105 protein-coding genes, 2 tRNA genes and 1 pseudogene (1 of these 108 running past the window's edge) are annotated in these 113,963 nt (G+C 63.2%); 38 read left to right on the top strand and 70 right to left on the bottom strand.

Annotated elements, in window-relative coordinates; translation table 11 throughout:
- Nucleotides 1-642, top strand: partial view of a helix-turn-helix transcriptional regulator gene (locus ACX3OW_RS14950; protein WP_459096589.1) — the 3' portion only. 465 nt of this gene lie to the left of the window's left edge; only the last 642 of its 1,107 coding nucleotides appear in the window; the start codon falls outside the window, past its left edge; the stop codon is at nt 640-642.
- Here the strand turns inward: ACX3OW_RS14950 and ACX3OW_RS14945 are convergent.
- The 4 genes from ACX3OW_RS14945 to ACX3OW_RS14930 all read right to left on the bottom strand — a co-directional run bounded on the left by ACX3OW_RS14945 (nt 632) and on the right by ACX3OW_RS14930 (nt 5,084).
- Nucleotides 632-1,606 carry a bifunctional riboflavin kinase/FAD synthetase gene (locus ACX3OW_RS14945; RefSeq protein ID WP_459096588.1) on the bottom strand — a complete coding sequence of 325 codons (975 nt, stop codon included), beginning with the start codon at nt 1,604-1,606 and terminating at the stop codon, nt 632-634. The two genes, ACX3OW_RS14950 and ACX3OW_RS14945, sit on opposite strands and share 11 nt — an antisense overlap.
- Before the next feature lie 4 nt (nt 1,607-1,610).
- Nucleotides 1,611-2,477 carry a TIGR01459 family HAD-type hydrolase gene (locus ACX3OW_RS14940; RefSeq protein WP_459096587.1) on the bottom strand — a complete coding sequence of 289 codons (867 nt, stop codon included), beginning with the start codon at nt 2,475-2,477 and terminating at the stop codon, nt 1,611-1,613.
- Nucleotides 2,478-2,590: 113 nt separating this feature from the next.
- Entirely contained in the window at nt 2,591-3,808 is a 1,218-nt protein-coding gene (locus tag ACX3OW_RS14935) for an EAL domain-containing protein (RefSeq protein WP_459096586.1), read from the bottom strand.
- A 112-nt stretch (nt 3,809-3,920) separates the two neighbouring features.
- The gene (locus ACX3OW_RS14930; protein WP_459096585.1) at nt 3,921-5,084 is read right to left on the bottom strand and encodes an ROK family transcriptional regulator; all 1,164 of its coding nucleotides are present in this window, start codon (nt 5,082-5,084) and stop codon (nt 3,921-3,923) included.
- Nucleotides 5,085-5,297: 213 nt separating this feature from the next.
- On the opposite strand from ACX3OW_RS14930, the gene ACX3OW_RS14925 reads away from it, so the two are divergent.
- Nucleotides 5,298-6,725 (top strand): sigma-54-dependent transcriptional regulator, encoded by a 1,428-nt coding sequence (locus ACX3OW_RS14925; RefSeq protein ID WP_459096584.1) that lies wholly within the window; start codon nt 5,298-5,300, stop codon nt 6,723-6,725.
- An 8-nt stretch (nt 6,726-6,733) separates the two neighbouring features.
- On the opposite strand, the gene ACX3OW_RS14920 is transcribed toward ACX3OW_RS14925, so the two are convergent.
- From ACX3OW_RS14920 to ACX3OW_RS14910, 3 genes are all read right to left on the bottom strand, one after another.
- A complete protein-coding gene (locus ACX3OW_RS14920; RefSeq protein ID WP_459096583.1) occupies nt 6,734-7,684 on the bottom strand; it encodes a DMT family transporter in 951 nt (316 codons plus the stop codon).
- Nucleotides 7,685-7,710: 26 nt separating this feature from the next.
- Complete coding sequence (locus tag ACX3OW_RS14915; protein ID WP_459096582.1) at nt 7,711-7,905, bottom strand: hypothetical protein; 195 nt, start codon at nt 7,903-7,905, stop codon at nt 7,711-7,713.
- 392 nt (nt 7,906-8,297) lie between these two features.
- On the bottom strand, nt 8,298-8,660 hold the full coding sequence (locus tag ACX3OW_RS14910) for a DUF427 domain-containing protein (protein WP_459096581.1): 363 nt from the start codon (nt 8,658-8,660) through the stop codon (nt 8,298-8,300).
- Nucleotides 8,661-8,844: 184 nt separating this feature from the next.
- Between ACX3OW_RS14910 and ACX3OW_RS14905 the strand changes: the two genes are divergently transcribed.
- The 3 genes from ACX3OW_RS14905 (at nt 8,845) to ACX3OW_RS14895 (ending at nt 11,208) form a co-directional block, all read left to right on the top strand.
- Entirely contained in the window at nt 8,845-9,135 is a 291-nt protein-coding gene (locus ACX3OW_RS14905; protein WP_459096580.1) for a co-chaperone GroES, read from the top strand.
- 53 nt (nt 9,136-9,188) lie between these two features.
- Nucleotides 9,189-10,829 carry a chaperonin GroEL gene (gene groL / locus ACX3OW_RS14900; protein WP_459096579.1) on the top strand — a complete coding sequence of 547 codons (1,641 nt, stop codon included), beginning with the start codon at nt 9,189-9,191 and terminating at the stop codon, nt 10,827-10,829.
- A gap of 142 nt (nt 10,830-10,971) precedes the next feature.
- The gene (locus tag ACX3OW_RS14895) at nt 10,972-11,208 is read left to right on the top strand and encodes a BrnA antitoxin family protein (protein ID WP_459096578.1); all 237 of its coding nucleotides are present in this window, start codon (nt 10,972-10,974) and stop codon (nt 11,206-11,208) included.
- 11 nt (nt 11,209-11,219) lie between these two features.
- Here the strand turns inward: ACX3OW_RS14895 and ACX3OW_RS14890 are convergent, their stop codons facing one another.
- The 7 genes from ACX3OW_RS14890 to ACX3OW_RS14860 form a co-directional block, all read right to left on the bottom strand.
- Complete coding sequence (locus tag ACX3OW_RS14890; protein ID WP_459096577.1) at nt 11,220-11,969, bottom strand: TSUP family transporter; 750 nt, start codon at nt 11,967-11,969, stop codon at nt 11,220-11,222.
- A gap of 15 nt (nt 11,970-11,984) precedes the next feature.
- Complete coding sequence (locus ACX3OW_RS14885) at nt 11,985-13,184, bottom strand: glycosyltransferase family 2 protein (RefSeq protein ID WP_459096576.1); 1,200 nt, start codon at nt 13,182-13,184, stop codon at nt 11,985-11,987.
- A 61-nt stretch (nt 13,185-13,245) separates the two neighbouring features.
- Nucleotides 13,246-13,962, bottom strand: a complete 717-nt coding sequence (gene hisG / locus ACX3OW_RS14880) for an ATP phosphoribosyltransferase (RefSeq protein ID WP_459096575.1) — start codon at nt 13,960-13,962, stop codon at nt 13,246-13,248.
- The gene (locus ACX3OW_RS14875) at nt 13,959-15,023 is read right to left on the bottom strand and encodes an ATP phosphoribosyltransferase regulatory subunit (RefSeq protein ID WP_459096574.1); all 1,065 of its coding nucleotides are present in this window, start codon (nt 15,021-15,023) and stop codon (nt 13,959-13,961) included. Before ACX3OW_RS14875 ends, hisG begins: the two co-directional genes overlap by 4 nt.
- Nucleotides 15,024-15,045: 22 nt before the next feature.
- Nucleotides 15,046-16,578, bottom strand: coding sequence for a histidine--tRNA ligase (hisS, locus tag ACX3OW_RS14870; RefSeq protein ID WP_459096732.1), 1,533 nt, complete (start codon nt 16,576-16,578; stop codon nt 15,046-15,048).
- A 145-nt stretch (nt 16,579-16,723) separates the two neighbouring features.
- Nucleotides 16,724-16,984 (bottom strand): hypothetical protein, encoded by a 261-nt coding sequence (locus ACX3OW_RS14865; RefSeq protein ID WP_459096573.1) that lies wholly within the window; start codon nt 16,982-16,984, stop codon nt 16,724-16,726.
- Nucleotides 16,985-17,338: 354 nt separating this feature from the next.
- The gene (locus ACX3OW_RS14860; protein WP_459096572.1) at nt 17,339-17,962 is read right to left on the bottom strand and encodes a DNA-3-methyladenine glycosylase I; all 624 of its coding nucleotides are present in this window, start codon (nt 17,960-17,962) and stop codon (nt 17,339-17,341) included.
- A gap of 244 nt (nt 17,963-18,206) precedes the next feature.
- On the opposite strand from ACX3OW_RS14860, the gene ACX3OW_RS14855 reads away from it, so the two are divergent.
- Nucleotides 18,207-18,833, top strand: a complete 627-nt coding sequence (locus ACX3OW_RS14855; protein WP_459096571.1) for a L,D-transpeptidase — start codon at nt 18,207-18,209, stop codon at nt 18,831-18,833.
- A 61-nt stretch (nt 18,834-18,894) separates the two neighbouring features.
- A complete protein-coding gene (locus ACX3OW_RS14850) occupies nt 18,895-20,724 on the top strand; it encodes a ubiquitin-activating E1 FCCH domain-containing protein (RefSeq protein WP_459096570.1) in 1,830 nt (609 codons plus the stop codon).
- A 129-nt stretch (nt 20,725-20,853) separates the two neighbouring features.
- Here ACX3OW_RS14850 and ACX3OW_RS14845 read toward each other — a convergent pair whose 3' ends face one another.
- From ACX3OW_RS14845 to ACX3OW_RS14825, 5 genes are all read right to left on the bottom strand, one after another.
- A complete protein-coding gene (locus ACX3OW_RS14845) occupies nt 20,854-22,374 on the bottom strand; it encodes a TolC family protein (RefSeq protein ID WP_459096569.1) in 1,521 nt (506 codons plus the stop codon).
- Nucleotides 22,371-24,344 carry an FUSC family protein gene (locus ACX3OW_RS14840; RefSeq protein ID WP_459096568.1) on the bottom strand — a complete coding sequence of 658 codons (1,974 nt, stop codon included), beginning with the start codon at nt 24,342-24,344 and terminating at the stop codon, nt 22,371-22,373. Before ACX3OW_RS14840 ends, ACX3OW_RS14845 begins: the two co-directional genes overlap by 4 nt.
- The gene (gene mdtN, locus ACX3OW_RS14835) at nt 24,325-25,371 is read right to left on the bottom strand and encodes a multidrug transporter subunit MdtN (protein WP_459096567.1); all 1,047 of its coding nucleotides are present in this window, start codon (nt 25,369-25,371) and stop codon (nt 24,325-24,327) included. Before mdtN ends, ACX3OW_RS14840 begins: the two co-directional genes overlap by 20 nt.
- On the bottom strand, nt 25,371-25,643 hold the full coding sequence (locus tag ACX3OW_RS14830) for a YtcA family lipoprotein (protein WP_459096566.1): 273 nt from the start codon (nt 25,641-25,643) through the stop codon (nt 25,371-25,373). The genes mdtN and ACX3OW_RS14830 overlap by 1 nt, the downstream gene beginning before the upstream one ends.
- Before the next feature lie 168 nt (nt 25,644-25,811).
- Nucleotides 25,812-25,888: transfer RNA gene (locus ACX3OW_RS14825), tRNA-His, on the bottom strand.
- A gap of 272 nt (nt 25,889-26,160) precedes the next feature.
- Between ACX3OW_RS14825 and ACX3OW_RS14820 the strand changes: the two genes are divergently transcribed.
- From ACX3OW_RS14820 to ACX3OW_RS14790, 7 genes are all read left to right on the top strand, one after another.
- Complete coding sequence (locus ACX3OW_RS14820; protein ID WP_459096565.1) at nt 26,161-28,692, top strand: histidine kinase dimerization/phospho-acceptor domain-containing protein; 2,532 nt, start codon at nt 26,161-26,163, stop codon at nt 28,690-28,692.
- A 201-nt stretch (nt 28,693-28,893) separates the two neighbouring features.
- Nucleotides 28,894-29,940, top strand: coding sequence for an extracellular solute-binding protein (locus tag ACX3OW_RS14815; RefSeq protein WP_459096564.1), 1,047 nt, complete (start codon nt 28,894-28,896; stop codon nt 29,938-29,940).
- Nucleotides 29,941-29,982: 42 nt separating this feature from the next.
- Entirely contained in the window at nt 29,983-31,641 is a 1,659-nt protein-coding gene (locus tag ACX3OW_RS14810; protein WP_459096563.1) for an ABC transporter permease, read from the top strand.
- Nucleotides 31,642-31,762: 121 nt separating this feature from the next.
- Nucleotides 31,763-33,244, top strand: coding sequence for an ABC transporter substrate-binding protein (locus ACX3OW_RS14805; RefSeq protein WP_459096562.1), 1,482 nt, complete (start codon nt 31,763-31,765; stop codon nt 33,242-33,244).
- Between the two features lie 168 nt (nt 33,245-33,412).
- Nucleotides 33,413-34,366: an ABC transporter permease gene (locus ACX3OW_RS14800; protein WP_459096561.1), complete on the top strand. Its 954-nt coding sequence runs from the start codon at nt 33,413-33,415 to the stop codon at nt 34,364-34,366.
- Complete coding sequence (locus ACX3OW_RS14795) at nt 34,363-35,205, top strand: ABC transporter permease (RefSeq protein ID WP_459096560.1); 843 nt, start codon at nt 34,363-34,365, stop codon at nt 35,203-35,205. Before ACX3OW_RS14800 ends, ACX3OW_RS14795 begins: the two co-directional genes overlap by 4 nt.
- Nucleotides 35,192-36,751: a dipeptide ABC transporter ATP-binding protein gene (locus ACX3OW_RS14790; protein WP_459096559.1), complete on the top strand. Its 1,560-nt coding sequence runs from the start codon at nt 35,192-35,194 to the stop codon at nt 36,749-36,751. Before ACX3OW_RS14795 ends, ACX3OW_RS14790 begins: the two co-directional genes overlap by 14 nt.
- A gap of 41 nt (nt 36,752-36,792) precedes the next feature.
- Here the strand turns inward: ACX3OW_RS14790 and ACX3OW_RS14785 are convergent, their stop codons facing one another.
- The 9 genes from ACX3OW_RS14785 to ACX3OW_RS14745 form a co-directional block, all read right to left on the bottom strand.
- Complete coding sequence (locus ACX3OW_RS14785) at nt 36,793-37,761, bottom strand: Bug family tripartite tricarboxylate transporter substrate binding protein (protein WP_459096558.1); 969 nt, start codon at nt 37,759-37,761, stop codon at nt 36,793-36,795.
- Between the two features lie 77 nt (nt 37,762-37,838).
- Nucleotides 37,839-39,494, bottom strand: coding sequence for a beta-galactosidase BglA (gene bglA, locus ACX3OW_RS14780; RefSeq protein ID WP_459096731.1), 1,656 nt, complete (start codon nt 39,492-39,494; stop codon nt 37,839-37,841).
- A 44-nt stretch (nt 39,495-39,538) separates the two neighbouring features.
- Complete coding sequence (locus ACX3OW_RS14775) at nt 39,539-40,204, bottom strand: UPF0149 family protein (protein ID WP_459096557.1); 666 nt, start codon at nt 40,202-40,204, stop codon at nt 39,539-39,541.
- Between the two features lie 68 nt (nt 40,205-40,272).
- On the bottom strand, nt 40,273-41,586 hold the full coding sequence (locus tag ACX3OW_RS14770) for a GH1 family beta-glucosidase (protein ID WP_459096556.1): 1,314 nt from the start codon (nt 41,584-41,586) through the stop codon (nt 40,273-40,275).
- Nucleotides 41,587-41,675: 89 nt separating this feature from the next.
- Complete coding sequence (locus ACX3OW_RS14765) at nt 41,676-42,755, bottom strand: Mrp/NBP35 family ATP-binding protein (RefSeq protein WP_459096555.1); 1,080 nt, start codon at nt 42,753-42,755, stop codon at nt 41,676-41,678.
- A gap of 151 nt (nt 42,756-42,906) precedes the next feature.
- Complete coding sequence (gene fsa / locus ACX3OW_RS14760) at nt 42,907-43,560, bottom strand: fructose-6-phosphate aldolase (RefSeq protein WP_459096554.1); 654 nt, start codon at nt 43,558-43,560, stop codon at nt 42,907-42,909.
- Between the two features lie 70 nt (nt 43,561-43,630).
- A complete protein-coding gene (locus ACX3OW_RS14755; protein ID WP_459096553.1) occupies nt 43,631-44,815 on the bottom strand; it encodes an amino acid aminotransferase in 1,185 nt (394 codons plus the stop codon).
- A gap of 96 nt (nt 44,816-44,911) precedes the next feature.
- Complete coding sequence (locus ACX3OW_RS14750; protein WP_459096552.1) at nt 44,912-45,841, bottom strand: electron transfer flavoprotein subunit alpha/FixB family protein; 930 nt, start codon at nt 45,839-45,841, stop codon at nt 44,912-44,914.
- Entirely contained in the window at nt 45,841-46,599 is a 759-nt protein-coding gene (locus ACX3OW_RS14745; protein ID WP_459096551.1) for an electron transfer flavoprotein subunit beta/FixA family protein, read from the bottom strand. The genes ACX3OW_RS14750 and ACX3OW_RS14745 overlap by 1 nt, the downstream gene beginning before the upstream one ends.
- A gap of 291 nt (nt 46,600-46,890) precedes the next feature.
- On the opposite strand from ACX3OW_RS14745, the gene ACX3OW_RS14740 reads away from it, so the two are divergent.
- The 3 genes from ACX3OW_RS14740 (at nt 46,891) to ACX3OW_RS14730 (ending at nt 49,546) form a co-directional block, all read left to right on the top strand.
- On the top strand, nt 46,891-48,060 hold the full coding sequence (locus tag ACX3OW_RS14740; RefSeq protein ID WP_459096550.1) for a M20 aminoacylase family protein: 1,170 nt from the start codon (nt 46,891-46,893) through the stop codon (nt 48,058-48,060).
- A 131-nt stretch (nt 48,061-48,191) separates the two neighbouring features.
- A complete protein-coding gene (locus ACX3OW_RS14735) occupies nt 48,192-49,256 on the top strand; it encodes an AbrB family transcriptional regulator (RefSeq protein WP_459096549.1) in 1,065 nt (354 codons plus the stop codon).
- A gap of 14 nt (nt 49,257-49,270) precedes the next feature.
- Complete coding sequence (locus ACX3OW_RS14730) at nt 49,271-49,546, top strand: hypothetical protein (protein ID WP_459096548.1); 276 nt, start codon at nt 49,271-49,273, stop codon at nt 49,544-49,546.
- A gap of 107 nt (nt 49,547-49,653) precedes the next feature.
- On the opposite strand, the gene ACX3OW_RS14725 is transcribed toward ACX3OW_RS14730, so the two are convergent.
- Nucleotides 49,654-51,255 carry an alpha-glucosidase family protein gene (locus tag ACX3OW_RS14725; RefSeq protein WP_459096547.1) on the bottom strand — a complete coding sequence of 534 codons (1,602 nt, stop codon included), beginning with the start codon at nt 51,253-51,255 and terminating at the stop codon, nt 49,654-49,656.
- A gap of 140 nt (nt 51,256-51,395) precedes the next feature.
- Between ACX3OW_RS14725 and ACX3OW_RS14720 the strand changes: the two genes are divergently transcribed.
- Entirely contained in the window at nt 51,396-51,734 is a 339-nt protein-coding gene (locus tag ACX3OW_RS14720) for a cupin domain-containing protein (protein WP_459096546.1), read from the top strand.
- Nucleotides 51,735-51,738: 4 nt separating this feature from the next.
- Here the strand turns inward: ACX3OW_RS14720 and ACX3OW_RS14715 are convergent, their stop codons facing one another.
- Nucleotides 51,739-52,668, bottom strand: a complete 930-nt coding sequence (locus tag ACX3OW_RS14715) for a 2-hydroxyacid dehydrogenase (RefSeq protein WP_459096545.1) — start codon at nt 52,666-52,668, stop codon at nt 51,739-51,741.
- Nucleotides 52,669-52,784: 116 nt separating this feature from the next.
- Here ACX3OW_RS14715 and ACX3OW_RS14710 point away from each other — a divergent pair, with 116 nt between their 5' ends.
- Both ACX3OW_RS14710 and ACX3OW_RS14705 read left to right on the top strand, forming a co-directional pair.
- Nucleotides 52,785-53,123, top strand: coding sequence for an ArsR/SmtB family transcription factor (locus ACX3OW_RS14710; protein WP_459096544.1), 339 nt, complete (start codon nt 52,785-52,787; stop codon nt 53,121-53,123).
- Nucleotides 53,120-53,590 (top strand): SRPBCC family protein, encoded by a 471-nt coding sequence (locus ACX3OW_RS14705; protein ID WP_459096543.1) that lies wholly within the window; start codon nt 53,120-53,122, stop codon nt 53,588-53,590. Before ACX3OW_RS14710 ends, ACX3OW_RS14705 begins: the two co-directional genes overlap by 4 nt.
- Before the next feature lie 127 nt (nt 53,591-53,717).
- Here ACX3OW_RS14705 and ACX3OW_RS14700 read toward each other — a convergent pair whose 3' ends face one another.
- Complete coding sequence (locus ACX3OW_RS14700; protein ID WP_459096542.1) at nt 53,718-54,653, bottom strand: AEC family transporter; 936 nt, start codon at nt 54,651-54,653, stop codon at nt 53,718-53,720.
- A gap of 173 nt (nt 54,654-54,826) precedes the next feature.
- Here ACX3OW_RS14700 and glpD point away from each other — a divergent pair, with 173 nt between their 5' ends.
- The gene (gene glpD / locus ACX3OW_RS14695; RefSeq protein WP_459096541.1) at nt 54,827-56,338 is read left to right on the top strand and encodes a glycerol-3-phosphate dehydrogenase; all 1,512 of its coding nucleotides are present in this window, start codon (nt 54,827-54,829) and stop codon (nt 56,336-56,338) included.
- Between the two features lie 161 nt (nt 56,339-56,499).
- A complete protein-coding gene (gene glpK, locus ACX3OW_RS14690; RefSeq protein WP_459096540.1) occupies nt 56,500-57,987 on the top strand; it encodes a glycerol kinase GlpK in 1,488 nt (495 codons plus the stop codon).
- Between the two features lie 11 nt (nt 57,988-57,998).
- Here the strand turns inward: glpK and ACX3OW_RS14685 are convergent, their stop codons facing one another.
- Both ACX3OW_RS14685 and ACX3OW_RS14680 read right to left on the bottom strand, forming a co-directional pair.
- On the bottom strand, nt 57,999-58,499 hold the full coding sequence (locus ACX3OW_RS14685) for a CAP domain-containing protein (protein ID WP_459096539.1): 501 nt from the start codon (nt 58,497-58,499) through the stop codon (nt 57,999-58,001).
- Between the two features lie 13 nt (nt 58,500-58,512).
- Nucleotides 58,513-59,322, bottom strand: coding sequence for an aminoglycoside phosphotransferase family protein (locus ACX3OW_RS14680; RefSeq protein ID WP_459096538.1), 810 nt, complete (start codon nt 59,320-59,322; stop codon nt 58,513-58,515).
- Nucleotides 59,323-59,578: 256 nt separating this feature from the next.
- Here ACX3OW_RS14680 and ACX3OW_RS14675 point away from each other — a divergent pair, with 256 nt between their 5' ends.
- Complete coding sequence (locus ACX3OW_RS14675) at nt 59,579-59,755, top strand: hypothetical protein (RefSeq protein ID WP_459096537.1); 177 nt, start codon at nt 59,579-59,581, stop codon at nt 59,753-59,755.
- Between the two features lie 197 nt (nt 59,756-59,952).
- Here the strand turns inward: ACX3OW_RS14675 and uxaC are convergent, their stop codons facing one another.
- A complete protein-coding gene (gene uxaC / locus ACX3OW_RS14670) occupies nt 59,953-61,359 on the bottom strand; it encodes a glucuronate isomerase (RefSeq protein ID WP_459096536.1) in 1,407 nt (468 codons plus the stop codon).
- Nucleotides 61,360-61,575: 216 nt separating this feature from the next.
- On the opposite strand from uxaC, the gene ACX3OW_RS14665 reads away from it, so the two are divergent.
- From ACX3OW_RS14665 to ACX3OW_RS14650, 4 genes are all read left to right on the top strand, one after another.
- The gene (locus ACX3OW_RS14665) at nt 61,576-61,743 is read left to right on the top strand and encodes a hypothetical protein (protein ID WP_459096535.1); all 168 of its coding nucleotides are present in this window, start codon (nt 61,576-61,578) and stop codon (nt 61,741-61,743) included.
- Between the two features lie 52 nt (nt 61,744-61,795).
- Entirely contained in the window at nt 61,796-62,467 is a 672-nt protein-coding gene (locus tag ACX3OW_RS14660) for a response regulator transcription factor (protein WP_459096534.1), read from the top strand.
- A gap of 8 nt (nt 62,468-62,475) precedes the next feature.
- Nucleotides 62,476-64,941, top strand: coding sequence for a sensor histidine kinase (locus tag ACX3OW_RS14655; RefSeq protein WP_459096533.1), 2,466 nt, complete (start codon nt 62,476-62,478; stop codon nt 64,939-64,941).
- Nucleotides 64,942-65,166: 225 nt separating this feature from the next.
- Nucleotides 65,167-65,334, top strand: coding sequence for a hypothetical protein (locus tag ACX3OW_RS14650; RefSeq protein WP_459096532.1), 168 nt, complete (start codon nt 65,167-65,169; stop codon nt 65,332-65,334).
- A 194-nt stretch (nt 65,335-65,528) separates the two neighbouring features.
- Here ACX3OW_RS14650 and ACX3OW_RS14645 read toward each other — a convergent pair whose 3' ends face one another.
- The 9 genes from ACX3OW_RS14645 to ACX3OW_RS14605 all read right to left on the bottom strand — a co-directional run bounded on the left by ACX3OW_RS14645 (nt 65,529) and on the right by ACX3OW_RS14605 (nt 76,194).
- Entirely contained in the window at nt 65,529-67,076 is a 1,548-nt protein-coding gene (locus ACX3OW_RS14645; RefSeq protein WP_459096531.1) for a tripartite tricarboxylate transporter permease, read from the bottom strand.
- A gap of 16 nt (nt 67,077-67,092) precedes the next feature.
- Entirely contained in the window at nt 67,093-67,578 is a 486-nt protein-coding gene (locus ACX3OW_RS14640; protein WP_459096530.1) for a tripartite tricarboxylate transporter TctB family protein, read from the bottom strand.
- The gene (locus ACX3OW_RS14635) at nt 67,575-68,519 is read right to left on the bottom strand and encodes a Bug family tripartite tricarboxylate transporter substrate binding protein (RefSeq protein WP_459096529.1); all 945 of its coding nucleotides are present in this window, start codon (nt 68,517-68,519) and stop codon (nt 67,575-67,577) included. The genes ACX3OW_RS14640 and ACX3OW_RS14635 overlap by 4 nt, the downstream gene beginning before the upstream one ends.
- A gap of 300 nt (nt 68,520-68,819) precedes the next feature.
- Entirely contained in the window at nt 68,820-69,566 is a 747-nt protein-coding gene (locus tag ACX3OW_RS14630) for an SDR family NAD(P)-dependent oxidoreductase (RefSeq protein WP_459096528.1), read from the bottom strand.
- A 77-nt stretch (nt 69,567-69,643) separates the two neighbouring features.
- Nucleotides 69,644-70,444, bottom strand: a complete 801-nt coding sequence (locus tag ACX3OW_RS14625; RefSeq protein ID WP_459096527.1) for an NAD-dependent epimerase/dehydratase family protein — start codon at nt 70,442-70,444, stop codon at nt 69,644-69,646.
- The gene (locus tag ACX3OW_RS14620; protein WP_459096526.1) at nt 70,437-72,134 is read right to left on the bottom strand and encodes an ABC transporter ATP-binding protein; all 1,698 of its coding nucleotides are present in this window, start codon (nt 72,132-72,134) and stop codon (nt 70,437-70,439) included. The genes ACX3OW_RS14625 and ACX3OW_RS14620 overlap by 8 nt, the downstream gene beginning before the upstream one ends.
- Before the next feature lie 7 nt (nt 72,135-72,141).
- Nucleotides 72,142-73,284, bottom strand: coding sequence for an ABC transporter permease (locus ACX3OW_RS14615; RefSeq protein ID WP_459096525.1), 1,143 nt, complete (start codon nt 73,282-73,284; stop codon nt 72,142-72,144).
- Complete coding sequence (locus ACX3OW_RS14610; RefSeq protein ID WP_459096524.1) at nt 73,281-74,264, bottom strand: ABC transporter permease; 984 nt, start codon at nt 74,262-74,264, stop codon at nt 73,281-73,283. The genes ACX3OW_RS14615 and ACX3OW_RS14610 overlap by 4 nt, the downstream gene beginning before the upstream one ends.
- A gap of 61 nt (nt 74,265-74,325) precedes the next feature.
- Nucleotides 74,326-76,194, bottom strand: a complete 1,869-nt coding sequence (locus ACX3OW_RS14605) for an ABC transporter substrate-binding protein (protein ID WP_459096523.1) — start codon at nt 76,192-76,194, stop codon at nt 74,326-74,328.
- A gap of 225 nt (nt 76,195-76,419) precedes the next feature.
- On the opposite strand from ACX3OW_RS14605, the gene kdgD reads away from it, so the two are divergent.
- On the top strand, nt 76,420-77,325 hold the full coding sequence (kdgD, locus tag ACX3OW_RS14600; protein WP_459096522.1) for a 5-dehydro-4-deoxyglucarate dehydratase: 906 nt from the start codon (nt 76,420-76,422) through the stop codon (nt 77,323-77,325).
- A gap of 209 nt (nt 77,326-77,534) precedes the next feature.
- Here kdgD and ACX3OW_RS14595 read toward each other — a convergent pair whose 3' ends face one another.
- The gene (locus ACX3OW_RS14595; RefSeq protein ID WP_459096521.1) at nt 77,535-78,545 is read right to left on the bottom strand and encodes a mannonate dehydratase; all 1,011 of its coding nucleotides are present in this window, start codon (nt 78,543-78,545) and stop codon (nt 77,535-77,537) included.
- A 168-nt stretch (nt 78,546-78,713) separates the two neighbouring features.
- Here ACX3OW_RS14595 and ACX3OW_RS14590 point away from each other — a divergent pair, with 168 nt between their 5' ends.
- Together ACX3OW_RS14590 and ACX3OW_RS14585 are read left to right on the top strand one after the other, a co-directional pair.
- A complete protein-coding gene (locus tag ACX3OW_RS14590) occupies nt 78,714-79,433 on the top strand; it encodes a FadR/GntR family transcriptional regulator (protein WP_459096520.1) in 720 nt (239 codons plus the stop codon).
- 44 nt (nt 79,434-79,477) lie between these two features.
- Nucleotides 79,478-80,344: an SMP-30/gluconolactonase/LRE family protein gene (locus ACX3OW_RS14585; RefSeq protein ID WP_459096519.1), complete on the top strand. Its 867-nt coding sequence runs from the start codon at nt 79,478-79,480 to the stop codon at nt 80,342-80,344.
- On the opposite strand, the gene ACX3OW_RS14580 is transcribed toward ACX3OW_RS14585, so the two are convergent.
- From ACX3OW_RS14580 to ACX3OW_RS14545, 8 genes are all read right to left on the bottom strand, one after another.
- Nucleotides 80,341-81,138: an SDR family oxidoreductase gene (locus ACX3OW_RS14580; protein WP_459096518.1), complete on the bottom strand. Its 798-nt coding sequence runs from the start codon at nt 81,136-81,138 to the stop codon at nt 80,341-80,343. The genes ACX3OW_RS14585 and ACX3OW_RS14580 overlap by 4 nt on opposite strands.
- Nucleotides 81,139-81,157: 19 nt before the next feature.
- Nucleotides 81,158-82,135: an ABC transporter permease gene (locus ACX3OW_RS14575; RefSeq protein WP_459096517.1), complete on the bottom strand. Its 978-nt coding sequence runs from the start codon at nt 82,133-82,135 to the stop codon at nt 81,158-81,160.
- Nucleotides 82,135-83,106 (bottom strand): ABC transporter permease, encoded by a 972-nt coding sequence (locus tag ACX3OW_RS14570; protein ID WP_459096516.1) that lies wholly within the window; start codon nt 83,104-83,106, stop codon nt 82,135-82,137. Before ACX3OW_RS14570 ends, ACX3OW_RS14575 begins: the two co-directional genes overlap by 1 nt.
- The gene (locus ACX3OW_RS14565) at nt 83,103-84,611 is read right to left on the bottom strand and encodes a sugar ABC transporter ATP-binding protein (protein ID WP_459096515.1); all 1,509 of its coding nucleotides are present in this window, start codon (nt 84,609-84,611) and stop codon (nt 83,103-83,105) included. Before ACX3OW_RS14565 ends, ACX3OW_RS14570 begins: the two co-directional genes overlap by 4 nt.
- Nucleotides 84,612-84,680: 69 nt before the next feature.
- Complete coding sequence (locus tag ACX3OW_RS14560) at nt 84,681-85,706, bottom strand: ABC transporter substrate-binding protein (protein ID WP_459096514.1); 1,026 nt, start codon at nt 85,704-85,706, stop codon at nt 84,681-84,683.
- Nucleotides 85,707-85,752: 46 nt separating this feature from the next.
- Entirely contained in the window at nt 85,753-86,667 is a 915-nt protein-coding gene (locus ACX3OW_RS14555) for a sugar phosphate isomerase/epimerase family protein (protein WP_459096513.1), read from the bottom strand.
- Nucleotides 86,664-87,824 carry a Gfo/Idh/MocA family protein gene (locus ACX3OW_RS14550; protein WP_459096512.1) on the bottom strand — a complete coding sequence of 387 codons (1,161 nt, stop codon included), beginning with the start codon at nt 87,822-87,824 and terminating at the stop codon, nt 86,664-86,666. The genes ACX3OW_RS14555 and ACX3OW_RS14550 overlap by 4 nt, the downstream gene beginning before the upstream one ends.
- 14 nt (nt 87,825-87,838) lie before the next feature.
- The gene (locus ACX3OW_RS14545) at nt 87,839-88,561 is read right to left on the bottom strand and encodes an SDR family NAD(P)-dependent oxidoreductase (RefSeq protein ID WP_459096511.1); all 723 of its coding nucleotides are present in this window, start codon (nt 88,559-88,561) and stop codon (nt 87,839-87,841) included.
- A gap of 131 nt (nt 88,562-88,692) precedes the next feature.
- Here ACX3OW_RS14545 and ACX3OW_RS14540 point away from each other — a divergent pair, with 131 nt between their 5' ends.
- The 3 genes from ACX3OW_RS14540 to ACX3OW_RS14530 all read left to right on the top strand — a co-directional run bounded on the left by ACX3OW_RS14540 (nt 88,693) and on the right by ACX3OW_RS14530 (nt 92,039).
- Entirely contained in the window at nt 88,693-89,775 is a 1,083-nt protein-coding gene (locus ACX3OW_RS14540) for a Gfo/Idh/MocA family oxidoreductase (protein ID WP_459096510.1), read from the top strand.
- A gap of 84 nt (nt 89,776-89,859) precedes the next feature.
- The gene (locus tag ACX3OW_RS14535) at nt 89,860-90,870 is read left to right on the top strand and encodes a LacI family DNA-binding transcriptional regulator (RefSeq protein ID WP_459096509.1); all 1,011 of its coding nucleotides are present in this window, start codon (nt 89,860-89,862) and stop codon (nt 90,868-90,870) included.
- A 137-nt stretch (nt 90,871-91,007) separates the two neighbouring features.
- Complete coding sequence (locus tag ACX3OW_RS14530) at nt 91,008-92,039, top strand: L-idonate 5-dehydrogenase (protein WP_459096508.1); 1,032 nt, start codon at nt 91,008-91,010, stop codon at nt 92,037-92,039.
- Between the two features lie 79 nt (nt 92,040-92,118).
- Here the strand turns inward: ACX3OW_RS14530 and ACX3OW_RS14525 are convergent, their stop codons facing one another.
- From ACX3OW_RS14525 to ACX3OW_RS14500, 6 genes are read right to left on the bottom strand one after another with little or no spacing between them, the layout of a single operon-like run.
- Entirely contained in the window at nt 92,119-92,607 is a 489-nt protein-coding gene (locus ACX3OW_RS14525) for a gluconokinase (protein WP_459096507.1), read from the bottom strand.
- A gap of 2 nt (nt 92,608-92,609) precedes the next feature.
- Nucleotides 92,610-93,377 (bottom strand): SDR family oxidoreductase, encoded by a 768-nt coding sequence (locus ACX3OW_RS14520; RefSeq protein ID WP_459096506.1) that lies wholly within the window; start codon nt 93,375-93,377, stop codon nt 92,610-92,612.
- A 31-nt stretch (nt 93,378-93,408) separates the two neighbouring features.
- The gene (locus tag ACX3OW_RS14515) at nt 93,409-94,344 is read right to left on the bottom strand and encodes a 2-hydroxyacid dehydrogenase (RefSeq protein WP_459096505.1); all 936 of its coding nucleotides are present in this window, start codon (nt 94,342-94,344) and stop codon (nt 93,409-93,411) included.
- A gap of 19 nt (nt 94,345-94,363) precedes the next feature.
- Nucleotides 94,364-95,110, bottom strand: coding sequence for an SDR family oxidoreductase (locus tag ACX3OW_RS14510; RefSeq protein WP_459096504.1), 747 nt, complete (start codon nt 95,108-95,110; stop codon nt 94,364-94,366).
- A complete protein-coding gene (gene denD / locus ACX3OW_RS14505) occupies nt 95,107-96,093 on the bottom strand; it encodes a D-erythronate dehydrogenase (protein ID WP_459096503.1) in 987 nt (328 codons plus the stop codon). The genes ACX3OW_RS14510 and denD overlap by 4 nt, the downstream gene beginning before the upstream one ends.
- 38 nt (nt 96,094-96,131) lie before the next feature.
- On the bottom strand, nt 96,132-96,800 hold the full coding sequence (locus ACX3OW_RS14500) for a 4-carboxy-4-hydroxy-2-oxoadipate aldolase/oxaloacetate decarboxylase (protein ID WP_459096502.1): 669 nt from the start codon (nt 96,798-96,800) through the stop codon (nt 96,132-96,134).
- Between the two features lie 304 nt (nt 96,801-97,104).
- On the opposite strand from ACX3OW_RS14500, the gene pxpB reads away from it, so the two are divergent.
- The 4 genes from pxpB (at nt 97,105) to ACX3OW_RS14480 (ending at nt 100,530) form a co-directional block, all read left to right on the top strand.
- Entirely contained in the window at nt 97,105-97,803 is a 699-nt protein-coding gene (gene pxpB, locus ACX3OW_RS14495; RefSeq protein ID WP_459096501.1) for a 5-oxoprolinase subunit PxpB, read from the top strand.
- Nucleotides 97,800-98,759, top strand: a complete 960-nt coding sequence (locus ACX3OW_RS14490) for a 5-oxoprolinase subunit C family protein (protein ID WP_459096500.1) — start codon at nt 97,800-97,802, stop codon at nt 98,757-98,759. The genes pxpB and ACX3OW_RS14490 overlap by 4 nt, the downstream gene beginning before the upstream one ends.
- A gap of 12 nt (nt 98,760-98,771) precedes the next feature.
- A complete protein-coding gene (locus ACX3OW_RS14485) occupies nt 98,772-99,539 on the top strand; it encodes a LamB/YcsF family protein (RefSeq protein WP_459096499.1) in 768 nt (255 codons plus the stop codon).
- A 73-nt stretch (nt 99,540-99,612) separates the two neighbouring features.
- A complete protein-coding gene (locus ACX3OW_RS14480) occupies nt 99,613-100,530 on the top strand; it encodes a LysR substrate-binding domain-containing protein (RefSeq protein ID WP_459096498.1) in 918 nt (305 codons plus the stop codon).
- 45 nt (nt 100,531-100,575) lie between these two features.
- Here the strand turns inward: ACX3OW_RS14480 and ACX3OW_RS14475 are convergent.
- A pseudogene (locus tag ACX3OW_RS14475) lies at nt 100,576-101,457 on the bottom strand (pyridoxal phosphate-dependent aminotransferase); the annotation flags it as partial.
- 75 nt (nt 101,458-101,532) lie between these two features.
- Here ACX3OW_RS14475 and ACX3OW_RS14470 point away from each other — a divergent pair.
- A complete protein-coding gene (locus ACX3OW_RS14470) occupies nt 101,533-102,096 on the top strand; it encodes a tyrosine-type recombinase/integrase (protein ID WP_459096497.1) in 564 nt (187 codons plus the stop codon).
- 47 nt (nt 102,097-102,143) lie between these two features.
- Here ACX3OW_RS14470 and ACX3OW_RS14465 read toward each other — a convergent pair whose 3' ends face one another.
- The 11 genes from ACX3OW_RS14465 to murA form a co-directional block, all read right to left on the bottom strand.
- Nucleotides 102,144-103,916 (bottom strand): phosphoribosyltransferase-like protein, encoded by a 1,773-nt coding sequence (locus ACX3OW_RS14465; RefSeq protein WP_459096496.1) that lies wholly within the window; start codon nt 103,914-103,916, stop codon nt 102,144-102,146.
- A 26-nt stretch (nt 103,917-103,942) separates the two neighbouring features.
- Nucleotides 103,943-105,361 carry a hypothetical protein gene (locus ACX3OW_RS14460; RefSeq protein ID WP_459096495.1) on the bottom strand — a complete coding sequence of 473 codons (1,419 nt, stop codon included), beginning with the start codon at nt 105,359-105,361 and terminating at the stop codon, nt 103,943-103,945.
- Nucleotides 105,362-105,889: 528 nt separating this feature from the next.
- Nucleotides 105,890-107,191, bottom strand: a complete 1,302-nt coding sequence (locus ACX3OW_RS14455; RefSeq protein ID WP_459096494.1) for a tyrosine-type recombinase/integrase — start codon at nt 107,189-107,191, stop codon at nt 105,890-105,892.
- 241 nt (nt 107,192-107,432) lie between these two features.
- A tRNA-Phe gene (locus tag ACX3OW_RS14450) sits at nt 107,433-107,508 on the bottom strand.
- 346 nt (nt 107,509-107,854) lie between these two features.
- Nucleotides 107,855-108,046: a DNA gyrase inhibitor YacG gene (gene yacG, locus ACX3OW_RS14445; RefSeq protein WP_459096493.1), complete on the bottom strand. Its 192-nt coding sequence runs from the start codon at nt 108,044-108,046 to the stop codon at nt 107,855-107,857.
- Nucleotides 108,046-108,684, bottom strand: coding sequence for a Maf-like protein (locus ACX3OW_RS14440; RefSeq protein WP_459096492.1), 639 nt, complete (start codon nt 108,682-108,684; stop codon nt 108,046-108,048). Before ACX3OW_RS14440 ends, yacG begins: the two co-directional genes overlap by 1 nt.
- A gap of 7 nt (nt 108,685-108,691) precedes the next feature.
- Nucleotides 108,692-108,910, bottom strand: coding sequence for a translation initiation factor IF-1 (gene infA, locus ACX3OW_RS14435; RefSeq protein ID WP_046138947.1), 219 nt, complete (start codon nt 108,908-108,910; stop codon nt 108,692-108,694).
- A gap of 175 nt (nt 108,911-109,085) precedes the next feature.
- A complete protein-coding gene (locus ACX3OW_RS14430; RefSeq protein WP_459096491.1) occupies nt 109,086-110,045 on the bottom strand; it encodes a UPF0262 family protein in 960 nt (319 codons plus the stop codon).
- A gap of 8 nt (nt 110,046-110,053) precedes the next feature.
- Nucleotides 110,054-111,346, bottom strand: coding sequence for a histidinol dehydrogenase (gene hisD, locus ACX3OW_RS14425; protein ID WP_459096490.1), 1,293 nt, complete (start codon nt 111,344-111,346; stop codon nt 110,054-110,056).
- Nucleotides 111,347-111,403: 57 nt separating this feature from the next.
- On the bottom strand, nt 111,404-111,838 hold the full coding sequence (locus ACX3OW_RS14420; RefSeq protein ID WP_459096489.1) for a DUF2948 family protein: 435 nt from the start codon (nt 111,836-111,838) through the stop codon (nt 111,404-111,406).
- A gap of 747 nt (nt 111,839-112,585) precedes the next feature.
- On the bottom strand, nt 112,586-113,878 hold the full coding sequence (gene murA, locus ACX3OW_RS14415; protein WP_459096488.1) for a UDP-N-acetylglucosamine 1-carboxyvinyltransferase: 1,293 nt from the start codon (nt 113,876-113,878) through the stop codon (nt 112,586-112,588).
- Nucleotides 113,879-113,963 lie beyond the last annotated feature (85 nt).

Genomic DNA, 113,963 nt, shown 5'->3' with positions numbered 1-113,963 from the left:
GCCTTTCAGTTCAACCAGTTGCTGTACGAGACGCAGACGCTCGGCCTGGGCGCCCTTGCGGCGCTGGAATATCTGGACCGGGGCGCGCTGCTGGTCGGGGTCGGCGGCGCCATTCGCGCTGCCAACGCCATCGCCGAGACCATCCTCGCGCCCGGCGATGGACTGGTGCTGAAAGACGGCCAGCTCACCTGCAGCAGCGCCAGCGAGACAGCGACGCTGGAGCGGCTGATCGGGCAATGCGCGCGCGGCATGATGACCGCCGCTGAAGGGATGATGCAGGTCAGCCGCGCCGCAGGACAAGCCCCCTTGCAGGTGCAATGCCTGCCCTTCCCGGCTGGCAATTGGTGGCCCGGCTTTAGCCCGCAACTGGCGGTGATCTTCATCACCGATCCGGATGCGCGCATGGCGCAGGTCACCCAGCGCCTGCGGCAACGCTATGGGCTGACACCGGCCGAGGCCAATCTGGCGTGGGAAATCATGCGGGGCGGCGGGCGCAAGCGGGCGGCAGAGACACGCGGCATCTCGGTGGCGACGGCGCGCAGCCAACTCACCGCCATCTTCGACAAGACCGGCGTGAGGCGGCAGGCTGAACTGGTGCGGCTATTGCTGGATGAACAGCCCGCACCGCCGATCAGCGAATAAAACCCAGTTTCGCGTCCAGATCGCTCAATGGCTGGGCGGCGGCCAAGGCTTCGCGGGCCTTGCGGCTGTCGCGGTCCATGGCGGTGATCAACTCGTCGAGGCCGGCGAACACCTCCTGGCCACGGATATGGCCAACCAGAGCCACGCTGATGGTCTGGCCGTAAATATCCTCATCGAAATCGAACAGATGCGTCTCGAAGGGCGGGCGCTGATTGTCGAACATCGGCTTGCCATAGGCGGCGACACCATCGAACAGCCGGTCACCCAGCCGGGCGCGCACGGCGTAAACACCCTGGGCCAGATGGAAATTGGCATGGGTCATGGTGTTGGCGGTGGGATAGCCGAGCTCCCGGCCCCGCTGGTCGCCCTTGACCACGCAGCCATTGAAAAACCAGTGATAGCCCAGCAGCCGATTGGCGGCGGTAACGGCGCCCTCGGACAGAGCGGCGCGGATGCGCGAGGAGGATATCACCTCGTCGCCCTCATCCATCAGGTCGAGGATTTCCACGGCAAAGCCCTGCGCTTCACCAGCCGCCTTGAGGAAATTGGGGGTGCCGCGACGCTGGCGACCGAAGTGGAAATCGGCGCCGACAATGACGCCGGTGACGCCCAGCGCCTCGACCAGAAAGCGGGAGACGAAATCCTCGGCCTCGATCTGGGAGAAGACGCGGTCGAAATTCAGGATGGTGATGGCGTCGAGCCCAAAGGCCTCGACCAGCCGCGCCTTGGCATCGCCATCGGTGAGGCGGAACATGAAGGGCGCCGGGGCGAAGACATCGCGCGGATGGGGCTCGAAGGTCAGCACCATGGCGGGCACGCCGGCCTGCGCGGCTCTGGCCTTGAGCGTATTCAGCACGGTCTGATGGCCGCGATGCACGCCGTCGAAATTGCCGATGGCGACATAGGCGCCGCGCAGGCTGGTGGGCACCGCATCCAGCGCATCAAGACGAATGAAGCCGGCCATCATCTCACCAGGTCAGGCGCGGCAGGAAGCCGGCCATGGTGGCGCGGCTGGGCGCCACGAGATCGGCGATGGCCTGCGGATCGGGCTTGCCGAAGGCGTCGAGTTCGGCGGCGTGGATCGAGCCGGTGACGAACAGCAGATCAATGCCGAACTGGGCGGCGCCGGTGGCGTCGGTGCGCACGCTATCGCCAATGGCGAGGACGCGGCGCTTGTCGAGCGGCTTGCCGGCAGCGACCTCGGCGAGGCGGAAGGCCTCTTCGTAGATCGGCTGATAGGGTTTGCCAGCCATCAGCACCATGCCGCCCATGGCGGCGTAGAGATCGCCCAGCGCGCCGCCGCAATAGATGATCTTGTCGCCATGCTCGACCACGCGGTCGGGATTGGCGCAGATCATCGGCAGCTTGCGGCTGAGCCAGAATTTGGCCCGCTCACGATACAGCTCGGGGGTATCGTCATCGGTATCGAGGTCGGTGACGACGACGACTTCGGCTTCATCGGCGCCGGTGCGGCGCACGTCGAGCCCTTCATAGAGCGCGTCATCCTCAGTGGCCGGGCCGACGTGATGGATGGCTTTGCCGCGATATTTGGCAATCATGGCGCGGGTGGCGTCGCCGGACGAGACGATGGCATCATAGGCGCCGCGATGCACGCCGAGCCGGTCGAGCATCTCGATGATCGGGCCGGATGGGCGGGGCGCATTGGTGATGAACACCACTTTGCCGCCAGCCTGACGATATTCGGCCAGGGCCTCGACGGCGCTGGGAAAGGCGGCGACGCCATTATGGACGACGCCCCACACATCACTCAGCACCGCGTCGTAGCGGGTGGCAAGCTCGGCAAGGCCGGAGATCGAAGGCAATTGGCTGGTCATCGCTAAATTCCGATGCGAACAGGATGGGCGTTCTATGTGGCAGCTTGGGGGTAGGGATCAAGGGGAAACGGACATCGACCTTGGTATGGAGACCCCAGCGAGGCGGACCGTGCCTATTCGGCGCGGCGCAGTTGCGGGCGGACCGGCTCCAGCGTCAGGTCGGCGCGGACCGGGCCGGGAGCGGCGATATGGGGCCCCTGCACCAGCACGAGCCCGTCTTCCAGCAGCTCGATGATCTGTCGTTCGCTGGTGATGCCGGTGGCCATCAGCTTGATGTCGAAGCGGGCGATGTAATTGGCGATGTCGGAGGCATGGAAATCGGTGAAGGCTTCCGGCTCATCGATGAAATGGGTGGCGTCGATCCGCAGCGAGCGCACGCCCTGGGCGGCGAACTCGGCGATATCGAGGCGCAGCGATTTGACGCCCGTGATAGAAAAACCAACGCCCTTGCGCGCCAGGGCATCGGCAATGGCGCGCTCGGCCAGGGTCAGTTCCTGCCAGTCAGCCGCGCTGATGGCAAAGATCAGGCCGGCAGCGATGGCGCGGTTGGCCTCGATCGTCGCCATGAGCTGCTCGGACGCCGCCGCATCGCCCAAAGTGGCGCGCGACAGCGGAATATAGAGAGCGATCGGCTGCCCGCCGGTGCGCGAGCGGCGGGAAATGGTGATGGCTTCAAGCAGGCCAACGCCCTCGATCTGGCGCAGCACATCTTCGCCACCGCGACGGGGCATGAAATCGGCACGGTCGGCCAGATCGCCATCTTCCAGCATCAGGCGCGGGACTAGGTCATAGCCCTGCGGGCGGCGCTGCGGCAGCGTCACCACCGGCTGGATATGGTAGATCAGCCGGTTTTCGGCCACGGCCTGCCGCAGCAATTGCAGGGGGATGATCGGCTCGCTTTCGCGCTGGGCCGGCGGCGGCGGGGCAGCAGCCAGCACGCGCTCGCTTCTAGCAGGCGGGCGGGTCCGGTCTTCGATGTCGGCCACCGCCTCGGCGACCTGGCGAATGACGGTGCCCAGCACCGAAATATCGGCCTCGACGCCATCGAGGCGTCCACTGGGATTGATATCGGTAATGGCGTTGATGCGCTGGCCGAGCACGGCGCCGGCCTGGGCGTCGGTGGCGAGCAGGCGGGAAAGATCCTCGATGCCTTTTTCCAGCCGGTTCTCGGCGCGCTGGCGCAGGCTGCGTTCCAGCAGCACGACACAGACGCAGCCAAACACCACCGCTGCCAGAACGGCCTCGGCAGGCGTGAAGGTCAGCCCGAAATAGGCGGCGGCGCCGATGGCGACCGCAGCAAGGGCGATGAACGTGTAGACCAATGCCTGCACGGGCGGACCTCGAACCCTTTCAGAATGCCGGGATTCGGCTCATCCCTCATAGCATCGTGCAACAGGCGGCAAAAGCGCGGAGCCGGCGCTCTCCCTAGCCTATTTGCGCGTTTCATGTGGCGAAGAGGTTCCAGGCCCGGGAAAAGAAGCGATGGAACAGCACTCGCTGGGCCGCGCCGGTCGCTGCAGCCGAACCGCCGAGCTTGCCGATGCCCACCGCCGGGCGGGCTGCACCCGATTCTGGCAGCAGGCCCAGATGATGTTCGACGCGCGCCAGCAGGCGCTCCACCACCGGACGCGGCATGACGCCATCGATCACCGCCAGATCAAGCTCGATCACGGCGCTGGTGCTGACGACGGCCGTCGCAAGCGCCCGGCCCGCCTCATCGAGCCAGCTGCCGGCATGGGGCTCCAGCGCCTCCCAGTCCCAGCTCAGCGGATTGCCCTGCGGCAGCGCCGCACCACAGGCTTCGAGCTGCTGTTGCAAGGCAAAAATGGATGCGAGATCCTGCACATAGGTCGGACGCCCGGCGCTGTCGGAAACCAGGATGGCGCCCAGATTGACCGCATTACCCTCGCGCAGGATGCCGTCAATCGCCATGCCGGAGGCCACGAAAGTGCCCAGCCGAAAATAGGCCAGCCCCCCGGGACGCGGGTCGGTCCAACCGATAAATTCGGCCCAGCAACCGGCGTCGCCTTCATTGACCCATTCGGCGGGGAGGCCGGTCAGGTCGCCGAGATGCGCGGCGATATCGAGGCCGCGCCACCGCTCGACCTGCGTCTCGGGCGCGCCCAATTGGGCGAGCTGGCGCTCGAAATGGGCGGGGCCGGCGACGCCGATGCCAATCAGACGTTCCGTTTGCTGCGCGCTCATGCCGGCGCGGATGGTGGCGATTTCCGTGCTGATCTCGGCAAAGATGGTGTCGATATCGGGATAGGCATAGCTGCGACGGACGCTGGTCAGGGTGTTGCCCGTCATGGCGAGCAGCAGCACTTCGAAATGCCGCCAGCCGATTTCGACCCCGATGACATAGGCCGCCTCTGGGTTGATATAGAGCGGGGTCGCGGGCTGACCGCGCCGGCCGCGCAGCACTTCGCCGCGCAGCACCAGCGCGCGCGCCTCCAGATCGGACAGGATGCGCGAGGTGGTCTGCGGGCCCAGACCGGACAGCCGGGCCAGCACCGCATTGGACGCGCCCGGATTGAGGGCGATCAGGGTCAGCACCGCCCGTTCATTGGCGAGGCGAACGCCGGATTGCGCGAAACCGCGGGCCACTGGTTCGGCCCCATCAACAGGCGAATTGTTTTGCATGGCGCTGGAGTTAATAGGCAGAGCGCGGCGCAGGCAAGCGGCAAAACGGCGTAGCTCAATCCGCAAAATGCAATTGGTCGGAACGGATTATTTACCCTGTTGGGGAAGTATTGCCAGAACACCGGGCCGCCCCTGCGGCGAACACCGGGCAATAGTACCGAACGAGGACCGTGCCGCATGGCGATGCAGACGCGAAGCAACGGCGAACCCCATGGCCGGCTGCTGCTGATCGACGCGGACGATGCCGCTGCGCAGCTGGTGGCCGACATCCTGACCCAGAGCCTGGGCGGTTGCCTGCGTGTCACCGTGGCCAGTTCGGGCCGCCAGGCGGCGGACCTGCTGCGCCAGAGCGGCTTTGATATCGTGCTCGCCGATCTGGTGAGCCTGAAAGATCTCAGCGACAGCAATGACGACGCGGTGGCGCGCATGGTGCGGCTGGCCGATGGTGCGCTGTTTGTGGCTCTATCGGATGGCGCATCGGTGACGGCGGCCGTCGGGGCAATGCGGGCTGGGGCGCATGACTATGTGGTCAAGCCGGTCAACGGCCCGGCGATGGCGGCGCGCATCGGCGAGCTGGCCCAACGCCATGGCAAGGCGCGGGCGCTGGCTATCGAGCCGCGCGCCGAGGGCCTGTCGGATTTCGCCGGCTTCATTGGCGCCTCCAGCGCCATGCAATTTGTCTATGAGCAGATCGGGCGCATCGCCACCTCGTCGGCGCCGGTGTTCATCACCGGGGAAAGCGGCACCGGCAAGGATGTCTGTGCCGAAGCGCTGCACTCGAAGGGCCCGCGCTTCAACAAGCGCATGGTGGCGATCAACTGCGCGGCAATTCCGCGCGACCTGATGGAAAGCGAATTGTTCGGCGTGGCGCGCGGCGCCTTTACCGGCGCCCATGACGACCGCAAGGGCGCGGCCGAACTGGCCGATGGCGGCACGCTGTTCCTCGACGAAATCGGGGAAATGGATCTGTCTTTGCAGAGCAAGCTGCTGCGCTTCCTGCAGACCGGCACGCTGAGCCGGGTCGGCGAATCGGGCGTGCGGCAGGTGGATGTGCGGGTGATCTGCGCCACCAATCGCAATCCGATGCAGCTGATCTCGGAAAAGAAATTCCGCGAGGACCTGTTCTATCGCCTGCATGTCCTACCGATTCACCTGCCGCCGCTGCGGCAGCGGCCGAATGATATCATGGTGCTGGCCCGCCATTTCCTGGCGCGCTATGCGGCCGAGGAGCATAAGCGCTTCAGCGGCTTCGCTCCCGAAGTGGCGAGCCTGCTGACCTCGGCGGAATGGCCGGGCAATGTGCGGCAATTGCAAAATCTGGTGCGGCGACTGGTGGTGATGTGCGACGGCGGTGACATCACCATGCCGATGCTGCTGGCGGCCGATATCGAATCACGCGGCGTGGTGGCGCCGGTGGAAGCCGCGCCGCGCCCCGAACGGCGTCCCGTCGTGCTGCCGATGTGGCAGCAGGAGCAGCGCATCATCGAAGACGCCATCGCCAGCTTCGGCGGCAATGTCTCGCTGGCGGCCGCGGCGCTGGAAATCAGCCCTTCCACGATCTACCGCAAGCGACAGGGCTGGGCCGAAATGGCCGCGACCGGCTAAGGCAGGCGCTAAGGCGTATTGGCTTCGCGGGCCTTGACCCGGTCGAGGCCGAGATAGTGTTCGCGCAGGATCACGACGATGCCGGAGGCGACGATGATCACGGCGCCGAGCAGCATCGTCAGGGTCGGCACATCGCCGAACACCACGAGGCCAATGACCAGGGTCAGCAGCAGCGAGACATATTCGAACGGGGCGATCACCGACATGTCGGCATAGCGGTAGCACGAGGTCAGCAGCAGCTGGCCGATGCCGCCGGCAAAGCCCGCCGCGATGAGCAACGCCGCCTGCTCCGGCGTGGGCATCACCCAGCCAAACGGCAGGGTCAGCAGCGACAACAGGCTGGCGCAAATGAAGAAATAAACCACGATGGCCTCGGTGCGCTCGGTCTGCACCAGCCTGCGCACCTGCATCATGGCAAAGGCGGTCAGGATAGCGCCGCCAAAGGCAGCGATGGCGCCCACGGCTTCGCTATCACCGAGCACCCCGCCACCGGAAAACAGCGTCAGGCGTGGCCACAGGATAACCACGACGCCGCACAGCCCCACGATCACGGCCGACCAGCGAAACGCGTGCACCCGCTCCTTGAGCAGCAGGGCGCTGAACATCACGATCAGCAGCGGCGCGGCATAGCCAATGGCGGTGGATTCAGGCAGCGGCAGACGGGTCAGGGCAAAAAAACCCAGCCCCATGGAGCTGACGCCAATAATGGAGCGCAGCGCATGGCCGCCAAAATTGCTGGTGTGGAGGGCCGTGCGCAACTGACGACGCCATAGCAGCCAGACGACGACTGGCAGAATGGCGAAGAAACAGCGAAAAAACACCAGTTCCCCAGCGGGGATGGTGCCGGTGGCCTTGAGCAGGGTCGCCATGACGACGAAACAGCAGACCGAGAGCACTTTGAGCGTGATGCCATGCAGGGGGCCAGCCCGGGGGCTGGCGGCGGGTGCGAGAGCGCTCACGACAGTCTCTTAATAGCCAGCCAGAATCAGCGGCTGGAGGCCTGCTCCAGCTTTTCCTTGGCAATGCGCGCGGTGGCGAAAGCCTTGTGCTCGGGGCCAACGGCACTGCCGCTCTTGACCACCTTGCCGGTGGAATCCTGAAGTTCCCACTGCCAGTTGGCATTGGGGCCGCTGCCGCCCTTGAGGCGCAGCTTGATCTGAAGGGTGTTGTCCTGGGTCATGACTGCCTTATGGCCCAGCTTGGCGCGGGGGGAAAGAGGGAAAGTGCGCGATAGGGGCAGTTCCCCGCAGCGATGAGCTTATCCCTCTTATCCCCGCCGCCAAATCTTCCGGCATACTCCACCCATCTTTCCGGGATACGGGCGGCGCTGCAGCGACCGGTGTCCGGCGAGACGGTCGGGAGGGGGGAGGTCGCGCTCCGCCCTGGGCTGTGCGGATGGGGCATTCGGGCATGGGGCTACGGTTCCATGCTGGGGCTTGCGGTCTGCCTTCCGAGAAAAACCCGACGCCCCGAGGCGGTTCGTCTCACTATTTTATACTTACCAGAGGCGACAACCGCCTCGGGGCTCCGCTCGTTCATGACAACCGCACCACAGGCGGGGCCTTGGCACGCCTACACTTCGGAGAACCGATATTCGATGCGATCGCCCGAGAAGGTGAGGTGATCGCGGATCGGCTCGACCAGCGGACACGGGTCGGGATAATAGGTGACCTGATCGGGGCCATCGGCAGTGAGGGTCTTGATGGTGTAATAATGGGCCTCGCCCTTATAGGGGCAGACAGTGCGGGTCTCCGAGCGCTCAAGGATATCTTCGCGAATATCGGCACGCGGCAAAAAGATGCGCAACGGCGCGCCCGGCTCGTCGAGTTCCAGCGCGTGGAGCGAACTGCCGATTTCGGCATCGTCGAACACCACATGCACTCGGCCGTGGGCGGGCCTGATCTTGATATCCTTGTCGAGACATTCGCGCGTCATGATGGCCTGCCACTTTCAAAAATTGGAGCGATCAGGGTCAACGCACGGGAGCAAAAGCGGTTCACCCGACCTTGACTCATCAGAGCACCAATCTTATATCCCCTGCACCCTGTTAGCACTCTACGTCTACGAGTGCTAACAGTGCCGAAATTACAGTATTGTGCTGCCAAAAGGAGCAAAAAACATGGGCTTTCGTCCTCTGCACGACCGCGTGGTCGTCCGTCGTCTCGACGGTGAAGAAAAGACCAAGGGCGGGATCATCATCCCCGACACCGCCAAGGAAAAGCCCTCCGAGGGCGTGATCGTCTCCGTGGGCCCCGGCGCTCGCGACGAAAGCGGCAAGATCAATGCGCTGGACGTCAAGGCTGGCGATCGCGTGCTGTTCGGCAAGTGGAGCGGCACCGAGGTCAAGCTGAACGGCGAAGACCTGCTGATCATGAAGGAATCCGACATCATGGGCATCGTCGAAGTCTAAGCGACTTCGCTGCCCTTTGTCATTTTCCCAACCAACTTTAAGGAGCGCCCCTCATGGCCGCTAAAGAAGTAAAATTCTCCACCGAAGCCCGCGACAAGATGCTGCGCGGCGTCAACATCCTGGCCAATGCGGTCAAGGTGACCCTCGGCCCCAAGGGTCGTAACGTCGTTATCGAAAAGTCCTTTGGCGCTCCGCGCATCACCAAGGACGGCGTTTCGGTCGCCAAGGAAATCGAACTTGAAGACAAGTTCGAGAACATGGGCGCCCAGCTGGTTCGCTCGGTTGCTTCCAAGACCAACGACACGGCCGGCGACGGCACCACCACCGCTACCGTGCTGGCTCAGGCCATCGTCAACGAAGGCGTCAAGGCCGTCGCTGCCGGCATGAACCCGATGGATCTCAAGCGCGGCATCGACATGGCCGTTCTGGAAGTCGTCGCGAACCTGAAGTCGCGCGCTGCCAAGATCACCTCGTCGGCTGAAGTTGCCCAGGTCGGCACCATCTCGGCCAATGGCGAGAAGGAAATCGGCGACATGATCGCTGAGGCCATGCAGAAGGTCGGCAACGAGGGTGTCATCACCGTCGAAGAAGCCAAGACCGCTGAGACCGAGCTCGATGTCGTTGAAGGCATGCAGTTCGACCGCGGCTACCTGTCGCCTTACTTCGTGACCAATGCAGAAAAGATGACGGCTGTGCTCGAAGAGCCGCTGATCCTGCTGCACGAGAAGAAGCTCTCCAACCTGCAGGCCATCCTGCCGATCCTGGAAGCTGTTGTTCAGTCGCAGCGCCCGCTGCTGATCATTGCCGAAGACATCGAAGGTGAGGCTCTCGCGACCCTCGTCGTCAACCGTCTGCGTGGCGGCCTCAAGGTTGCTGCCGTCAAGGCTCCGGGCTTCGGCGATCGCCGCAAGGCCATGCTGGAAGACATCGCCATCCTGACCGGTGGCCAGGTGATCTCGGAAGATCTCGGCATCAAGCTCGAGAACGTGACCATCGACATGCTCGGCACTGCCAAGCGCGTTGAAATCACCAAGGAAACCACCACCATCGTTGATGGCGCTGGCTCCAAGGACGACATCCAGGGCCGCGTTGGCCAGATCAAGGCGCAGATCGAAGAAACCACTTCGGACTACGACAAGGAGAAGCTGCAGGAACGTCTGGCCAAGCTCGCCGGTGGCGTTGCAGTGATCAAGGTCGGCGGCTCGACGGAAGTTGAAGTCAAGGAGCGCAAGGACCGCGTCGACGACGCGCTGAACGCTACCCGCGCTGCTGTTGAAGAAGGCATCGTCCCCGGCGGCGGCACTGCCCTCCTCCGCGCCTCGTCCGACCTCAAGGTCAAGGGTGCAAACTCTGACCAGCAGGCTGGCGTCAACATCGTTCGCCGTGCTCTGCAGGAGCCGGTGCGCCAGATCGCCAACAATGCGGGCGACGAAGGCTCCGTGGTTGTCGGCAAGATCCTCGAAAGCACCTCGCTGACGTTCGGCTACAACGCCGCAACCGGCGAATATGGCGACATGATCGCCATGGGCATCGTTGATCCGGTCAAGGTAGTGCGTCATGCGCTGCAGGACGCCGCATCGGTGGCTTCGCTGCTGATCACGACCGAAGCCATGATTGCTGAACTGCCGAAGGACGCAGCGCCCCAGATGGGCGGCGGCGGCGGCATGGGCGGCATGGGCGGTATGGACTTCTAGTCCAGCCAACCCGGATAAGTTTGAGGTTCGTTTCTTCCCAGTCACGAACTTCACGCAAGGCGCGGTGGCAACACCGCGCCTTTTGCTTGCGCGCACCCGGCCCGGTCGCGCTAGAATAGCCCAACCAATCAGTGAGGATTCGATGCGGACACCCCGACGCGGCAGCGCCTTCGATCAGGCCGAAGCCGCCTTCAAGGCCGCCACCACCAAGCCCGTAGCAACGGCAACGCCGAAAGTGGCCACGCCACCCCAGGGCAAGGAAATGGTAACGCTGCGGCTGGACCGCGCCGTGCTGGAGCATTTTCAGGATGAAGGTCCGGGCTGGCAGGACCGCATCAATCTGGCGCTACGCGCCGCCGCCGGGCTCGAAGCCGAGTAGCCGTCGCCAGCTCAGCGGAAGAAGAGCAGCCGCAGCGCCAGGGCGATCGAGACCACCACCACCAATGGCCGGATGATCTTGGCGCCGTAGCGGATGCCGGTGCGCGCGCCGATATAGCCGCCGATGATCTGACCGATGGCCATGGCGATGGCCACCGGCCACACGACCGCGCCGGCCGGAATAAAGATCACCAGCGCCGCCAGGTTCGACACCAGATTGAGGATCTTGGTATTGCCCGAGGCCCGGGTGAGCCCAAGGCCGAACAGCATGACGAAGCCGATGGCGAAGAACGAGCCGGTGCCCGGCCCGAAAATCCCGTCGTAAAAGCCCACGACCAATCCCAATATCGGAACGAACGGGCCAAATGGCAGCCGCGCGGCCTTGTCGGCGTCCGAGAGGTTGGGCGCAAACAGGAAATACAGCGCGATGCCGATCAGCGCGACGGGCACCACTATGTCGAGCAGCCCGACATCGGCTCGCTGCACCACCAGCGCACCCAGCAGACTGCCGGCAAAAGTGGTCGTAACGGCAGGCACCAGGGCCTTCAGCGAGACAAAACCGCGCCGCCAATAGGTGACCGCGGCTATCGTGGTGCCGACGACCGATTGCATCTTGTTGGTGGCCAGCGCCGCAACCGGTGGCAGGCCAGCCGAGAGCAGCGCTGGCACCGAAATCATGCCGCCGCCGCCGGCGATGGCATCGATGAAGCCGGCCAGCATGCCGACGGCGCCCAGCGCCAGAAGAACCATAGGGTCGAGCATGAGGGTCCGGCGGGTTTAGTTCGGTGGGTCGAGGGGAGGCGTGGCGTCGGCGATCCGGCGCTCATAGATCGGAATATTGATCATCGAGGACATGAAGCCGCTCATCATCAGCTGAAAGCCGCTGACCAGCGCTGTCAGCGCCAAAATCACCGGGCGCATGGTGGTGCTGGGGTTCAGTGCGCCGAAATCGCGCCGCGCCCATTCGCCCAGCCCCCAGAACAAGGCCCCTGCCCCGATCAGCATCAGCAGCAGCGCCACCAGCAGAATACGCTCCAGCGTCAGCGCTTCGAGCATGCGGTCATAGTTGCCCGAGCGCGGAATGAAGCCATAGCGCGAGGCAAAGCGGCGGCCGATGATCGCAAAGGCGATGGATTGCACGCCGACGATGATGCAGAGCGCCGCCACCAGGAAGGTGTGCACGTCGAAATTGACATGGCCGAGCCGGAACGGGCCGGGCAGCAGGATGCCGCCGACCAGCAGGCCGACGCCCAGCAACATGATGCCGGGATAAAGGAACAGCCAGCGTGGAGAAAACAGCAGCAGGAAGCGCAGATGGCGCCAGCCGTCACGGAACGAGCGCAGATGCGGCGGGCGCGAGCGGCCATCCTTGACCAGCGTGGTCGGCACTTCGCGCAGATCGAGCTGGGCCAGCGTCGCCTTGACCACCATTTCGGAGGCGAATTCCATGCCGCTGGTGCGCAGATTGAGCGCCAGCACTGCGGCACGCGAGAAGCCGCGCAGCCCGCAATGGAAGTCGGCAATCGGGGTGCGGAAGAATAGCCGCCCCACGGTGCTCAGCACCGGATTGCCGATATAGCGGTGGTGCCAGGGCATGGCGCCGGGGCCGATACCACCCTTGAAGCGATTGCCCATGACTAGATCGGCACCATCACGAAGCTGTTCGACAAAAGCGTCGAGCCGGGAGAAATCATAGCTGTCGTCGGCATCGCCCATGATGATGTAGCGGCCGCGCGCGGCCTGGATGCCACCGGCGAGGGCCGCGCCATAGCCGCGCTGCGGCACCGGCACCACGCGGGCGCCAAGGCCTTCGGCCAGTTCACGCGACCCATCGGTCGAGCCATTGTCGGAGATGACGATTTCCCCGGCGATGCCGGTGCGCGCAAGAAAGCTCTGCGCCTTGGCGATGCAGGCCGCCAGCGTCTCGGCCTCGTTGAGGCACGGCATCAGGATGGTCAGTTCAAGTTCGTCAGCCACATTGCCCCCCGGACCAGCAAGCTGCTTGTGCCGTGAATCGGAGTCCGGGGCAATTGCTGCCTCAACTGGCGAGCTTGGCCGCCAGTCCCAGTTGCTCGAGGAAGCTGGTCAACTGCTGCTCGGCCGGGGTGCCGGGCCACTTCGCCGTGCGCGAAACGATGAGACAGGCTTGGCTTTGCAACATAACCCCGTCTTCGAGCACGCGCAGGCCATTGGCGGCCAGCGTCGAGCCCGTAGTCGTGATATCGACCACGATATCGGCCACACCGGAGGCCGGGGCGGCTTCGGTGGCGCCGAGGCTTTCTACCGTGCGGTATTCGGCAATGCCGGCGCGGGCGAAATGCTGGCGGGTGATGGTGATATATTTGGTGGCGATGCGCAGCCAGCGGCCATGCCGAGCCCGGAAATCGGACGCGACATCGGCCAGGTCATGCATATGGGTGACATCGATCCAGGAGTCCGGGACGGCGACAACCACATCGGCCGCGCCAAAGCCCAACTCACCCGCCACCACCACACTGGCCGGGCCGGATTCGCTGGTCTCGTGGATCAGATCGAGCCCGGTGACGCCGATATCAATGGTGCCGCGAATGAGTTCGCGGGCAATCTCGGAGGCCGGAAAGAAGCGCACGGTGACGTCCGGCATGCCCTCGATGGCGCCGAGATAGGAGCGCGCGCCGCCGGGGCGGGTGATGGTCATGCCGTTGGCAGCGAACCAATCGCGCGTAAGTTCTTCGAGGCGGCCCTTGGAAGGCACGGCCAGAGTAATGCCGCTCATGGGCGGACCTCCGCTTCGAGACGATCGACCCAGACGGCGCAGCCGGAGGCGGGAATAGGTGCCTTGGCGCCCAGCCGTTCGAGCAGCCGGTCATATTGACCGCCCGAGGCCAGCACGGCGCCATTGGGGCCGCGCATCTCGAAGACGATGCCGGTGTAATAATCGAGGCGCGGCGAGAAGCTGGCGTCGAAGCTGACGCGGGCTTCGCCCAGCCCGTTGAGATGACGGCGCAAGGCGCGGATCGGCGCGCCAAGCATCAGCTTATGCCGGTGGGCCAGCGCTTCGACCTGAGTCAGCGCCTGCAAGACCGGCCCGGAAATGGCGAGGTAGTCGCGCAGCAAAGCCAGCGTGCTGGCCGGCACCTGCGCGGCGTCGAGCGCCTGCTGTTCGAGATAGCGCTCGGCGATTTCCTCGGGCGAGCGGCCATCCGAAAGGCTGAGGCCAGCGGCGACCATCTGTTCGGTGACGCTCTCGACCAGAGCCGCCCGGCTCGGCTGCTGTTCGCGTAGCGCGTCGGGAGCGGCGTCGAGCCGGGTCAACAGCCGGTTGAGCGCCTCGGTGTGACCGAAGCGATTGCGAATACGCGGCCGCCAGGCGTCGGGCATATCGGCCTGCACCAGCAGCGCCTCGAACAACCCCACGCCGCCAAGCCGAATATCGGGAGCAACGCCAAAAATGGACAGGGCGGCACGGGCGAAGGTCAGCACCTGATCGAGCGCCACATCGCCGTCGGGCTGGGCCAGCAACTCGATGCCGGCCTGATCGAATTCAGCCGGTCCGGTCGACCGCTGGCGAAAAATGGGGCCCATATAGGAGAAGGCCGCCGGCTTGCCAACACCGTCCTCGATATAGGATTTGACGATGGGCAGGGTGAAATCGGGGCGCAGGCAATATTCGGCGCCGGTGACATCGGTGGTCAGCAACAGGCGCCGGCCGAATTCCTCGCCGGCGAGATCGAAATAGGGGTCGGCCGACAGCAGCAGCGGCGGCGTCGCCCGGTTGGCACCCTGGGCTTCGACCAGCGCTTCGAGCTGGGTGCGGCGGAAAGCGCCGTTGGTCATGCTGATGCTCCCGGACGCAGCATCATGGTTCGCTCAGCAGCTTTTTGATGGCGTCCACCAGCTTGTCGCGCTTGATTTCGAACTGGCCCGGCCGGGCAGCCTTCCACTCGGCATTGTCGGTGATGGCGGCAGCCGCCTGCTTGCCGGCGATCAGATCCTTGATCTGCAGAATGCCCTGCTCGCGCTCATTGCTGCCTTCGATGACGACGGCCGGTGCATTGCGCTTATCGGCATAGGCGACCTGCTTGCCGAAATTCTTGGTGTTGCCGAGGAACATTTCAGCGCGGATGCCGGCATTGCGCAGCTCGGACACCATGGCCTGATAGGCGGCGGTCTGTTCCTTGTCCATGACGAGGACAACCACCGGGCCGACCGGCTCGGTTGAGCCGAGATTGCCGGTGAGTTTCAGCGCATTGGCCAGGCGCGAGACGCCGATGGAAAAGCCGGTGGCGGGCACCGGCTCACGGCGGAAGCGCGACACCAACCCGTCGTAACGGCCACCGCCGCCGACCGAACCAAACACCACGTCCTGGCCCTTTTCGTTCTGCACCTTGAAGGTCAGTTCGACCTCAAACACCGGGCCTGTGTAATATTCGAGGCCGCGCACCACCGAAGGGTCGATCTTGATCTTTTCGGGGCCGTAACCGCCCGCATAGAAGAGAGCTTTCATTCGACTGAGTTCATCTATTCCCTCAGTGAAAGACGGGCTCACCTTATTTATGTAGTCGTTCACCGGGAAATTGACGTTAGGCCTTAAAGCCGCCGCACCTTCAAACCCTCCGACCCTAGCGGCATTCTGTTCGGCTGCTATGCTGGAAAACAAAACGCCTAGAATAAATTCTGCTTGCTCAGAGTTAAGGCCGGCGCCTTCTGTGAAGTCTCCACTTTCATCTTTTCGACCGGCGCCCAGCAGGAGTTTTACGCCCTCTGGGCCCAGGCGATCCAACTTATCGATCGCACGCATCACAACCAGCCGGCGGGTAGGATCGTCCGCCAAACCAATAGCGTCGAGCACGCCGTCGAGCACTTTGCGATTGTTCACCCGGACAACGTATTTGCCCTCAAGGCCCAGTGCATCCATGACGTCGGCCATCATCATGCACATTTCGGCATCGGCCTCGGGGCCGGCGGCGCCAACGGTGTCGGCGTCAAACTGCATGAACTGGCGGAAACGGCCGGGACCGGGCTTTTCGTTGCGGAACACATAGCCCTGCCGATAGGAGCGATAGGGCTTGGGCAGGGTCTCAAAATTCTCGGCGAAATAGCGGGCGAGCGGCGCGGTGAGATCGTAGCGCAGGCTCATCCACTGCTCGTCATCGTCCTGCAAGGAAAACACGCCGGCGTTGGGCCGGTCGGTGTCGGGCAGGAACTTGCCGAGTGTCTCGGTGAACTCGAAGAGCGGGGTTTCGACCGGGTCGAAGCCGTAGCGTTCATAGACTTTCCTGATCTTGTCGATCATGGCGCCCACCGCGGCAATGTCGCCGGGCGTGCGGTCCTCGAAGCCGCGCGGCAGGCGCGGGGCGATCAGTCTGGTCTTTTCGGTCATTTTTGGCAGTCCTGAGAAGTCGCGCCGGACTTCGTTTGTCGCATCGTTCTCGCGGAAAACCGGTTCCCACTTCCCGCACGATGCTCTAGCGGATCAGGGAGATTGAGACAACAGGCGGGTGGAGGCGGCCGGGATTGCCCCGGCCGCCCATGCCCTACATGCCAGGCCTCCGCAGCGGCGGCGGCGTGGTGCGGCTGGGCGCAATGTCGAGCCAATAGGCCCGCGTCGCATCGGGCGGCAGGCCGATATCGGCCCGCAGACGATCCGGCAAATTGTCCGGCATCCTGGGCCGGTGCCACCAGGCCGAGATGGCGGCGCCGAGCACAGCGAGCAGGCCGCGCTGATACACGGCGTCGGCGATGGAGAATTCAAGGCGCAGCACAACGCCGCCCTTGGGAAGGCTGTCATAGGACATGATGGTTTCCGGGCGCGCCACGACGCGAACCGGCCTCTATTGGGTTGGATGGCAGATGGAGGGGGACGCGCAGTCGTGAAACGACCCGGGTCAGCTCATCAACGTTTGGATGCTAGAAACGTCCGCGGCGGTGAGCCGGGCGACAAAGACTGGCCTAGGCCAGATGGCAATGTCGGAGCGCGACACCCGGGAGACGTACAGTCATGATTTTCATGCAGTGCCTCCCTTGGGTTGGCGTTAATGGACGATCGGTTTTTAGATCGCGATTCCGTGATCCGCAAGTATAGATGTGGCAGTCTGTCGCAGAGGCGGCGAATTGTTGCATGGCTGCAACAGGATGGCGAACGGCCGGCTTTACTTCGGTCGCGTCAACGCCCCGCGCTCAGCCTCGACTTCGCTGCGGCAGAAGCAGCCTTCGATGTGGTCATTGACCAGCCCCATGGCCTGCATGAAGGCATAGCAGGTGGTGGGGCCGACGAAATTGAAGCCGCGTTTGCGCAAATCCTTGCTGAGCCGGACCGAAGCGTCGGTCTGGGCCAGCCGGCGCAGGTTTTCCCAGCTCAGATCATCGGGACGATGTTCGGGCTTGGTTTCGAAGCGCCAGATATAGGCGGCGAGCGAGCCGAACTCGCGCTGGATTTCCAGCGTGCGCTTGGCGTTGTTGATGGTGGCGGTGATCTTGCCGCGATGGCGGATGATACCGGCGTCTTGCAGCAGGACTTCGATATCGGCCTCGGTCATGGCGGCGACCTTGGCAATATCGAAGCCGTGGAACACTTCGCGGAAGCGCTCCCGCTTGCGCAGGATGGTGATCCAGGACAGGCCGGACTGGAAGCCTTCGAGGCAGATTTTCTCGAAGAGCCGCGTGTCGCTGGTGACCGGACGCCCCCATTCGCTGTCATGGTAATGGCGATAAAGCGCATCATCGCCGGGCCAGGGGCAGCGTGGCAGACCATCGATAACCGGTGCAACGGACATGGGCGAGCTACCTTCAGGATCGAATATCGGAGAGATGCTTAGACCGTCAGGCGGGCAATTGGAAACGCGGCCGACGCCATTTGGCACAAGAGTCTGGTGATCGGCCAGCGCAGTTCGCCCTAACCAGCCGCTAACCATCAGTCCCAGCAATGGTTTAACCATGCCGGTTCACCGCATGTTGGACAATATGCAGCATGGTGCGCAGCCAGAGCCGGCGTGGGGCCGGTCGGATGCGGATGCTGCCATGATCGGGACCAAGACAGCTAAAACCGGCGCGCTGGCGCTGCTGATGGCGTTATCGACACTGCTGCCGGCTCATGCCGGAGGCTTGCAACCGGGATGGCGCTTCGCACCGCCACCGGGGATCACCATCACCCAGAACAAGCCGCGCCATGCGCTGGCCTTGCAGGCCAATACCCAGGTCAATCCGATCTATCTGCGGCAGGTGGTGCAATATCCCACCAGCGAGCGCAGCGGCACCATCGTGGTCGATACACGGGCGCATTTCCTCTATTTCGTGCTCGGCGACGGGCGCGCCCTGCGCTACGGCATCGGCGTGGCCAAATCGGGCTTTGAGTGGACCGGCACACATCAGGTGACACGCAAGGCAGAATGGCCGAGCTGGACACCGCCCGCCGAAATGCTGAAGCGCCGACCGGAGCTGCCGCGCCACATGGCGGGCGGGCTGGATAATCCGCTGGGCGCGCGGGCGCTGTATCTGGGGTCGACGCTGTACCGCATCCACGGCACCACCGAGCCGTGGAGCATTGGCCAGAATGTGTCTTCAGGCTGCATCCGCATGACCAATGCCGATGTGATCGACCTGTTCGAGCGCGTCAAACTTTACACAAAGGTGGTGGTCCTTTCCTAAGGACTTTCCACGAGAGTGAAGCTGCTCCCTGTGGGGCACTGAACCTATGGGGGCCTGCAGCATGGCTCAGCTAATTGCTCTTGTCGCTCGTTTCGGACGTGATGAGCGGGGCGTCTTCGCCGTGATCTTCGGCATCATGGCCATCGTGCTGGTCGCGCTGAGCGGGGCCGTGGTGGACTATGTGACGCTGGAGCAGGCCCGCAACCGCTCGCAGATCGCGCTGGACGCGGCAGTATTGGCGCTGCAGCCGGAAATCCACAGCGCGACGCTGACCGACGAAGATATCCGCAGCCGGGCCGAAGCCTTGATGCGTGATCGCATCAACGATGCAAAAATCAAGGCCGATGTGGATACGATCCGCGTCAACAAAGAAGAAGGCTCACTGTTCCTTTCGGCCCGACTTACTGTGCCGACCAATTTTGTCGGTCTGGTGGGGGTCCACACGCTCAGCGCGGTTGTCCGCTCGCAGGCGGCACGCGGGCAGCTAAACGTCGAAGTTTCGATCGCGCTCGACATTACCGGCTCCATGGCCGGGCAGGACATTGAGGATCTCAAGGAATCGGTAACGGGGCTGGTCGATGTCATCATCAAAGACGATCAGGAACCCTATTATTCCAAGATAGCGCTGGTGCCGTATGCCCAGGCGGTCAATGCCGGCAAATATGCCGAAGCACTGCGCGGACCCATTCGGGGACCAAAGGATATCACCAGCATTTCCTGGGCCAGTGGCAACACCAAAACCATCACCGGTGCGACACGCGCCAAACAGAGCAATGTTGAAATCAAATCGGCCAAACATGGCTTCAACACTGGAGACTGGGTGTATATCTGGGACGTGCAGGGCATGACCCAGATCAATAACAAGCCGTTCCAGATTACCAGCGTCACGCAAGACGCCTTCAACCTGTTAAACACCAGCACCGGCACTTACGGCACCTATTCCCGTGCCGGAAGCGTAGTGAAATGCCATGTCAAAAATTGCGACGTCGTGGTGACGTCACCCAATCATGGCTATGCCAATGACGACGACATCTACGTTGCCAATGTCTTGGGCATGACCGCGCTGAACAATCGCATCTTCCGTATTTCCAACGTGACGACCGATACGCTGGTCCTGCCCGACCTCGCCATCGGCGGCGGCGGCACCTATGTCGCCAATACCGGCAAGCTGCACTGCACCTGGCAGAACAAGGTGGAAGGGTGCAGCTATTTCGTGTTCACCAACACCTCAAAGGCGACCCAGATTCTCGCGGCGACCACCTGCGTAACGGATGGCACCGTCAAGGGCATCTATGACCAGCCGCCGACCACGTCCTTCATGGGACGGAACTATCCAGCCGCCAATACCTGCCCCGACGCAAGCATCATCCCGCTGACCGCCGATAGGGCCGCTCTTAAGAATGTCATCAACGGCCTCAAAGCCAAGGGCAATACGGCGGGCAGCCTTGGCATTTTGTGGAGCTGGTACATGCTATCGCCCCATTTCGCCTCGGCCTGGCCGGAAAGCGCCCCCGCCCCCGCGCGCTATGACGAGGAGCACCTGCTGAAGGCGGCGATCATCATGACTGACGGTGAGTTCAATACAGCGCATTGCGACGGTGCGGTGTCACGGGATTCCAGCGGCGGCACGGAGCGGATCAATTGCAACGCCACGAATGGCAAGCCCTATGATCAATCGCGTGCCTATTGCGATGCGATGAAGGCCAAGGACGTCGGCATCAAAATCTATACGGTCGGCTTCAACATTCGCAAAGGTACGGAAGCTGCCAACATCATGGCCTATTGCGCCAGCAGCCCCGACCACGCCTTCCTCGCCCAGGACGGTGCCCAATTGCGTCAGGCCTTCGATCAGATCGCCAAGAATATCTCGGCATTGCGCCTGACGCTATAAAGCGCGACAGCGGCCGGGCTGTCTCTGCAATGATCAAGCACCGGCATAGTTGCGATCGGCGATCAGGGGGCCGCGGCGGGAAGGCCATCAAGGACCATACGGGCCCTTCGATCGCTGACCTGTCCGGTGCTACGGCACGCCGGCATTGGTCAGTTGGCCGGTGGCAAAGGCCATGGTCGCGGCGGCGCTGAGGGAATCGCTGCGGGCCTGGGCTCGGGCATATTGCGCCTTGAGCAGACCGGTCTGGCCGACGCTGATATCGGACAGCGTGCCCAGGCCGTTCTTGTAATAGTCGAGCGTGGCGTCGTAATTGGTCTGGGCCGCATTCACCAGCTCGGTCGCTGCGGCATAGCCTGACAGACTGGTGCGCAACACGTCATAGGCGACGACGATTTCCCGCGCCGCCATATTCTGCATCTGGGCAAATTCCTGCTCGGACGCGGCAGCCTGGGCGACCGCCGCCTCCATGCGCGCATCGCGCAATCCACCATCGAAAATCGGCATGGTGACGCCCAGCAACAGGGCCGCATTGGGCTGGTTGACGTCGAGACTGCCGATCGTGCCAAAGCGGCTGTCATCGACCGAGTAGTGCCCGATAACCTGATTGGCGGTGCCGGTCATGGCGATCTTGGGCATGAACTCGGCCCGCGCCGCGGCAATGCCTTCCTTGTTGGCCTTGACCCGAGCGAAGGCCGCCTGCACGTCGGGACGACGCTGCAATGAGGCGACGATCAGATTGTCCAGATCGGTGGGCACGGCGCGCGGCAGCGCGCGGCCAGAGACATCCTCCACATTGATCTTGGTGGTGGGCGAAATGCCCATGGATTCGAGCAGATAATGATAGGTATTGCGCTCGCGTCCGGTGGCCTGGGTCAGATCGAACTCGGCCTGCGCCACCTGCTGCTTGGCCTGCGCCACTTCCATGGTGGTGGCGATGCCCTGCCCCAGCCGCGCCTCGGATGCCGCCAGCACCACCTTGGTATTGGCCAGTGCCTCACGGTTGATGCGGGTCTGCGACCGCGCCGCGCTATACTGGAAGAAGGCGTTGCTGACGTCGAAGATGAGCTTTTGATGCGCCGCATTGAAGGTGACATTGGCGGCGAACGACAATTGCCGCGCACTGGCCAAAGCCGCATCGCGCCCACCGAAATCGAACAGCAGCCATTTGACCGCCAAAGCCGGCGCCACCTGCAAACCGGAGCTGGTGACCGAGCCCGATGACACGGTGATCAGCGGCGTATCGATGCCGGGTACCGTATTGGAAGTGACCGCATAGCCAGCCAGCGCATCGGCGGTAAGAATGGGCAGATAGGTCGCCTCAACAGCGCCCGTCGCTGCGGCGGCCTCGCGCGCCCGCTGCCAGGCGGCGCGGGTCACCGGATTGGACAGCTGGGCGATATTGATCAGTTCGGGCAGGCTATAGCTGTGGTTGGCATCGAGCTGGGGGGCGGCGATGACGATGGGCATGCTGGCGTCGGGCGTCACGCCATAGTCAGCGCCCCCACCACCGACGGCGGCTTGGCCGGCAACGCCGCGATAGGGCGTGGTGGCGCTTGCGGGTGCCAGGCTCAGGCTGCTGGGCGCACAGGCGGCAAGGCCCAGCGCCGTAAGCCCGGCAAGGGCGAGGCCCCAAAAGCCGCGCGCCCTCAAAACACCTGCTCCGTGGCGCTGGAGAGTTCAGCCTGCAATTTGCGATAGAGCACCATGGTTCGATCCAGATCCCGTTTCCATCCGGAGCGCGGCCGGGCATAGCGCGTAGCCAAAATCTCCAGCCGTCCGAGCGCAGCCTCACTGCGGGCCAGACGCCGCATCAGCTCCGCCTGTGCGGGAGGCTCGGCGCTAACCATAGCGGAACCAGCCCGGTCGAGGAACTCGGCCGCCGACGCTTCATAGGCAAGCGTTGCTGCTTTCACACAGCGCGGGGCGCCAAACAGATAGCGCGGAGCCTGCCGATTGGCTTCCACCCGCACCAGCGTCTGCGCTACTTCGTCGACAGCATCGGCAATGGTGCGCCCATGGGGCAGCACCGGCGAGCGGATCCGCAGCCGGTTGGCCTCAAAAATCGAGAGGCTCCCCAGCCGCCGCGCTTCGGCCAGCAGCGGCCAGACGCTCGCCAGCCGGGTCGGCTCGCGCCGCAGCGCATTGCGCAAGGGCAGCACTGCGCTTCGCAGCGCCTGGGCAAAAGCGCCGGTGACGCTGACTGGCCAGATGCCCAGAAACACCAGCGCCACCACCACATTGCCGAGCAGAATGCCGATAACTCGGTTGGTGGCGACCGACACGTCAAAGCTCGGCCCAAAGCCCGGCAACACGCAGAGGAAGAAGGCCAGCGCCATCTGCCAGCCCATATACTGAATGCGGCTGCTGCCATTGGACACCCAGGCGGCGATGAAGCTGCCAATGCCCACCAGAACCAGCAAATGGCCGATATCGGTCATCTGCGGCATGAACAGGAATATGGCACCGACGCCCATCACCGCGCCGATCAGACAGCCGGCAATGCGCAGCGCCGATTTGTGCAGGGTTTCGCCAGCACTGCCCAGCGCCACATAAAAGCAGGTGATCATGGCCGTGTGGACCTCGAACCAGTCCCAGGCGGTATAGATGAGGTAGGTGATCAGCACCGCCAGCAGCGCCTTGAGGGCGAACTGCAGATAGACCGGATTGGTGAAGGCGTCGGGGGCCAGCAGCGGGGGCTTCGGCTCGGCAGCGACCGCTGCCGGAATGGTGCCGGCCCAGAGCCCGGCGAGGCGTCTGACGGGGTCGGCCAGCGGCCCCGCCGGCATTGGCTTGCCCTGCCGCACCGCATCGGCCAGTGCAGCCAGCGACGCCGCAGTATCGGCCTGTTGCCCAGCGGGTAATGCCACCGCCAGCGCCAGCAGATTTTGGCTGTCCGGCGCCATGGCGACCAGCCGCCGTGCTTCGTCGCGGGAGAAATAACCGAACAGCCCGCCCATGCCGGTGAAAGTGGCGAGGTCCCCTGCCCCCGCCGCCAGCAGCGCTTCGCCCTCGGCTCGGGCCGTCGCGTCGCCCGCCAGCAGTCGCGCCGTGATGCTCAGCCGGTCGGCAATGGCGCGCCGCGCCAGATGCGCCGGATTGGGCCCGAGCAGCGCATTGACCAGAATCAGCGTGGCCATGGGGAAAAACACCACGACCCACATCCAGCTCAAGGCGCGCGACAGCAATTCCGGGATCGGGATGATGTCGTAGAGCGTCATCACGAAGGCGAAGACGAAGCCGATCGTTGCCGCGATGGCCCCAGCCCGGCTGGCCTGCGAGAAAAACATGCCGCCAAAGGTGAACAGCACCAGCAGGGCCAGCCGCAGCATCGGCTCATCGGCGGCCAGTTGCAGAAACAGCAGCCCGATCAGAATGCCCACCGAGGCGGCGACGATCAGCCCACCGGCGATCAAAATGCCGGAACCGGCATTGTTGCGCGCCGCAAAGAAGATCAGGTAGCAGGACAGGGCCGCCTCGAGCACGTGCTGGCTCATGGCGATCAGCACCACGATCATGCAGGCCAGCGCCATGCGCAGCGAGGCGCCCAGCCGCCCGTCATAGGGGCGCAGTTCGGCGCGCAGGAAGTCCGTCAGGCGGGCGCTAGTGGTTGCCGCTGCCATCGCCGGTCCCCGATTGGGTGTCGGAAATGACGACGACAGCCGAGGCGCCCACCCGCATCAAACCATCCGGCGGCTCGTGCAGATGCACATAGACCGGAAAGCGCTTGGCGACCTTGATCCAGTTGAGCGAGTTGGACACCAGCGGCAGGCCCAGAATGGTGGCCGAATCCTCCGAGCGCACGCCCCAGCCAATCGCCGAGACGGTGCCGGCAATCGGATTGTCGGCGTCGGCCATGACGAAGACCTGGGCGCTATCGCCGATGGTGATGGACGGCAGCTCGGTTTCGCGGAAAAACGCCACCGCCTCCCAGCCCGAAGTATCGATCAGCGAAAACACCGTCTGCCCGGTGAGCACATATTCCCCGGCCGGCATCACCAGCCCGACGACACGCCCGTCGAAGGGGGCGTAAATCACCGTGTTGTCGAGGTCGCGTTGCGCCAGCCCGACGGTGGCGCGCGCGGTATCGACCTGGGCCTGACGGGTATCGAGCGTGCCGATGATGCCGCTGGCGCCCTGCGATTGCTGCAGGGCCTGATCGAGGCTGACCAGCGAATCATTGAGCGTGGTGCGCGCCTGATCGACCTGCTGGGCAGTGACGAAACCCTGCGCCAGCAACGGCTCGAGCCGATCCAGCGTCTGCTGGGCCAGATCGGAATTGAACTTGGCCCGCTCGATCTGCTTCTGCGCCACGTCGGCATTGCTCTGTTCGGTGGCGATATTCCGCTCGCCCTGCGACACCTCGGATTGGGCGGCGCGCAGCTCGGCCTCGGCCTGCTGCAGGCGCAGCTGATACGGCTCGGGGTCGATGCGGAACAGCACGTCGCCCTTGCTGACGCGGGCATTGTTGGCCACCTCGATGGCAACAATGCGCCCCGGCACAGTGGACGAAATATGCACGATCGGCGCTTCGATTTCGGCGACATCGGAGCGCGGGCTATGCACATTGGTGGACCAGGCCAGATAGATCAGCCCGAGCGTGACCGCGAAGATGGCGTAGCCAATGATCTTTCCCAATACGGCGCGCATCAGCCAATCACCCCCGACCACAGCAGCCACGCCACAATACCGCCTGAAATCGCCAGACACAGATAGACCAGCGGCGGGGCGGGCAGATGCTCATCCAGCCGTAGCCGGATCAGCAGGGCCCGCACCACCAGCGCCAGCACCACGCCACCAACGGCGCAGATGATCCAGGCGGGAAAGAACGAGCCGAACACCGGAACCGATGGCGCCCGCGCCGTCCCGGTGCAACCCACCAAAGCCAGTGCCGCCGCCGCTGTCAGAAAAAACCGGATCATGTGTGATTTCATAAAAATGAAGAATTTCAACAACCGACCCTACACGCAGTTGGTTGCAACGGTAAATCGAAGGGTGCCGCGGCTTCACCCCGCGTCAATCGGCGCGACGTAAAATCCAGGCGCGGAGATGCGCCCATCCCGCGAACACCGATATTGGTCAGGAAGGAATGGTACCGCCTCCCCGGATTGAACGGGGGACCTCTAGATCCACAATCTAGCGCTCTAACCAACTGAGCTAAGGCGGCAAATGCTCTGCGAGGGATGGCCGAAAGCTCGTCCCGAAAGCGGGCGGAACATAGGTCGAGAAATCTGGGAAGACAAGCTCCGATTTTGCCTTGGCGGACTATTGGCGCCGAAGCGCGGTTTAACCATCCCAAAGGAAGGCAAAGCCTGGTGGCTGCACCGCACTGGACCCTGCCGGCTGCACCCTATATTGAAGAAACCTTGCAGTTCCGGGGATAATTGTGCCGGAATGACACGATACGCCGGCGCATCCGTAACGGAGAATTAATCGTCGATGGATGCTGACTGGATCACATCACCGAGCGCCCGCCGCGTGCTGCAACACGCCGGGGATTCGCGCCCGGCCTGGCTGTGGTCGCAGGATGGCCTGTTGCTGCTCTGGCAAAATGACGCAGCATCGCTGTTTCTGGCCAAGGTCAAGAAGCATGGGCTGAAGCTGGCGCCGACCGCCGTGCCGATCAAAGGCCAGATGGCGCGCAGCATCAGGCTCGGCTCGATCGGGCGGACCAGCCTTGCCCGCATTCAGTTCCTTGCCGGCGGCAAGCCGGCCTCCAGCACCTGCGCCACTACGCCGCTGGTCTGGCAGGACGGCCAGACCGTGCTGCTGGTGGTGGGGGTCGACCCCATCGCGCCAGAGATCCTGGCGGCAGCCGGCACTGATTCTGAAGGCACGGCCCCCGAGCTGGTCACCAGTGAAGCTGAGTCTGTTCCGGCGGAAGCACCACCGCCGCAGCATGACGACGTAGCGGCTGCCTTGGCCGATGGGGCTGATGACGAACCCGCTCCCGACAACACGGCGCAAGAAGATGCCGTAGAGCGCCCGATCGAATCCGACGACAGCCTCTATGCCCGCGAGCTGGAGAACTGGCGCGAGGCCGACGGCTCGCCGACGCTTGAGCTGGTTGCCGCTGCCTCCCCCGAGGACGCAGAAGAGACCGAATCGCCCGAAGAAACCGAGCGTCCGGCTGGGCCCAGCCGTCTCAGCCAGTTGGTGGACCGTCTGGCGGCCGATGAGGCGCTCTACACGCCGCTGACCGCAGCCGATGATGTGCCTCCCCCCGCGCCCGTAGCGGACGAGCCGGCACCCGTGAGCCTGTTCACCATCACCGGACGCGGCTTTGTGGCTGATGCAGAATTGGGGCCGGAGCAGACCGACGCCGAAGCCGATCTGGCAGATCTGGCGGTGCTCGACGCGGTGGCGGACGAGGCCCCGCCAGTCGCCGATGAACTGCCCCCCGAGCCGGTCGCGGATGCCGATACGGTGGAGCGGGTGTCGCGCTATAATTTCGATGAGCTGTCGCGCATCCTCAATGATCGCGTCGGCGATGCCGCCCCGGCGGCCAAGCCGACCACCGAGCCGGTGCCCGCGCCGACGCGCACCGGGTCCCTGATCAATCTGGGTGGCGAAACGCTGGTGCTCAACCGGCTGCCGCTCGGCATTCTGGTGTTCCGCGACCAGCAGGTGCTGTTCGCTAATCGCGCCATCACCGAAATGGTGGGCTATGATTCGGTGGAGAATTTGCGCGCTGCCGGCCTGGCAGCGGTATTCCCCGCCGCCGGGTCGGAAGGCGACGACGCCGGGCCGGTGAACCATCTGGTGCAGCGCGACGGCACGCTGGTGCCGGTGACCGCGCGGCTGCAGTCAATTTCCTGGCAGGGTCGCCCTGCCCTGATGCTGTCGGCCAGCACGACAGAAGTGCGCACCGGCCATGAAGCCGCGGTCAATGCCTTCGCCCAGAGCTTTGCCGAAATCCGCGGCGATGGCTTTTTCCAAACCAACCGGGCCGGCGTGATCAGCGCCATCACCGCCCGCAGCGCCAGCCTGCTTGGCGCTGACGGCATGCTGGAGGGCAAGCCGCTCTCGGCGCTGGTGGCACCGGGCGAGTTGGCCAATCTGCGTGAATTTCTTGAGCGCCCCGCCCGCTTCGCCGAAACGGCGCGCCCTTGCCTGACGCTGCGGGCCGCCTCGGGCAATGCGGAAATCATCGTGTTCGCGCAGGGCCAAGCTGGCGTCATCACCGGCTATTTCGGCTTTGTGCGGGCCCGTGACCTGTCGCCGCTGAAGCTCAAGGGTCCTGCCGATGCCGATCCGGGCCTTTTGGCGCGGATCAGCCGTGGGGTGCGGCGGCCGCTCAATACCATTATCGGCTTTTCCGATCTGATCCGCTCCGAGGCCTTCGGCGCGCTGCAGAATGAGCGCTATGAAAGCTATGCCGAGGATATCGCCGCGGCCGGCAACGAAATCGCGGCGCTGGTGGATGAGCTGGACGACTACGCCCGGCTGCGCGATGGCCGCTATCTGCCGCATCGCGCCAGCATCGACCTGACCTCGCTGCTCGAAAGCTGCATCATTCGCATTCGCCAGCAGGCCAGCGGCGCGCGGGTCATCGTGCGCAATGCCATTTCGCAGAGCCTGCCGCGCGTCACCGCCGACCGGGCCTCGCTGGCGCAGGCGGTGCTCAACCTGTTGGCTAGCGCTATCGACCAGACCCCGACTGGCGGCGCGGTGGTGATTTCGGCGCAGCATACCGACGAGGGCGGCATTGCCGTGCATGTGCGCGACAGCTCGACCAGCGCGGTGGATATGGCCGAGCGTTTCGTGGTGTTCCGCGATGGCGTCGGCCGGGATGGGCAGATGATGACGCCGGTGCGCTCCAGCGTCGGGCTGGCGCTGACCCGCTCGCTCTTGGCCGTCAACGCCTTCTCGCTTTCGGTCGATCCGGCTGGAGAACAGGGCATGTTGTTCTCGCTGCTCATCCCCGCCGATCTGGTGGAACGCCCAGCTACACCTGAGACGGCGAAATAATCCCTGGGCGGACTGCAGAAAATTAAGTGGAGTGGGGCAATCAGCTAATGGGCTGATACTATTTCATTTTACGCCCGGTTCTTTGAATCATTCCAGACTGCAAGTCTTTGATATCGTTTGGTAATATTGACTCTCATGCCACCATTGTGAGAAAGCGGCTTCACTGCGGGCCTTGACCCCGCCTGACCCGAGAGAAACGCCATGACCAAGACCTCGCGCCTCGCCCTTGCCCTGCTCGGCAGTGTTGCCCTGACCGGCCTCGTTTCCCCCGCCTTCGCCCAGAGCGGCGAAGTCAATATTTACAGCTACCGCGAGCAGAGCCTGCTGCAGCCGCTGCTGGACAAGTTCAGCGAAGAAACCGGGATCAAGGCCAATGTGCTTTACGCCGGCGACGGCCTGCTGGAGCGCGTCGCGGCCGAGGGCGAATTGTCGCCGGCCGACGTGGTGCTGACCGTCGATATCGGCAATCTGGTCGGTGCCGAAGAGCAGGGCCTGACCCAGGAGATCACCACTCCGGTGCTGGACGAGCGCGTGCCGCAGGCCTTCCGCGATGACAATGACAACTGGACCGCATTGTCGCTGCGCGCCCGCGTGTTCTACGTCTCCAAGGATCGCGTCGACGCCACCGCGCTGAGCTATGACGACATCACTGGTCCTGAGTGGAAGGGGCGTCTGTGCACCCGTGCTGGCGACCATGCCTATAATATCGGGCTGATTGCCCAGCGCATCGCCGAGCATGGCCTCGACGAAACCCGGACCTGGCTGACCGGCGTGCGTGACAATCTCGCTTACGCCCCGACCGGCGGCGACCGCGAAGGCGTCAAGAACATCCTGGCCGGGACCTGCGACCTGTCGATCACCAACACCTATTATATGGGTGCGATGCTCAACAACACCGCCGAGCCGGAGCAGAAGGAATGGGCCGCCTCGGCGCGCATCATCTATCCCGACGCTGACGGCGAAGGCACCCAGGTGAACGTGGCCGGCGGCTTCATTGCCAAATATGCCCCGAACGCCGAAAACGCCAACGCACTGATCGCCTTCCTGCTGTCGGACGAAGCCCAGGGCATCTATGCTGACACCAATTACGAATTCCCGGTGGTGCCGTCGGTGTCGCCGTCGGAACTGACGCTGAGCTGGGGCACGCTCAAGCCCGTCAGCACGCCGCTGGTCGAGGTCGCGGCCCACCGCGCCGAAGCCGCTGCGCTTGTCGATGAACTCAAGTTCAACGAAGGTGCGCAAAACTAACACATCGCGCAGCTCGCCTGCGCCGACTGACACGGTGGTTGTTTGACAACGAACGACACGGCATCGCGACGCGAACAGGCCGGCAGGGGATTTTCCCTGCCGGTCGTTCCGTTTTTGCTGGCTGCATTGATGGGCCTGCCGATCATCTGGCTCGGCTGGGCAGCGCTGGCGGCTATCGGTGGCAGCAATGGGTTGGCTGCGACCATGCTGCCGACGGCTTTGCGCGAAACCGGACTGCTGATGGCATCGGTGGGCGTGGTCACCGGCTGCGTCGGCCTGCTCGCCGCCTGGCTGGTGACGCATTACGAATTTCCACTGCGGCGGCTATTCGATTGGGCGCTCGTGTTGCCCTTGGCGGTACCGACCTATCTGGCGGCCTATAGCTATGTCGAGTTCCTCGGCTTTCCCGGGCCAGTGCAGACCCTGCTGCGCTCGTTCAACGGCGCCAAGACGCTGCAGGATTACTGGTTTCCCGATATTCGCAGCAGCTGGGGCGCGGTGATCGTGCTGTCCAGCGTGCTTTACCCCTATGTCTATGTCGCCTGCCGGGCGTTTTTCCTGATGCAGTCGGCCAGCCTCAATATCGCCGCGCGGACCTTGGGCGCCGGCGGCATGCGGACGTTTTTCACCGTGACCCTGCCGCTGTCGCGGCCGGCGCTGGTCGTGGGCGTGACGCTGGCGATGATGGAAGTGGTCAACGATCTGGGCGCCGTCCAATATTTCGGCATCAACGCCATCACCGCGATCATCTATTCCACCTGGATCAACCGCTCCGATTTCGGCGGCGCGGCGCAGCTGGCGGTCACCGTGGTGCTGGTCATCGGCCTGTTGATCGCCGCTGAGCAGCGGGCGCGGCGCGACCGGGTCTATCTGGCGCATCGCGACAGCCGGGTGCCGCCGGCGCGGGAGCCGCTCGCGGGCGGCCGGCGCTGGGCGGCGTTTGTGTTTTGCCTTGCCCTCTTCGGGCTCGGCTTCGGTATTCCGGTGGGCCAGCTGACCTATCTGGCCTTCCGCGTCGTGCTGCCCGAAACCATCGCCATGACCGTTGCCGCGCTGGTGCCGACCATCATCCTGGCCGCGCTGGGCGCAGCAATCACCGTCATTGTCGGGCTGGTGGCGGCCAAGCTGGCGCAGCGCTCCAATTCCAGCGGCCGGGGCGCCATCCGGCTGGCGACTTTGGGCTATGCCATTCCCGGCACGGTGCTGGCGCTGGGGCTGCTGCAGCCGCTGGGTCAGGCCGATCTGTGGTTCAACCGCATGACCATGGCGCTGTTCGACTGGCGTCCGGGGCTGATCCTCAGCGGCTCAATGGCGGCACTGCTCTATGTCTATTCCATCCGCTTTCTGGCGGTCAGCCATTCGACCATCGATGCGGCGATGAAGAAGCGCGGCGATTCCATGCTGCATGCCGGGCGGGTGCTGGGCGAACGCGGGCTGGGCCTGCTGTTCAAGATCGATCTGCCGACGCTGATGCCAGCCCTTTTGAGCGCGGCAACGCTGGTCTTCGTCGAAATCGTCAAGGAATTGCCAGCCACGCTGCTGCTGCGCCCGCTGGGAATCGATACGCTGGCGACGCTGGTTTATATGCGGGCAAATGTCGGACTTTTTGCCCAGGCAGCGCTGCCCGCATTGTTCATTGTGCTGGCGGGGCTGATTCCGGTGATTCTTGCTACGCGGCTGGGTGATCGTAGGAAAGTATAACAAGGCAACCTGCTGCCATGTTAGTGGCGATCCAATATATGTTCGCAATGGACGTTCCAGTTTTGGAACGTCCGGCCGATGGACTGGCTGGCGGCGGCGCCGCCACAATGGGAGCGACCCTATGGACAAGACGTTGCAGGCCTTCGGGCTGGCGCTGGCACTGACGACGGCAATGGCCGGCGTGGCCATCGCTCAGCCGACCGAAGTGCGAATTGGCGTGGCGCTGGAGCCCCCCACGCTCGACCCCACCGCCGGGGCCGCCGAGGCCATCGACATTGTGGTCTATCAGAATGTTTTCGAGGGCCTGACCCGCATCGACCAGAACGGCGCTGTGCAGCCAGGCCTCGCCAGCGACTGGACCATCTCGGATGATGGGCTGACCTACACCTTCAAGCTGCATGACGGCGTGACCTTCCACGACGGCTCCAGCTTCGATGCCGAAGACGTCAAGTTCACCTTCGAGCGCATCCTGGCCGAAGACAGCGTCAACGCCCATCGCGAATTCTACGAGCCGATCACCAGCGTCACCGTGATCGACCCGCTGACCGTCGAACTGACGCTGGACCGCCAGATCGGCCGCTTCCTGTTCGATTTGGGCCGGGGCGACGCGGTGATCGTGGCGCCGGAAAGCGCCGACAACAATGCCAATGACCCCATCGGCACCGGCCCCTTTGCCTTCGTGCAGTGGGACAAGGGCAGCCGGGTGATTCTGGAAGCCTATGGTCCCTATTGGGGCGAGCCGGTGCAGCTGACCAAGGTCAGCTATGTGTTCATCAACGACACCGCGACCATGACCAATGCGCTGCTGGCCGGCGATATCGACGGCACCAATAATTTCGGCCAGGAGGCGCTCGGCGTCTTCGAAGGCAATCCGCAATTTACCATTCTGGCGGGCTCGACCGAAGGCGAAACCATCCTCGGCACCAATAATCGCAAGCCGCCCTTCGACAATCTCAAGGTGCGTCAGGCCATGGCTCATGCCATTGACCGCAAGGCGATCATCGATGGCGCGACCTATGGTTACGGCACGCCGATCGGCAGCGCCTTCGCGCCGCACAACCCCTATTATGTCGATCTGACCGGCACCTATCCCTTCGACATCGAGGCCTCCAAGGCCCTGCTGGCCGAGGCCGGTTATCCCGATGGCTTCAACGCCACGCTAAAGCTGCCGCCGCTGGCCTATGCAAAGCTGTCCGGCCAGATCATTGCCAGCCAGTTCGCCAAGGTCGGCATCAAGCTCGAGCTGATCAATGTCGAGTTCGCGCAGTGGCTTGAGGACGTGTACACCAACAAGGATTTTGACCTCACGATCATCAGCCATGTGGAACCGTTCGACATTGGCAATTACGCCAACCCCGACTACTACTTCGGCTATGACAACCCCGCTTTCCAGGCGCTGATCGAGACCCTTAATGGCACGACCGACGAAACAGAGCGCAAGGCTCTGGCCATCGAGGCACAGACCATCCTCGCCGTGGATGCGGTCAATGGCTATCTGTTCCAGCTGCCACAGACCGGCGTGTGGAACAGCAAGCTCACCGGCATGTGGCAGAACTCGCCCATCGAAGGCCTGGTCCTGCGCGATATCCGCTGGACCGAGTAACTTTCGTTTCGCGCGTGTGAATACCCCCACCCTTGATCCCTCCCCACAAGGGGGAGGGAGACGATGGGGCGACGTTCACTGGCACAATCTAGTCCCGACACCGGACAGGCCTCCCTCCCCCTTGTGGGGAGGGAATGAGGGTGGGGGTGTCATGCCCCGATATTTCGCATGATCCTCTTCGCTTTCCGCCGTTTCCTGGGCTTTGCCGCGACGTTATTCGTCGCGGCACTTGTCGTTTTCTGGCTGCTCGACCTGCTGCCGGGCGATCCGGCCCAATTCATTCTCGGCATCAACGCCACGCCGGAATCAGTGGCGCGGCTGCGGCAACAGCTGGGGCTGGATGCGCCGGCCCATGAGCGCTTCTTCAGCTGGATCTGGGGCATGCTGCAGGGCGACTTTGGCATGAGCACCACCCAGCGCGCGCCAGTGGCAGACCTGATCTGGGGCCGGCTCGGCGTGACGCTGCCGCTCTCGGTCTTTGCCATGGTCATCTCCATGGTGGTGGGCCTGCCACTCGGCATTCTGGCGGCACGGCGGCGCGGCAAGCTGCTGGATACGGCCATCATGGTCACCGCCCAGACCGGCATCGCCATTCCCAATTTCTGGTTCGGCATGCTGCTGACGCTGCTGTTTGCCGTCACCCTGCGCTGGTTGCCGCCGGGTGGCTTCACCCCCTGGCATGAAAACCCGACCCTGGCGCTCCGCGGGTTGATCCTGCCCAGCCTGGCGCTGGCACTGCCACAAGCATCCATTCTGGCGCGGGTGATGCGCACCGCGCTGGTCGATGTTACCGGCCAGGACTATATCCGCACCGCGCGCGCCAAGGGGCTGACCATGGGCGAGGCGGTGTGGCGGCATGGCGTGCGCAATGCGCTGCTGCCGGTGCTGACCATTCTGGGCCTGCAATTCGCCTATCTGGTGGCCGGCACCATCATCGTCGAAAACGTGTTCTACCTGCCTGGCCTGGGCCGCCTGATCTTCACCGCCATTTCCGAGCGCGACCTGATCCTGGTGCGCGGCGCCACCATCATTCTCATCGTTGCGGTGACCGCTACCATGCTGCTGACCGACATCGCCTATGCGCTGGTCGACCCGCGCCTGCGCGAAAGGAGCGCGCCATGATCAAGCGCCTGCTGGCCCATCCCAGCCTGGTTATCGGCCTCGTCGCCACGCTGCTCTTCGTCGCCATCGGGCTGGTCTCGCTGGTGTGGACACCCTACCCCATCGACGAGATCGATATCCCGCGCCGCTTCCTCGCCCCCGGCGGCGAACATTGGCTGGGCACCGACAATTTGGGCCGCGACATGGCCTCGCTGCTCATGGCCGGCACCTGGACCAGCTTTCTCGTCGCCGCCATCGCCGTGGCCATCGGCGCCGGCATCGGCGTGCCGCTGGGGCTGGCGGCTGCCGCCTGGGGCGGGCCGGTCGAATGGCTGGTGCTGCGGTTTTCCGATTTCCTGTTTGCTTTTCCGGCCGTGGTTGTCGCCATCCTGATCACCACACTGGTCGGCCCCAGCGCCATCAACGCCATCATCGCCATCGGCATTTTCAACATTCCGGTCTTTGCCCGGGTGGCGCGCGGCGGGGCGCTCAGCATCGCCACGCTGGATTTCGTCGCGGCCGGGCGGCTGGCCGGGCTGGGCAATGCCGGCATCGCCTATCGCCATCTGCTGCCCAACATCATGAGCCTGATCATCGTGCAGGGCACCATCCAGCTTTCGCTCGGCATTCTGGCTGAAGCCGGGCTGAGCTATATCGGGCTGGGCACCCAGCCACCGGCCACCAGCCTCGGGCTGATGCTGCGCGACGCACAGGGGCTGTTCCTGCTGCATCCCTGGCTGACACTGGTGCCGGGCCTCTGCATCGTGCTCATCGTCATCGCGCTCAATATTGCCGGCGACGGCTTGCGCGACGCCATCGATCCCCGCCTGCGGCAAGGAAATCCCAATGTCCTTACTTGAGGTATCCGGGCTCTCGGTGCGCTTCGGCACCAGCGCAGCCGTGGCCGATGTCAGCTTTACCCTGCAGCGCGGCGAGCGCTTCGGCATTATCGGCGAAAGCGGCTCAGGCAAAACGCTGACCGCCCTGGCCATCTCCGCCCTGCTGCCCGAAGGCGCAGTGATGGGCGGCACGATTCTGCTCGATGGCGTGCCCCTGCCCCAAGGCGAGAAAGAAATGGCGCGGCTGCGCGGCCAGCGCATTGGCATGGTGTTTCAGGAGCCGATGACGGCGCTCAATCCGCTGATGCGGGTGACCGACCAGATCGAGGAATCGATCCGGCTCAACACCGCCCATGGCGCCACCCAGTTCGAAGTGCCGGCGCTGCTCAAGGAAGTGGGGCTGGAACTCAAGCATGGCGACCGCTTCGCGCATCAGCTCTCGGGCGGACAACGCCAGCGGGTGATGATCGCCATGGCTTTGGCCAGCCGGCCGGACATCTTGATTGCCGACGAGCCGACCTCGGCGCTGGATTTGATCACCCAGCGCACCGTGCTCGATCTGATCGCCGAAATCTGTACGCGGCGGCGCATGGCGCTGTTGTTCATCAGCCACGATCTCAAGGCGGTCGGCGCGCTGTGTACGCGGGTCGCGGTGATGCACAAGGGCCGACTGATCGAGACCGGCCCGTCCGCCTCGGTGTTTTCCGCCCCCCAGCAGGTCTATACGCAAAAGCTGGTGGCCGCCTCGCGCTTTGACGTGCGGGCGCTGGAGCGCCCACCACTGGGCGAAACACTGCTCACCGTCGACCGGATCACCCGCGACTATCGGCAGGGCGGCGCGCTGTTCTGGCCCGACAAGCCATTGCGCGCGGTTAATGAAGCCAGCTTCTCCATCGCCCGTTCGGAATGTCTGGCGCTGGTAGGCCCCTCGGGTTGCGGCAAGACCACGCTGGCCAAGATCATTGTCGGGCTGGATCGGGCGACCGCCGGCGAGGTGCGACTGGCGGGAACCGCCTATCACGGCTCGGACCTGCCCAAACCGCTGCGCCGCGACATTTCACTGGTGTTTCAGGACCCGTTCGGCAGCTTCAACCCCCGCCTGACCGTCGCCGCCTCGGTGGGCGAACCGCTGCGGCTGGAGCCCGGACTGAGCCCCGAAACCGTCCGGGCGCGGCTGGTGGAGGCCGTCGAAGCCGTGGGGCTCGATGAGGCCATGCTGGCGCGCTATCCGCACGAGTTTTCCGGCGGGCAGCGGCAGCGGCTGGCGATTGCCAGGGCGCTGGTGACCAAGCCCAAGCTGCTGGTACTGGATGAACCAGTCTCGGCGCTCGACGTGTCGGTGCGCGGCGAAGTGCTGGCGCTATTGGCGCGCCTACAGGCCGATTTCGGCCTGACCTATCTGATCATCAGCCACGACCTCGACATGGTCGCCGCCATCGCCGACCGGGTGCTGGTGATGGACGCTGGCCGGATTGTCGAAGAAGGCAAGCCCGTGCAGATTTTCGAAGCCCCGCAGCATCGCCTGACCCAGGATCTGGTGGCCGCGCGCCTGCCCGAGATCGGCTAGGACTTCCCGCGGACTGGGCCCGCGGGAAGATAAACTCGGTGCTACTGCACCGTCACTCCGGCCGCCTCGATTACCGGGGCCCAGCGCGCCACTTCCGACGCCACATGCGCCGCCAGTTCCTCCGGCGTGGAGCCGACGACGATGGCGCCGACGCCGGCCAGGCGTTCCTTGACCGCCGGATCATTGACCGCCGCGACGGCCGCCGCATTGAGCTTGGCGACCACCTCGGGCGGCGTGCCGGCAGGAGCGAATAACGCGTTCCAGGTGTTGGTTTCATAACCGGGAACGCCGGCCTCATCCATGGTCGGCACATCGGGGAAGCTGGCGGCGCGTTCCAGCGTCGTCACCGCCAAAGCCCGCAGCGTGCCGGCCTTCATATGCTCGGTGGCCGAGGGCAGATTGTCGAAGATGATCGGCACCGCCCCCGAAATGGCATCGACCAGCGCCGGACCGGAGCCCTGATAGGGCACGTGAACCATGTCGGTGCCAGTCATCGACTTGAACAATTCGCCCGACAGATGCAGCGGCGTGCCATTGCCCGACGAGGCGTAAAGATGGGTTTCCGGCTCGGCCTTGAGCAGGGCGATCAGCTCTTCGACGGTCTGTGCCGGAAACTCCGGATTGACCAGCAGCACATTGGGCACCGTGACCAATAGCGAGATCGGGGCGAAGTCGGCGGACGGATCGAACGGCGGCGTGGCGTAGAGCGAGGCGCTCAGCGCGTGGGTAGCGATGGTGCCCATCAGGATGGTGTAGCCATCGGGTGCGGCATCGGCCACCGCCGTGGCGCCAAGAACGCCGCCGGCGCCGGCCTGATTGACCACCAGCACGGTCTGGCCGAGCTGGGTGCTCATCGCTTCGGCAACGATGCGGCCGACCAGATCGGTCGAGCCACCGGCGGCGAACGGGACCACCATATTGATCGGCTTGTTGGGAAAGTCCTGCGCGGTGACCGGCGCAGCGACGGCGAGCGCCCCGGCCATGGCCAGGGTGACGAACAAGGATTTCATGCGGTTCCTCCAAAGCAGCCAAACCGGAAGTCACCACCCCCGGTTTTGGTTCCCTGCCTTCGGCGGAATTTTACCCCTCAGAGCAGCCCGATATAGCTGCCGAATGGCTCCAGATCGAGTTCCCCATCCAGCGGCGCGGCGATGACGCCGGGGCACCCCGCATCATGCGGCGTCAGCCCCTCAGGCAGCGCAAATTCGGCAGCGCTTTCGCCCATGTTGAAGACACACAACAACCGCTCCTCGGTCGTTTCACGGATAAAGGCGAGCACATTGCCCGGCGCATCCAACAGCCGAATACTGCCCTTGGCCAGCGCCGGATGAGACCGGCGGAATTTCAGCAGCGCGCGGTAAAACTCCAGCACCGAGCCATCAATGCCGTCCTGCGTATCGACAGCATGCAGCAGATGTTCAGCCGGCACCGGCAGCCAGGTGCGGTTGGCGGTGGAGAAGGCGCCATTGGCGGCATGCGCCTGCCACACCATCGGGGTGCGGCAACCGTCGCGCCCCTTGAACTGCGGCCAGAACTCGATGCCATAGGGGTCCACCAGATCCTCAAAGGCCAGCTCGGCCTCCTTGAGGCCCAGTTCCTCGCCCTGGAACAGGCAGACCGAACCGCGCATCGCCAGCAGCAGAGTCGCGGTGAGCCGGGTGAAGGCGGCCTCCTGCCCATGCACCGCCCAGCGGCTGATATGGCGCACCACGTCGTGATTGGAAAAGGCGAGGCAAATCCAGCCATCGGGCGCGGCGGCTTCGGTGGCGGCAATCGAGGCCTTGAAATGCTCGGCGGAAAAGGCCCCGCCGAGATAGTCGAAGGTATAGGCCATGTGCAGATGGTTATCGCCCGAGGTGTATTGGGCCATGATCTCAAGCTGGTGCTGGCTGTCACCGATTTCGCCGACCGTGGTCTTGCCCGGATATTCGTCGATCAGCGCCCGCAGGCGCGTCAGGAAAACGAGGTTCTCCGGCCGCGACTTGTCGAAGAGATGTTCCTGGAAATTATAGGGGTTCACCGCCGGCGCGGTCGAGGCGTTGAAGTCCTCCGGCTTGACCACCGGATTGGATTCCAGCCCCAGCGAGCAGAAATAGAAATTGACGGTATCGAGGCGGAAGCCATCGACGCCGCGCTCCAGCCAGAAGCGCATATCGCCCAGCAGCGCATCCTGCACATCGACATTGTGGAAGTTCAGATCCGGCTGCGAGACCAGAAAATTATGCAGATAATACTGCATGCGCCGGCTATCCCACTGCCAGGCCGAGCCGCCGAAAATCGAGAGCCAATTATTGGGCGGAGTGCCATCGGGCTTGGGGTCGGCCCAGACATACCAGTCGGCGCGCGGATTGGTTCGCGACTGCCGGCTTTCGGCAAACCAGGCATGCTTGTCCGACGAGTGCGAAATCACCTGATCGATGATCACCTTGAGGCCGAGCGAATGGGCCTTCTGCACCAGCCGGTCGAAATCCTCCAGCGTACCGAAACTGGGGTCGATGCCGCGGTAGTCCGAGACGTCGTAGCCGAAATCCTTCATCGGCGAGGTGAACACCGGCGACAGCCAGATGGCGTCGACACCGAGATCGGCCACGTAATCGAGCCGGCTGGTGATGCCGACCAGATCGCCGACGCCATCGCCATTCTGATCCTGAAACGAGCGCGGGTAGATCTGGTAGATCACCGCGCCGCGCCACCAGTCCCTGTCGACCTCGGGTTCCTCGATCGTCTTGGGCTCGGTCATCATGGTGTTGGCAGACATGTCGATCTCCGAGGAAGGTGAAGCAGGCGTCAGGCAGCGCCGTGGCAGCGCTTGTATTTCAGACCAGAACCGCAGGGGCATGGATCGTTGCGACCGAAAGCGTCGCTGCGGATCGGGGTTTGCGCCGCCGTCAGGCGATGAGCACGATAAAGCGTGGCGACGATTTCGGGAATGATCTGCGGCGCGTCGTTGACGAAGGCAATATATTCGGGATCGTTCTGTTCGGCTTCGTCCAGATCGGGGTCGGTGGCGCCCAGCAGCGTCATGATGGCAAAAGCCGCTTCCTGGGCCTGCGATTCCTGGCGGCTCTTGAGCAGCTTTTGCCAGCCGCCGAGGCGCAGGCTCATCGCCGTTTCAAAGCCCACAACCCAGATTTCCCAGAGGATGTCGGTTTCGTCGTCGTCATCGACTTCGTAAAGCGGCTCGTAGCGCGCTTCGGCCAGTTCCGCAGTGATTTCGTCATGGCGCGCGGTAACCAGCGCGATGAGTTCGGCCTGATCGACGCCCGGCACATCGAAGTCCTGGTCGCCCCAAACCAGAGGCAGCCATTCTTCGGGCGCGATGGGTTCGGGCGAAGTGGCGACGCCGCAGAGGAAGCCATCGAGCTGGCTCAAGGTCATGCTTTCATCGCCAAGTTCGATGAGCATGCTGTCGAGGCGGAGCAGGCTTTCTGGCAGTTCGGCGAGTTCGTCCACGGGTAGTCCGATCAGTGGGAGGGCAGATTGTTATGATCTGCCCTCCCACTGGCGCAAAAGCAACGGGCTCAACGCGTATTGTGCAGCAACCCCTGAAATGCCCGGTAGCTGGATTTCGGCGTGCGCTGCTGGGTTTCGTAGTCGACATGCACAATGCCGAAGCGCTTGTTGTAGCCCTCGGCCCATTCGTAATTGTCGAGCAGCGACCAGGCGAAATAGCCGCGCACATCGGCGCCCTGCTCGCGCGCAGTCAGCACCGCCTTGAGGTGGTCCTCGTAATATCGCACCCGGCGCGGATCGTCATTGCCCTCCACTTCGGCCATGCCGTTCTCGGTGACGTAAAGCGGGATCTTGGTATATTCATTGGAGACGCGGACCAGCAGGTCGCTCAGCCCCTGTGGGTAGATTTCCCAGCCCATTTCGGTCTGTTCGAGCGGACCTTTGACCTGCTGGACCACCATGCCTCCGGGCTCGCCCGCCTTGTAGATGCCGCGCGTGTAATAATTGATGCCCAGCCAATCGAGCGGGCGCGACACCACTTCCATGTCTGCCTGATAGTTTGCCGGCAGGTGCTCACCCAGCCAGTTGGTCACCACCTCGGGATATTGCCCCTTGAGTACGCCGCCGAGATACCAGCGGTTGAACAGCGCATCGCCCAGATCCAGCGCGGCGAGGTCTGCCGGACTGTCGGACGCCGCCTCGGATTTTTCGAGGTTGAGCACGATGCCCAGATTTTTCGCGCCATTGGCCCGCAGCGCATCGATGGCGGTGCCATGGGCATAGAGCACGTGGTGCATGGCGCGCGCCGTCGCGCGCAGATCGCGATAGCCGGGGGCATGAATGCCAAGGAAATGGCTGAGGAAAGCGACGCACCACGGCTCGTTGATGGTTGCCGTCGCGTGAAGCCGGTCGCCGAATTTCTCCGCCACCAGCGCCGCATAATCGCCGAACCAGCCGGCGATATCGCGGTTCATCCAGCCGCCCTTGTCCTGCAGCGCCGAGGGCAGGTCCCAATGATACAGCGTGGCGAAGGGCTTGATATCGCGGGCCAGCATGCCATCGATCAGCCGGTCATAATAGTCGAACCCGGCCTGGTTGATGGCGCCGGTGCCCTCGGGCATTAGCCGCGGCCAGGCGAAGGAAAAGCGGTAGCCATCAAAGCCGCCATCGCGGATCAGATCGAGATCAGCCGGCCACAGCTCATAATGATTGCAGGCGTCGCGGCCGGTGTCGCCATTGTGGACATTGCCCGGGGTGGCCGAGAAACTGTCCCAGATCGAAGGCCCGCGCCCGTCACGCTGCCCACCCTCGATCTGATAGGCGGCGGTGGCGACGCCAAAGGTAAATTGCGGGCCGAAATCCTTGCGCTCAATGGAAAACATGCACACTCCTCTGGCCGGCGTTCGCCGTAATGGAGCTAGCCAATTAGCGCAGGCAGAAGGCTTATGCAATCGATTGCATAAAAAAACCATCAGCTCCGCAGGCCGGGCCGCGCCACGAGGATGGCTTGCGCAATAGCCCGGAATGCGGCCGCTTCCGCGCCATCGGGCGCAGCAGCAACCGGCGGCTGGCCGGCATCGGAGCCTTCGCGGATCGACATCACCAGCGGCACCGCGCCGAGGAAATCCATCTTGAGATCAGCCGCCGCCTGTTCCGCCCCGCCGCTACCGAAAATATCGTAGCGGGCGCCGGTATCAGGGGCGATGAAATAGCTCATATTTTCGACCAGTCCGAGCAGCGGCACATTGAGCCGGTGCAGCATGTCGATGGCCTTCTTGGCGTCGATCAGCGCCAGGTCCTGCGGCGTCGAGACGATGACCACGCCATCGACCACCGCCTGCTGGAACAGCGAAATATGAATGTCGCCGGTTCCGGGCGGCAGGTCGATGACCAGAATATCGAGCCCGCCCCAATCGGTTTCGCGCAGCAGCTGGCGTAGCGCCGAGGTGGCCATCGGGCCGCGCCACACCACCGCCTGATCCTTGGTCAGCATCGAGCCGATCGACATGACCTTGAGCCCGAAGGCCTCATGCGGCGCAAAAATCCCGTCCTCCCGCACCGTGGGCTGGCCGTCGATCCCGAGCAGGCGCGGCAGCGAGGGGCCATAGAGATCGGCGTCGAGCATGCCGACCCGCAAGCCCTCGGCCTGCAGCGCCAGCGCGATGTTGACGGCAGTGGTGGACTTGCCGACCCCGCCCTTGCCCGAACCCACGGCGATGATGTGCTTGATGCCGGGCACAGCGGTTTTGCCGGCAGCCACCGGCTTGCCATGGGAGAAGGTCGGACCGGCCTTGGGCGGCGCCTTGCCGCCGGTCAGCGACACCATGATCTTGCGGGTGCCGGCAACCTGTTGCGCCACCAGTTGCGCCTGCTCGCGGGCCGGGCCGAAGGCGGCCTCCATGCCCGGCGCCACCGCGATGGCAAAAGCCACCGCCGAAGGCGTCACGATGATGTCGGAGAGGCCACCATAGCCAGCCAGATCACCACCGCCCGGAATTTCCACGGCAGCGAGGGCAGACTTGATGGCGGCGGCGAGTTCAGTATCGGCCATGGGACCTCATTGCGCTGGGCGCGCTTCCCAGGCCAAAACGAGTGAGCGGTGCCGACACATGCGGCAACCAAGAAGGGATCACGGACCCCTCATCCGCCCCTATGGGGCACCTTCTCCCCTGCGGGGGAGAAGGCAGAGAGTAGTTCAACCCTTAGAGGATCGACTGGCCGGTGGCCTTCCAATCCTTGAGGAAGCCTTCGATGCCGGCATTGGTCAGCGGGTGATCGGCAAGCTTGCGGATCACCGCCGGCGGAATGGTGGCAACATCGGCGCCGGCCAGCGCGACCTGGGTCACGTGGTTGGGCGAACGGATCGAGGCAGCCAGGATTTCGGTATCGAAAGCGTAGTTGTCGTAGATGATCCGGATATTCTCGATCAGTTCGACGCCATCGAGATTGATGTCATCCAGACGCCCCAGGAACGGCGAGATATAGGTCGCGCCGCATTTGGCGGCGAGCAGCGCCTGATTGGCCGAGAAGCACAGCGTGACGTTGGTCTTGATGCCGCGTTCCTTGAAGGTCTTGGTGGCCTTGAGGCCGGCCAGGGTCAGCGGCACCTTGACGACGACGTTCTCGGCCAGCGCGGCGAGCACGGTGCCTTCGGCGATCATGCCGTCATAGTCGAGCGCCGCAACCTCAGCCGAAACCGGGCCGGGAACAATGCCGCAGATCTCCTTGACGACTTCCTTGAAGTCGCGGCCGGACTTGGCGATCAGCGACGGGTTGGTGGTAACACCGTCAAGGAGGCCGGTCTCGTAGAGCTCCTTGATGTCCTTGATTTCCGCAGTATCGACGAAGAACTTCATGGTTCTCTCCTATATGGCTTTAAGTCAGATGTAGCACGGCAAAGCCCTGCTACAAGGGCGGACAACAGCGTTATTTGATGGCAGCCAGCATGGCGTCGGCCAGGTCACCAACCCGATCTTCGGGGATGCCGGCAACATTGATGCGACTGTCACCAATCATATAGACGCCGTTGGCGGCTTTAAGGTGTTCCACGACTGAATTTTCCAGCCCGAGCAGCGAAAACATGCCGCGATGATCGGCGATAAAATCGAAATCCTTGGAGTTGGAGCGCTGGCGAATGGCCTCGCTGAGCTTCTCGCGCAGGCGGATCATGCGGCCCCGCATGGCGTTCAGCTCAGTCTCCCACTCGGCCCGCAAGTCGGGGTCTTCGAGGATGGTGCGGATGATTTCGGCACCATGATCGGGCGGCTGGCTATAGGCGCCACGGATGATGTTGAGCAGCTGCGACTGAGCGATGTCCGCCTGCGCCGCATCGCGGGCGATCAGGATGGCCGCGCCGACGCGTTCGCGGTAGAGGCCGAAATTCTTCGACCCCGAAAAAGCGATCAGCGCCTCAGGAACCGAGGCAATCACCTTGCGGGTGCCATAGGCATCTTCAAGCAACCCATCGCCGAAGCCGAGATAGGCCAGGTCGATAAAGGGCAGCGCGCCGGTACGAGCGAGGCTGGCGGCAACCTGATCCCACTGCGCATTGGTGAGGTTGGCACCGGTCGGATTGTGGCAGCAGCCATGCAGCAGCACCACATCGTCCTTGCCCAGCTTATCCAGCGCCGCCAGCATTTCGGCAAATTTGACGCCGCGCGTCTCGGTGTCGAAATAGGGATAGGTCTTGACCTCAAGCCCCGAATTCTGGGCAATCGGATTGTGGTTCGGCCAGGTAGGATCGGAGACCCAGACCGTGGTGCCGGGGCGGGCGCGGTTGACCAACTGCATCAGCACCCAGAGCGAACCCGTGCCGCCCGGCGCCTGCGCAATACGAACCCGGCTTCGGTCGACACTATCGGCCAGCGCCAGATCGAGCACGGCGGCGCCATAGCCCTTGTTCCCGGCAATGCCGAGATAGGTCTTGGTCTTGCCTTCCGACAGGATTTTCTGCTCGGCCTTTTTCACCGAACTCATGATCGGGGTGGTGCCCGCTTCGTCCTTATAGACGCCGACCCCGAGGTCGATCTTGGTGGGACGCGGGTCTGCCGCGTATTCGCCCATGAGCGCCAAAATCTTGTCGCCGGGGGCCTTGGAGAGGGTCTCGAACATGTCAGGTTTGTTCCTGGAAAAAGGCAGGGTCTTTATAGGCGGCGGCGTAATTTTTGCAATGCGGGGAACGCCAGCGGCGCCCTCAAAATCGCTGGTTCAGCGTGACACGCCCAACCGATCCAGCTCCGCCAGCAATTGCGGAATGATCTCAAACAGATCGCCGATCAGCGCCACATCGGCCAACTTGACCAGCGGCGCTTCGGCATCATTGTTGATGGCGATGATGGTCTTGGCGCCCTGAATGCCGGCCAGATGCTGCAGCGCCCCGGAAATGCCGATGGCGATATAGAGATCGGGGGCGATGATCTGGCCGGTCTGGCCGATTTGCCAGTCATTGGGGGCGTAGCCGGCATCAACCGCCGCGCGGGTGGCGCCAATCGCCGCGCCGAGTTTTTTGGCCAGCGTTTCAATCAGTTGGAAATTCTCGGCCGACCCCAGCGCCACGCCACCGCCAACCACCACCTGCGCCGTCGCCAGATCGGGCGTATCGCTTTCGGTGCGATGCTCGGCGAGCAGCCGCACGGCGGAAGCCACCGGACTATCAATGGCTTCGATCGGCGCTGCATTGCCTGTTGCCGCCGGGCGGAAGGCCGAGGCGCGCAAAGTCAGCAAATGCTTGGGCTGGTTATCGGTCAGGGTCTGGATGGCGTTGCCGGCATAGATCGGCCGCTCGAACCGATTGGGACCGAGAATCGCCACCACATCCGTCACCGGCATCAGATCGAGCTGCGCCGCCAGGCGCGGTATGACATCCTTGCCCACCGAACCGGCGCTGGCGACAACGTAGTCATAGCCCGGCGCCAGTGACGCCAGCACGCTGCTGACGCCATCCGCCACCAGCTCGCCCTTGGCCGTCAACACCCTCACCACCCCGGCAAGGCCAGCCGCAGCTTCAGCTGCACCGCCCACCTCATTCGCCATGACGAGCACCGTGACCGGGCCCAATGCACCAGCCGCCGCCACAATGCGGGCCGTGGACGGCGACAACACGCCGCGATCATGATCGGCAAGAACCAGCACGCTCATCACAACGCCTCCAACTGCGACACCGTGGTGGCAATGCTCGTGGCTAGCTCGGACACCGAACTCACCGTCTTTCCGGGCACCCGCTCGGGCGGCGGGGATATTTTCTCCACCGTCAGCCGCGGCGCCAGATCGACGCCAAATTCGGCGGCAGGACGAACAGCAAGCGGCTTGGAGCGCGCCTTCATCACCATCGGCAGCGCCGCATTGCGCGGCGAATTGAGCCGCAGGTCGGCAGTGACGATGGCGGGCAGCGGCAGCGCCAGCGTCTGTCGCCCGGAATCGACCTCGCGGGTGACTTCCAATCCCGCCCCGACAATTTTGATCTCGGAGGCGAAGGTCGCCTGCGGGCGATTGGTCAGCGCGGCCAGCATCTGGCCGACATGATTACTGTCATCGTCGACGGCCTGCTTGCCCAGCAACACCAGCTCGGGCGCTTCCTCTTCCACCACTTTGGCCAGCAGCTTGGCGATGGCGAGGGTTTCCAGCGCGGCGTCGGTTTCGATCAGGATGCCGCAATGGGCGCCCATGGCCAGCGCGCTCAGAATGACGTCGGTGGCGGCTTTCGGGCCGATGGAGACGACGACAATTTCATCGCCCTGCCCGGCCTCGGCCAGTTGCACAGCCGCTTCCACGGCATGCTTGCAGAACGGGTTCATCGACAAGCGCACGCCGGCGGTTTCAACGCCGCTGCCATCGGCCCGCACCCGAATCCGGACGGCGTGATCGACGACGCGCTTGATGGCGACCAGGATTTTCATGATGGGCTCCAATCTGCTGGGTTCATGTCAAACTTGGCCAGGACCGGCAAGCCGCGCCGGGGGAATTTTGACCCATGGACGAGGGCGTTGTTGGAAATTGCTGCCGATCCGTCGCGACGGCTCCAACAAGCACGATGTCATCCCGGCCTTGAGCCGGGACCCATCCTGAAATGGACCGACCGGCGCAATCTCGACAGACTGATGGGCCGGCGAAAGGAAAACCATGCTAATATTGACGCCTTCGATTGGGGCAGCGACACTGACCCAGAATTAGACCGCTTCGGACCCCTCATGCCTGTACTCAACCGCATCGCCGAATTTCATGACGAAATCACCGCCTGGCGCCAGGATTTCCATGCCCATCCGGAAATTCTCTATGACGTGGTGCGGACTGCCGGCGTGGTCGAAAGCAAGCTCAAGGAATTTGGCTGCGACGTTGTGGAGACGGGAATCGGCCGTACCGGGGTGGTCGGCATCATCCATGGACGCAGCAACAAAAGCGGTCGCACCATCGCGCTGCGGGCCGATATGGACGCGCTGCCGATAACCGAAAAAACCGGCAAGGACTATGCCTCGACGGCGTCGGGCAAGATGCATGCCTGCGGCCATGACGGCCACACCGCCATGCTGCTGGGCGCGGCGAAATATCTGGCCGAAACGCGCAATTTCGACGGGCGGATCGCTTTGGTGTTCCAGCCGGCCGAAGAAGGCGGCGCCGGTGGCAAGGCGATGCTGGATGACGGGCTGGTCGAGCGCTTCGGCATTGATGAATTTTACGGCATGCATAATTGGCCGGGCATGCCTCTGGGCCATTTCGGCATTCGCGTCGGCGGCATCATGGCGGCGACCGACCGCTTCTATATCGACATTACCGGTCAGGGCGGCCATGCGGCGCGGCCGCAGACCACCATCGATCCAATCATCGTCGCGGCCAATATGATTGTCGGGCTGCAGTCGATCGTGTCGCGCAATGTCGACCCGATGGCCAATGCCGTGCTGTCGGTGACCATGGTCGAGGCCGGCGAGGCCGATAATGTGATTTCCCGCACCGCGAAAATCACCGGCACGGTGCGCACGCTGGATGGCAGCGTGCAGGATCTGATCGAGGAGCGGCTGAACCAGTTCGTGCCGCAGCTGGCCAAGAGTTTTGGTGCCGAAGCCAGCATCCGCTATGCGCGCGGCTATCCGGTGACGGTGAACGCCCCGGCGCAGACCGAGTTTGCCGCCGAGGTGGCGCGCGAGGTGGCTGGCGTCGACCGCGTTGACGCCGACGCTCCACCATCGATGGGCGGCGAGGATTTTTCCTTCATGCTCAACGAGCGCCCCGGCGCCTATATTTTCCTCGGCAATGGCGACAGCGCCGAATTGCACACCGACGGCTATGATTTCAACGACGCGGCGATCCCAGCCGGCACCAGCTATTGGGTGCGGCTGGCCGAACGGGCGTTGCCGGTGGGGTAATTTCCCCCATCTGGATCGACAAATGGACTTAGCGACGAGCTAAGTCCGAACTCGCTTCCCGCCCCAAAGGGGGCGGGTGACATCGTAGCCGTGGCGGCGGCTTGCCCCATTCCAGTGTTCAGAAGCCCATTTTGCCCAAGCTGACAAAAATCACCCCGGTCCTGCTCATCTTGCTGATTTCCAGCTTTGGCGGCTGGATCGCCACGCTGCTGGGACTGCCGGCGGGCTGGTTGATGGGTGGGGCGCTGGCGGTCACGGCGGCGGCGATGGCTGGGGTTAACATCAACCTGCCCGATTGGCTGCGGGACGTGACCTTCGTGCTGATCGGCATGTCGATGGGGGCCAGCGTGGCGCCGGACAGCCTGACGCTGATTGCCAGTTGGCCGATCAGTCTGGCCGGGCTAGTGCTGGAGCTGGTGCTGATCATCTGGCTGACCGGCTGGATGCTGGTGCGGGTGTTCAAGCTCGATGCGGGCACCGCCTATCTCAGCTCGTTTCCCGGGCATTTGTCCTTCATTCTGGGGATCGCGGCGGCCGGAGTGGGCGATTCGCGGCAGATCGTCATCATCCAGGTCATCCGCATCCTGATGCTGACCATTGTGGTGCCGCTCGGCGCGATGTTTCTGCCGATCGATCATTTGCCCCAGGTTGTGGCGACGGATTTTCTCGATATCGGACAATTGCTGGCACTGGCGGCGGGCTGCATTGCTGTCGGAGTGGTGTTCATTCGGCTCAAGGTGCCGGCCGGTTTCGTGCTCGGCTCCATGGCCGCGGCCACCGGGGCCAAGCTCGGCGGACTCTATATCGAGGCCATGCCGCTGCCGCTGGTGACGGTGACCTTCATCCTGACCGGCGCACTGATCGGCTCGCGGTTTTCCGGCATTACCTGGCCCGAATTCGCGGCGGCGGCCAAAGGCGGCCTGATCGCCACCATCATGACGGTAGGCATCGTCACCGTGATTGCCTATGGGGTGAGCCTGTTGGTCGACATGCCGTTCGGCCAGATCTGGCTGGGGCTGTCGCCGGGCGCGCTGGAAGGCATGGGTGCGCTGGGCATCGCGCTGGGCTATGACACCGCCTTTATTGCCTCGCACCATGTCATCAGACTACTGCTGCTCAGCTTTGCCATTCCCACCGTGGTGGTGCTGATCCGGCGGCGCGAGGCCGCCACATTTGCCCGCCAGAATGCGTCGTAATCGGAGAACACGCCATGATCAAAACCATTGCCCTGCCCCTTATCCTGGGCGCCCTGCTGACCGCGCCCGCCCTAGCCGCGCCGATCTGTTCGGGCAGCTTTGCGCTAAGCAAAGACCTGCACAGCGAGGCCGACATCAACGCCTACAATCTCCGCACGCTGCAAAGTCGCGGCATCGACGCCACCGCCTCTGAAATCTGGGGCGGCTGCATCCGCGCCTGGGTGCGCGGGCCCGATGGCAGCCAGCAGATGCAGTTTTTCGAACCGCTGAATTACCAGCGCGTGGAATAAGGGGGCGACCCGCTCCCCTAATCTCGATGTCATCCGCGCCTTGAGCCGGGACCCATCCTGAGATTTCGAGATAGCCCCCGGCTCAAGGCCGGGGTGCACCATTTCCCTTAGGCTATCGCAATAAAGCCGTAGCCATTGGCGCCCAGTTCCAGCGTCGTGCCGTCCAGCGCAGCATTGTGCGAGACCGCCTCCAGCGCGCCGCCCTCGGCAATCGACAGCGTATGCGGCTCAGCCGATAGATTGAACACACAGAGCAGCGTTGCCCCGTCCAGCGTGCGGGTAAAGGCCAGCACCGGCTCGGCGGTCTTGCGGAAGGCGATATCGCCGGTCAGCAGCGCCGGATGCTGTTTCCGCCACGCCAGGATGTTTCGGTAAAACGCCAGCGTTGAATCCGGGTCCGCATTCTGGCTGGCGACATTGAGCGCCGACTGGGCATATTTGACCGGCAGCCACGGCGTGCCGGTGGTGAAGCCATTGGGGGCATCGCCCTCGTCCCACGGCATCGGCGTGCGACAACCGTCGCGGCCCTTGTCCTCGGGCCAGAAGCGGATGCCGCGCGGATCGGTCAGCTCCTCGAACAGAAGATCGGTTTCCGGCAGGCCGAGTTCCTCGCCCTGATAGAGACACACCGAACCCTTGAGCGACAGCACCAGCGCCGCCGTCTGCCGCGCCAGATCGACCGGCGACTGGCTATGCTCGGCCCAGCGGGTCATGTGGCGCGGCACGTCGTGGTTGGAAAAGCTCCAGCACGGCCAGCCATCGGGACCAGCCTTGAAGAACTGCTCGATGCGGCTGCGGAAATGGGCGGCGGTGAATTGCGGCCCGAGGAAATCAAAGCCGTAGCACATATGCAGCGTGTCGCCGCCGGCGGTATATTGCGCCATCAGTTGCACCGACTGGTGGCTGTCGCCGACTTCGCCGACCGAGGTGGCGCCGGGGAATTCATTCAGCAGCAGCCGGACGCGCTTGAGGAAGTCGACGTTTTCCGGCTGGCTCTTGGAGTATTTATGCTCCTGCATGTCATAGGGATTGACCGCATAGGGCAGATGCTCGTCGCGCTTGTTGGCGGGATTGGAGCGCAGCTTGGTGTCGTGGAAATAGTAATTGACGGTGTCGAGGCGGAAGCCGTCGATACCGCGCTCCAGCCAGAAGCGCATGATGTCGAGCACTGCCTGCTGCACATCCACATTGTGGAAATTCAGGTCGGGCTGGCTGGCGAGGAAATTATGCAGATAATATTGCCCCCGCGTCGGGTTCCACTCCCAGGCGCGGCCACCGAACACGGCCGGCCAGTTATTCGGCGGCGAGCCATCGGGCAGCGGATCGGCCCAGACATACCAGTCGGCCTTGGCATTGGTGCGGTTGAGCCGAGATTCCTGGAACCAGGGATGCAGGTCCGAGGTGTGGCTGACCACCTGATCCATGATCACCTTGAGGCCGCGGGCATGGGCCTGCGCCACCAGGCTGTCGAAATCATGCAGCGAGCCGAACAGCCGGTCGACCTCGCGATAATCGGACACGTCATAGCCCATATCGGCCTGCGGCGACTGGGTGATCGGCGAGAGCCAGATGCAGTCGACGCCGAGGCCGGCGATGTGATCGAGCCGCGCGATAATGCCGGGCAGATCGCCGACACCATCGCCATTGCTGTCCTGAAACGAGCGGGGATAAACCTGATAGATTACCCCGCCGCGCCACCACTCGGTCATATCCGACTCCAGTCTGTTGTTGGGCGAAGGCTAGCTTGTCGCGGCGCCGAAGGGAATCGTGCGTTGCGCAAGAGGGGGATGCGCCTGTCGAACACGCGGCTCCCTATTCGTCGTGTCGGCAATGAGCAGAGGAGGCCAGTATGGTGCATATCTTGCGGGCGGCGGAGCGAGCGCCAAGCCCGAGCCGGACGATCCGGTTCGAGGGCGATGCCTATGGCACCGGGATCTCGTTCTTCTCGGTCGACAATGACCCCGGCCAGGGCCCGAAGCTGCATATCCACCCCTATCCCGAAACCTGGATCGTCAAATCGGGGCGGGCGCGCATCGTCGCCGGCGACGAGACCTTCGAGGTCGGCCCCAACGATATCGCCGTGGTCCCCGCCGGCGTGCCGCATAAATTCACCAATCTGGGGCCGGACCGGCTGGTGATGTTTTGCGTGCACGCCGCCGGGACGATGGTGCAGGAGAATTTGGAGTAGCGGCCTACACCACCGCGCTGATCAGCGGCTCCCCCGCAAAATGCGCATCCAGATTGGCCACCAGCAGTGCTCCCATGGCGTCGCGGGTCTGCACCGTGGCGCTGCCCTGATGCGGCGAGAGCACCACATTGTCGAGGGCGAAAAACGCCTCGGGCACCTGGGGTTCGTCTTCGAACACGTCGAGCGCCGCGCCGCCGAGGCCGCCATTCTGCAATAGCTCCAGCATGGCCGGCTCATCGATCAGCGTACCGCGGGCGACGTTGACCAACATGCCCTTGGGGCCAAGCGCTTCCAGCACCTCGCGGCTCACAATCCGCTCGGTGCCCTTGCCACCCGGCGCAATCAGCACCAGCCAGTCGCAGTCCCGCGCCATGTCGAGCAGGCTGTCATAGAACACATGCGGCTCGGCGGGCTGGCGCTTGCGGCCATGATAGACGACGCGCATTTTCATCGCCTGGGCGCGGGTGGCGATTTCCTTGCCGATGCGGCCGAGACCGAGAATGCCCACAGTCTTGCCGGTCAGTTCAGAGAACAGGCCCATATTGCCGGCCGGCCATTTACCCTGCCGCACATATTGATCGGCCTGCGGAATGCGCCGCGCCAGCCCGATCATCAGCCCGATGGTGAGTTCGGCCACCGCATCATTGAGCACGTTGGGCGTATTGGTGACCCGGATATTGCGGGCCTTGGCGGTCTTGGTGTCGATATTGTCATAGCCGACGCCGAAGCTGGAGATGATTTCAAGATTGGGCAGCGCGTCCATCAAGTCGGCCTGCACGCCGGAGCCGGCATGAGCGCGGATGCGCGCGCCATTGGCAGCCAGCCAGGCTTTGGGATCGGCCTGCTCATGCAGCTTGTGGACAGTGTAGCGCTCGGCCAGCGCCGCTTCGCAACTGGACAGCAGCTTGCCAGTCTGGAGAATTTCGATGGTCATGGGCGGACTCGTTGAATCTGGTATGGCAGCACCATAGGGCCGGGGCCGTCGCTGACAAGGGCGCATGTCAAAACTTAGCCCTTGCGCTAAGTGTTCAGTATTTTATACTTAGCCATATGGATCAGTATCAAAACCAGCTCGACGGCATTTTCCAGGCCTTGGCCGATCCGACGCGGCGGGCGGTGATCGGGCGGCTGGGGCGCGGGCCAGCCAGCGTGGGCGAACTGGCTTCGCCCTTTGCCATGGCCCTGCCCTCGTTCATGAAACACATCCAATTGCTCGAACAGACCGGGCTGATCCGCACCAGCAAGACCGGCCGGGTACGGACCTGCGAAATCGACCGCACAAGGCTGGCCGCCATCGATGGCTGGCTTGAGCAACAGCGGGCGATCTGGACGGATCGCACCGACCGGCTGGACCAGTTCGTCACCCAACAGAAGGAAGCCAAGCCATGAATTTCGATCCGAAACGCGACCTCGAAATCAGCCGCATCATCAAGGCGCCGCGCGCCAGTGTGTGGGAAGCCTGGACCACGCCGGCGCAATTCGAGAAATGGTGGATACCGGCGCCGACACTCTGCCGGGTGGTCAGCATGGATTTGCGGCCGGGCGGCGCGCTGACCACGGAAATGTCCGAGGACGGCAGTGTTTTCACGCCGCATCTGGCAGCCTGCTATCTCGATCTCGAACCCGGCCGCCGGCTGGTATTCAGCACCGCCATGGTCGAAGGCTGGCGCCCGGCTGACGCCCCCTTCATCAGCATGACCGCGGTGGTGACGCTGGACGACGATCCCCAGGGCACCGCCTATCGCGCCGTGGTGAAGCATCAATCCGACACCGCCCGCGACCAGCATGAAGCACTGGGCTTTCACGATGGCTGGGGCACTGTGGCGGCGCAGTTGGCAGCGCTGGTGGAACGCTAGAACAGGCCCCTGCATAACCGCGATGTCATCCCGGCCTTGAGCCGGGATCCATCCTGAGATCTCGAGATGGGCCCCGGCTCAAGGCCGGGGTGACACCGTGCGTGGGACAAATCTTGCCCCCGCCCCCTCACAAACTCAAAATATACAGCCATCCCGAAATGGTCAGCGCCGAGGCAATTGTCGCGATCAGGATGGTGTTGGCCGCCACGCTCACCCCGCGGTTGTAGTAGGTCGCAAAAATATAGACGTTGATGCCGGCCGGCATGGCCGACAGCAGGATGCCATAGCGGGCAATGTCCATCGGCACCCGCAGCACCCAGATCATCAGCACATAGGCGATGGCGGGGTGGACGATGAGCTTGATCACCGAGGCGACCAGCGCCTGTTTCCAATTATCGGACAGCTTGAACTCATTGAGCGCGCCACCAATGCCGAACAGGGCGGCGGGCACCACGGCCTGGCTCATCATCCGGAAAAACGCGTCGGCCGGCTCGATCAGCGTGAGCCCGGAAAAATAGCCGATCATCCCGGCGGCAATGCCCCAGATCAGCGGATTGGAGCCGATGCGCTTGAGCGCCACCAGCAGCGTCTTGCCCAGCGGCTGGCCGTCGCGGCGCATCAATTCGATGGTGAGCATGCCGGTGGTCAGCAGGATGGCGCCATGCAGGCCGATGATCGACAGCACCACCGGGAGCGCTTCAACCCCATAGGCGCGCTGCATGATCGGCAGGCCGACCAGCACGGTATTGGTGAAGGTGCCGGAAAACGCCACCGAAACTGCTTCGCCGGGGCTGTTGCGGAAGATCTTGAGGGCGATAACGATGCCGAGCGCAAAGCAGATCAGCGCCCCGAGATAAAACGGTCCGATAATGCCGATATTGAAGGCGGAGCTGAAATCGCTGGTGATCAGCGAGTGGAACAGCAGGCAGGGCGTGGCGAAATTATTGACGAAGGCAATCAGGCTCTTGATGCCCTCGGCCGGAAACAGGCGGAAGCGCACGGCGCCGAAGCCGAGCCCCATCAAGGCAAAGATGGGGATGATGATCGAGACAATGGCGAGCATGGGCCGGGGTTCCGGGGTCGGAGGGCGGTCCTGCCTACCCCTCGGCTGCGCCCCGGTCAACGCCGATCTTGTATGGAAGATTCACAAGCACCGCCTCGCGCAATAACGAAACTCGAAACCTTCACAAACGAAATTGAAACGCGTAGAAACGAAAGCAATAATTGGAGACAGAGATGGCCAGCAGCAACAGCGTCGACATTTTCGTCATTGGCGGCGGCATCAATGGCGCCAGCGTGGCGCGTGACGCGGTGGGGCGCGGCTATTCGGTAGCACTGGCCGAGATGAATGATCTGGCCTCGGGCACCTCCTCGGCAGCGACCAAGCTGGTGCATGGCGGGCTGCGCTATCTCGAACATTACGAATTCCGCCTGGTGCATGAGGCGCTGGCCGAGCGCGAAGTGCTGTGGGCCGAAGCCCCCCACATCATCAAGCCGCTGCGCTTCGTGCTGCCGCACCACAAGGGGCTGCGCCCGGCCATGGTGCTGCGCGCCGGGCTGGCGATGTATGACTATATGGGCGGCCGCCGCCTGTTGCCGCCGACCAAGACACTGGATTTGACCCGCCACGAAACCGGCAAGCCGCTGAAGCCGGGCTATCGGCTGGGCTTTGAATATTCCGACTGCTGGGTCGATGACGCGCGTTTCGTGGTGCTCAATGCCCGCGACGCCGCCGACAAGGGCGCGGCCATCCATGTGCGTACCAAGGTGACCAGTGTTCGCCGCGATGCGGGCGGCTGGCTGGTCGAGCTGGATGGCGAAGCCGGACAGCAGAGCGTGCGGGCCAAGCTGGTGGTCAATGCCGCCGGGCCGTGGGTGGATCAGGTGATCACCGGAGCGATGGGCCAGACCGGCGCGCATAATGTGCGGCTGGTCAAGGGCAGCCATATCGTGGTGCGCAAGCTCTACGACCACGATCGCTGCTACATGTTCCAGAACAGCGACGGCCGCATCATTTTCGCCATCCCCTATGAGGATGACTTCACCCTGATCGGCACCACCGACCAGGATTACACCGGCGACCCGAAGGACGTGAAAATCTCGGCGGCGGAAACCACCTACCTGCTGAGCGCCGCCAGCGAATATTTCGCCAAGCCGGTGACAGAGGACCAGATCGTCTGGAGCTATTCCGGCGTACGGCCACTATTCGACGACGGTGCCAGCGCCGCGCAGGAAGCCACGCGCGACTACGTGCTCAAAGTGGATGGTGATGCGGCCAGCGGCGCGGCGATCAATGTGTTCGGCGGCAAGCTGACCACCTCGCGCCGACTGGCGGAATCCGTGCTGGAAAAAATCGAAAGCGTGCTCGGCAGGAAGGGCAAGGCCTGGACCAAGACCTGCCGCCTGCCCGGTGGCCAGTTCGAACCACTGGCTTTCGACGCCGAGGTTCGCCGCCTCGGCATGGCTTATCCCGACATGCCCGCCGGCCTGCTGCGCCGGCTGATGCGGCTCTATGGCACAAAGGCCAAACTGGTGCTGGGCGACGCCACCGACATCGGCGGATTGGGCCAGCATTTCGGCGCCGATCTTTACGCCGCCGAGGTGGATTATCTCATTGCCAATGAATGGGCGCGGACGGCACAAGATATCCTGTGGCGCCGCACCAAGCTGGGGCTGCGGGTGAACGGGGACGAGGTCGCCGCGCTGGAAGCGTATTTGGCAACACACACCCTTCCCTTCTCCCCTTGAGGGAGAAGGTGGCGCGCAGCGCCGGATGAGGGGTTGCATCCACACGCATTGAAGCGATGGGATGACGCGGAACCCCTCACCCTGGATTTCTGCTGAACGCAGAAATCCGGTCCCTCTCCCTCAAGGGGAGAGGGGAAGACGGAGTCGGAGGAGAGAACTATATGAGCGGCTATATTCTGGCGATCGATCAGGGGACCACCTCGAGCCGGGCCATCGTGTTTGGCGCGGACCGCACCGTCGTGGGGGTGGGGCAGAAGGAATTCACCCAGATCTTTCCGCAGGATGGCTGGGTCGAACATGATCCCGAGGAAATCTGGGAGAGTGTCGTCTGGTCGGTGAAAACCGCGCTCAAGGCGGCCAAGGTGGACGCCTCGGCCATCGCTGCCATCGGCATTACCAACCAGCGCGAGACCACGCTGATCTGGGACCGCGCCAGTGGCAAGCCGATCTACAATGCCATTGTCTGGCAGGACCGGCGCACCGCCGCCTATTGCGCACGGCTGAAAAAAGCCGGGCACGAACCGCGCATCACCAAAAAGACCGGCCTGCTGCTCGATCCGTATTTTTCCGGTACCAAGGTCAAATGGCTGCTCGACAAGGTGAAGGGTGCGCGCAAGCGGGCCGAGAAGGGCGAACTCGCCTTCGGCACCGTCGACAGCTTCCTGATCTGGCGGCTAACCGGCGGCAAGATGCACGCCACCGACGCCACCAATGCCAGCCGCACCCTGCTGTTCGATATCGGCAAAAATCAGTGGGACAAGGACCTGCTCGCCCTGTTCGAAGTACCGGCTTCGCTGCTCCCCGAGGTCAAGGATTGCGCCGATGATTTCGGGGTGACCGACGCAAAGCTGTTTGGCGCTGAAATTCCTATCCTCGGCGTGGCGGGCGACCAGCATTCCGCCAGCATAGGGCAAGCATGCTTCAAGCCGGGGCTGGTAAAATCGACCTATGGAACGGGCTGTTTCGTGCTGCTCAATACCGGCCCCGATCTGGTGCGCAGCAAAAACCGCCTGCTGACCACCATCGCCTATCGGCTCGATGGCCAGACCAGCTATGCCCTTGAAGGCTCTATCTTTATCGCCGGCGCGGCGGTGCAGTGGATCCGTGACGGGCTCAAACTGGTCAAGCATGCCAGCGAGACCGGTCCGCTCGCGGAAAGCGCCGATCCGAGCCAGAATGTCTATATGGTGCCGGCCTTTGTCGGTCTTGGCGCGCCATGGTGGGATGCCGAAGCCCGCGGCGCCATTTATGGGCTGACCCGCAATTCCGGCCCCGCCGAAATCGCCAAGGCGACATTGGAAGCGGTGTGCTACCAGACGCGCGACCTGCTTTCGGCCATGCGCAAGGACTGGAAAGGCAATGGAAACACGGTGTTACGGGTCGATGGCGGCATGGTGGCGTCGGATTGGACCATGCAGTTTCTTGCCGACATTCTTGATGCCCCGGTCGACCGCCCGATGATCCTCGAAACCACCGCGCTCGGCGCAGCATGGCTGGCCGGCTCGAAAGCCGGCGTCTGGCCGGGCATGGAAGAATTCGCCGCCAGCTGGGCCCGCGACAAGCGCTTTGAACCGAAAATGGACCCGACAGAGCGCCAGCGCAAGGTCAAGGGCTGGGACATAGCAGTGCGAAAAACCCTGACAAGCTAAAGGGTTAGGCCCTAGCCACGCCAGGCATCAAAACTGCCGCCGGCGATCATCGCCCAATACAGCTTGCCGCCGGGGCCACGCGCGGCGGCGAGGCCGAATTCGACAAAGCGGTGACTGAGCAACGTGCCGCGATGGCCGGAGGAATTCATCCAGCCCTCCAGCGCGCCCTGCAGATTGGTATAACCCTTGGCGACGTTCTCACCCACCGCACCAGTATAGCCCGCCGCCGTCACCCGCTGCCGCAGCGTGACGCCAAGGTCATGACTTAACTCGTTTTTTTGCGCCATCAGCCGCGCCTGGGCGCGGGCGGCTGCCTCGAGATTGCCGTTGTAAGTCCAAGGCGGCGCGCCATTGGCGGCGCGGACGGCGTTGATCGCCACAAGGATTTCAGCGTCGGTCAGGGTTTCGGGCGTGCTGGCCCCCTTGGGCACCATGGGGATGGTGGCGGCGCAGGCGGAAAGTGCCGCAGCGGCGCCGAGCACGAGGAAGCCGCGACGGGTGGTGTGAAGCATGGTCGGTCCGGAGTTAGGCCTGATCATAGGCGCTGAGCAGCAGCGGCAGCACCGCCAGATCGATGGTGATGGGCTTGCCGGCCGCCAGATCCCAGCAGGCACTCAGCGCCGCATGGGCGCAAGCCCAGCCGAGCACGCGCTTGCGGGCAAAGCCGAGACGGGCCTCGAATTCATCGGCCAGCGCCTTGATGCGGCGCGGATCGGCGACCAGCGCCGGCGCGCCGATGGGATTGCGGAAGACATTGGCGACCTCATAAAGCGGATCGCCGAGCAGGCCCTTGGGGTCGATGGCGAGCCAGCCGCGATCGGACGACATGATGTTGTCGTGGTGCAGATCGCCATGCAGTGGCAGCTGCGCGCTGGGCCGGTCGAACAGCCGCAGCGCGATGCCGCTGGCGCGAGCATAGAGGTCGCGCGCGGTGTGGGGCCAGACGCGGGCATCGGTGTCGAACAGGGCCTGGAAGCGCTCGCGCAGCGGCTCCAAGTCCTCGGGCATGCCAGCGCGAGGCCGGTGCAGATTGGCGACCAGGGTGCAGAGCGCAATGGTGGCATCGGCATCATGTCCGGCGCGGACGGCATCGCCCAGCGTGCCGCCATCGAGCCATTCCATGAAGATGGTATCGCCATGGATATCGAAGACGGTGGCCGCGCCCTCCCCGTCATACCAGTTCATCAGCATGGCGCCGCGCCGCTCCTCTTCGGCCGCAGCCGGCTTGAGGATTTTGAGGGCGGCGAAGTTGCGGCCATTCTGCTCGACGCGGAAAATGACGCTGCCGGCGCTTTCGGCGACCAGCGACGATTTGGTCAGGGACCAGCGGATCATGGCGCGATTAAGCGCGGTTTCTATGGGCGACTGATTCATTGTCGCCATTAGAGCAGAAGGCGCGCCCGGTTTCGACGGGGTGGACGAAAAATGCCGCCAATCTTCATGCAAACGTGATGCTAACGCCTGGGTAAGCCTGCCAATTGGCCAGATGGCAACCCTAACGACAGAAAGCTCTGGCCCGGCAAGGACTGGTTAGCCCCGCCGGCGTAGGGTGATCAGACGCGAAGCCAAGTCCGACAGGGAGGAGCTTGCGATGACGCATCAACCTTATGATGACCGGCGGGAACCGGCCGAACTCGCCGATATCCTTGCCGCCGACGAGGCGCATCCGAGCCTTGGCCGGCAGATCTTCAACGGGCTGAGTGGCCTGCTGGTGCTGCTACTGACAGGGGTGGTTATTGTGTTGATGGTGCTGTGGAAGTCGCCGTAGGCGGCAGCTGAATTATCAGTCGACACCCTCCCCCTTGCGGGGAGGGATCAAGGGTGGGGGTGGTTTGGCCCCAATATTGGGGCTCTCATACCCCCTCCCTGTTCGATCACGGAGTTAGTAGGCTAACTCCTATCTCGCTTCCCTCCCCGCAAGGGGGAGGGTGAACCCGGTGGACGGGGCGAGGGTGAGATCGCTGGCTACTTAATCCGATACGCGTCCTTCGCCGCCTGGTAGCTCAGATGCTTGGCGATATCGCGGGCCGTGGCTTTGGTGATGCGGTTTTCACCGACCCAGCGGCCGAGGAAGCCGCAGACTTCGCGGCGCCAGACGTCGTGGCGGGCGGGGATCGACAGCAAAGCGCGGGTGTCGTCGTTAAAGCCGGCCAGATTGTAGAAGCCGGCGGTTTCCACCACCTGATCGAGATAGCGACGAATACCCTGCGGGCTATCGTGGAACCACCAGGGCGGGCCGATCATCAGGCTGGGCCAGTAGCCGGCCATTGGCGCCATTTCGCGGGCATAGGTGGTTTCGTCGAGCCCGAACATCAGCAGCCGCAGATTGGGTTCGTTGCCGCATTTCGACAGCAAAGCCCGCAACCCGTTCACAAAATCGGTGGGGCCCGGAATATCGGCGCCCATATCGGTGCCGCGTTCGGCCATCACCAGCGGATCGGTGTTGCGGCGCGAGCCGGCATGGATTTGCATGACCATGCCATCCTCAACCGAGAGCAGCGCCATTTCGGTCATCATCTGGGCGCGGAACAGCTCGGCATCAGCCGCGTCATGCTGGCCGGCCAGCACCTTGTCGAGCAGTTCCTGCTTTTCCGGCCCGCTCAGATCGGCGGTATTGGCAGTTGGCACGCCATGGTCGGTGGCGACTGCGCCGAAGCGACGGAAATATTCGCGGCGATTGCGGTGGGCATTGATCAGCCCGGCCCAGGTGGCGATGTTTTCGCCAGTGATCTCGCCGAATTTCTGCAGGTTGTCGACGATGTTGGCGCGGCTGGGATCGGTCACGTCATCGGGGCGATAGGTGGTGCGGACCCGGCCGATCATGCCGTCGGCTTCCATCTTCTGGTGATGCACCAGCGGGTCAAGCGCGAATTCGGTGGTGGCGATGACTTCCACCCGCGCCCGGTCAAGCAGCGCATGCGGCAGCAGATCGGGGGTGGCGAGCGCCGCGTCGATGGTGTCGTAAATGGCGTCGGCCGTGCTGGAGGACAATTCCTCCTTGAGGCCAAAACCCCAGTCGAGCGAATGGTCGATCCAGGTCTTGGATGGGGTGCCGGCGAACAGGTAATAATTGGCGGCAAACAGGCGCCACGCATCGCGGCCAGCGGCGACCGGCTTGCCATCCTTGCGGGGCACGCCGAGATCGTCATAGCTCAGGCCCCGGCTGCGCAGCATGCGCAGCACATAATGGTCGGGCGTCAAAAACAGCGCTGCCGGATCGGAAAAGCGCTGATTATTGGCAAACCACGACGGATCGGTATGCCCATGCGGACAGATCAGCGGCAGGTCGGCCACATCGGGATAGAGCTCGCGCGCGATGGTCTGGGCGGGCTCGGAAGCGGGGAACAGGCGGTCGGGATGAAGATGGGTCATGCGCTATTTTTGCCATGATCCGCGCGGCAGATCAATCAGCTTCCATACAAGATTCGCATAGGCGGCATTTTAGCTAAATTAACTGCAATGGGAGGATGGCGTTCGTGCCCGGGAGGGGTCGGGCTAGTCTTATCGATAGCGGGTGAGAAACAGCGCGAACGCGGCTGCCCAGGGCTCATTTTCGGTCGTTTTGACCGATGATTGAGGGGTGATCTCATGGCGCATATCGATAGCAGTGGACTGGATAGCGGGTTGCTCCTGGCGCGCAAGCAGGCGCGGCAATCGGCGCATGTGCAGCGGGCCCAATTGATGCTGCTGGCCGCCGGCATGGCCGCCATCGGGATCGTCGCGGTGGCCGCCGCAATGATGACCACAGTTTTTTAGACAGGATAGCGCTGAACCACTAGGGTGCGCCCGGGGAGAACACCGGCTGCCAATGCGAATCCTGCTTGTCGAAGACAATGAAGACCTGGGCGAGGCGATTGAAAAACGCCTGCGCAGCGCCGGCCACTCGGTGGAATGGGTGCGCGACGGCAATGACGTGGTCGGGGCCGCCGAAGGTGATGATTTCGACGCGGTGGCGCTCGATCTGATGCTGCCCAATCGCGACGGCATCGGGCTGATCGCCGAATTGCGCAAACGCAAATTCAATGCCCCCATTCTGGTGATCACCGCCCGCTCGGAAATCGACGACAAGGTGAGCCTGCTCGATCTGGGCGCCGATGATTATCTGGTCAAACCCTTCGATCTGCGCGAGCTGGAAGCGCGGTTGCGGGCGCTGATCCGGCGCACCGGCGGGCAGACCACCAGCACGCTGGGCGTCGGCAATCTCGAAATGGATCTGGCGGGTCTCAATGCCAGTGTCGGCGGGGCGCCGCTGGAACTGGGGCGGCGCGAATTCCGCTTGCTGGAAATTCTGGTCACCCATGCCGGCAAGGTGGTGCCCAAGGAGCGGCTGATGAACCAGTTGTTCAATTTTGACGAGTCGGTATCGGTCAATGCGCTAGAGCTGCACATCTCTCGACTGCGCAAGAAACTGGAAGCATCGGATGTGGAAATCGGCACCGTGCGCGGGGTCGGCTATGTGGTGCGGGCGCCGCATGGGTAGTCGGTCTCATGGCGCCCACTAAATCCTTCTCCATCCGCCGGCGCATTCTGGCGCTGGCGCTGGCGCTGTTGCTGGCGGCGGCGGTGGTGCTGATCGTGTTCATTCGCGATTATGCCGAGCGGGCGGCAGATCAGGCGTTCGATCGGCTGCTGGCGGCATCGGCGCTGACCATTGCCGGGGCGGTGCAGGTCGAAAACGACACGGTGATTGTCGAGCTGCCTTTCGCCTCGTTCGGCATGTTTTCCGGGCGCGACCGGGTGTTCTATGCGGTGGAAGACCCGAGCGGGCGGGCGGTGACTGGCTATGAAGATCTGTCGGTGGCACTGCCGGAGTTGGCCTCTGCGGGACCCGTGTTTGCCGACACCATCTATCGTGGCGAACTGGTGCGGGTGGCCAGTGTCGGGCGGCTGACCTCGTCGGGCGGCGATGCCGATTGGGTGACCATCCACGTCGCGGAAACCCAGGCAGAGCGCGAGGCGCTGGCGGCGGAAATTCTCGGCAACGCCATCGTGCCGGTAGTGGCACTGACGCTGCTGGCCATTGCGCTGGTGTGGTTCGGCATCGGGCGGATGTTCGCGCCGCTGTATCAGCTGGAACAGGAATTGCGCGGACGGGCGCCGGATGACCTATCGCCAGTGGATGTGCCGGTGCCGGTGGAGGTGAGCCAGCTGGTCTCGGGCCTCAATGCCTTCATGGCGCGGCTGGGCAGCGCCATGGAGCGGGTCACCGGGCTGGTGGCCGAGGCCGCCCATGAGGTGCGCACGCCGCTGGCCTCGCTGCGGGCGCAGGCCGAAGTGGCGATGGATGAACAGGACCCCGAAGCGCTGCGCAAGCGGGTGCGGCGCATCCATCAGGGCGCGGTGCAGGCCAGCCAATTGGTCAGCCAGCTGCTGATGGAAGCGACGGTGTCGCATCGCCTGGAAAATCAGGAAACCGACACGGCGGCGTTTGGTGCGGTGGTCGAAGAGGTGCGGCAACGGCTCGATCCCGATCAGGCCGGCAGACTGATGGTCGCCCTGCCCGATGCCGTGGCGACGGCAATCGTGCGCGGTGACCGGGTCGCGCTGCGCGAGATGGTGCGCAATGTGGTGGACAACGCCTTGGTGTATTCGGATGGGCCGGTGGAAATCGGCGGCAGCATGAATGAGGGGCTGATCACCATGGCGGTGCGCGACCGGGGGCCGGGCATCGCAGCGGCGGAAAAGCCGCTGGTGCTGGAGCGGTTCAAACGCGGCAGTGCCAGCCGGAGCACCGCCGGCTCGGGGCTGGGGCTGTCCATCGTCAAACGGGTGGTCGAGGCGCATCGCGGCGCGCTGCGGCTACTGGACCGTCCCGGCGGCGGGCTGGTGGTCGAGATCGACCTGCCGCTGGCGGGACGCAAGGGCAAGGCCGAGCCGAAGCGGCGGGCGCTGGGCAGCATGGCGGTAGCCCTGCTTGGCCTGCTGCTGCTCGATCCGCGCGGGGCGCAGGCGGCCTCATCGACCTACCCGGCGCCCGATGGCAGCAGCAACACGGTGCTGACCATTGTCGGCACCACCGATACGCCGCTGTTTGTCGGCTTCGTAGCAGGGTTTCAGGCGCTCTACCCCAATGTGACGGTGGAGTATGACGAGCAGGATTCCCTGCCGATGTATGAGAATTTCCTCTCCGGGGCGATGCCGCCGCCGGACCTACTGATCAGCTCGGCTGCCGATCTGCAGATCAAGCTGGCCAATGACGGTCATGCCATGGCCTATGACAGCCCCTGGCTGGGCGGGCTGCCCGACTGGGCGCATTGGCGCAATGAGGTGTTCGGCTTCACCTTCGAGCCGGCGGTGATCATCTATAATCCGGGCCGCATCAGCGCCGCCGAGGTGCCGCGCACCCATCTGACGCTGGCCGAATTGCTGGAAACCCAGACCGAGCGTTTCCGCGGCGCGATTGCCACTTACGACATTGCCGTTTCCGGCGTGGGCTATCTGCTGGCGTCCCAGGACCAGGTGATTTCATCCAATTTCTGGCGGCTGGCGGCGGCGTTCGGACGGGTGGGCGCGGTGTTTTCGGGCTCGAGCCCGGCCATTCTCAATGGCGTTGCCGATGGCTCGCTGGCGCTGGGCTATAATGTGCTGGGCTCCTACGCCTTTGCCCGCAAGGCGGCGGGCGCCGAAATTGAAATCGTGGTGCCGGATGACTATGTGCTGGTGCTGACGCGCGCCATGCTGATCCCGCGCGACGCGCCGCATCCCGAATTGGGCAAGGCGTTTGTCGACTTTGCCCTGTCGCCGACCGGGCAGGCCATCGCGGCGGGAGCGACGGCGCTGGGTTCAGTGGTGCCGGGCGCCAGTGGTGAGTGGACCAGCGAAGCCATCGCCGCGCGCGGGCGCGGGGTGATCCAGCCGGTGGCGCTGGGGCCGGCGCTGATGGTGTCGCTGGACCAGCAGCGGCGGAAACGCTTCCTCGACAGCTGGGGCGAGATTGTTTCGCCCAAGCCGTGAGGGCCAATAAAGCCATGACAGACATGCGCATTACGCATGGATAAGACCTAAGTTGCACAATATTGGCAAATATTCGGGGTTTTTGAGGGTTAACGCCAAGATAACCACACGGAACGCATAGCTGCCCTGTCCTTTGCACCCTAGTAAAGCGGCAGGGGTGAGCCCATCTTCCTAGTCATGAAAGCGGCCCGGCAATTCGGTTGGGTCACAAGAGGAACTGGCACTATGAGCACCCCCCGTAAGTCGTTTTTTTCGACCCTTGGCACCTTCGTTGAAGTTTTCGGCAGCGCAACTGCTGTCTCCAACGCTGTCGAGGCAGGCCGTGCTCCGCAGGCCAAGCACTTGCGTAACCTGGGTATCGATCCCGACGCTTTCCGTTCGATCGGCCGGTAGCAATCCGGCGAGCGCTGGTTGCTTCATCCCTCCTGAAGCCCAGCCCGCCGCCTGAGTGATCAGGCTTGCTCCGTCGCTGTGGCGCGCCGCTCTCCTCCCTGTGTGCGGCCCGCGCCTTGCGGATGATCTGACGTGAGAAAGCCCGGATCCCTTGAAAAGGGCATCCGGGCTTTTGTTATTTCTGGGTTGGGTGATCAGTCTTCGTCGCTGGCCAGTTGGCCGAGTACGGCACCCTTGCCGCGCAGGCGGAGCCAGAGCGGCACCAGCACGGCGGCGGCGGCCAGCGCATAGAGCGTCAGCGCGATCGGCGACTGGATCAGCACCATCGGATCGCCCTGGCTGATGGCGAGACCGCGCCGGAGCTGTTGCTCGGCCATCGGCCCCAGGATCAGCCCGACCACCACCGGGGCGATTGGGTAGTCGAAGCGCCGCAGCAGATAGCCCAGAATACCGAAGGCCAGCAGCAGCATCAGCTCGAACGAGAAGCGGAACGGCCCCAGATGCCCGGACATGGCGCCATTGGCGCCCAGCGTGCCCAGCGTAGCGAACACCAGAATGCCGCCATAGAGCCACGGCTTGGGGATCGACAGCAGCTTCACCCACAGCCCGATCAGCGGCAGGTTGAGCACGATCAGCATGAAGTTGGCGACCAACAGGCTGGCGATCAGCGCCCAGACCAGGCTGGCATTGTTGGTGAACAGCAGCGGGCCGGGCTGCAGGCCGAATTGCTGGAACCCGGCCAGCATGATCGCCGCTGTAGCGGTGGTCGGCAGGCCCAAAGTCAGCAGCGGCACCAGCGTACCGGCGGCGGAAGCATTGTTGGCCGCTTCGGGACCGGCGACGCCTTCGATGGCGCCATGGCCGAATTCCTCGGGCTTTTTGGCGAAGGTCTTTTCGGTGCTGTAGGACAGGAAGCTGGCGACATCGGCGCCGCCGGCCGGCATGGCGCCGATGGGAAAGCCTACCGCCGTGCCGCGCAACCACGGCATCCAGCTGCGCTTCCAGTCTTCCTTGGTCATCCAGACCGAGCCTTTGACGGAGAGGACTTCGTCCTTGACCTGGCTACGGTCGGCGGCGGTCTTGAGGGTTTCGCCAATGGCGAACAGCGCCACGGCCAGCGTGGTCACCTCGATGCCGTCGAGCAGATCGGGAATGCCGAAGGAGAGCCGCGCCTGACCGGTTTGCAGGTCAATGCCGATCAGGCCGAGGCCCAGACCGATGAACAGCGCAGTGAGCCCGCGCAACGCCGAGTCGCCGAAGGCGGCCGACACGGTGATGAAGGCCAGCACCATCAGGGCAAAATATTCGGCGGGGCCGAAGGCCAGCGCCATCTTGACCACCCAGGGCGCGACAAAGGCCAGCGCCAGCGTGGCGATCAAACCAGCGACGAAGGAGCCGATGGCAGCGGTGGCGAGGGCGGGACCGCCCCTGCCTTGCCTTGCCATCTTGTTGCCCTCGAGCGCAGTGACGATCGAGGCGCTTTCGCCCGGCGTATTGAGCAGGATGGAGGTGGTCGAGCCGCCATACATGCCGCCGTAATAGATGCCGGCAAACATGATCAGCGAGCCGGCCGGATCGAGCTTGTAGGTGACGGGCAGCAGCAGCGCCACGGTCAGCGCCGGGCCGATGCCGGGCAGCACGCCGACGGCGGTGCCCAGGGTCACGCCAATCAGCGCATACATCAGGTTCTGCCACTGGAGTGCGGCAACCAGGCCCTGCGCGAGAAGTCCGAAAGTATCCATGTCAGCTAGGGTCCGATCAGGGAATAAGCCGTTCGAGCGGCCCGGATGGCAGCGACAGCTGCAGGCCCTTGGCAAAGAGGAACCAGACGATGAAAGCGACGACAGCCCCGATGGGGATGGTCTTCCACAGCGGTCCGCGGCCAAAACCCTTGGCGGTGAAGGCGAACAGAATGCCGGTCGCCAGCGAGAAGCCGATGGTGGACAGCAGCAGGATTTGCGCAATCAACCCGGTGACAATCCAGATGATCGGCACGAAATTATCATCAGCGCGGGCCGGAAAGGCGCCCCGCAGCGCCGACACCACGGTGCCGACGGACAGCGCCAGCAAGCCAGTGGCGATGACATAGGGGAACACGGTGGGGCCGACCTTGGCCTGGATCGGGGGGACCCGCATCTGGCTGGTCTGCCAGATGATGACCGCAGCGATGCCTGCCAGAATGGCCGCTATGACAAGCGCCGCCCCATCGGGGCGGCGCGAGAGGTTGGGTTGGCCTAAGCTCATTCGACCAGGCCAATGTCTTTCAGGATGGCTGCAGTGGCTTCCGTATCGGCAGCCAGCTGGGCGGTGAACGCGTCGCCAGCCAGATAGGTATCGACCCAGCCCTTGGTTTCGAGCGTGGCCTTCCACGAAGCCGAATTCACCATCTTTTCGATGTCAGCGGTGATGGCGGCCTTCTGCTCGTCGGTGATGCCGGGAGCGGCAGCAACCATGCGCCAGTTCTGCAGGTCCATATCGACACCGGCTTCACGCAGGGTCGGTGCATCGACGCCCGGGATGCGGGTGTCGCTGGAGACGGCGAGCAGGCGCAGTTCGCCGGCATCGATCTGAGCGGCAAACTCGGAATAGCCCGAGATACCGACAGTCACCTGGCCGCCCAGCAGGGCCGCAAGGGCTTCACCACCGCCCGAATAGGCGATGTAGTTGACCTGCGTCGGGTCGACACCAACGGTCTTGGCGATGAGGCCAGCCGTGATGTGATCGGCGCCACCGGCCGAACCGCCAGCCCACGCCACAGCGCCCGGCTCAGCCTTGAGCTTGGCCACCAGGTCATCCATGGTCTTCAGCTCGGAAGCGGCAGGGACGACGACGACGACGGCTTCACCGGTGAGGCGGGCAATCGGGGTCACCATGTCGAGGGTTACAGGCGAAGCGTTGGTGAGGATGGCGCCAACCATCACATAGCCACCGACGATCAGTGCATTGGCGTTGCCTTCGTCCTGATTGACGAACTGGGCGAGCCCGATGGTACCGCCGGCACCAGGAACGTTGGTCACCTGGACATTGCCCGAAATGCCGTCAGCCTGGAGGGCCTCCTGCATGGAACGGGCGGTCTGGTCCCAGCCGCCGCCGGGGGCAGCAGGCGCCATGATGGTGTAGTCGGCAGCGAAAGCAGGAACAGCCATTGCGCTCGAAATCAGCGCGGCCAGAAGCAGCTTGTTCATAAGTCCTCCCATATCAAAATCCGGAACGTCGTTGCGTTCGTGACAGGCAGACTAGGCTGGGGTCCCTGTCACCGTCCTGTCACCACGGCACGAAACGCCATGCGACTTCGGTCCGAGTGGATATTTCACCACCAGATTGCGCCAGCAGACGGGCAATTGCAACGGGGCGCGCGTGCCCCCCTCGCCTCTCACACCCAGCGGGTCATCCCGGCCTTGAGCCGGGACCCATCCTGAGATGGCTTCACCGGCATGATCTCGAGATGGGCCCCGGCTTTCGCCAGGGTGACATCGTGGCTGGGGTTAATACGTCGTCCGCCCACCCGACAGATCAAACACGCTGGCCGTGGTAAAACTATTCTCCTTGCTGACCAGCCAGGCCACCATGGCCGCAGCCTCATCGACTTCCAGAAACCGCCCACGCGGGATGCGCACCAGCATATAGTCGATGAATTCGGGGGTCAGGGTTTCCAAAATCCGCGTCTTGGCAGTGGCCGGGGTGATGGCGTTGACCGCGATATCGAACTTGGCCAGTTCCTTGCCCAGCGATTTGGTGAGGCCGATGACGCCGGCCTTGGCCGCCGAATAGGCCGACAGATTGGGATTGCCCTCCTTGCCCGCCACCGAGGAAATATTGACGATGCGCCCATAATTGCGCGCCTTCATCGAGGCGATCATCACCTTGTTGACGTAAAAAGTGCCGTTGAGATTGACCTCGACGACGCGCCGCCATTCCTCGGGATCGTAGTCCTCCAGGCTGGCATTGGTGCCGGCAATGCCGGCCGAATTGACCAGAATCGAGACCGGCCCCACCTGCTGCTCGACCTGGGCATGGGCGGCGACGAGGCCGGGATAGTCGGTAATATCGACCACCACACTGGACGCAGCGGCCCCCAGCGCCGCAATGGCCTGCGCCAGAATGTCGGCATCGCGATCCCACAGGCTCACCTTGGCGCCGCTGTCGATCAGCCGCTGGGCAATGGCAAAGCCGAGGCCCTGCGCGCCGCCGGTGACGACGGCGACCTGTCCATCAAGATCGATCTGGTTCATTGGGGAAGACTTTCACTGGCAAGGAATTAGCACCGCACGATAGAGCGCCGCGCCCGACTTGCCATCCCCAATCTGTCTCAAGCCTTGCCCGGATCACTGTCGTCAAAATGGCCCCATTCGGTGAAGATGCCGCCGACCAGCCGATTGCGCGAATTATCCGGATCAAGCGGTTCGCGCGGATCGGGCGTGCCCAGTTCGAGCGAAGTGTGGCTGGCAGCCCAGCCGAAATCGGGGTCCGGCGCGTTGACGAAAAAGGCATTGGGATTGTTGGAAATGCCGTACATCGTGCGATGCCCCAGGCCGGTCATATCGAGCGCGTGATCAACCAGGCCAGCCAGATCATCGCGGTTGAACCATAGCCGCGCCTCACGCGGAGTGCCCGGCTGACCGGCGGTGCAGATGCGGATATTGAGACATTCGATGCCGAACTTGTCGAAATACAGCCGGCTCAGACTCTCGCCAAAAGCCTTGGAGACGCCATAGAGCGAATCCGGCCGATACGGCGCGTCGACGGCAATCGGCACCTCGGCGGTCGGGTACATGCCCAGCGCATGATAGGACGAGGCAAAGATCACCTTTTTGACGCCAGCCAGACGGGCCGCCTCGAAGATATTGTAAGTGCCGATGATGTTGGCTTCGAGCACGGTCTGCCAGCCGGCCTCCTTGGCCATGCCGCCGAAATGCACCACCGCGGCAATGTCCTGGTTCATCAGTGCATCGACCGCTGCCCGGTCGGCCAGATCGGCGAGACTTATCTCGCCCCCATCGGCCGCCGGCACGATATCGGTGGGCAGATAGGCCCGGCCCTGCTGCCCAAACCACTGGCGCAAATGCGTTCCCAGCCGGCCCGAGGCACCCGTCAGCAGAATTTTAGCCATGCGTCAGTTCCTCAGACGGCGCATCGGCGCGCAGGCGGGGATCGGGACGGGGAACGGCGCTGATCAGCGTCTTGGTATAGTCGTGCTGCGGCCGCTCGCAAATCTGCGCCACATCGCCGATTTCGACGATTTTGCCATTCTTCATCACTGCCACCCGGTCACAGAAATAACGGATGACCGAAATGTCGTGCGAAATGAACAGATAGGACAGCCCGAATTCGGACTGCAGATCGCGCATCAGGTCGAGCACCTGATGGCGCAGTGACACGTCGAGCGCCGAAGTCGGTTCGTCGGCAATGATCAGGCGCGGTCGCACCGCAACGGCGCGGGCAATGGAAATGCGCTGGCGCTGGCCGCCGGAGAAAGCATGCGGATAGCGGTCGCCAATGTCCGACGGCAGGCCGACGCGTTCCAGCAATTCCTGCACCCGGTCCTTCATCTGGGTTTCGCTCATCCTGGTATTGGTGCGCAGCGGCTCGGAGATGATCTGATAGATGGTCATGCGCGGATTGAGCGAGGAATGCGGGTCCTGAAAGATCATCCGCACTTCGCCATAGAGCGACTTCATCCCCGCCTTGCCCAGCGAGGCGATATCGACCGAACTGCCATCGCCGCGCCAGTAATTCACCTGCCCACCGGTGGGGGTATAGACGCGCAGCAGGGTGCGACCCAGCGTGGTCTTGCCGGAGCCGGACTCCCCGACCACGCCCACCGTCTCGCCCTGATTGATGGTGAGGCTGACCCCGTCAATCGCCTTGAGATAGGCGGTAGGCCGACCGAAAAAGCCGGCATTGAGCGGAAAATGCAGCGCCAGATCGTTGATCACGGCGATGGGCTTTTCGGCTTCAGGCCGCTCGGGGCGCGGCGCCGGGGTTTCGAGCTTCAGCACCGAGCTGAGCAGCGCGCGGGTATAGGGCTGCTGCGGGCGGGCGAACAGGTCGAAGACATTGGCCTCTTCCACCTTCTCGCCCCGGAACATCACCATCACCCGGTCGGCAATCTGAGCGACGACGCCCATGTCATGGGTGATGAACAACACCGCCATGCCCCGGTCGCGCTGCAATTCGCGGATCAGCGACAGGATTTCGGCCTGGGTGGTGACGTCGAGTGCCGTGGTCGGCTCGTCGGCAATCAGGATTTCGGGATTGCACGATAGCGCCATGGCGATCATGGCGCGCTGGCGCATGCCGCCGGAAAACTCGAAAGAATAGCGATCCAGCGCCGCGTCCGGATTGGGGATGCGCACGCGGTCAAGCAAAGCAGCGGCGCGTTTGCGGGCCTCGTCCTTGCTGATCTTTTCATGCAGCAGAATGGTCTCGATGATCTGGTGGCCGATGGTATGAACCGGCGACAGACTGGTCATCGGCTCCTGAAAAATCATGGCGATGCGGCGCCCACGAATCTGGCGGATTGCCGGGCCGCTATTGCCCAGCGCCACGATATCGACCGAACCGGTCTCGGTGGTCAGCTCGATCTTGCCGGCGGTGATCTCGCCCGGCTTGGGAACGAGCTGGAGGATGGCGCGGGCGGTGACGGATTTGCCCGAACCGCTTTCCCCCACGACGCACAGCGTCTCGCCGCGATGCAGGTCGAAGCTGATATCCTTGACCGCATGCAGCACCGATTTGTGCATCGGGAACTCGACCGAGAGATTGCTGATCTTCAGGATCGGCGCGGCAGTGTCGATCATGGCAACCTCACTTGGCATAGGGGTCGGCGGCGTCACGCACGCCATCGCCGAGAAAATTGAGCGACAGCACCGCCACCACGACACAGACGCCCGGCACGAACATCCACGGCGCCTGGGTGATGGCCCGCAAATTCTGGGTATCCTGCAACAGCACGCCCCAGCTGACGATGGGCGGTTGCAGCCCAAGCCCGAGGAAGCTGAGCGAGGTTTCGGCCAGGATCATGTTGGGAATGGCCAGGGTGACGGCGGCGATGATGTGGGAATAGAGCGACGGCATCATGTGGCGCATGATCAGGCGGAATTCGCTGACCCCATCGAGCCGCGCGGCAATGACGAAATCATCGCTGCGCAGGCTGAGGAAGCGCCCCCGCACCACGCGGGCAATTTCAGTCCAGCCAATCAGCGACAGAATGATCAGGATGGAGAAATACACTTGGAGCGGCGGCCAGTCCTTGGGCATCGCGGCGGCCAGCCCGAGCCAGAGCGGAATGGTGGGCACCGAGCGGATGAATTCGATGACGCGCTGGATCACCCGGTCGATCATGCCACCGCGATAGCCGGAAATGCCGCCCAGGATCATGCCGATCACCAGCGACAGCCCGACGCCGACGAGGCCGATGGACATGGAAATCCGCGTACCGTGAATGGTGCGGCTGAGCAGGTCGCGTCCCAGCCGGTCGCCACCGGCGAGGAAGAAGGGCTGGGTCGGATCGAGCGGGCCGATGAAATGCAGGTTGGTCTCGAACAGGCCCCACATTTTATAGGGCTGGCCGGCGACGAACAGGCCGATGGGAATGATCGCACTCGGATCGGTGGTGAAGACCCGGCGGAAGCTCTTGGGATCGAGCTGGATATCAAAGCCGGTGACATGGGGCTGGAACTGGCCATCGACAAACCAGCCGATCGCCTGTGGCGGCGCGAAAGTGTAGCGCGGATCGAATTTGCCCGGATCATAGGGGGCGAGGAATTCGGCGAACAGCGCCACTAGATAGATGAACAGCACCACCACCAGCGAAATCACCGCCAGCTTGTGTTTGCGGAACTTGTTCCACATCAGCGTCCATTGGCCGGCGGCTTGCAGGCTGCCACCCACGACCTGTTGGTCGAGCAGATGGTCGTCACTCTGGGGGAGAGGGGTTTCGAGGCTCATTGCAGACGGATCCTCGGATCGGAAATCGCCAGGAGAATATCGGAGACCAGGGTGCCGATCAGCACTAGGCCGCCACTGAGCAGGATGAAGGCACCGGCCAGATACATGTCCTGGCTCTTGAGCGCCTGCAGCAGCAACGGGCCGGCGGTGGGCAGATTCAGCACCGTCGAGACGATGAGTTCGCCCGAAATCAGCGCCGGCAGCACCCAGCCAACGGTGGAAATAAACGGATTGAGCGCCACGCGCGTCGGATAGGTCAGGATCAGCCGCGCTTCGGGCAGGCCCTTGGCGCGGCCGGCCTCGACATAGGGCTTGTGCAGCTCATCGAGCAGATTGGCGCGCATGATGCGGATCAGCGAGGCGGTGCCGGCAGTGCCGAGCACGAAAATCGGCACCCAGGCATGGGTGATGAAATCCCACAATTTGGCCAGCGACCACGGCGCATTCTCGAAGGCTGGCGAGAACAGCCCGCCGACCGAAACGCCGAACCACATGGTGGTGATATAGAGCAGCACGATGGCCAGCAGGAAATTGGGCGTCGCCATGGCAAGGAAAGCAAAGGCGGTGGAGAGGTAATCGGTCACCGAATATTGGCGGGCGGCGGAGTAGATGCCGATCGGCAGCGCGAAGGCCCACATCAGCACCAGCGTGCACAGCGAAATCAGCGCCGTCATGCCCATGCGGCCCCAGATCAGCTCGGTCACCGGCTGGCGCCATTCGAAGCTGTCGCCGAAATCGCCCCGGGCAATGCCGCCGATCCATTTGAAATATTGCACCACCAGATTTTCGCCGAGGCCGTAGCGGTTGCGCAGCGACTCCAGCAGCGCGCTGTCGACGGCTTCGCCGGTCTGGGCAATCTGGGCGGCATAGGTGGAGACATAGTCGCCGGGCGGCAGCTGGATCACCACAAAGGCCAGCACCGAAATGGCCAGCATGGCAGGGATCATGCCGGCGATCCGCTTGAGAATATAAAACAGCATGACGCGCGACACTCCGTGCGGGGATGGCCCGGCCGACTGGCGGCCGGGCCTCAAGCGGGGACTACTGCTTGAAGTAGAACTGCTCGGTATTCAGCGTGCCCGGATCAGGGTGGATCCAGCCGACCGGGGTATCTTCGGGGACGTTGCCGAGCGTATTGCCCACCACGGCAAAGCTGTTGATCGCGGTACTGACGCCGATCTGGTAGAATTGATCGGCCGCAATATCGAGGATCTGCTGGAACAGCGCCGCCTGCTTGTCGGGGTCCGAGGTGCCCTTGATCTGGTCATAGAGCGACCACTGGTCCTTGACGTAAGCCGGGGGCTCCTCGCCGCCGTCGCCGATATAATATTTCGCCCAGTCGATGGCGAAATTGGTCTCGGTGGAGAAGGGGAAGTAGTCGCGCGGATCGATGAACACGTCGATGCCGCCCGAGGTAGCGCCCCAGACGACGATGTCGTGCTGGCTGGCGGTTTTTTCCTCGTAGAACCGCGTGCGGTCCATGGCAGCGAAGCGGGCATCGACGCCCACGGCTTGCCAATATTGCACGAACAGCTCAGCCGCATCGGCCATGGCGCCCAGCGCGGTCACTGCCGCGACATTGACCACCAGCGGACTGCCATCCGGCGCCAGCCGCAAGCCATTGCCGCCCCGCTTGTCGAGACCGATGGAGTCGAGCAGGCGATTGGCTTCAGCCACGTCATATTCGAGATACTGGGTGGCCAGCTTCTCATTATAGAACGGCGTGCCCTGGCGCGGCGACACCTGCTGCGGCGTGCCCTGCCCCAGATACAGCGTGTCGATGATCGCCTGGCGATCCAGCGCATGGGACAGCGCGATGCGGAAGTCCTTGTTCTGGAACACCGGCTGCTTGACCGGGTCGTGCGAGTTGAGATTGACCGAAATGGTCATCGCATTGCCGACGCGGGATTCACGGCTGCTGATATGATAATTGCCGGCATCCATGCCCTCGGCCAGCACCGGCAGATTGGGCGGATTGGCGATGTGGCGCACTTCATAGTCGATTTCGCCGGCCAGCACGCCGAGTAGCAGCGTTTGGGCTTCGGCATTCACCGAGATGCTCAGATCGTCGATATAGGGCAGCTGGTTTCCGGCAGTGTCGACCTTCCAGTAATAGGGATTGCGCTCCAGCGTCACGCGGGTCGCGCCGGCCACATAGGGGTCGATGATACGCCAGGCCTCAATGGTCGGGCGTTCCGGATTGCGCCAGCGCTCGATGGCCTCGATGCCGATGCCGCACATGGCGATCATCCGCTCGGCCCAGTCTGCCGCCCCGGCCGCCTTGGCAGTAGCATCCGCCTCGGCGTTATATTTCGGCAGAAACGGGCTGCAATAGGCCTTGCTGAGCATCGCCAGCTGCACGCCATAGACGCTGGCGGCATTGATGATGAACAGCCCGTTCGGCTTGGTCCAGGAAATGGTGAATTCGGTCGGCGAGGTCACGGCGATGGTCGGCAATTCGCCCTCGACCGTCAGCCAGCCCGGCTTGGTCGGAAACAGCTTGGCGTCGGGGAGGACATCTTCGATGAAGAAGGCCACATCGTCGGAGCTGAAGGGCGAGCCATCCGACCACTTCATGCCCTCACGCAGGGTGAAGGTGAAGGATTTGCCATCGGCGCTGGCGGTGTAGCCGGTGGCGATATTGGGCACCACTTCGCCGGTCCAGTCGGCATCCCAGGCCAGCAGCGGCTCGTAGCCAAAGTGGGTGAAAAGCATGTTGCGGTCATTGCCGCCAACCATGCCACCGCGGAACGTCCCCCCATACTGCCCCACTTCTGCCACCGGCACGATGACGCGCGGGTTTGCACTGACCCGCTCGGCAACGGCCGGCAGCGCCCCGCTGGCGACCAGCGCGTCGAGTTCAGGGGCCTGTTTGTAGTCCTGAGCGAATCCCGCACTGGCCAGGGCCAATACGGAGATTCCCGCTAATGCGGCTCGTGTGAAATGCTTCAATGTTCCCTCCCATCAAGCTTTGATCGATGGCACTTTCGTATGACAGCAACATTCTTGTCAATAAGAAATCATACTTCTTTTAAGACGCCCTGATACAGCCCCCAATTTCTGGCGTTGACAGGGCGCGTTTGGCAATGTTAGCTCGAAGCAATCATACTACTTTCTTTGCAGCAGGAGACTGACGTGACCTTCGACGAAATCAAAGCCAAGATCGGTACGGGCCTACTGTCCTTTCCGGTGACGGACTTCGATGCGGCGGGGGAGTTCGACCGCGACTCCTATGCGAAACGCCTGCAATGGCTGTCATCCTATGACATCTCGGGCCTGTTCGCGGCGGGCGGCACCGGCGAGTTCTTCTCGATCGGCTATGATGAATATGACGATGTGATCAGCACCGCCGTGCGCAACAGCGCCGCCAATGTGCCGGTGCTGGCCGGCGTCGGCTATGGCACCCGCCTCGCCGTCGACCTGGCCAGGCGCGCCGAAAAGGCCGGCGCCGCCGGCATTCTGGTGCTGCCGCATTATCTGATGTTCGCCGAGCAGGAAGGCATCATCGCCCATATGAAGGCGATCTGCGACGCGGTGCGCATCGGCGTCATCTATTACGCGCGCGACAATTCGCGACTGACCCCGGACTCGCTGGCCCGCCTCGCCGAGATGTGCCCCAATTTGATCGGCTACAAGGATGGCATTGGCGATCTGCAACTGATGGTGCAGGTGGCCAGCCGGATCGGCGACCGCATGGTGCATATTGGCGGCTTGCCGACCGCCGAAGTCTTCGCCCAGCCTTATCTGGAAATGGGCGTCACCACCTATTCCTCGGCGGTGTTCAACTTCGTCCCCGAGCTGGCGCTGCGCTTCTACAACGCCGTCCGGCAGCGCGACAGCGCCACGGTGCAAAGCCTGCTCAAGAGCTTCTACCTGCCGCTGATCGCGCTACGCGACCACAAGCGCGGCTACGCGGTGTCGATGATCAAGACCGGCGCCGAACTCGTCGGCCGCCCGGCCGGCAACGTCCGCAGCCCCCTGATCGACCTCGACCCGCATGAACGCGAAATCCTCGCCGGCCTGATCGCCGCGCACCGCTAAACACCCTCCCTGGTGTCAAAAAGCCCGGACCAGAAGGTCCGGGCTTTTTGGTTTGTACTGGGGAATTGAGCCTTACCCCACCCCGAAACGCGATGTCATCCCGGCCTTGAGCCGGCCCCATCCTGAGATGGTTTCATCGGCATGATCGGGGGATGGACCCCGGCTCAAGGCCGGGTGACACCGCGGGTGGGGGAGAGTAACCCGCCAAGCTACCGCCCATACGGGTCCCAGCCATTGGCCTGAAACAGCGCAATAATATAGCCAAAGGTGAAGGCAAAGGCGGTTTCAAACGGCGCGGCGCCATCAATATCGGGGACGTGATCCGGCATGATCATGCAGTCGACGCCCACCTCCTTGTAGAGCCGCAGGCTGGCCGGCATGTCCATGTCGCCGGCATCGGGAAATTCCTCGGTGAAGGAGAAACGCCCGCCCTTGATATTGCGGAAATGCACGTTGAAAATTTTCTTCCGCTCGCCGAACCAGCGGATGATATCGCCGATCTCCTCACGCGGATTGACCAGACTTTCCGCCACCGTGCCCTGGCAGAAATTGAGCCCGTGATAGGGGCTTTCGGCGATGGAAACGAATTTCTTGAGCCCTTCGGCGCTGCCCAGCACCCGCTCCTCCATGCCCCGATAGCCCGGCGGCGTCAGCGGATCATGCGGATGGCAGGCGAGGCGCACCTTGCTGGCTTCGGCCACCGGCACGACGCGCTCGAGGAAATAGGTGATGCGCTCCCACATCTGCTCGGCACTGACCTGCCCGGCCCGCGTCAGCACCTCGCCATCACTCGCCTGATCGGCGCGATAGGTGGACAGCAGCGCGCCGCCGCGGCCGCGCTCGGAGGTGGTGCGGGGAATGCCCATCAGGTTGAAATTATACTTGGTCGCCTTGATGCCGAGATCATCGCCCAGCATCTCGATCAGCCGGCAAATGCCATCCAGCTCGCGCTCGCGCTCCGGCTCCTGCCCCAGCACGATGCCCGGCGATTTGACCCTGTCGACACCGGCCGAGGAGAGCGGCAATTGCACCATGTCGAGCACCAGCCCGGCCGCATCGATGCGGTCGATGTGCCGCGCCAGCACGTCGCGCGTCCAGCTATAGGGACTACCCGCCGGATCGATGCAGACATGGACAATGCCGAGCTGGGCCAGTTGCCGCAGATAGCGGTCGCCCACCTCTTCCAGCTTTTCGCCACTGAGCTGGGTGCCGATATACATGTCTGGCCCTCATGTTTTATGATTTCTCCAAAGTTGTATGAAATATTTGGCCATGCTACAAGAAAAATGCGCGACGAGGGGCGTGCAGAGCAGATATTTCCTGCAGGCGCGACGCGGCGCAGGATGATATGTTCGCTCACCTTGGTATTGAGATGCGGCAAAGGACAAATGGCGGAAATCCCAGCGATACGACTGACGGATCGGGTGAAGAGCGGCCTGGTGCAGATGATCCTGCAAGACAATCTGCAGCCCGGCGACAAGCTGCCGACGGCAGACCGGCTCTGCGAGCAGTTCTCGGTCAGCCGCACCGTGGTGCGCGAGGCCATTGCCAGCCTCAAGGCGGAAGGCCGGCTGCGCTCGCTGCGCGGCAGCGGCGTCTATGTCAGCGCCCCGCCCAAGCCCTCGGGCGGTTCGATGTTCATGGAGGCGCCGCAGGATATCGGCGACGTGCTGGATTTCATGGAATTCCGCATGAGCGTGGAAATCGAGGCGGCGGGGCTGGCGGCCGAGCGGCGCACCGAAACCAATCTGCTGCGCATGGAGCAGGCGATGAGCCAGTTCGCGCGGCATCTGGACGACAATACCCTGGCCACCGACGCCGATCGCAGCTTTCACCGCGCCATCGCCGACGCCACCAACAATACCCGGTTTCGCCTGTTCGTCGACGAAATGGGCGAGCGGCTGATCCCGCGCCGGGCGCTGGGCGCCAGTTTCAGCGACGACACCGACAAGGCCGAGTTCCTGCGCAATATCGACAGCGAGCACCGGCTGATTTTCGAAGCCATCACCGAGCGGCAGGCCGACGCCGCCCGCAGCGCCATGCGCCAGCACCTCGAAGGCGGCCGTCGCCGCTACCGCGAATGGAGCCTGGCGCATGATGCGGTGTGAGGCCTAAGGGGCGCGATCCTGCCCGCGAACAGAAAGCCAAAACCATGCACCAACCCGAGATCACCATGGTCATCGCCGAGCGCTTTGGAGTGGGGGAGAGCCCGGTCTGGGATGCGGCGCGGCAATGGCTGTGGTGGTGCGATATTCCGGCCGGGATGATCCACGCGCTGGATGTCGCCAATGGAACGCGACAGCGCTGGGCGTTTGACGAGCCGGTGCCCAGCTTCGGGCTGGCGCAGCAGGGCCGGCTGGTGGTGGCGCTACGCCATGATGTGGTGCTGTTCGATCCGGCCAGTGGCCGGCGCGAGACCGTGGCGCGGATTGCGCATGCCAAGCCGGAGATGCGGCTCAATGACGGCAAGGTCGGGCCGGATGGCGCCTTCTGGGTCGGCAGCATGGATGCCAGCGGCGACGGCCCGCCGGCCGGCCAGCTCTATCGCGTCGGCCCCGATGGTTCGGTGCGGGTGATTGCCGAGGGCATCGCCATTGCCAACGGGCTGGCGTGGAACGCTGCCGCGACGCGGCTCTATCATTCGGATTCACGCGGCGATATCTGGCTTGATTGCTGGGATTTTGCCGTCAGCGACGGTGCAGTCAGCAATCGCCGTCGGCTGCGCGAGCATGACGAAGCGGCGGGCCGGCCCGATGGCGGCGCCTGCGATCTGGACGATATCTATTGGTCAGCCGGCCCGTCGGCGAGCCGGATCAACCGGTTTTCGGCTGATGGGGACTTGCTCGGCTGGGTCGACGTGCCATTGCGCAATCCGACCATGCCCTGCTTTGGCGGGCCAGATCTGCGCACCATCTATGTGACGAGCCTCGACTCCAAGTCCGACGCCGCTGGGCTGGATGGCATCATCAGTTTTCGCGTCGAGACCCCCGGCGTGCCCGTCGCCCGGTTTGGGACCTAGCCCTTGCCGTAAGTCGATGGCGGCGCGCCGACCACCCATTGCTCCAGATCGGTGGCGGTGCCGGTTTGCAGCCCCGACAAATCTGACAGCAGGTAGATGGCAAGCCGCGCCACTTCACTGGCCGACAATAGCCGGTCCAGTGGCAACGTGCTGGCGGCGGCGTCGACCCAACCTGGCCCCTTGCCCAGAATGTCAGCCTGCATCTGTTGCTCGCCGGTAGTGTTGGCCCAGCCCATATTGATGGCGTTGACCCGGATGCGGTCGGCGACATGGGCATTGGCGGCATTGCGGGTCAGCGTCGCCAAGGCGCCCTTGCTGGCCGAATAGACCGCCAGGTCCGGCGCGCCGCAATGGGCGTTCATCGACTGGATATTGACGATGGAGCCGGGCGCGCCGCGCTGGCGCAGATGGGTGATCAAGCCGCTCATCAGCAGGAACGGCGCGCGGGCATTGACGGCAAACAGCCGGTCCCACAGCTCGGCCGTGCCATCGAGAAAGCTGCCGCGATCCGTCGCGCCGGCAGCATTTACCAGCCCATCCAGCGGCCCATTTTCCAGCGCTTCGGCCAGCAGCCGCGGCGGCACCTGCGGATCGCTCAATTCGCCAAACACCAGTTCGGCCTTGGGCAATTCGGCCCGCACCGGCCCGGCCTTGTCCGGATTGCGCCCGGCCAGCACGATACGGCTGGCGCCATTGGCGTGAGCGTGGCGGGCGATTTCGAGGCCGACGCCCTGAAAGCCACCGGTGATGAAAATGGCTTTGCCCAGCAGGGCTTGTCCAAACGGCGCAGTCATCGGCCTCGTCTCCGAAAAATCAGCTTTGATCGGTCAGCCGCACATACAGCGCGGTGACCACCAGAATGATGGCGCCGAACAGCATGCGCCGCGCGCCCTCGGGAATCTGTAGCAGGGTGAGCAGCGTGCCCAGCACGGTCAGGATCAGCGCCCCGACAATGGTGCCGGAATAGCTGCCGCGCCCGCCAAAAATCGAGGTGCCGCCAATGACCGCAGCGGCAACCGAGGGCAGCAGCAGCGAATTGGCCAGCGACAGCGATGGCGCGCGAATAATGCCGACATAGAGCAGGCCGGTGAGGCCGGCGATCAAGCCAACCAGCGTATAAAGCGCCATCAGCACCTGCCAGGAGCGCACGCCCGAGAGGCGGGTGGCGTTCTCATTGGCGCCGATGGCGTAGAGCAGCCGGCCAAAGCCGGTGCGCCGCAGCCCCCAGATGATGAGGATGGCGAAGGGCACGAACAGGTACAGCGCATTGGGCATGCCCATGGTTCGGCCAGTGCCCAGCCATTCGAACATCCCAGGAATTTCCGAACCGGTATTGATGACATAGCGCTGATAGACCTGCAGACACCCGGTGCCGATCAAGCCGGTGCCCAGCGTCATAATCAGCGGATGGACGCGGCAGATGCCGACGCCGAAGCCGTTGACCAGCCCCATCAGCACCGCCGGCACCAGCGCCAGCGCGATGGCCGAAGGGCCGCCGACCAGCGGCGTCAGCGAGGCCACGACAAAGGCGCTGACCGTGGCGACGACGCCGGCCGACAGGTCGATGCCGCCGGTGAGCATGGTCAGGGTCTGGCAGGCGGCCAGCATGGCCAGCGGAATGGCGAAGCGGATGGTGTTGCCGATCCAGCGCTCGTTGAAAATGCCCGGCTGCAGAAATTCGAGCAGCCCGATCAGGGCAAACAGCAGCAGCACCAGCGGCAGCACCGGGTTTTCACGGATGATCCGGGCGCTGTGTTGCAGCGGTGACAGGGTCTCGGCTGGCATAGTCATCAGCGTCGTCCTTTCATGGCCAGCAGGCCGCCGATCATCACCACGGCGACCATGATGATGCCTTCGATGATGGTGGTGACGTTGGGATCGACCGAGAGCAAAGTGAGATCGAGGCGCAGAGTGCGCAGGATGAAGACGGCGATGATTGGCCCGAGAAGGCCGCCGCGTCCGCCCGTCAGCGAAATACCACCGAGCACGACGGCGGCCACGCTGGCCAGCAGATAGGGGCCGGGGATCGGCTCGCCGATGCCGGTGCTCAGGGTGATGGCGATCCCGCCCAAAGCGGCGAACAATCCGGCCAGCGCATAGGCGGCGATGCGGGTCAGTCCGATCGGCACGCCGGAGCGGAAGGCCGCATGCTGGTCGCTGCCGATGGCGTAGATGGACAGGCCCAATTTGGAGCGGCGCAGCGGCAGCCAGATGATGGCGGTGAAGGCGATGAGCACGACCAGCGCGCGCGGCAACCAGGCGGTCCATTCGGGCGGCAGGCCGGGAATGGTGACGCCGCCGACCACCAGCGCCCGCAGCCAGGGCGTCGCCGCGCCGCCGGGAGCATTGAGGATCAGCAGCGCCACGCCCTCCCAGACGAACAGCATGGCGAGGGTCACGACGATGTCGGGCACGCGGCTGAGCACGATCAGCAGACCATTGAGCGCGCCCATGCCGGCTCCGGCCAGCAGCACGATGAGCACGACCAGCCCGGCATTGGCCTCGCCCATTTGCTGCATCAGCAGCGCGGCGATGACCCCGGCCACCGCCATGATCGAGGCGATGGAGAGATCAATGCCGCCGGCAATGACCACGATGCCCATGCCGATGGTGGCGAAGGCAAAAGGCAGCGCCGCGCGGGCCAAAGAGTCGAGGCCGGAAACGCCGAAATTGGGCTGGATGATGCGGGTGGAGACCAAGAGGATCAGCAGGATGACGCCGAGGCCCAGCGTCCAGCCATGGCGAGAAAGCACGGCACTCATGGCTGGGCTCCGGCGTTGGCTTCGGCCTCGGTCAGCCCATAAGCGGCCCGCATCAGGTTTTGCTCGGTCGCGTCAGCGGCGTCGATAATGTCGACCACCTTGCCGCCGAAAATGACGATGGCGCGGTCGCAGGCCAGCGCCACCTCGCCCAGCTCGGAGGTGTAGAACAGGATGGAGGCTCCCTGCGCCGCCAGCTCGCGCAGCAGCGGGTAAATCTGGTGCTTGGTGCGCACGTCGATGCCGCGCGTCGGGTCGAACAGCAGCAGGGTTTCCACCCCGGCAGCGACCCAGCGGCCAATGGTGACCTTTTGCTGATTGCCGCCCGACAGCCGCCGTACTTCGGCCTGGGCGCGCATATCGATCTGCAGCCGCGCCACCGCATTGGCGACCTGCGCCGCTTCCTGGCGCATCGGAATGGCGCCCCATTTCGAGGGTCGCGCCAGCAGCGGCAAAGCGATGTTTTCGCGCACCGAGCGCAGCATTAGCAGGGCGTCCTTGCGGTCGCCGGGCACCAAAGTCAGGCCGCGCGCAATAGCATCGGCGGGGTGGCCAAAGCTGGCCGGCTGGCCATCGACTGCAATGCTGCCGGCCTGGGCGCGACGAAAGCCGGAGAGCACGTCGAACAGTTCATCCTGTCCCTGCCCTTCCAGCGCCACGACGCCCAGCACCTCGCCGCGATGCAGGTCAAACGACACATCCTCCAGCTTGGCCCCAGCACTGATATTGCGCACCGCGAGGCGCGGCGTGCCGGCTCGGGTATCGGCCGGCCGCTCGCCACTCACCTCGACGCGGGTGGGCACGCCGCCCAGCATCAGCTCGACAATGTCTTCCTCAATGCCGGGCGCGATGACAAAATCACCGACGGTAACGCCGTCGCGCAGCACCGAGGCACGGTCGCAGACGCGGGCGATTTCGGCAAAGCGGTGCGAAATATAAATCACCGAACGCCCGCTATCGGCCTGGGCGCGAATGACCGTCAGCACGCGCTCGACCAGATCGGTCGGCAAGGCGGCGGTCATTTCATCGAGCAGCAAAACCTTGGGCTCTTTGGCCAAGGTCATGGCCAGATCGAGGATGCGCAACGTCGCCAGCGGCAAATGCGCAATAATGGCGTCGAGCCGCAAATCGGCGATGCCCAGCTCGCTCACCCAATGGCGGAACGGCGCCAGTTTCACATCGATCAGCCGCAGATTGTCGGCCACGTCGAGGTCGGGGATCAGCGAGGGCTCCTGATAGACCGGCATGATACCGGCGCGGCGCGCCTGCGCCGGCGAGGTAAAGCGGCGGTCCTGCCCATCGAGATGGATGTGGCCGGCATCGGCGCGCAGGGCGCCGGTGAGAATTTTGACGAAGGTGGACTTGCCCGCCCCGTTGGCCCCCATCAGCGCGACGATTTCGCCGGCGGCCACGGTGAGCGACGCATCCTTGAGCGCCACGACCGCGCCGAAGCGCTTGGTCACATTGCGCGCGTCCAGCACAGGACGCACCGAAGCTGCTTCCGTCATATAGGCGACACCCTACCCTGGTCGGCCGGTAAATTGTCCCCGGCCCGCAGGCCGGGGACAGCGATCAGATCACTCGCCGGGACCCTTGCAGGCGATGATTTCCTCGGTGGTGTAGGTGGTGAAGTCCGGAATCGAGGTGCTCACCGGCCATTCGGAATCAAGGTTGGGGTTCTGCGCCTCGGCGATCTTGGCCTTGCCCTCCTCCGAGACGTTGTCCCACAGCTCAGGCGTGACCAGCACGGTCTTCTCGGCCGGCGCCTTGCCCTGGAGAATCTGCAGCGCCACAGTGACGCCGGCCCCGCCGATCGAGCCCGGATTGGTCACTGCTGCACCGACGAGACCTTCAACGCTGGCCAATTGGCCAACAAAGCCGGCATTGTCGGCGCCGACCACGGGCACCAGCGGCGTTTCGGATTCGACGAAGGCGTCGACGATGACGTTGTCGATGCCCGAGGTCCACACGCCATCAAATGGGATGCCGGTGGCCATATAGTCGAGGATCTGCTGCTTGCCCTGATCCTGCTGCCAGTTGGTGAACACTTCCTGGCCCACTTTCACGTCCGGATATTCGGCCAGAGCGCGCTTGAAGCCTTTATCGCGGTCGTCATCGGCCGAGGCCCCGGCGGCGCCTCGCATATAGACGACACTACCCTTGCCGCCGATCTGTTCGAACAGCCATTTGGCGCCGAGATAGGCGTATTCTTCCTGGTTGTTGGAGACCACATAGGCGGAGGGCTCCGTCACCGCCTGATCGACCGCCACCACGACGATGCCGGCATCGGTGGCTTCCTTGATCGCCGAATTGATGCCTTCGGGATTGGCTGGATTGACGACGATGGCGTCGACACCGGCCTGGATCAGATTGCGGATGTCTTCGAGCTGACCGGCCGCGTCGGTATTGCGGTGCGCAATATTGAGCGAGGCGACCAGACCGGAATCGAGGGCCTGCGCCTTGATGGAGCAGATCATTTCCTCGCGCCAGCCATTGCCCTGCACGGTGTTGGAGACGCCGATCTTATATTCCTGGGCCGCAGCGGCGCCGCTGAGACCAAGTAGAATAGCGACCGCGCTGGCGGTCATGAGCAGCTTCGTCATGGTAGTCCTCCCTTAAGACTATGGTCAGTCTTGCATATTCTTTTGATCACTTCACGTATGGATTGAGTACATCGCGCGCCAACAGGAAGCCGCGCTTGAGTTTGTCGTCACTGCCTTCGAAATCGCGGTCTTCATGCTCGATGATGACCGGACCGTTATAGCCGGCGCGGTAGAGGCCGGAGAAGAACTGGGCCCAGTCGATATCGCCAAGGCCCGGCATGCGCGGCACCTGCCAGCCGATCCCGACCGACATGATGCCGTTTTCATACAGCCCGTCGCGGTCGATCATCACGTCCTTGGCGTGGACATGGACCATTTTCGGGCCGAATTCGCGGATGAAGCGCGGCTGGTCGATCATCTGCCAGACCAGATGGGACGGATCGTAATTCATCCCGACGCCATCGCGCCAGGTCTCGAAAATGCGCCGCCAGATCTTTGGCGAATAGGCGATGTTGTGGCCGCCCGGCCATTCGTCCTGGCTGAAAATCATCGGGCAATTTTCAAAGGCCAGCGTCACCCCGGCGTCGCGCGCATGGGCCACGATGGGGGCAAAGATGGTCTTGGCCCGCGCCCAGTTGTCCTCGACATTAAGCGCGCGGTCGCCGCCCATAAAACTGTTGACCACCTTCACCTTGAGCAGGCCGGCGGCAGTGATGACCTGCTTGAGATGAGCAATGACCGCCTCGCGATGGCCCGCATCGGCATGCAGCGGGTTGGGATAATAGCCCAGCCCGGAAATGCTGAGCCCCCGTGCGGCAAGCTCCTGATTGATATCCGCCGCCTGCCCGGGTGACAGCGTGGCCACATCGATATGCGAGGTGCCGGCATAGCGCCGCGTCTCGCCGCCGCTGCGGGGCCAGCAGGCGATTTCCAGCGCGGTAAAGCCGCTGCTCGACGCCCAGTCGGCGACATCCATCAGCCCTTCATCGGCAAAGGGCGCGGTCAGAATTCCCAGCTTCATTGGCTCACTCCCACATCGACCCAGCGTCCCTGTTCGGCGCTGCGCAGCACCGCATCGCAGAACAGCATTTCTTCATGGCCATCTTCAAAACTGGCGTAAGTCGCCGACGCCGACCGCCCGCCGGCCAGCACATCGGCATAGACCGCGCGGAACAGCGCAAAAAACGTATCGGCAAAGCCTTCGACATGCCCGCCGGGCAGGCTTGCCGCCGCGCTGCCGATGGCATTCAGCAGCCCCGGATCGCGCTGCAGCAATTGATTGGGCGCATCGCGATGGCCGAGCCAGAGCTGCTCGGGCTGTTCGGAGTGCCAGGCGGCAGAGCTGGCCGAGCCGCTGATTTCCCAGTTCATCGCATTCTTGCGGCCATGGCTGATCTGGCTGGTGGTGATGGCGCCGCGCGCGCCATTGCCGAAGCGCAGCAGGATCAGCGCCGCATCATCGGTTTCGATGCGGCGGGTTTCGCTCGCCTGCGCCCCGGACCTGGCGAAGGTTTCCACCGGCCCCAGCGGCCGCTGCCGCTCAGGAATGAAGGTGGCGAGATCGGCGAGGATTGAGGTGGGCCGCAAGCCGCTGATGAAGCTGACCAGATCGAGCAGATGAGTGCCGATATCGCCGACCGAGCGCAGCGCCCCGCCCTGCCCGACCTCCAGCCGCCAGTTCCAGTCGCTCGGCTCGGCCAGCCAATCCTGATGGTAATGCCCGGTGATCAGCCGGATCTCGCCCAATTCGCCCGCCGCGACCATGCCCCGCGCCTGCTGATTGAGCGGATAAAACCGCGTGTTGTAGCAGACGGCAGCGCCGCGATTGCTGGCGCGGGCCAGCGCAACCATTTCCGCCGATTCCGCCGAGGTCATCGCCAGCGGCTTTTCGCAAATGACATGCTTGCCGGCCGCCAGAATGGCTTTGACCTGCGCATAATGCGCATGATTGGGCGAGGTGACATGCACCACATCGACGCCCGGATCGGCCAACAGCTTTTCCAGTGAGCCATAGGCCTGAGGCACGCCAAGCGCCGCCGCCCGTTCGGCACCGCGTTCGGCGCTCGAGCCGAGCACACCGGTGACGCGCACGCCCAGCCGCCGCAGCGCCCCCAGATGCACGCTGCCGATAAAGCCCGTGCCGATGATGGCAACACCCAGATCATGCAATCCGGTCATAAATCCTCCCGCGCCTAAACCACCGAATAACCCCCATCCACCGGAATGCAGGCCCCGGTGATGAAGCCCGAACCTTCCGAAGCCAGAAACAGCGCCACCCCGGCAATGTCGTCGGGCTGCCCCCAGCGCCCGAGCGGGGTGCGCGTGGTGACATTGGCGACATGCACCGGATCGGTGCGGCTACGGGCAGATTGTTCGGTGACGATGAAGCCGGGCGCGATGGCGTTGACCCGCACCCCGTCCGGGGCCCAGGCGATGGCCAGCGATTTGGTCAGCTGCTCAATCGCCGCCTTGCTGGCGCCATAGGCCGGATTGCGCGGGCTGCCGAAGCGGGCATACATCGAGGCGATATTGATCAGGCTGCCGCCGCTGGCCTTGAGCTGGGGGTAAAACGTCTCGGCGGTGCGGAAACTGCCCAGCAGATTGACGTCGACCACCTTGGCGAAAAACGCCGGGTCCATTTCCTCGCCGCGCGCGGTGATGGCGGCGCAATTGACCAGAATGTCGAGCCTGTCGATGCTCTGCCCCAATGCGCTGACGGCAGCGCCATCGGTGACATCGAGCTGAACATAGCGGAAGCGCTCGCGATCATCCTCGGCCGGCTGGTCTTCAACGCCGGTGATGGTGACGTTGGCGCCCGCCGCCTGAAACGCGCGGGCGATGGACGCACCAATGCCGGCCCGGCTGGCGCCGACAACCAGCACCGACGCGGCAGAAAAATCGAAGTTGACCTGCATCGGCAAACTCCCCCCTGTCCCCACCATCGCCGAGGATTGGCCGTCTGGCAATCGGCTCGATGCGCGACAATGCCAAGCACCTTGCCCTCGATGGGTGCGCCATGGTCTCGTGGGCCAAATCGGAGGGCAAAATGCGCGCACCAATCAGAATTCTCGTCATCGGGCTCGGCACCATGGGGCGCTCGCATGCGCTGGCCTATCTGCACAATCCGGGCTTCGAGATTGTCGGGCTGATGAGCCGGTCGATCAAATCCGCCAGCATCCCCGACGAGCTGCAGGGCCTGCCCCTGTTCGAGGATTTCGACAGCGCGCTGGCCACCACCAGGCCCGACGCCGTCTCGATCAATTCCTGGCCCAATACCCATGCCGAATACGCCATCAAGGCGATGGAGGCCGGGGCCCATGTGTTCATGGAAAAGCCCATCGCCACCAATGTCGCCGATGCCAAGGCGGTGGTGGCGACGGCGCAGCGAACCGGGCGCAAGCTGGTGCTGGGCTATATTTTGCGGGTGCATCCGAGCTGGATCAAATTCATCGAACTCAGCCAAACCCTGGGCAAGCCGCTGGTGATGCGGATGAATCTCAACCAGCAGAGCAATGGCCCCGCCTGGTATGGCCACAAGAACCTGATGGACTCGCTGACCCCAATCGTTGATTGCGGCGTGCATTATGTCGACGTGATGTGCCAGATGACCGGCGCCAAACCCGTCCGCGTGCATGGCATCGGCGCCAAATTATGGGCCGACGCCGACAAGCAGAATTACGGCCATCTGCATGTCACCTTCGATGACGGCTCGGTCGGCTGGTATGAGGCCGGCTGGGGCCCGATGATGAGCGAGACCGCCTATTTCGTCAAAGACGTGATCGGCCCCAAGGGCGCGGTGTCGATGGTGCCGGGCTCGTCCTCGGGCAAGGACCAGCTGCACGAGATCACCGACTCCGCCGATATCGACCGCCACACCAAAACCGACATGCTGCGCATCCATCATGCCGAAGTCGGGCCGGACAAGAATTTCCTCCGCCCCGACGAATTCATCTCGACCGAGGACGAGCCGACCCACCAGGAATTATGCGACCGCGAACAGGCGTTTTTCCTCAAGGCCATCATCGAGGATATCGACCTCAGCGACGCCATGGCGGCGGCGGTGAGCAGCCTCGAAATCGTGCTGGCGGCCGAGCAGTCGATTGCTGAAGGGCGGGTGGTCGAGCTGTAGCCCGGCCCCACCGTGCTCCCTTCCCAACGATGACAAGACCAGACGTTATCGATATCAGTAGCGCCTCGTCTGGAGGAATGCCCAATGCAACGCAGATCGCCGACAATGGCCGACGTGGCCCGATTGGCCGGCGTGACGGCGATGACCGTATCGCGGGCGCTGCGGCAGGAGGGCGCGGTTTCCGAGGCCACGCGCCAGCGCATCCAGGCCGCCGCCGAGACGCTGGGTTATGTGCTCGACGGTGCGGCGGCAGGGCTGAAGGCGGGGCGCACCGGCTTCGTCGCCGTGGTGATTCCGACGCTGAACAATTCCAATTTCGCCGAGACGGTGCAGGGGTTGACCGACCGGCTGGCCGGCTCGCGGCTGCAGGTACTGCTCGGCTACACCAACTACCAGATCGAGGAAGAAGAGCGCGTCATCGAATCCCTGCTGGTGCGGCGCCCCGAAGCGATCGTGGTGACCGGCGGCGACCACACCGAGCGCGCCCGCCGGCTGCTGGCCAATGCCGGGGTGCCGGTGATCGAGATGTGGGAAATCCCCAGCGCTCCCATCGGTCAGGTGGTCGGCTTCTCCAATTTCGACGCCGGCAGGCTGATGGTCGAGCATCTGCATGCAGCCGGCTATCGCCGCATTGCCTTTGTCGGCGGCACCGCCGCGCAGGACGCGCGTGGCATCGAGCGGCGGCGCGGCTATGAAGCGGCGGTGCTGGCCGCCGGCCATGATGCGCCGCGCGTGCTGGCCTTTGGCGAGCCGCCGATCACCCTCAAGCAAGGCCCCCAGGCGGTACAGGCCTTGCAGGCGCGCTGGCCCGATCTCGACGCGGTGATCTGCGTTTCCGACCTGCTGGCCTTCGGCATGCTGGCGGAATGCCAGCGCCAGGGCATCGCCGTGCCTGGGCAATGGGCCATTGCCGGCTTCGGCAATTACGATGTGTCGGAGGCCACCATGCCGGCGCTGACCACCATCGATGTGCAGGCCCGGATGATCGGCACCCGCGTCGGCGACGCCATGCTCGAGGCCATCGCCGCCGGCGGCAACGCCGAGCCCCGCATCCTGCTCACCGATATCAGTCTGGTAGTGCGCCAAAGCACATAGGGGTATCGCCATTCGGAGGCTTGTCGACCATGACAGTTATCGATAACAATGCTTATTATCAATCAAGGCTCGTATTCGATATCTGGCGGCCCAGTTCGACGGCCATGCCGTGCTCACTCCGGTTATTTGAGGTCACCATGCGTTCCATCGTCATTCACGCCCCCAAGGATCTGCGCATCGAAGACAGCGCCGCCGAGGCCCCCGGCCCCGGCCAGGTGCTGGTGCGCATCGAGCGCGGCGGCATTTGCGGCTCGGACCTGCATTATTACAATCATGGCGGCTTCGGCACGGTCCGGATCAAGCAGCCCATGGTGCTGGGCCACGAGGTCTCCGGGCGCATCGCCGCGCTGGGCGAGGGCGTCACCACGCTCAAGCTGGGCGATCTGGTGGCGGTCAGCCCGTCGCGCCCCTGCGGCCACTGCCGCTATTGCCAGGAAGGCAAGCAGAACCACTGCCTCAATATGCGCTTCTATGGCTCGGCCATGCCCTTCCCCCATATTCAGGGCGCCTTCCGCGAGGAGCTGGTGGCCGATGCCAGCCAATGCGTCGTCGCCAACGGCCTCAGCGCCGGCGAAGCCGCGATTGCCGAGCCGCTCGCGGTCTGCCTGCACGGCGTCCGCCAGGCCGGTGAAGTCCTCGGCAAGAAAGTGCTGATCACCGGCAGCGGCCCCATCGGCGTGCTCTGCGTCTTGGCCGCCCGCCGCGCCGGCGCCAGCGAGATCGTCATCACCGACATCACCGACCAGACGCTGGAACACGCCAAGCGCGCCGGCGCCGACCGGACCATCAACACCGCAACCGATACCGAGGCGATGACCGCCTATGGCGTCGACAAGGGCTATTTCGACATTCACCTCGAATGCTCGGGCGCGCCGGTGGCTTTGGCCAGTGGCATTGCCGCAGTCCGACCCAAGGGTGTGATCGTGCAAGTCGGCATGGGCGGCGACATGAATTTGCCGGTGCAGTCGATCACCGCCAAAGAACTCTCGCTCAAAGGCTCGTTCCGTTTCCATGAGGAATTCGAAACCGCCGTCCGCCTGATGCAGGGTGGCTTGATCGACGTAAAACCGCTGATCACCCACACCATGAAGCTGGCCGACGCCGTGGCGGCGTTCGAGCTGGCGTCGGATCGCAAAGTGGCCATGAAGGTGCAGCTCGAAATGGCTTAGGCCGTTTCTGCAAACTACCAGAAAACCGTCAGCATGCTGCAAGAAAAGGGGCAGAAACCGGCCTCTTTTCTTGCTGCTATCAGCGCCAGGCGCTGACTGCCTCGACCATGCCGGCCAGCGGCTGGGTGCCGTCGACCATCAACACATCCGGCTCATTATTCGGGCGTTCCAGCGTGCGCAACTGGCTGTCGAGCAGCGCCGGCGGCATGTAGTGGCCAGTCCGCTCGGCCATGCGCTGCTCCAAGACGGAACGGGGCAAATCGATCATGACGAAGCGCAAATTGGGACCAACGGCCAAGCGCAGCCGGTCACGATAGGCGAGCCGCAGGGCCGAGCAACTCGCGACCGCGCCACGATTTTCTGTGACAATCGCCGCGCCGATACGGTCGAGCCAGGGCCAGCGATCAGTGTCATCGAGCGGAATGCCGCCGGCCATTTTGGCGACATTGGCCGGGCCATGCAGCTCGTCGCCCTCGATATAGGGCACGCTCCAGCTGGCGGCCAGCGCCTCGGCCAGCGTCGATTTTCCGCAACCGCTGACCCCCATGACGATGAACTGGCTCGTCATTTTCAGAGCGAAACCGTAATGCCGCCATCGACATAGAGCGTATGGCCATTGACGAAGCTCGACGCATCCGAGGCCAGGAACACCGCAGCGCCAACCAGCTCATCGACATTGCCCCAGCGCCCGGCGGGGGTCCGCTTTTCCAGCCACGAGGAGAATTCAGGATTGTCGACCAGCGCCTGATTGAGCGGCGTCTTGAAATAGCCCGGCGCTATGGCGTTGATCTGGATGCCATATTTGGCCCAGTCGGTGCACATGCCGCGCGTCAGATTGCGCACCGCGCCCTTGGTGGCGGTGTAGGGCGCGATGCCGGGGCGCGCGAGTTCGGCCTGCACCGAAGCGATATTGACGATCTTGCCGCGCCCGCGCGCGATCATGTGTCGGGCCACGGCCTGGCCGGTATAGAACACGCTCGACACATTGGTGCGCAGCAATTGCTCCCAGCGGTCGACGGGGAAATCCTCCAGCGCGCTGCGGAACTGCATGCCGGCATTGTTGACCAGAATTTCGATGGCGCCGAAGCGCTGCTCGACCGCATCGACGCCAGCCACCACCGCGTCATGGTCGGTCACGTCAAAGGCGGCAATCTCCACCGCCAGCCCGTCGGCCCGCAAACTCGCGGCGGCGGCTTCGAGCTTGTCGGCGTCACGGCCATTGAGCACCACCCTGGCGCCATAGCCGGCCAGACCCCGCGCCAGCGCCAGGCCAATGCCCTGGCTTGAGCCGGTGATCAGCGCCAGCCGGTTGCTGAGATCGAAATGGTGAGTGCTCATGCTGTCATCCTGTGTGGGTATGAGGCGGGTGCTAGAGCACCGGCGAGGGCAAGGGCTGGCCGGAAAAATGCGCATCGAGATTGGCCAGCACCAGCCGGCCCATCTGCTGCCGGGTTTCCGCGGTCGCGGCGCCGATATGCGGCACGACGAGCAGATTCCCGGCGGCCAACAGATCGGTGGCGACGTTGGGCTCGCTTTCAAATACATCCAGCGCCGCGCCCCGCAACCGGCGCTCGCGTAGGGCGCTGGCCAGCTCGACCTCATTGACCAAAGCGCCCCGGGCGACATTGATCAGCAGGCCATCGGGACCAAGCGCATCAAGCACCTCGCGCCCGACGATATGGCGGGTTTCCGGCGTCGCGGCAGCGGCGAGGATCAACACATCGCTGGCCGCGGCCAGTTCAAGCAGTGACGGATAATAGCGATAAGGCACCTCGCGCTGCGAGCGATTGGCATAGGCGATACTGCCGCCAAAGCCCTCGAGGCGCCGGGCGATGCTGGCCCCGATGCGGCCCATGCCGAAAATGCCATAGCGCGCACCGGCGACCTTGCGGCCGAGCGGCATTTCGCCGGCGGCCCAGCTGCCGTCGCGCACATAGCTGTCGCCGCGCACCAGCTGGCGGTTGAAACCGACCAGCAGCCCGATCGCCAGATCGGCGACATCATCGGCCATCAGATCGGGCGTATTGGTGACGCGAAAGCCCTGCGCGCGGGCCTGTTCGAGATCGATCTTGTCATAGCCCACGCCATTGATGGCGACGATTTCCAAGCTGGGCATCGCCGCCGCCATGTCCTTGGCCAACCCCAGATGGCCACCGGTGACCACGGCGCGAACCACTGGCCCCACCTGCTGGAGAAACCTGGCCGGGTCGGACTGCTCATGCCAGCGATGCACGGAGAAACGCTGCGCGAGTTCGGCTTCGATGGCCGGCATGAGCGGATAGGTGAGGACGAGATCAGGCTTCACGACAAGTCTTTCCAGCAGGTCAGCCGCGGCCGACGAAAGGCATCTGGGTGGCCATGAGCGTCATGGTGAGCACATTGGCCGAGAGCGGCAGCATTGCCATATTGGCGACAGCCTGGCCGATCAGCGCACTGTCGATGGTGGGCTCCATCGCCGTCGAGCCGTCCGCCTGCAATGCACCGGTCCCGGCAATCTCCTTGGTCATGTCGGTGCCGGCATTGCCGATATCGATCTGGCCGCAGGCGATGTTGAAGCGCCGGCCATCGAGCGCCGACGATTTGGTCAGGCCGGTGATGGCGTGTTTGGTGGCGGTATAGGGCGCCGAGTTGGGACGCGGCGTGGTGGCCGAGATCGAGCCGTTATTGATGATGCGCCCGCCCTGCGGGCTTTGCGCCTTCATCTGGCGGAAGGCGGCCTGCGTACACAGGAAGGCCCCGGTCAAATTGGCCGCCACCACCTGATTCCAGATCTCGAAATCCAGCTCATCGATGGGCACCGCCGGGGCCGACATGCCGGCATTATTGACCAGCAGGTCGAGCCGCCCATAGGTGCTGACCACGGCGGCGAACAAAGCTGCCACGTCAGCCGGCACGCCGATATCGGCGGCATGCACCATTGTGTCGCCACCCAGTTCGGCAGCAGCCGCCTGCAGCACCGCTGCGCGGCGGCCGGTCATGACCACCTTGTAGCCGGACTGCAGCAGGGCTTTGGTGATGGCCTTGCCGACGCCGGTGCCGGCGCCGGTGACCAGGGCAATACCGCCGCTCATGACAGGGTACCTCCCAATTCGTCTTCGATATGGGCGGTGATGATCTCGGCAAAGGTCTGTTCGGCGCGGAAGCCGAGCGACAGCGCCAGGGTCGGGGCATAGTCATAGGCCCAGCCATCGACGATCTTGATGATGCGCGCATCGGGCTCGCGGCGGATCAGGCGGACGGCCTTGTCGCCGGCCACGCTGCGCAGCGCCTCGATTTCGTCGGCAACGGTGGCCGACAGGCCCGGCATGATCAAATTGCGGCGCGTGCCCAACCCGCTCAGGTCGATACTGGCGCCATGCAGCAGGAAGCCGATGGCCGAGCGCGGGCTGGCGAACCAGTGGCGCACGCTGTCATCGACCGGCAAAACCGCCTCCTGCCCCACCAGCGGCTCGCGCAGGATGTTGGAGAAGAAGCCCGAAGCCGCCGCGTTCGGCGTACCGGGGCGAATGCAGATGGTGGGCAGTCGAATGCCGATGCCATCGAAAAAGCCGCGCCGGCTGTAGTCGGCCAGGAGCATTTCGGTCATCGCCTTCTGCGTGCCATAGCTGGTCGAGGGCGCGGTGAGGAAGTCATCGCCGATGGGCGAGGCAAAGGGCGGGCCGAACACCGCCAGCGAGGAGCAAAACACCACGCGTGGGCAATAGGGTTGCTTGATGCCTTCGAGGCGGATCGCCTCGAACAGATTGCGACCGCCATCGAGATTGATGCGGTAGCCCTTCTCGAAATCGGCTTCGGCTTCGCCCGAAACCACGGCGGCGAGATGGAAAATCACGTCGGGACGGCCGGCCACCAGCGTGGTTGCGGCGCCAGCGACCGACAGATCGGACACCACCTGCTCGATCTTGCCAGCGAACCCGGTCGGGGCCGGCGGCTGGATGATATCGGTCAGCGTCAGGGTCTCGATCGGCTTGCCCGCCACTACCCCATCGGCAGCCAGCCGGCTGGCCAGCTTGCGGCCGATCATTCCGGCCGCCCCCACGATCAATACATGCATTTACTTATCCTGTTTACGAGAGCGGTCGGGAGCTCGAATCAGTCGGACCAGACGCAACCCTTGGAGCGCATCATCTCATAGCGGTCCTCGATCGACATTTGACCCTTACGGTGCATCTCGATCAACTGGCTTTCGGTATCCTCGCGATCCTGGCAGGCCTTGGCCAGCTTGGCGACATTGTCGGTCCGCACTACCACGACGCCATCGTCATCGCCGACAATGATGTCGCCCGGACGGATCAGTTCACCGCCGACAACCACCGGATTGTTGATGGTGCCCAGCGTGTCCTTGGAGGTGCCCTTGATGCACAGGCCCAGCGAGAACACCGGGAAGCCGATGGCGCGCAGGCCAACGCCATCGCGCACGCCGGCGTCGATCACCAGACCGGCAATGCCCTTGCCGATGCAGGCCGCCGCCAGCACGTCGCCAAAGCCCCCCTGATTGGGATTGTTGCCGGCGCTGAGCACCAGAATGTCGCCGGGCTGGGCCAGGTTGATGGCCTCGAAGATCATCAGATTGTCGCCGATATGGCACTGCGCGGTTATCGCGGGGCCACAGAATTTCAGGCCCGGCTTGATCGGCTTGATCTGCGGATCGAGCGCACCCAGCTTGCCCTGCGCTTCGTGAATCGTCGCCGGGCTGAACTTGCCGATGGCTTCGAGGTCGGCTTTGGCGGGGCGCTCGATATTACGGATGACATGGGCCATTTGGAAAACCTTGGGGTTGGATTGGGGGAGGCAGGAACGAGCGCAGGACAGGGAGACGACGCGATGGTCGCGACGGCCTGATTGCGCCGGTTTCGCCCCCATTTCGGTGTTGGTATTGAGCGAAGTCTGGCGGGATCGCAGGAGGCTGACCAATACCGAATGTCCAATCGGGCTATAGAAAACGGCTATGGCTTGGCCGCCCCTATCGCTGGTCCTTATGGCCTAAGAACAAGACGCGCTTGGCCGTGCCCGCCGTTCATTCCTAAATTGCGGGCCACTTCCCCAGAGATGAAAACCGTTGAGCATGGACGCCACGACAATCGCCCCGCCCGCGACCCATGCAGCAGAAAGCGGGCTGACGCTGAGCTTTGTCGGCTCGCGCGCCCTCATGCTGGATGCGCCGGGCGACTTCGAGATCGCCGTGCAGCAGCGCGTCTGGGGCCTGGCCGAACATCTGGCCGATTGGAGCGAGGTCGCCGAAGTGGTCATCGGCGTCACCAATCTGCTGGTTATCCTGACGCGCAGCGGCTGCGCCGATATCGAGGCGGTCAGCCAGCGGGTTCGCCACGCCTGGGCCAATCTGCCGCCGACCCGGATCGCGGGCCGCTGCATTGAAATTCCGGTCACCTATGGCGGGGAGCTTGCCATCGACCTGCTGGCCGTCGCCAAACGCGCCGGCCTGACGCCGCGCGAGGTCATCGAAATTCATGGCGCGGGCCACTATACCGTGGTCACCGTCGCCAGCTCGCCCGGCTTTGGCTATCTGCATGGGCTGGACCCGCGCATTCACATGCCGCGCAAGACCACCCCCTCGCTGAGCATGCCGACCGGCTCGGTGACCATTGGCGGCATGCTGACCGGCGTTGCCGTCACCACCGGGCCCAATGGCTGGAACGCCATCGGCCATTCCGAGATGAAGCTGTTCGACGCCACCCTGGCCGAGCCTGCCGTGCTGCGCTCCGGCGACCGGGTGCGGTTCCGCGCCGAGAGGATTTTGCTGTGATTGAGATCGTCGACTGCGGCACGCTCAATACCGTGCAGGATCTGGGCCGCTTCGGCCGCCGCTCCATCGGCATCGGCACCTCCGGCGCCATGGATGAGCTGGCCCTGCGGGTCGGCAATATCCTCGTCGGCAATGAGGAAGGCGCCGCCGGCATCGAGCTGCAGACCTTCCCGTTCCGCCTGCGCTTTACCCGGACCACCCGCTTTGCCGTGACCGGCACCGACGCGCCGGCCCAGCTCGACGGCACCCCCCTGCCGCCCTGGTGGACGAGCCAGGCGCAGGCCGGCCAGGAATTGCTCATCGCGGCGCCCGAACGCGGCGCGCGGGTCTATGTCACCATCGCCGGCGGGCTGGCCGTGCCGCTGGTGATGGAGTCGCGCAGCACCCATCTGCGCGGCGGTTTTGGCGGCCTCGACGGCCGGGCCTTGCGGGCGGGCGATCACCTGCCGCTCGGTCCGGCGGCGGCGTCATCGGCCTGGGAGATCGGCGCCTTGCCACCGGCCTATGCTGCCGGCCCGGTGCAACAGGTTCGTGCGATTGTCGGCGCCGAATTCACCCTGCTGCCGCTGGCGCTACAGGCCGAATTCTGGTCGGCAGACTGGACCATCTCGGCGCAAAGCGACCGGGCCGGTTATCGGCTGCGCGGGCCGGAGCTGAAATTGCCCAAGCCGGTGGAAATGCGCTCCTATGGCGTGGTGGCCGGCATCGTGCAGTTGCCCCCCTCGGGCCAGCCCATCGTGCAGTTGAGCGACGCCAATACCGCCGGCGGCTATCTCCGGCTGGCCGGCATCATCGAAGCCGACCTGCCCCGGATCGGCCAGGCCCGGCTCGGCAGCCGCATCCAATTTGTCGAAGTCGACTTCGCCACCGCCCAGCAGGCCATGGCCGACATCGACGATTATCTGACCGACCTGCGCCAGACCCTTGGCGCGCTGCACATTGCCCACACTCGATAGACGGAGACACCAGTGAAGCTCGATATCAATTCGGACATGGGCGAAGGCTTCGGCAATTATTCGGTCGGCGATGACGCCGCCATTCTCGGCTCGGTGACCTCGGCCAATGTCGCCTGCGGCTTTCATGCCGGCGACCCCAGCATCATGGCGCATACCGTTGCCATGGCCAAACAGGGCGGCATCGGCATTGGCGCCCATCCCGGCCTGCCCGATCTACTGGGCTTTGGCCGCCGCACTATGGCGGTCGACCCCAAGGACATGCGCAACATGCTGATCTACCAGATCGGCGCGCTGCAAGGCTTTGCCGCCGCTGCTGGCCATGAGGTGACCCATGTCAGCTATCACGCCGCCTTCGGCAATATGGCGACCGCCAACCGCGAGCTGGCAGATGTGATGACCCAAGCCATCGCGGCGGTCGATCGCGATCTGATCGTGTTTTCCATGCCCGACACCGAGGTCGAATTCTCGGCCCGGGCAGCCGGGCTGCGCACCATCCAGATGTTCCTCGCCGACCGCGGCTATCGCGAGGATGGCTCGCTGGTGCCGCGCGGCCAGTCCGGCGCGCTGATCACCGAGATCGACAGCGTCAAGGCGCGCATCCACCGCTTCGTCGAATCCGGCACCGTGCTCACCGCCGACGGCCAGTCCATCGGCATGCGCGCCCAATCCATCCTGATCCACAGCGACACGCCGGGGGCCGCGCAGATCGCTGCGGCGGTGCGCCAAGCCATCGTGGAGGCCGGCGGCGCAGTAGCCCCGGCGACCGAGATTGCCGCCTGAGGCCGATATCTTCATTTGGTACTCAGCGGACCGCGCATGATACAGCACGCTGGACTAAAAAATGGGGATCGTCATGGACATCCGTCGCCTTAACGCCTTTGTCAAAGTCGTGGATCTGGGCAGCGTGACGCGGGCCGCTGGCGTGCTGCGCCTGGCCCAGCCGGCGTTGAGCCAGCAGATCGCCGGTCTCGAACTCGAATTCGGGGTCAAGCTGCTGGTGCGCAGCCCGCGCGGCGTGACGCCGACCCCGGCCGGCATGGTGCTGTATCGCTATGCCAGCGCCATCCACCGCCAGCTCGAAGAAGCCCGCCGCAACGTCAAGGACACGGCGGGGGGCCTGTCGGGCAATGTCACCGTGGGGCTGGCGCCATGGAGTTCGGCCTCGCTGCTCGGGCCGGCTTTGCTGCGCGCGGTGCGGCGCGAGCATCCCGGCATCCTGCTGCATATCTTCGATATTTTCGGCATGGCCTTCAGCGAAATGCTGCTGCGCGGCCGGATGGATCTGGGACTGCTCTATGGCGATTCCGCGCCCCGGGGCCTGCACTACAAGACGCTGTACCAGGAAGAATTCTGCCTGATGGCGTCGGAAACGCTGCTGCCGGCGGAGCCCGGTCCCATCGACCTGCAAACGCTGGCGAGGCTGCCGATGATCCTGCCGACCGAGGAATCCTTCCTGCGCCAGATGGTGGACCGCCACTGCCGCAGCGCCGGGCTGACCCCGACCATCGTCGCCGAAGTGCAGTCGCGCCACGTGCTGGCGGCGGCGCTGTCGGATGGGCTGGGCGCGGCGGTGCTGCCGGCCAGCGTCGCCCGCTCGATGGTGACCGGCGACAGCGTCACCCTGCGCCCGCTCGCGCCGGCCATGAGCATGCCGGTCTCGCTGGCGATCCCCGACAGCACCGGGCTGAGCGATGCCGCCTATGCGGTGCATGAATTGCTGGTCGGGCTGGTGCGGGACAACTCATCCTTGCTGCTCGACGCCCGCCTCTAGCAGCGTCTGGACCACCCACCATCAGCGGGTGGTCCATTTTGGCGCTTAATGCATGCCCTTGCAGAAGCTGATGATCCGCTCGCAGGCCAGTTCCAGCGAGGCGGTGTCGGTGGCGTAAGAGATGCGGAAATACGGGCTCGTGCCATAGGCCGTGCCCTGCACGGTCGCCACGTGATGTTCCGCCAGCAGCGCAAACACGAAATCGGTATCGCTATCGATCTTGCGCCCGCCCGCCGTGGTCTTGCCGATCAGGCCGGCAATATTGGCGAACACGTAAAACGCGCCGGATGGCTTGTGGCAGGTGATGCCGGGCGCCAGCCGCAACTGCTCGACCACCATGTCGCGGCGGGTGCGGTAGATTTCGGCCTGCTCGGCCAGCAAGTCCTGCGGACCGTTCAGCACCGCCACCGACGCGGCCTGCGCCGGGGTGCAGATGCCGCCGGTTGCCTGCAACTGGATGGCGTTCATAGCGGCAATCAGCTCCCGCGGACCACCGGCATAGCCGACGCGCCAGCCGGTCATGGCATAGGCCTTGGAGACGCCATTGACGGTCAGCGTCCGCTCCTTGAGGCGGGGCTCCACCTGGGCGATGGTGGCGAATTCGGCGCCGTCATAGATCAGATGCTCATAGATGTCGTCGGTCAGCACCCAGACATGGGGATGCTCCAGCAGCACTTCCGCAATGGCCTCCAGATCCGCGCGCGGGCCGGCGGCGCCGCTGGGATTGTTGGGGAAATTGATGATCAGCCAACGCGTCTTGGGGGTGATCGCCGCGCGCAGATCCTCGGGACGGAGCCGGAACAGCGTCTCTTCCGGGCACGCCACCGCCACCGGGGTGGCGCCCGACAGATGCACGATATCGGCATAGGTGATCCAGCCCGGCGACGGGATGATCACTTCATCGCCCGGATTGCAGGTGCCCATGATGTTCAATCTTCGGTCGTCCTCACCGCCAAACGGCAACATAACTTTCCCGTAGGAAACAGCGGGAAAGGTTACATTATGAAGCAGGCAAAGGTGCTCACAGAAGCCGAATTCAAACGGGTGCTGGCCGTTACTGCGCAGGGCAAACATGCTGGGCGTAACGGAATGGCGCTGATGCTGTCCCATTATGCCGGGCTGCGCGTAGGTGAGATCGCAACGCTGTATTGGTCCGACCTCATTTCCGCTGATGGGCAGATCGTCGAACAATTCTATCTGAAACCAGAGAACACCAAATCCAACGAAGCCAGACCCGTACACTTGAGCAAACGCCTGCAACGGGAGTTGACCCTCTACAAGGCCACGCAAAGCGTCAAACCTATTGACCCATTGATCCAATCACAAAAGCGCGGAGCGTTCTCAGCGAATAGCCTGTGTCAGCTATTTGGACGCATCTACAGGGATGCTGGAATCAATGGCGCAACCTCACATAGTGGCAGGCGCTGGTTCATTACCCGACTTGCGCATTCTGGCGTCTCACCAAAGGTCATCATGACGTTGGCAGGGCATCGCAGCTTGGCGACCACGCAGCGCTATATCGACGTCAATGATGAGATGATGGCCAGGGCAGTCGATATCCTTTGAGGTCAGAGTACGTGTAGCTGCCCGAGCGCAAATAAGGTGCCGTCGATCTAGTGCGAGATCCTCTCGAAAAGTGGGCGCCAGGCCTTGCCGGAGCTGGATTTAGAATGGCTACGGATGATCGGAAGGGTATTGTTTGGTGTATTGGTCGGAAAAACCACCAATAGCCCTAAATTTCCAAAACCTAGCGGGCGCCGCTTATCGATCTTCCCACCTAGGTCGATACAAAGTGATTTCGCCCTCTCCCACTCGTCTTCAGTCCTAAATCCTGACTTGTCTGGAGGCAGAGCAAAGCTCTCGGGGCCCAATATCTGACATGTGAAAAAGTCGAGATCGATGTCTGAAACCCGCGAAAACTTTCCCAAAATTAGCTTCTGTCCCTCGGCAGTAGACGCTAGCGCTACCACTCGCACCTTAGTTTCGGTGAGGACCTCTCTGTTGTTTTCGATAAATTGGAGAACATTCTCTGAGAGAGATTCCCCTGTAGCTGCTAGGTCGTCGATAATCACCACTGCAGCAGCTGGACCATGCTCCTTAGCGCGCTCCGTATAGCGTTTTGAAAAACTGACTTGGCTAATGATGTTGGAAACGCTGATCTTGTTCTCTTCGGCGTAGAGAGTGGCGTAGGCGGCGCCACTTTTTCCTTCGCCATCCACGTATGTAATCACAATATCAGACCGTCGCTCATGGAGCGAACGCATGACAGGCACCGGTAGGCCCGGTCGCAGCGCAGCAAAAGCCTCGCGAACGCGCTCCCTGACGAGGGCTTCACTGAACACCTTCGTACGCTGCAGCAAAGTGAAGAGGATCCTTTGATCCTTCAGCCCTTCAATCTGCTGATACCAAGAGCGTATTTCGTCAGAGCCAATATGCTGCCCCCTGTATGTTGGCCAACGTTTTGCAAGCGCTGCTACTTCTTCGGATAGAATTAATGCAGAATGTTCTTCACGAAGTGCGGAATTCGCCAGCTCCTCGCTCAAATTGTCGGAGATGAGTTGCTGAGCCCCGATGTCCATTAGCCAACGACCGAAGATAGGAAGAACGAACTCGTAAGCACCCGCTGACTCACTCAGAACCCCACGCGTTACGAAGTCGTTCAGCACCGCCACAATCTCGCCCTCAGTAATAAAGGATGAGGCCTTGCTGGCGGCCACATTTGTAGCGGTAATTGGCAAACCAATTCGACCACATCTTGCAGTGGCTACCAGCACTCGGGTCCGACGCAAAATGTCGGGTTCTCGCTCTGCTATCGGGCGTGGTACGCCGTCTTGCCAGAGATGCGCGAAAGAGTTTGATCCTAACGCTGATATAGCATTGTCTGTAGCGGCCTTGACCTCGTCAAAAGTAATATCAGTGTCTTTTTCCTCAACTGCACGCTGTACGACAGCAGCGCACACGATTTTGGCAAAATATGGGTTTCCGTTTGAAGAGTTGTATACCTCTGATATTGCGTCCTCATGCCAGTTTATAATGGAAGCGGTGGGCCTCCTTACCATCCCCTGAAAGTCGACCCACTCCCTTTCCCGAGAAAAGTAGTTCAAATTCACGCGGGAAAAATTGTTGAGCTTCTGTCCTTGGCGCTCCATAATAAATGGCATGTTTTCGCCGCCGACCAATATAAGGGAGAAATTAGCTCTCCGCGAGATTGATCTAAGATTGGCAAAGAAAGTCTCAGCTAGATTGCCCTGTAAGAACAGTTCTTGATGGATCTCGTCGAACTCGTCAATTATGAAGATGAATCGTTTTGTAGGAGAAACTTCTGCCGCAACCTCTGAAATGACTACCAAATGTGAAAGCGAACCGTCGTAATCGCCGCTTTCCAAGGATATATTTTGACCAAGTTGGCTCCTTAGAATCGCTCGATGTTTAGACCTAGGGATTTGACGCTAGCCTTCGGATCTGCGTTGGCCACGTCGCCCCAAAGTATATAATGTGCTGAAATGTCGTTTGTTGGGTGATTGGTGGTAGCAAAATCTATGACGGCATTTGCAAGAGATGTTTTTCCAACCCGTTTTTGGCCTGTTATATAGAATGGCTCCATTACTTCTCGAAGAAGCTTTGAGGCAAGGGTGCGGACAAGGTCGGTTCGGCCAATAAAACTGTCACCTTTAGCTACACTTGTGCTGTAGGGCGACCAGTATTCTAGTGATGGCCAATCAACATTTTTGCTTTGAGATAGTACTTTCACATGGAAATCGGCCGAAATTCGATCTGGATTTCCAATTTCGCCCCATTCAATATGGAGCAAGAACTCTGCATTGGAGCATTCTTTGGTGACCAGTGCTTCCAAGACAACCGAAAAATCGCCTGGTTTGACGCTCCCTAAATTTGTTGCAACATTATCGAATACAAGATCATCGCTGCCTGAGAGCACGGATACGTTCACGTCGAGGGCTAATCCGGCCCCTTTGTTTCTCAGCGGAATTACTAGATGAAATTGGCGGCCTTCCTCATAGAGCGGGTACCGCTTGGCGAGTGTATCCTCTCCTGCCCAACCTTTGACAACGACAGCTCGATACTGAGACCTCACGTTCATCAAAAACTGTTCCACGCACCGTTGTGTGCTATCCAACAGTTTCAAAAAGTACTCATTTGACAGACTGGAGGGATATTCCTCCACCATAGCTTTCATGTCATCTACAGTTCTCTGGCAATCCTCAAAATTCTGGAGAAATTTTGCGTCCAACGATTCCAGTTTTTGTAGCGAACCAAATAGAACCTCTGTAGAGCTTTTCAACTCACGCAAATGGTGCGGGCCAAAGTATGCACGTACAATACTATGGCTAAGGGATCCTAGAATTGACCTGCGAGCACCAACCAAGGCCTGCAGGTCGCCGTAACTGTCCGTAAGAGGAGATAGATTCCCAGAGATCGTCTTGTGGGCCTGTTGCAGGGTAGCAAATTTCTCGTAGGTCTGTGATCGTGGCTTCATAGATAGAAATGTGCAAATCTCCGGGGCGCTGGTCTCGCACAATTCAACTATCAGCCTCTCAAGATGATTGGTTGAATTCGGTTCTGGAATGACGCCATCGACAGAAAGACACCTAAATATCACCGAGGGAACAGTAGGTGACTTACTTCCCGTTCTGTTAAACAAGGCGATGGCGTCCGCAATCGATCCTATGTCCGAAGTTGAGTTCGATTGAGCGAACAGCCAAGTCCGCAAAGCTGATTTCGCATCCGAAATTCTACCGGCCGCGATAAATCTCTCGATCTCAGTTATTGGATCATCAGAATTTTCGCCAAGCGCTGTTACAATGAATTCCACGTACTTCTCCCATAGTGCGGGCACTTTCACAGAGAATGGCTTCCTATGCCATGCTTACATTTTGAAACCCACAGCTGTGGATTTCCGCTGCGTCAAATTAGCAAGTTTTTCTATTTCATCTGGAGCGGTTGCTATCCGAATCTGAGCGACGACAGAGCAACGCGCGCCCCCCCGCTTCTGCGCAGCGCGTTCACTTAAACGTTCTGGGATCATGCCAATCCACTGCAAACTTGCCCCTTACTTACTGGGTTTATCCCAGCTTCCTTCGAGCTGTTTGGCCATGTCGTCTGGTACTACATCCGAATAATAGGATTCGATCAGCCGAACCGACGTGCGCATGTTGATAGCCAGCGTGTAGATGTCAGTGCCTTTACGGATTTGGTTCGACGCGTAGGTGTGACGAAAGCTGTAGGCCGGAAGCATCCGCATTTGCCCTACGAAGCCCCACAGCTGACCTTAGCCCCTTTTGCACGCAACAGGTGCTGAACGCTGCCAAACACCAGAGCACGGCCCCTCTAGCATGACCACTCACATAATCAGTCGGTGTCCGTGCCAATCCGGCGCCAGCTTGGACGCTTCTTCGGTAGGTCGCACTTTCGAGTAGAAGGTATCGATCATCTTTGTGGACGTGCCAGCGTTGATCGCCAGCAAATGAGGGTGCACGTTCGAACGCAGCATTTGCGTGATGTAGAAGTGCCTGAACGAGAAACTATCCCGCAAACGCCCATCGCTCGCCACTTTAAGGCTAGCTGCCTCCAAAAGGCTGTTCAGCCCCTTTTTGAAGGTTCGAAGGCCCGTACCGTCGGCATTGAAAAACACGGGGTCTGTTTTCTCAACCACACGCCCAATCTCCAAGATAAAGACATTTTTCAGTAGACTAAGCGGGACGAGGATTTCTGGCATCGTCGCAACCTCTCGCCCCATGCCTTTCCCACGCGCATGCAGGATAATGATGTCGCTGGGCTTTTTGTCTTTGGTGACAGTCCTGCGTTCTTCGATGTCATTCCAAGTTAGGTTAAACAGCTCAGTTGGCCTCAACCCGGTGTATCCGGCTAACGAGACAAAGGCGTGGAGTTTAACACGATCATTTCGCACGTGCTCATTGATGTGCGTCTCGTAAACGCGCTTTTCACTAAGCGCGAGCAGCCGCATAAATTCATCCAGCGTGAAAGCCGGACGGGACTTCACCACACGGCGCTTAGAACGTTTGATTTCAATGGCCGGGACTTTTTTGGTGTAATCTCGTTTTAGACCATACTCAAACAGCTGGCGGAGCAGCAGCGCCTCTTTGGATAGAGTGCTATCACTTGGCGGGCCCTCTTTGACTGGACGCCGTATGCTGATCGTTTTGCCATTCACCGTACGATTGTATCGAATGAATGGCTGCTTCGAACCTGGTCCACTCGTCCAGTAGTCCCTGCGCCATTCCCAATATTCTTCGATGTCGATAGTTTTGATGGTGGCGAGCGCCTTTGTGCCGAAGTGGCCAACGAAATAGTTTCGAATGACGGGCAGATAATCCTTACGCTGGTATTCAGCGCGCTGGCCTCGCTCTATCTCTTTTTCGATCAGCGCAATAAATTCCCCAGCTACGTCAGCAAAGGATTTTGGCTTCAGCAGAACACCGTTACGCGCGAGAATGCACTGCTCCTGCCAGATGCCTTCAGCCATAGACTGAGCTGTCTGCTCGTCTCGTGTTTTCAACGAAAATCGAAGCTGACCATGCCCACTAACGGAAAATCGCAAGTACCAGAGGCCATCTCGCTCATAAAGTGCGTAGCCTGATGAAAGTGGATTGCCCTCTTTGGCAACTTTGATTGTCTGTCCCATGCACACATCATAGTTTCGATGGGCATCAAAAATCGAGCATTGATATAGCGAGAATCAAAACCGACGCCGACGCGCGTTGCTCCCAATTGTGCTAGGTTTTGTGCTAACCGGTCGGCGCTTCTACGCTAAGTCATTGGAGCAAAAGAGCTGTGCTAATTTTGTGCTAGCCAAATTTAGCAAGCCCTAGCACAGCGTGGGCACCACTGTTTTCTTGTAAGTTATTGATTTTACTAGGAAAAAATGGTGCCCGGGACCGGAATCGAACCAGTGACACGCGGATTTTCAATCCGCTGCTCTACCAACTGAGCTACCCGGGCAACGGGGCGGAAGGGTCCGCCCGGCTGAAAGCCATCGGCCTTATAGGTGATGGTTTTTGAGGGTGCAAGCGGGAAAAGCGTATGTGGAAAAGGAGTTTGGGATCATGCACAGGGTTCGCTCGGTCCAAGCGAGCAGCGCGCGTGCCAAGGCGGGAGCAATCTGGCGTAAAACGCCGAGAACGCGGCGGTGACAGCAGCGAGGATGCCAGAAATAGCTGGGGCGCATAGTGCGACATCGCTACTGCGCATGTGGAAAATCCCTGCTGCTTGCGGCGCGACGGGCGGTAGCGACCGGGACGGCGTTGCCGCGATACAGGCAGTATGCGGGAGTGCGGCGGGGCGGGAATTAGAATTCGTCGTCGTCGCCTGAGTCGGCGTTGTTGTCGCCGACCATGGGCTCGTCATCGCGGGCCGGAATGACGTAGGCGCCGGTGAGCCAGCGGTTGAGATCGACGTCGGCGCAGCGCTTGGAGCAGAAGGGGCGGAAGGCTTCCACCGCCGCCTTGCCGCAGATCGGACATTTCTTCTCGGGTGCCATCAGACGCCCGACAGGGTGGATTGGTTGAGCCAGTTGAAATGCACCGGATAGCCCTCGCCGGCGAGCAGTTGCGCGGTTTCCATCAGCGGCAGGCCGACGACGCCGGTGTAGGAACCGGAGAGCTTGACCACGAAGGCCCCGGCAATGCCCTGGATGGCGTAGCCGCCGGCCTTGTCGCGCCATTCGGCGCTGGCCAGATAGGCTTCCATCTCGCGGGTCGAGAGGCGCTTGAAGCGCAGGCGGGTCTCGGTGAGGCGCTGCCGCTTGGCGCCGGAGGGCGTCAGCACGGTCAGCGCGGTATAGACGCGGTGGGAGCGGCCCGAGAGCAGGCGGAGGCACTCGGTGGCCTCTTCCATAGTCTCGGCCTTGGGCAGGATGCGGCGGCCGACGGCGACCACCGTATCGGCGGCCAGCACCAGCGCGCCCTGGCCAAAGCCGGCAGAGCGGGCCTTGTGCTGGGCGGTCAATGCCTTGAGGTCGGCGAGGCGAATCGCCAGCTTGCGCGGCAGCTCGCCCTTTTCGGGTGTTTCATCGACATGAGCCGGCACCAGATGCTCGGGCTCAATGCCGATCTGATTGAGCAGCGCCAGCCGGCGCGGCGAGGCCGAGGCCAGAATCAGGTCCGGGCGGCTGGCCATCAGTGGCTCACTTGAATCGGTAGGTGATACGGCCCTTGGTCAGGTCGTATGGCGTCATTTCGCACAGGACCTTATCGCCCGCCAGCACGCGGATGCGGTTCTTGCGCATGCGGCCTGCAGTGTGGGCAATGATCTCGTGCTCATTCTCCAATTTGACGCGAAACGTCGCATTGGGAAGCAATTCAACCACTACGCCCGGAAATTCGAGCACTTCTTCCTTCGCCATTCTGTCTCCTGAAAGGACCATGGAGCCTAAGGCGATTTGACAGATTCAAATCGCCGGCTCCAGTGTTTATTACCGCAAGGGGGTTTCCGAAAAGCCGGTTCCCAGTTTTTCGCCCCTTGCTCTAGGCATTGATTTGCCGACCGAAGGTCGGAATTTGGCCGGAACCTACTTCAATTCAACGGATTTGTGAACCACCGGAAACCAAGGGCTCCAGCCGCTCGCGGACGCGCTGGCGCAGACTGTCGCGCAAGGCGCGATAGGCGCTCAGCACCACCTCGCGATTACCCTCGACCAGCGAGGGGTCCGGCACGTCCCAGGACTCGATAGCGCCGGCCTCCAGCTCCTTGCGGGACACGGCCTCCAAGGCGTCGTCGGACAGGGTAATCACCAGGTCAAAGCGGTTGGCGACCAGCTCGTCGAGGATATGGGGGGTATGGACGCTCATATCAATGCCGATCTCTTCCATCACCTCATAGACGAATTGATCGGCCTTGCCGCCATGCACGCCCACCGAGCGGGCGATGATGCGACCGGGGAAGGCCTGCCGCGCCAGCGCGGCGGCAATGGGCGAGCGCACCGAATTCATCGAGCAGACGAACAGCACCGTGGGCAGCTCGCTGGTGGCCTCGTCAATGCGGCTGGCATAGGGCTGCACGGCGCAGATCAGGGTGAACAGGCGCCTTGCGGTGTTGAGATCGATCACCAGCTTGTTGTCGAGCCTTGTGCGCAGCAGTTCGGCGGCTTCGTTATGCATGCCGCGCCGCGCCATATCGACGGTTTCGATCTGGAACGGCATGGCCGAACGGATCGCCTCGTAATAGGCGTCGCGAATGCGGAAATAATCTCGGATCAGCCGGCGGAACGGGGTCAGCGACAGATAATGCGCCGCGATCGGCTGGAAGGTTTCGGGATGGCGCACGTCGAGCACGATGTAATTGCCGACAATCGACATATGCAGGGCGAACGGCCCCTTGGCCGTGACCCGCGCCGGGCGGAAACTATTGTCTTCGAGCAGGTCGAAAATGGCGATGCGCCACTCATGCACCTCGTCGGGATTGATCGAGGTGATGGTGTTGGGATCGAGCGTGACGGTGACCAGGCGATCGGTAGCAGTCGGTTTCGCCTGATTGTCCATCGCGATGCTCAATGGTTGAGCCTGATGGAAACCGAGCGACCGTGGCCGTCGAGCCCTTCGACCTCGGCCAGAATCACCGCCGCCTCGCTGAGCGCGGCCAGAGAGGTGGGGTCGCAGCCCAGAATGGAAGTGCGCTTGACGAAATCGAGCACGCCGAGCCCGGAGGCGAAGCGGGCGGTGCCGGCGGTGGGCAGCACGTGATTGGAGCCGCCGACATAGTCGCCAATGGCTTCGGGCGTGTGGTGGCCGAGGAAGATCGCGCCGGCATGGCGGATCAAGGGCAGGATGGATTGCGGGTCATCCAGCGCCAGTTCGACATGCTCGGAGGCAATGCGGTTGGCCAGGGCGACGGCCTCGGTGAGCGAGGCGACGGTGATGATGGCGCTGTGCTCGTCCCAGCCTTCGCGGGCATTGGCCGGATTGGGCAAGGCGTTGATCTGGCGATCGACCTCGGCGGCCACGGCGTCAGCCAGACCCTTTTCGGTGGTGACCAGGATCGAGCGGGCGCCGGAGCCATGTTCGGCCTGGGCAATCAGATCGGCCGCGACCCAGGCGGTGTTGGCCGAGCCATCGGCAATGACCAGCACTTCAGAGGGGCCGGCGATCATGTCGATGCCGACCTTGCCAAACACCTGGCGCTTGGCGGCGGCAACATAGGCATTGCCGGGGCCGACAATCTTGTCGACCGGCGCAATGGTGGCGGTGCCATAAGCCAGAGCGGCCACGGCCTGCGCGCCACCAACGCGATAGATCTCGGTGACGCCGGCAATCTTGGCGGCGAGCAGAATGGCCGGCGCAATCTGGCCATCGGGGGTCGGCACCACCATGGCGATGCGCTCGACACCCGCGACCTTGGCGGGCACGGCGTTCATCAGAACCGAGGAGGGATAGGTGGCCAGACCGCCCGGGACATAGATGCCCACGGCATCGACCGGGGTCCAGCGGGTGCCCAGGGTCACGCCCAAGGCATCGGTATAGATCTGATCCTGCGGCTGCTGCTTTTCGTGATGCGCCCAGATGCGGTCATGCGCGGTCTGCAAGGCGCCGCGCACGGCGTCGTTGACCTGCGCGGCGGCGGCGTCGATCTCGTCGGTGCCGATTCGCAAATCGGCGGCGGTATAGCTGGTGCGGTCAAACCGGTTGGTCAGCTCGACCAGCGCAACGTCGCCCCGCGCCTGCACGTCGGCGATGATGCCGGCGACCACATCATTGACGTCCCGGCTGGACTCGCGCTTGCCATCCAGCAGGTCCTGGAACCGCTGTTCAAAATCACTATCGGCGCTATCGAGGCGAATCGGCATGCAAGAACTTCCTGTAAATTTTCACCGGCCGGGGCCGGCTGCGCAAAGCAGCTGGGTTCAATCCAGCGCGTGAGCGGGCTTGGCAGTGGCGGCCCAGGTGGCGCCGAGATCCGACAGGCGGGCTTCGAGACATTCGACGCCGAGCCGCACCGTGCCGCCGCCGGCAAAACTGAGTTCGATAATGCCGGCCGGGCCATCGATGGGCATGAAGGTGATGGCGAGCAGGTTGAGCACGCCTTCGGGCGCCGCCGGATCAAAGCCATTGCTGACCACCGACTGCACCGCATCGAAATGCAGCGCGGCGCGCTTGCGCACGCCCTTGTCGCGCCGGCCGGAGCCCGATTCCCAATCGAAGCGGTTCATCAGCAGGGCAAAGCGGCGGTCGCCGCGCGCATAGCCCATGTCAGCCACCCGCACCACGGCGTCCTGCACATGGGTTGAGATGACTTCAAGGTCCTCGGTATCAAGCGCCAGCAGCTTGAGATCGCTCATGGATGGTCGGCCCTTTTTTGGCGTGCAAACGACCCTATCTGGTCACGCCCTTCCCGATCTACAAGTTTGAGCTGATAGGGGCAATGCGGCGGCGCAGAAAAGGCGTGCCAAAGCGCCGCCTGTGTGCGGTTTTCGAGCGATGATGGCGAGGCGATTGCCTCCATGGATAGTTAGATAGTGAGACAGCCGCCTCGCCATCATGCCGGGATTTTCGCAGGTTGGTTCAGGTACGCCAATGTTGCAGACGCAGCTGCCGGTTTCCTCTGCCCAATGGGAGCGACCTCCCATCCCCGACCGTCCCCACGCTCATCACTCGTCATGATCGCGCTCTGGCGTGGGCGATGAGGGGAGTATGCGGGAGGAATTGGGGGCGGGGATAAGATGGATAAGTCATCCAATCCACCGCGCGTCACCCTCGGGCCTGACCCGCGGGGACTGTACTTGCCGCACGCTCAACAAGTGAAGAGCCCTCGGGTCAAGCCCGAGGGTGACGGCTGGGGTGGTGGAAGGCGCACAGCCTTCTCAGTCGACACCCTCCCCCTTGCGGGGAGGGATCAAGGGTGGGGGTGGTTGGCCACGTTCATCGGGGCTCTCGCCCCCCTCCCGGCTCGATGACGGAGTTAGCAAGGGCTAACTCCTATCTCGCTCTCCCTCCCCGCAAGGGGGAGGGTGAAACCGGTGGGTGGGCGATACTTTCCATCCACCGTGTCCCCGTTTGTGGAAAGCTTTAGGGCGGCGACCGCCGCCCTACCCGGCCAGCCGTTCGATCTCGGCGCCGCAGCGGCTGAGTTTGTCTTCCAGGCGTTCAAAGCCTCGATCGAGGTGATAGATGCGGGTGACGATGGTTTCGCCCTGGGCGGCGAGGCCGGCGATGACCAGCGACACCGAGGCCCGCAGATCGGTCGCCATCACTTGCGCGCCCTTGAGGCGGGTCCTGCCGTGGACGGTGGCCAATTGGCCATCGACCGAAATATCGGCGCCGAAGCGGGCCAGTTCGGCCACATGCATGTAGCGATTCTCGAAAATGGTTTCGCGAATCTGGCTGGTGCCCGAGGCCATGGTCATCAGCGCCATGAACTGGGCCTGCAGATCAGTCGGGAAGCCGGGGAACGGGTCGGTTTCAACATCGACCGGCAACACACCATTGCCATTGCGCTGGACGCGCAGGCCCTCGGGCTCAACGGTCAGCTGGACGCCGGTGCGGGCCAGAATATCCAGCGCTGACTGCAAATGCTCGGGGCGAGCGCCCTTGAGCAGCACATTGCCGCCGGTCATGGCCGCGGCCATGGCGAAGGTGCCGGTTTCGATGCGGTCGGGAATCACGTCGACGGTGGCGCCATGCAGCTTTTCCACGCCCTCAATGGTGAGGGTGCGGGTGCCGATGCCGGTGATTTTCGCACCCATCGCCACGAGACACTCGGCGACATTGGTGATTTCGGGCTCCTGCGCCACATTCTCCAGCACCGTGACGCCCTTGGCCAGGGTGGCGGCCATCAGAATGGTGTGGGTGGCGCCCACCGAGACTTTTGGGAACACGATATGCGCGCCGATCAGGCCGCCCTTGGGCGCCTTGGCGACGACATAGCCCTCATCGATGTCGATTTCGGCACCCAGCGCCTTGAGGCCAAAAAGGAACAGATCGACCGGTCGAGTGCCGATGGCGCAGCCGCCAGGCAGCGAGACGCGGGCCTCGTGGCAACGAGCCAGCAGCGGGCCGATGACCCAGAAGCTGGCGCGCATCTTGGAGACCAGCTCGTAGGGCGCGGTGGTGTCGACGATATCGGCGGCAAGAAAGGTCATGCGCTGGCCGACGCCCTCCTCCTCACCGCGACGGCGGCCATGCACGGCGATATCGACGCCGTGATTCTCGAGGATGCGTTCGAGTTGCTTGACGTCGGCGAGGCGCGGCACATTCTGCAGCACCAGCGGCTCATCGGTCAGCAACGAGGCGATCATCAGCGGCAAAGCGGCATTCTTGGCGCCCGAAATCGGGATTTCGCCATTGAGTTCGTTGCCACCGATCAAACGGATACGGTCCATAGTCTTGTCCTATATGGCGGGCACAGATGCCCATCTACCTGGAAGGGGAGGTAGGCCAAGTCCTAGTTGCCACGTAAGCCAGACT

The organism is Devosia sp. A449 (genome assembly GCF_054489375.1).
Note: the sequence above shows the minus strand (reverse complement) of the source record. Positions and strands in the feature narration are given on the sequence as shown.

Excerpts from the sequence above, each read along its gene's own strand:
- ACX3OW_RS14945 (WP_459096588.1), bottom strand. The coding sequence starts at position 1,606 with ATGGCCGGCTTCATTCGTCTTGATGCGCTGGATGCGGTGCCCACCAGC.
- ACX3OW_RS14940 (WP_459096587.1), bottom strand. The coding sequence starts at position 2,477 with ATGACCAGCCAATTGCCTTCGATCTCCGGCCTTGCCGAGCTTGCCACC.
- ACX3OW_RS14925 (WP_459096584.1), top strand. The coding sequence starts at position 5,298 with ATGGCGATGCAGACGCGAAGCAACGGCGAACCCCATGGCCGGCTGCTG.
- ACX3OW_RS14915 (WP_459096582.1), bottom strand. The coding sequence starts at position 7,905 with ATGACCCAGGACAACACCCTTCAGATCAAGCTGCGCCTCAAGGGCGGC.
- ACX3OW_RS14910 (WP_459096581.1), bottom strand. The coding sequence starts at position 8,660 with ATGACGCGCGAATGTCTCGACAAGGATATCAAGATCAGGCCCGCCCAC.
- ACX3OW_RS14905 (WP_459096580.1), top strand. The coding sequence starts at position 8,845 with ATGGGCTTTCGTCCTCTGCACGACCGCGTGGTCGTCCGTCGTCTCGAC.
- groL (WP_459096579.1), top strand. The coding sequence starts at position 9,189 with ATGGCCGCTAAAGAAGTAAAATTCTCCACCGAAGCCCGCGACAAGATG.
- ACX3OW_RS14895 (WP_459096578.1), top strand. The coding sequence starts at position 10,972 with ATGCGGACACCCCGACGCGGCAGCGCCTTCGATCAGGCCGAAGCCGCC.
- ACX3OW_RS14890 (WP_459096577.1), bottom strand. The coding sequence starts at position 11,969 with ATGCTCGACCCTATGGTTCTTCTGGCGCTGGGCGCCGTCGGCATGCTG.
- hisG (WP_459096575.1), bottom strand. The coding sequence starts at position 13,962 with ATGAGCGGCATTACTCTGGCCGTGCCTTCCAAGGGCCGCCTCGAAGAA.
- ACX3OW_RS14875 (WP_459096574.1), bottom strand. The coding sequence starts at position 15,023 with ATGACCAACGGCGCTTTCCGCCGCACCCAGCTCGAAGCGCTGGTCGAA.
- ACX3OW_RS14865 (WP_459096573.1), bottom strand. The coding sequence starts at position 16,984 with ATGTCCTATGACAGCCTTCCCAAGGGCGGCGTTGTGCTGCGCCTTGAA.
- ACX3OW_RS14860 (WP_459096572.1), bottom strand. The coding sequence starts at position 17,962 with ATGTCCGTTGCACCGGTTATCGATGGTCTGCCACGCTGCCCCTGGCCC.
- ACX3OW_RS14855 (WP_459096571.1), top strand. The coding sequence starts at position 18,207 with ATGATCGGGACCAAGACAGCTAAAACCGGCGCGCTGGCGCTGCTGATG.
- ACX3OW_RS14850 (WP_459096570.1), top strand. The coding sequence starts at position 18,895 with ATGGCTCAGCTAATTGCTCTTGTCGCTCGTTTCGGACGTGATGAGCGG.
- ACX3OW_RS14840 (WP_459096568.1), bottom strand. The coding sequence starts at position 24,344 with ATGGCAGCGGCAACCACTAGCGCCCGCCTGACGGACTTCCTGCGCGCC.
- mdtN (WP_459096567.1), bottom strand. The coding sequence starts at position 25,371 with ATGCGCGCCGTATTGGGAAAGATCATTGGCTACGCCATCTTCGCGGTC.
- ACX3OW_RS14830 (WP_459096566.1), bottom strand. The coding sequence starts at position 25,643 with ATGATCCGGTTTTTTCTGACAGCGGCGGCGGCACTGGCTTTGGTGGGT.
- ACX3OW_RS14820 (WP_459096565.1), top strand. The coding sequence starts at position 26,161 with ATGGATGCTGACTGGATCACATCACCGAGCGCCCGCCGCGTGCTGCAA.
- ACX3OW_RS14815 (WP_459096564.1), top strand. The coding sequence starts at position 28,894 with ATGACCAAGACCTCGCGCCTCGCCCTTGCCCTGCTCGGCAGTGTTGCC.
- ACX3OW_RS14805 (WP_459096562.1), top strand. The coding sequence starts at position 31,763 with ATGGACAAGACGTTGCAGGCCTTCGGGCTGGCGCTGGCACTGACGACG.
- ACX3OW_RS14800 (WP_459096561.1), top strand. The coding sequence starts at position 33,413 with ATGATCCTCTTCGCTTTCCGCCGTTTCCTGGGCTTTGCCGCGACGTTA.
- ACX3OW_RS14795 (WP_459096560.1), top strand. The coding sequence starts at position 34,363 with ATGATCAAGCGCCTGCTGGCCCATCCCAGCCTGGTTATCGGCCTCGTC.
- ACX3OW_RS14790 (WP_459096559.1), top strand. The coding sequence starts at position 35,192 with ATGTCCTTACTTGAGGTATCCGGGCTCTCGGTGCGCTTCGGCACCAGC.
- ACX3OW_RS14785 (WP_459096558.1), bottom strand. The coding sequence starts at position 37,761 with ATGAAATCCTTGTTCGTCACCCTGGCCATGGCCGGGGCGCTCGCCGTC.
- bglA (WP_459096731.1), bottom strand. The coding sequence starts at position 39,494 with ATGATGACCGAGCCCAAGACGATCGAGGAACCCGAGGTCGACAGGGAC.
- ACX3OW_RS14770 (WP_459096556.1), bottom strand. The coding sequence starts at position 41,586 with ATGTTTTCCATTGAGCGCAAGGATTTCGGCCCGCAATTTACCTTTGGC.
- ACX3OW_RS14765 (WP_459096555.1), bottom strand. The coding sequence starts at position 42,755 with ATGGCCGATACTGAACTCGCCGCCGCCATCAAGTCTGCCCTCGCTGCC.
- fsa (WP_459096554.1), bottom strand. The coding sequence starts at position 43,560 with ATGAAGTTCTTCGTCGATACTGCGGAAATCAAGGACATCAAGGAGCTC.
- ACX3OW_RS14755 (WP_459096553.1), bottom strand. The coding sequence starts at position 44,815 with ATGTTCGAGACCCTCTCCAAGGCCCCCGGCGACAAGATTTTGGCGCTC.
- ACX3OW_RS14750 (WP_459096552.1), bottom strand. The coding sequence starts at position 45,841 with ATGAGCGTGCTGGTTCTTGCCGATCATGATCGCGGCGTGTTGTCGCCG.
- ACX3OW_RS14745 (WP_459096551.1), bottom strand. The coding sequence starts at position 46,599 with ATGAAAATCCTGGTCGCCATCAAGCGCGTCGTCGATCACGCCGTCCGG.
- ACX3OW_RS14740 (WP_459096550.1), top strand. The coding sequence starts at position 46,891 with ATGCCTGTACTCAACCGCATCGCCGAATTTCATGACGAAATCACCGCC.
- ACX3OW_RS14730 (WP_459096548.1), top strand. The coding sequence starts at position 49,271 with ATGATCAAAACCATTGCCCTGCCCCTTATCCTGGGCGCCCTGCTGACC.
- ACX3OW_RS14725 (WP_459096547.1), bottom strand. The coding sequence starts at position 51,255 with ATGACCGAGTGGTGGCGCGGCGGGGTAATCTATCAGGTTTATCCCCGC.
- ACX3OW_RS14720 (WP_459096546.1), top strand. The coding sequence starts at position 51,396 with ATGGTGCATATCTTGCGGGCGGCGGAGCGAGCGCCAAGCCCGAGCCGG.
- ACX3OW_RS14715 (WP_459096545.1), bottom strand. The coding sequence starts at position 52,668 with ATGACCATCGAAATTCTCCAGACTGGCAAGCTGCTGTCCAGTTGCGAA.
- ACX3OW_RS14710 (WP_459096544.1), top strand. The coding sequence starts at position 52,785 with ATGGATCAGTATCAAAACCAGCTCGACGGCATTTTCCAGGCCTTGGCC.
- ACX3OW_RS14705 (WP_459096543.1), top strand. The coding sequence starts at position 53,120 with ATGAATTTCGATCCGAAACGCGACCTCGAAATCAGCCGCATCATCAAG.
- ACX3OW_RS14700 (WP_459096542.1), bottom strand. The coding sequence starts at position 54,653 with ATGCTCGCCATTGTCTCGATCATCATCCCCATCTTTGCCTTGATGGGG.
- glpD (WP_459096541.1), top strand. The coding sequence starts at position 54,827 with ATGGCCAGCAGCAACAGCGTCGACATTTTCGTCATTGGCGGCGGCATC.
- glpK (WP_459096540.1), top strand. The coding sequence starts at position 56,500 with ATGAGCGGCTATATTCTGGCGATCGATCAGGGGACCACCTCGAGCCGG.
- ACX3OW_RS14685 (WP_459096539.1), bottom strand. The coding sequence starts at position 58,499 with ATGCTTCACACCACCCGTCGCGGCTTCCTCGTGCTCGGCGCCGCTGCG.
- ACX3OW_RS14680 (WP_459096538.1), bottom strand. The coding sequence starts at position 59,322 with ATGATCCGCTGGTCCCTGACCAAATCGTCGCTGGTCGCCGAAAGCGCC.
- ACX3OW_RS14675 (WP_459096537.1), top strand. The coding sequence starts at position 59,579 with ATGACGCATCAACCTTATGATGACCGGCGGGAACCGGCCGAACTCGCC.
- uxaC (WP_459096536.1), bottom strand. The coding sequence starts at position 61,359 with ATGACCCATCTTCATCCCGACCGCCTGTTCCCCGCTTCCGAGCCCGCC.
- ACX3OW_RS14665 (WP_459096535.1), top strand. The coding sequence starts at position 61,576 with ATGGCGCATATCGATAGCAGTGGACTGGATAGCGGGTTGCTCCTGGCG.
- ACX3OW_RS14660 (WP_459096534.1), top strand. The coding sequence starts at position 61,796 with ATGCGAATCCTGCTTGTCGAAGACAATGAAGACCTGGGCGAGGCGATT.
- ACX3OW_RS14655 (WP_459096533.1), top strand. The coding sequence starts at position 62,476 with ATGGCGCCCACTAAATCCTTCTCCATCCGCCGGCGCATTCTGGCGCTG.
- ACX3OW_RS14650 (WP_459096532.1), top strand. The coding sequence starts at position 65,167 with ATGAGCACCCCCCGTAAGTCGTTTTTTTCGACCCTTGGCACCTTCGTT.
- ACX3OW_RS14645 (WP_459096531.1), bottom strand. The coding sequence starts at position 67,076 with ATGGATACTTTCGGACTTCTCGCGCAGGGCCTGGTTGCCGCACTCCAG.
- ACX3OW_RS14640 (WP_459096530.1), bottom strand. The coding sequence starts at position 67,578 with ATGAGCTTAGGCCAACCCAACCTCTCGCGCCGCCCCGATGGGGCGGCG.
- ACX3OW_RS14635 (WP_459096529.1), bottom strand. The coding sequence starts at position 68,519 with ATGAACAAGCTGCTTCTGGCCGCGCTGATTTCGAGCGCAATGGCTGTT.
- ACX3OW_RS14630 (WP_459096528.1), bottom strand. The coding sequence starts at position 69,566 with ATGAACCAGATCGATCTTGATGGACAGGTCGCCGTCGTCACCGGCGGC.
- ACX3OW_RS14625 (WP_459096527.1), bottom strand. The coding sequence starts at position 70,444 with ATGGCTAAAATTCTGCTGACGGGTGCCTCGGGCCGGCTGGGAACGCAT.
- ACX3OW_RS14620 (WP_459096526.1), bottom strand. The coding sequence starts at position 72,134 with ATGATCGACACTGCCGCGCCGATCCTGAAGATCAGCAATCTCTCGGTC.
- ACX3OW_RS14615 (WP_459096525.1), bottom strand. The coding sequence starts at position 73,284 with ATGAGCCTCGAAACCCCTCTCCCCCAGAGTGACGACCATCTGCTCGAC.
- ACX3OW_RS14610 (WP_459096524.1), bottom strand. The coding sequence starts at position 74,264 with ATGCTGTTTTATATTCTCAAGCGGATCGCCGGCATGATCCCTGCCATG.
- ACX3OW_RS14595 (WP_459096521.1), bottom strand. The coding sequence starts at position 78,545 with ATGTATATCGGCACCCAGCTCAGTGGCGAAAAGCTGGAAGAGGTGGGC.
- ACX3OW_RS14590 (WP_459096520.1), top strand. The coding sequence starts at position 78,714 with ATGGCGGAAATCCCAGCGATACGACTGACGGATCGGGTGAAGAGCGGC.
- ACX3OW_RS14585 (WP_459096519.1), top strand. The coding sequence starts at position 79,478 with ATGCACCAACCCGAGATCACCATGGTCATCGCCGAGCGCTTTGGAGTG.
- ACX3OW_RS14580 (WP_459096518.1), bottom strand. The coding sequence starts at position 81,138 with ATGACTGCGCCGTTTGGACAAGCCCTGCTGGGCAAAGCCATTTTCATC.
- ACX3OW_RS14575 (WP_459096517.1), bottom strand. The coding sequence starts at position 82,135 with ATGACTATGCCAGCCGAGACCCTGTCACCGCTGCAACACAGCGCCCGG.
- ACX3OW_RS14570 (WP_459096516.1), bottom strand. The coding sequence starts at position 83,106 with ATGAGTGCCGTGCTTTCTCGCCATGGCTGGACGCTGGGCCTCGGCGTC.
- ACX3OW_RS14565 (WP_459096515.1), bottom strand. The coding sequence starts at position 84,611 with ATGACGGAAGCAGCTTCGGTGCGTCCTGTGCTGGACGCGCGCAATGTG.
- ACX3OW_RS14560 (WP_459096514.1), bottom strand. The coding sequence starts at position 85,706 with ATGACGAAGCTGCTCATGACCGCCAGCGCGGTCGCTATTCTACTTGGT.
- ACX3OW_RS14555 (WP_459096513.1), bottom strand. The coding sequence starts at position 86,667 with ATGAAGCTGGGAATTCTGACCGCGCCCTTTGCCGATGAAGGGCTGATG.
- ACX3OW_RS14550 (WP_459096512.1), bottom strand. The coding sequence starts at position 87,824 with ATGACCGGATTGCATGATCTGGGTGTTGCCATCATCGGCACGGGCTTT.
- ACX3OW_RS14545 (WP_459096511.1), bottom strand. The coding sequence starts at position 88,561 with ATGCAGGTCAACTTCGATTTTTCTGCCGCGTCGGTGCTGGTTGTCGGC.
- ACX3OW_RS14540 (WP_459096510.1), top strand. The coding sequence starts at position 88,693 with ATGCGCGCACCAATCAGAATTCTCGTCATCGGGCTCGGCACCATGGGG.
- ACX3OW_RS14535 (WP_459096509.1), top strand. The coding sequence starts at position 89,860 with ATGCAACGCAGATCGCCGACAATGGCCGACGTGGCCCGATTGGCCGGC.
- ACX3OW_RS14530 (WP_459096508.1), top strand. The coding sequence starts at position 91,008 with ATGCGTTCCATCGTCATTCACGCCCCCAAGGATCTGCGCATCGAAGAC.
- ACX3OW_RS14525 (WP_459096507.1), bottom strand. The coding sequence starts at position 92,607 with ATGACGAGCCAGTTCATCGTCATGGGGGTCAGCGGTTGCGGAAAATCG.
- ACX3OW_RS14520 (WP_459096506.1), bottom strand. The coding sequence starts at position 93,377 with ATGAGCACTCACCATTTCGATCTCAGCAACCGGCTGGCGCTGATCACC.
- ACX3OW_RS14510 (WP_459096504.1), bottom strand. The coding sequence starts at position 95,110 with ATGAGCGGCGGTATTGCCCTGGTCACCGGCGCCGGCACCGGCGTCGGC.
- denD (WP_459096503.1), bottom strand. The coding sequence starts at position 96,093 with ATGCATGTATTGATCGTGGGGGCGGCCGGAATGATCGGCCGCAAGCTG.
- ACX3OW_RS14500 (WP_459096502.1), bottom strand. The coding sequence starts at position 96,800 with ATGGCCCATGTCATCCGTAATATCGAGCGCCCCGCCAAAGCCGACCTC.
- pxpB (WP_459096501.1), top strand. The coding sequence starts at position 97,105 with ATGGACGCCACGACAATCGCCCCGCCCGCGACCCATGCAGCAGAAAGC.
- ACX3OW_RS14480 (WP_459096498.1), top strand. The coding sequence starts at position 99,613 with ATGGACATCCGTCGCCTTAACGCCTTTGTCAAAGTCGTGGATCTGGGC.
- ACX3OW_RS14470 (WP_459096497.1), top strand. The coding sequence starts at position 101,533 with ATGAAGCAGGCAAAGGTGCTCACAGAAGCCGAATTCAAACGGGTGCTG.
- ACX3OW_RS14455 (WP_459096494.1), bottom strand. The coding sequence starts at position 107,191 with ATGGGACAGACAATCAAAGTTGCCAAAGAGGGCAATCCACTTTCATCA.
- yacG (WP_459096493.1), bottom strand. The coding sequence starts at position 108,046 with ATGGCACCCGAGAAGAAATGTCCGATCTGCGGCAAGGCGGCGGTGGAA.
- ACX3OW_RS14440 (WP_459096492.1), bottom strand. The coding sequence starts at position 108,684 with ATGGCCAGCCGCCCGGACCTGATTCTGGCCTCGGCCTCGCCGCGCCGG.
- infA (WP_046138947.1), bottom strand. The coding sequence starts at position 108,910 with ATGGCGAAGGAAGAAGTGCTCGAATTTCCGGGCGTAGTGGTTGAATTG.
- ACX3OW_RS14430 (WP_459096491.1), bottom strand. The coding sequence starts at position 110,045 with ATGGACAATCAGGCGAAACCGACTGCTACCGATCGCCTGGTCACCGTC.
- hisD (WP_459096490.1), bottom strand. The coding sequence starts at position 111,346 with ATGCCGATTCGCCTCGATAGCGCCGATAGTGATTTTGAACAGCGGTTC.
- ACX3OW_RS14420 (WP_459096489.1), bottom strand. The coding sequence starts at position 111,838 with ATGAGCGATCTCAAGCTGCTGGCGCTTGATACCGAGGACCTTGAAGTC.
- murA (WP_459096488.1), bottom strand. The coding sequence starts at position 113,878 with ATGGACCGTATCCGTTTGATCGGTGGCAACGAACTCAATGGCGAAATC.